Annotated in this window: 105 protein-coding genes and 5 pseudogenes (2 of these 110 only partly in view); 65 read left to right on the top strand and 45 right to left on the bottom strand. The window is 57.3% G+C overall.

Annotation, left to right across the window (positions count from 1 at the left end; all coding sequences use genetic code 11):
- Both ACNA0I_RS02040 and ACNA0I_RS02035 read right to left on the bottom strand, forming a co-directional pair.
- A protein-coding gene (locus ACNA0I_RS02040) for a TetR/AcrR family transcriptional regulator (protein ID WP_415804387.1) crosses the window boundary here: on the bottom strand, nucleotides 1-280 show its 5' end (the start). 344 nt of this gene lie to the left of the window's left edge; the window shows 280 of its 624 coding nt (coding positions 1-280); its start codon is at nucleotides 278-280; the stop codon falls past the left edge of the window.
- Nucleotides 277-900: an NAD(P)H-dependent oxidoreductase gene (locus tag ACNA0I_RS02035; RefSeq protein ID WP_415804386.1), complete on the bottom strand. Its 624-nt coding sequence runs from the start codon at nucleotides 898-900 to the stop codon at nucleotides 277-279. Before ACNA0I_RS02035 ends, ACNA0I_RS02040 begins: the two co-directional genes overlap by 4 nt.
- Before the next feature lie 303 nt (nucleotides 901-1,203).
- Between ACNA0I_RS02035 and ACNA0I_RS02030 the strand changes: the two genes are divergently transcribed.
- From ACNA0I_RS02030 to ACNA0I_RS02015, 4 genes are all read left to right on the top strand, one after another.
- Nucleotides 1,204-2,112: a polysaccharide deacetylase family protein gene (locus tag ACNA0I_RS02030; RefSeq protein ID WP_415804385.1), complete on the top strand. Its 909-nt coding sequence runs from the start codon at nucleotides 1,204-1,206 to the stop codon at nucleotides 2,110-2,112.
- The gene (locus ACNA0I_RS02025) at nucleotides 2,109-3,617 is read left to right on the top strand and encodes a M81 family metallopeptidase (protein ID WP_415804384.1); all 1,509 of its coding nucleotides are present in this window, start codon (nucleotides 2,109-2,111) and stop codon (nucleotides 3,615-3,617) included. Before ACNA0I_RS02030 ends, ACNA0I_RS02025 begins: the two co-directional genes overlap by 4 nt.
- 274 nt (nucleotides 3,618-3,891) lie before the next feature.
- The gene (locus tag ACNA0I_RS02020; protein WP_415804383.1) at nucleotides 3,892-5,226 is read left to right on the top strand and encodes an MFS transporter; all 1,335 of its coding nucleotides are present in this window, start codon (nucleotides 3,892-3,894) and stop codon (nucleotides 5,224-5,226) included.
- Between the two features lie 98 nt (nucleotides 5,227-5,324).
- Complete coding sequence (locus ACNA0I_RS02015; protein ID WP_415804382.1) at nucleotides 5,325-6,356, top strand: AraC family transcriptional regulator; 1,032 nt, start codon at nucleotides 5,325-5,327, stop codon at nucleotides 6,354-6,356.
- A gap of 37 nt (nucleotides 6,357-6,393) precedes the next feature.
- On the opposite strand, the gene ACNA0I_RS02010 is transcribed toward ACNA0I_RS02015, so the two are convergent.
- Nucleotides 6,394-7,323 (bottom strand): aromatic alcohol reductase, encoded by a 930-nt coding sequence (locus ACNA0I_RS02010; RefSeq protein ID WP_415804381.1) that lies wholly within the window; start codon nucleotides 7,321-7,323, stop codon nucleotides 6,394-6,396.
- Between the two features lie 285 nt (nucleotides 7,324-7,608).
- Between ACNA0I_RS02010 and ACNA0I_RS02005 the strand changes: the two genes are divergently transcribed.
- Together ACNA0I_RS02005 and alaE are read left to right on the top strand one after the other, a co-directional pair.
- Nucleotides 7,609-8,514 (top strand): LysR substrate-binding domain-containing protein, encoded by a 906-nt coding sequence (locus ACNA0I_RS02005; protein WP_415804380.1) that lies wholly within the window; start codon nucleotides 7,609-7,611, stop codon nucleotides 8,512-8,514.
- A 55-nt stretch (nucleotides 8,515-8,569) separates the two neighbouring features.
- Nucleotides 8,570-9,034, top strand: a complete 465-nt coding sequence (gene alaE / locus ACNA0I_RS02000) for an L-alanine exporter AlaE (protein ID WP_415804379.1) — start codon at nucleotides 8,570-8,572, stop codon at nucleotides 9,032-9,034.
- A gap of 127 nt (nucleotides 9,035-9,161) precedes the next feature.
- On the opposite strand, the gene ACNA0I_RS01995 is transcribed toward alaE, so the two are convergent.
- The 8 genes from ACNA0I_RS01995 to ACNA0I_RS01960 all read right to left on the bottom strand — a co-directional run bounded on the left by ACNA0I_RS01995 (nucleotide 9,162) and on the right by ACNA0I_RS01960 (nucleotide 16,535).
- Nucleotides 9,162-9,737, bottom strand: a complete 576-nt coding sequence (locus ACNA0I_RS01995; RefSeq protein WP_415804378.1) for a YdeI/OmpD-associated family protein — start codon at nucleotides 9,735-9,737, stop codon at nucleotides 9,162-9,164.
- A gap of 110 nt (nucleotides 9,738-9,847) precedes the next feature.
- Nucleotides 9,848-10,738, bottom strand: a complete 891-nt coding sequence (locus tag ACNA0I_RS01990; protein WP_415804377.1) for a sugar phosphate isomerase/epimerase family protein — start codon at nucleotides 10,736-10,738, stop codon at nucleotides 9,848-9,850.
- Nucleotides 10,739-10,742: 4 nt separating this feature from the next.
- Nucleotides 10,743-11,948, bottom strand: coding sequence for a dihydrodipicolinate synthase family protein (locus tag ACNA0I_RS01985; protein ID WP_415804376.1), 1,206 nt, complete (start codon nucleotides 11,946-11,948; stop codon nucleotides 10,743-10,745).
- A gap of 30 nt (nucleotides 11,949-11,978) precedes the next feature.
- Nucleotides 11,979-13,154 carry a Gfo/Idh/MocA family protein gene (locus ACNA0I_RS01980; protein WP_415804375.1) on the bottom strand — a complete coding sequence of 392 codons (1,176 nt, stop codon included), beginning with the start codon at nucleotides 13,152-13,154 and terminating at the stop codon, nucleotides 11,979-11,981.
- A gap of 42 nt (nucleotides 13,155-13,196) precedes the next feature.
- Entirely contained in the window at nucleotides 13,197-14,171 is a 975-nt protein-coding gene (locus tag ACNA0I_RS01975; protein WP_415804374.1) for a tripartite tricarboxylate transporter substrate binding protein, read from the bottom strand.
- A gap of 127 nt (nucleotides 14,172-14,298) precedes the next feature.
- Nucleotides 14,299-14,943, bottom strand: a complete 645-nt coding sequence (locus ACNA0I_RS01970; RefSeq protein ID WP_415804373.1) for a TetR family transcriptional regulator — start codon at nucleotides 14,941-14,943, stop codon at nucleotides 14,299-14,301.
- Between the two features lie 176 nt (nucleotides 14,944-15,119).
- A complete protein-coding gene (locus tag ACNA0I_RS01965) occupies nucleotides 15,120-15,851 on the bottom strand; it encodes a class I SAM-dependent methyltransferase (protein WP_415804372.1) in 732 nt (243 codons plus the stop codon).
- Nucleotides 15,852-15,944: 93 nt separating this feature from the next.
- Nucleotides 15,945-16,535, bottom strand: a complete 591-nt coding sequence (locus ACNA0I_RS01960; RefSeq protein WP_415804371.1) for a TetR/AcrR family transcriptional regulator — start codon at nucleotides 16,533-16,535, stop codon at nucleotides 15,945-15,947.
- 73 nt (nucleotides 16,536-16,608) lie between these two features.
- Here ACNA0I_RS01960 and ACNA0I_RS01955 point away from each other — a divergent pair, with 73 nt between their 5' ends.
- From ACNA0I_RS01955 to ACNA0I_RS01945, 3 genes are all read left to right on the top strand, one after another.
- Nucleotides 16,609-17,853 (top strand): glycosyltransferase, encoded by a 1,245-nt coding sequence (locus ACNA0I_RS01955; RefSeq protein WP_415804370.1) that lies wholly within the window; start codon nucleotides 16,609-16,611, stop codon nucleotides 17,851-17,853.
- Between the two features lie 81 nt (nucleotides 17,854-17,934).
- Nucleotides 17,935-18,753: a glucose 1-dehydrogenase gene (locus ACNA0I_RS01950; protein ID WP_415804369.1), complete on the top strand. Its 819-nt coding sequence runs from the start codon at nucleotides 17,935-17,937 to the stop codon at nucleotides 18,751-18,753.
- Between the two features lie 4 nt (nucleotides 18,754-18,757).
- Nucleotides 18,758-20,578, top strand: coding sequence for a glycoside hydrolase family 15 protein (locus ACNA0I_RS01945; protein WP_415804368.1), 1,821 nt, complete (start codon nucleotides 18,758-18,760; stop codon nucleotides 20,576-20,578).
- A gap of 74 nt (nucleotides 20,579-20,652) precedes the next feature.
- On the opposite strand, the gene ACNA0I_RS01940 is transcribed toward ACNA0I_RS01945, so the two are convergent.
- On the bottom strand, nucleotides 20,653-21,300 hold the full coding sequence (locus ACNA0I_RS01940; RefSeq protein WP_415804367.1) for a class I SAM-dependent DNA methyltransferase: 648 nt from the start codon (nucleotides 21,298-21,300) through the stop codon (nucleotides 20,653-20,655).
- Nucleotides 21,301-21,564: 264 nt separating this feature from the next.
- On the opposite strand from ACNA0I_RS01940, the gene ACNA0I_RS01935 reads away from it, so the two are divergent.
- The 11 genes from ACNA0I_RS01935 (at nucleotide 21,565) to ACNA0I_RS01885 (ending at nucleotide 35,086) form a co-directional block, all read left to right on the top strand.
- Complete coding sequence (locus ACNA0I_RS01935) at nucleotides 21,565-22,170, top strand: cupin domain-containing protein (protein ID WP_415804366.1); 606 nt, start codon at nucleotides 21,565-21,567, stop codon at nucleotides 22,168-22,170.
- A gap of 96 nt (nucleotides 22,171-22,266) precedes the next feature.
- Complete coding sequence (locus ACNA0I_RS01930; RefSeq protein WP_415804365.1) at nucleotides 22,267-23,205, top strand: ABC transporter permease; 939 nt, start codon at nucleotides 22,267-22,269, stop codon at nucleotides 23,203-23,205.
- Nucleotides 23,206-23,214: 9 nt separating this feature from the next.
- Complete coding sequence (locus ACNA0I_RS01925) at nucleotides 23,215-24,153, top strand: ABC transporter permease (RefSeq protein WP_415804364.1); 939 nt, start codon at nucleotides 23,215-23,217, stop codon at nucleotides 24,151-24,153.
- Nucleotides 24,154-24,193: 40 nt separating this feature from the next.
- On the top strand, nucleotides 24,194-25,786 hold the full coding sequence (locus ACNA0I_RS01920; protein WP_415804363.1) for an ABC transporter substrate-binding protein: 1,593 nt from the start codon (nucleotides 24,194-24,196) through the stop codon (nucleotides 25,784-25,786).
- Nucleotides 25,787-25,807: 21 nt separating this feature from the next.
- Entirely contained in the window at nucleotides 25,808-27,253 is a 1,446-nt protein-coding gene (locus ACNA0I_RS01915) for an amidohydrolase family protein (RefSeq protein ID WP_415804362.1), read from the top strand.
- Between the two features lie 9 nt (nucleotides 27,254-27,262).
- Nucleotides 27,263-28,243, top strand: coding sequence for an ABC transporter ATP-binding protein (locus tag ACNA0I_RS01910; RefSeq protein ID WP_415804361.1), 981 nt, complete (start codon nucleotides 27,263-27,265; stop codon nucleotides 28,241-28,243).
- On the top strand, nucleotides 28,240-29,307 hold the full coding sequence (locus ACNA0I_RS01905) for an ABC transporter ATP-binding protein (protein WP_415804360.1): 1,068 nt from the start codon (nucleotides 28,240-28,242) through the stop codon (nucleotides 29,305-29,307). Before ACNA0I_RS01910 ends, ACNA0I_RS01905 begins: the two co-directional genes overlap by 4 nt.
- Nucleotides 29,308-29,317: 10 nt before the next feature.
- Nucleotides 29,318-30,232 carry a DMT family transporter gene (locus ACNA0I_RS01900; RefSeq protein ID WP_415804359.1) on the top strand — a complete coding sequence of 305 codons (915 nt, stop codon included), beginning with the start codon at nucleotides 29,318-29,320 and terminating at the stop codon, nucleotides 30,230-30,232.
- A 576-nt stretch (nucleotides 30,233-30,808) separates the two neighbouring features.
- Nucleotides 30,809-31,774, top strand: coding sequence for an ABC transporter substrate-binding protein (locus tag ACNA0I_RS01895; RefSeq protein ID WP_415804358.1), 966 nt, complete (start codon nucleotides 30,809-30,811; stop codon nucleotides 31,772-31,774).
- Between the two features lie 202 nt (nucleotides 31,775-31,976).
- Entirely contained in the window at nucleotides 31,977-33,005 is a 1,029-nt protein-coding gene (locus ACNA0I_RS01890) for a quaternary amine ABC transporter ATP-binding protein (protein WP_415804357.1), read from the top strand.
- Between the two features lie 11 nt (nucleotides 33,006-33,016).
- Nucleotides 33,017-35,086, top strand: coding sequence for an ABC transporter permease (locus tag ACNA0I_RS01885; protein WP_415804356.1), 2,070 nt, complete (start codon nucleotides 33,017-33,019; stop codon nucleotides 35,084-35,086).
- A 115-nt stretch (nucleotides 35,087-35,201) separates the two neighbouring features.
- On the opposite strand, the gene ACNA0I_RS01880 is transcribed toward ACNA0I_RS01885, so the two are convergent.
- A complete protein-coding gene (locus tag ACNA0I_RS01880) occupies nucleotides 35,202-36,686 on the bottom strand; it encodes an aminotransferase-like domain-containing protein (protein ID WP_415804355.1) in 1,485 nt (494 codons plus the stop codon).
- Nucleotides 36,687-36,762: 76 nt separating this feature from the next.
- Between ACNA0I_RS01880 and ACNA0I_RS01875 the strand changes: the two genes are divergently transcribed.
- Nucleotides 36,763-36,945 carry a hypothetical protein gene (locus ACNA0I_RS01875; protein WP_415804354.1) on the top strand — a complete coding sequence of 61 codons (183 nt, stop codon included), beginning with the start codon at nucleotides 36,763-36,765 and terminating at the stop codon, nucleotides 36,943-36,945.
- A gap of 64 nt (nucleotides 36,946-37,009) precedes the next feature.
- Here the strand turns inward: ACNA0I_RS01875 and ACNA0I_RS01870 are convergent, their stop codons facing one another.
- The 4 genes from ACNA0I_RS01870 to ACNA0I_RS01855 form a co-directional block, all read right to left on the bottom strand.
- Nucleotides 37,010-37,729 (bottom strand): FadR/GntR family transcriptional regulator, encoded by a 720-nt coding sequence (locus tag ACNA0I_RS01870; protein WP_415804353.1) that lies wholly within the window; start codon nucleotides 37,727-37,729, stop codon nucleotides 37,010-37,012.
- A gap of 20 nt (nucleotides 37,730-37,749) precedes the next feature.
- Nucleotides 37,750-39,030 (bottom strand): TRAP transporter large permease, encoded by a 1,281-nt coding sequence (locus ACNA0I_RS01865; protein WP_415804352.1) that lies wholly within the window; start codon nucleotides 39,028-39,030, stop codon nucleotides 37,750-37,752.
- Nucleotides 39,027-39,590, bottom strand: a complete 564-nt coding sequence (locus tag ACNA0I_RS01860; RefSeq protein WP_415804351.1) for a TRAP transporter small permease — start codon at nucleotides 39,588-39,590, stop codon at nucleotides 39,027-39,029. The genes ACNA0I_RS01865 and ACNA0I_RS01860 overlap by 4 nt, the downstream gene beginning before the upstream one ends.
- A gap of 186 nt (nucleotides 39,591-39,776) precedes the next feature.
- Nucleotides 39,777-40,808: a TRAP transporter substrate-binding protein gene (locus ACNA0I_RS01855; RefSeq protein WP_415804350.1), complete on the bottom strand. Its 1,032-nt coding sequence runs from the start codon at nucleotides 40,806-40,808 to the stop codon at nucleotides 39,777-39,779.
- Nucleotides 40,809-41,165: 357 nt separating this feature from the next.
- Here ACNA0I_RS01855 and ACNA0I_RS01850 point away from each other — a divergent pair, with 357 nt between their 5' ends.
- A complete protein-coding gene (locus ACNA0I_RS01850) occupies nucleotides 41,166-41,537 on the top strand; it encodes a SecDF P1 head subdomain-containing protein (RefSeq protein ID WP_415804349.1) in 372 nt (123 codons plus the stop codon).
- Between the two features lie 67 nt (nucleotides 41,538-41,604).
- Here ACNA0I_RS01850 and ACNA0I_RS01845 read toward each other — a convergent pair whose 3' ends face one another.
- Together ACNA0I_RS01845 and ACNA0I_RS01840 are read right to left on the bottom strand one after the other, a co-directional pair.
- Nucleotides 41,605-42,564 (bottom strand): hypothetical protein, encoded by a 960-nt coding sequence (locus ACNA0I_RS01845; protein ID WP_415804348.1) that lies wholly within the window; start codon nucleotides 42,562-42,564, stop codon nucleotides 41,605-41,607.
- Nucleotides 42,565-42,900: 336 nt separating this feature from the next.
- Nucleotides 42,901-43,479, bottom strand: a complete 579-nt coding sequence (locus tag ACNA0I_RS01840) for a TetR/AcrR family transcriptional regulator (RefSeq protein ID WP_415804347.1) — start codon at nucleotides 43,477-43,479, stop codon at nucleotides 42,901-42,903.
- A 200-nt stretch (nucleotides 43,480-43,679) separates the two neighbouring features.
- On the opposite strand from ACNA0I_RS01840, the gene ACNA0I_RS01835 reads away from it, so the two are divergent.
- From ACNA0I_RS01835 to ACNA0I_RS01825, 3 genes are all read left to right on the top strand, one after another.
- Nucleotides 43,680-44,333: a glutathione S-transferase gene (locus ACNA0I_RS01835; protein WP_415804824.1), complete on the top strand. Its 654-nt coding sequence runs from the start codon at nucleotides 43,680-43,682 to the stop codon at nucleotides 44,331-44,333.
- 170 nt (nucleotides 44,334-44,503) lie between these two features.
- Nucleotides 44,504-45,109 (top strand): TetR/AcrR family transcriptional regulator, encoded by a 606-nt coding sequence (locus tag ACNA0I_RS01830; protein WP_415804346.1) that lies wholly within the window; start codon nucleotides 44,504-44,506, stop codon nucleotides 45,107-45,109.
- 88 nt (nucleotides 45,110-45,197) lie between these two features.
- Entirely contained in the window at nucleotides 45,198-45,884 is a 687-nt protein-coding gene (locus ACNA0I_RS01825; protein ID WP_415804345.1) for a type 1 glutamine amidotransferase domain-containing protein, read from the top strand.
- A gap of 150 nt (nucleotides 45,885-46,034) precedes the next feature.
- Here ACNA0I_RS01825 and ACNA0I_RS01820 read toward each other — a convergent pair.
- The 4 genes and pseudogenes from ACNA0I_RS01820 to ACNA0I_RS01805 all read right to left on the bottom strand — a co-directional run.
- A pseudogene (locus ACNA0I_RS01820) lies at nucleotides 46,035-48,018 on the bottom strand (efflux RND transporter permease subunit); the annotation flags it as partial.
- A gap of 1 nt (nucleotide 48,019) precedes the next feature.
- The coding region (locus tag ACNA0I_RS01815; RefSeq protein WP_415804344.1) for an efflux RND transporter permease subunit at nucleotides 48,020-49,127 on the bottom strand (1,108 nt) is incomplete at its 3' end.
- Nucleotides 49,124-50,221, bottom strand: coding sequence for an efflux RND transporter periplasmic adaptor subunit (locus ACNA0I_RS01810; protein WP_415804343.1), 1,098 nt, complete (start codon nucleotides 50,219-50,221; stop codon nucleotides 49,124-49,126). The genes ACNA0I_RS01810 and ACNA0I_RS01815, both read right to left, overlap by 4 nt.
- Before the next feature lie 75 nt (nucleotides 50,222-50,296).
- On the bottom strand, nucleotides 50,297-50,914 hold the full coding sequence (locus tag ACNA0I_RS01805; RefSeq protein ID WP_415804342.1) for a TetR/AcrR family transcriptional regulator: 618 nt from the start codon (nucleotides 50,912-50,914) through the stop codon (nucleotides 50,297-50,299).
- 97 nt (nucleotides 50,915-51,011) lie between these two features.
- On the opposite strand from ACNA0I_RS01805, the gene ACNA0I_RS01800 reads away from it, so the two are divergent.
- From ACNA0I_RS01800 to ACNA0I_RS01780, 5 genes and pseudogenes are all read left to right on the top strand, one after another.
- Nucleotides 51,012-52,502 carry an efflux transporter outer membrane subunit gene (locus tag ACNA0I_RS01800; protein WP_415804341.1) on the top strand — a complete coding sequence of 497 codons (1,491 nt, stop codon included), beginning with the start codon at nucleotides 51,012-51,014 and terminating at the stop codon, nucleotides 52,500-52,502.
- Nucleotides 52,503-52,667: 165 nt separating this feature from the next.
- Nucleotides 52,668-53,372 (top strand): SDR family oxidoreductase, encoded by a 705-nt coding sequence (locus ACNA0I_RS01795; protein WP_415804340.1) that lies wholly within the window; start codon nucleotides 52,668-52,670, stop codon nucleotides 53,370-53,372.
- 6 nt (nucleotides 53,373-53,378) lie between these two features.
- Nucleotides 53,379-53,741 (top strand): annotated as a pseudogene (locus ACNA0I_RS01790) (MFS transporter); the annotation flags it as partial.
- A 1-nt stretch (nucleotide 53,742) separates the two neighbouring features.
- Nucleotides 53,743-54,647: MFS transporter (locus tag ACNA0I_RS01785; RefSeq protein ID WP_415804339.1), on the top strand; the 905-nt coding region annotated here is incomplete at its 5' end.
- 31 nt (nucleotides 54,648-54,678) lie between these two features.
- On the top strand, nucleotides 54,679-55,863 hold the full coding sequence (locus ACNA0I_RS01780) for an acetyl-CoA C-acyltransferase (protein WP_415804338.1): 1,185 nt from the start codon (nucleotides 54,679-54,681) through the stop codon (nucleotides 55,861-55,863).
- Nucleotides 55,864-56,172: 309 nt separating this feature from the next.
- On the opposite strand, the gene ACNA0I_RS01775 is transcribed toward ACNA0I_RS01780, so the two are convergent.
- On the bottom strand, nucleotides 56,173-57,099 hold the full coding sequence (locus tag ACNA0I_RS01775) for a LysR family transcriptional regulator (protein ID WP_415804823.1): 927 nt from the start codon (nucleotides 57,097-57,099) through the stop codon (nucleotides 56,173-56,175).
- A gap of 140 nt (nucleotides 57,100-57,239) precedes the next feature.
- Between ACNA0I_RS01775 and ACNA0I_RS01770 the strand changes: the two genes are divergently transcribed.
- From ACNA0I_RS01770 to ACNA0I_RS01755, 4 genes are all read left to right on the top strand, one after another.
- Nucleotides 57,240-58,253, top strand: coding sequence for a zinc-binding alcohol dehydrogenase family protein (locus ACNA0I_RS01770; RefSeq protein ID WP_415804337.1), 1,014 nt, complete (start codon nucleotides 57,240-57,242; stop codon nucleotides 58,251-58,253).
- Between the two features lie 24 nt (nucleotides 58,254-58,277).
- On the top strand, nucleotides 58,278-58,700 hold the full coding sequence (locus tag ACNA0I_RS01765; protein WP_415804336.1) for a GlcG/HbpS family heme-binding protein: 423 nt from the start codon (nucleotides 58,278-58,280) through the stop codon (nucleotides 58,698-58,700).
- A gap of 281 nt (nucleotides 58,701-58,981) precedes the next feature.
- A complete protein-coding gene (locus tag ACNA0I_RS01760; protein ID WP_415804335.1) occupies nucleotides 58,982-60,172 on the top strand; it encodes an L-dopachrome tautomerase-related protein in 1,191 nt (396 codons plus the stop codon).
- A gap of 135 nt (nucleotides 60,173-60,307) precedes the next feature.
- A complete protein-coding gene (locus ACNA0I_RS01755) occupies nucleotides 60,308-60,592 on the top strand; it encodes a DUF1330 domain-containing protein (protein ID WP_415804334.1) in 285 nt (94 codons plus the stop codon).
- A gap of 317 nt (nucleotides 60,593-60,909) precedes the next feature.
- On the opposite strand, the gene ACNA0I_RS01750 is transcribed toward ACNA0I_RS01755, so the two are convergent.
- The 4 genes from ACNA0I_RS01750 to ACNA0I_RS01735 all read right to left on the bottom strand — a co-directional run bounded on the left by ACNA0I_RS01750 (nucleotide 60,910) and on the right by ACNA0I_RS01735 (nucleotide 64,241).
- Nucleotides 60,910-61,617 (bottom strand): alpha/beta fold hydrolase, encoded by a 708-nt coding sequence (locus tag ACNA0I_RS01750; RefSeq protein ID WP_415804333.1) that lies wholly within the window; start codon nucleotides 61,615-61,617, stop codon nucleotides 60,910-60,912.
- A gap of 21 nt (nucleotides 61,618-61,638) precedes the next feature.
- Nucleotides 61,639-62,550, bottom strand: a complete 912-nt coding sequence (locus ACNA0I_RS01745) for a DMT family transporter (protein WP_415804332.1) — start codon at nucleotides 62,548-62,550, stop codon at nucleotides 61,639-61,641.
- A gap of 62 nt (nucleotides 62,551-62,612) precedes the next feature.
- Nucleotides 62,613-63,230, bottom strand: coding sequence for a TetR/AcrR family transcriptional regulator (locus ACNA0I_RS01740; RefSeq protein ID WP_415804331.1), 618 nt, complete (start codon nucleotides 63,228-63,230; stop codon nucleotides 62,613-62,615).
- Between the two features lie 123 nt (nucleotides 63,231-63,353).
- Nucleotides 63,354-64,241, bottom strand: a complete 888-nt coding sequence (locus ACNA0I_RS01735; RefSeq protein WP_415804330.1) for a LysR family transcriptional regulator — start codon at nucleotides 64,239-64,241, stop codon at nucleotides 63,354-63,356.
- Between the two features lie 225 nt (nucleotides 64,242-64,466).
- Here ACNA0I_RS01735 and ACNA0I_RS01730 point away from each other — a divergent pair, with 225 nt between their 5' ends.
- Nucleotides 64,467-65,126, top strand: a complete 660-nt coding sequence (locus tag ACNA0I_RS01730) for a glutathione S-transferase family protein (RefSeq protein ID WP_415804329.1) — start codon at nucleotides 64,467-64,469, stop codon at nucleotides 65,124-65,126.
- Nucleotides 65,127-65,419: 293 nt separating this feature from the next.
- Here the strand turns inward: ACNA0I_RS01730 and ACNA0I_RS01725 are convergent, their stop codons facing one another.
- Complete coding sequence (locus ACNA0I_RS01725; RefSeq protein WP_415804328.1) at nucleotides 65,420-66,658, bottom strand: zinc-dependent alcohol dehydrogenase family protein; 1,239 nt, start codon at nucleotides 66,656-66,658, stop codon at nucleotides 65,420-65,422.
- A 118-nt stretch (nucleotides 66,659-66,776) separates the two neighbouring features.
- On the opposite strand from ACNA0I_RS01725, the gene ACNA0I_RS01720 reads away from it, so the two are divergent.
- The 3 genes from ACNA0I_RS01720 to ACNA0I_RS01710 all read left to right on the top strand — a co-directional run bounded on the left by ACNA0I_RS01720 (nucleotide 66,777) and on the right by ACNA0I_RS01710 (nucleotide 69,935).
- Nucleotides 66,777-67,538: an SDR family oxidoreductase gene (locus tag ACNA0I_RS01720; protein WP_415804327.1), complete on the top strand. Its 762-nt coding sequence runs from the start codon at nucleotides 66,777-66,779 to the stop codon at nucleotides 67,536-67,538.
- Between the two features lie 34 nt (nucleotides 67,539-67,572).
- Nucleotides 67,573-68,499 carry an SDR family oxidoreductase gene (locus ACNA0I_RS01715; RefSeq protein ID WP_415804326.1) on the top strand — a complete coding sequence of 309 codons (927 nt, stop codon included), beginning with the start codon at nucleotides 67,573-67,575 and terminating at the stop codon, nucleotides 68,497-68,499.
- 65 nt (nucleotides 68,500-68,564) lie between these two features.
- Nucleotides 68,565-69,935 (top strand): lactonase family protein, encoded by a 1,371-nt coding sequence (locus tag ACNA0I_RS01710; protein WP_415804325.1) that lies wholly within the window; start codon nucleotides 68,565-68,567, stop codon nucleotides 69,933-69,935.
- A gap of 187 nt (nucleotides 69,936-70,122) precedes the next feature.
- Here ACNA0I_RS01710 and ACNA0I_RS01705 read toward each other — a convergent pair whose 3' ends face one another.
- Complete coding sequence (locus tag ACNA0I_RS01705) at nucleotides 70,123-71,088, bottom strand: LysR family transcriptional regulator (protein WP_415804324.1); 966 nt, start codon at nucleotides 71,086-71,088, stop codon at nucleotides 70,123-70,125.
- A gap of 311 nt (nucleotides 71,089-71,399) precedes the next feature.
- Here ACNA0I_RS01705 and ACNA0I_RS01700 point away from each other — a divergent pair, with 311 nt between their 5' ends.
- The 6 genes from ACNA0I_RS01700 (at nucleotide 71,400) to ACNA0I_RS01675 (ending at nucleotide 76,548) form a co-directional block, all read left to right on the top strand.
- Nucleotides 71,400-71,996 (top strand): TetR/AcrR family transcriptional regulator, encoded by a 597-nt coding sequence (locus ACNA0I_RS01700; protein WP_415804323.1) that lies wholly within the window; start codon nucleotides 71,400-71,402, stop codon nucleotides 71,994-71,996.
- A gap of 365 nt (nucleotides 71,997-72,361) precedes the next feature.
- Complete coding sequence (locus tag ACNA0I_RS01695; RefSeq protein WP_415804322.1) at nucleotides 72,362-72,955, top strand: cupin domain-containing protein; 594 nt, start codon at nucleotides 72,362-72,364, stop codon at nucleotides 72,953-72,955.
- A 154-nt stretch (nucleotides 72,956-73,109) separates the two neighbouring features.
- Complete coding sequence (locus ACNA0I_RS01690; protein ID WP_415804321.1) at nucleotides 73,110-73,640, top strand: cupin domain-containing protein; 531 nt, start codon at nucleotides 73,110-73,112, stop codon at nucleotides 73,638-73,640.
- A 66-nt stretch (nucleotides 73,641-73,706) separates the two neighbouring features.
- Nucleotides 73,707-74,696 (top strand): NADPH:quinone reductase, encoded by a 990-nt coding sequence (locus ACNA0I_RS01685; protein ID WP_415804320.1) that lies wholly within the window; start codon nucleotides 73,707-73,709, stop codon nucleotides 74,694-74,696.
- Nucleotides 74,697-74,981: 285 nt separating this feature from the next.
- Nucleotides 74,982-75,896: a LysR family transcriptional regulator gene (locus ACNA0I_RS01680; RefSeq protein WP_415804319.1), complete on the top strand. Its 915-nt coding sequence runs from the start codon at nucleotides 74,982-74,984 to the stop codon at nucleotides 75,894-75,896.
- A gap of 148 nt (nucleotides 75,897-76,044) precedes the next feature.
- Nucleotides 76,045-76,548 (top strand): nuclear transport factor 2 family protein, encoded by a 504-nt coding sequence (locus ACNA0I_RS01675; RefSeq protein ID WP_415804318.1) that lies wholly within the window; start codon nucleotides 76,045-76,047, stop codon nucleotides 76,546-76,548.
- Nucleotides 76,549-76,647: 99 nt separating this feature from the next.
- On the opposite strand, the gene ACNA0I_RS01670 is transcribed toward ACNA0I_RS01675, so the two are convergent.
- A complete protein-coding gene (locus tag ACNA0I_RS01670; protein WP_415804317.1) occupies nucleotides 76,648-77,613 on the bottom strand; it encodes a Bug family tripartite tricarboxylate transporter substrate binding protein in 966 nt (321 codons plus the stop codon).
- A 636-nt stretch (nucleotides 77,614-78,249) separates the two neighbouring features.
- On the opposite strand from ACNA0I_RS01670, the gene ACNA0I_RS01665 reads away from it, so the two are divergent.
- The gene (locus tag ACNA0I_RS01665; protein ID WP_415804316.1) at nucleotides 78,250-83,436 is read left to right on the top strand and encodes a trifunctional serine/threonine-protein kinase/ATP-binding protein/sensor histidine kinase; all 5,187 of its coding nucleotides are present in this window, start codon (nucleotides 78,250-78,252) and stop codon (nucleotides 83,434-83,436) included.
- 2 nt (nucleotides 83,437-83,438) lie between these two features.
- Here ACNA0I_RS01665 and ACNA0I_RS01660 read toward each other — a convergent pair whose 3' ends face one another.
- The 7 genes from ACNA0I_RS01660 to ACNA0I_RS01630 form a co-directional block, all read right to left on the bottom strand.
- Nucleotides 83,439-83,873: a response regulator transcription factor gene (locus ACNA0I_RS01660; RefSeq protein ID WP_415804315.1), complete on the bottom strand. Its 435-nt coding sequence runs from the start codon at nucleotides 83,871-83,873 to the stop codon at nucleotides 83,439-83,441.
- Nucleotides 83,874-83,908: 35 nt separating this feature from the next.
- Nucleotides 83,909-84,643, bottom strand: coding sequence for a response regulator transcription factor (locus tag ACNA0I_RS01655; protein ID WP_415804314.1), 735 nt, complete (start codon nucleotides 84,641-84,643; stop codon nucleotides 83,909-83,911).
- A gap of 108 nt (nucleotides 84,644-84,751) precedes the next feature.
- Nucleotides 84,752-85,594, bottom strand: coding sequence for an alpha/beta fold hydrolase (locus tag ACNA0I_RS01650; protein WP_415804822.1), 843 nt, complete (start codon nucleotides 85,592-85,594; stop codon nucleotides 84,752-84,754).
- Between the two features lie 265 nt (nucleotides 85,595-85,859).
- Nucleotides 85,860-87,305: a catalase gene (locus ACNA0I_RS01645; protein ID WP_415804313.1), complete on the bottom strand. Its 1,446-nt coding sequence runs from the start codon at nucleotides 87,303-87,305 to the stop codon at nucleotides 85,860-85,862.
- A gap of 63 nt (nucleotides 87,306-87,368) precedes the next feature.
- Nucleotides 87,369-88,007, bottom strand: a complete 639-nt coding sequence (locus ACNA0I_RS01640) for an HD domain-containing protein (protein ID WP_415804312.1) — start codon at nucleotides 88,005-88,007, stop codon at nucleotides 87,369-87,371.
- A 30-nt stretch (nucleotides 88,008-88,037) separates the two neighbouring features.
- Nucleotides 88,038-88,193: a hypothetical protein gene (locus ACNA0I_RS01635; protein WP_415804841.1), complete on the bottom strand. Its 156-nt coding sequence runs from the start codon at nucleotides 88,191-88,193 to the stop codon at nucleotides 88,038-88,040.
- A 34-nt stretch (nucleotides 88,194-88,227) separates the two neighbouring features.
- On the bottom strand, nucleotides 88,228-88,965 hold the full coding sequence (locus ACNA0I_RS01630; protein WP_415804311.1) for an SDR family oxidoreductase: 738 nt from the start codon (nucleotides 88,963-88,965) through the stop codon (nucleotides 88,228-88,230).
- A 331-nt stretch (nucleotides 88,966-89,296) separates the two neighbouring features.
- Here ACNA0I_RS01630 and ACNA0I_RS01625 point away from each other — a divergent pair, with 331 nt between their 5' ends.
- The 4 genes from ACNA0I_RS01625 to ACNA0I_RS01610 are packed head-to-tail and all read left to right on the top strand — an operon-like array spanning nucleotide 89,297 to nucleotide 90,696.
- Nucleotides 89,297-89,470: a hypothetical protein gene (locus tag ACNA0I_RS01625; protein WP_415804310.1), complete on the top strand. Its 174-nt coding sequence runs from the start codon at nucleotides 89,297-89,299 to the stop codon at nucleotides 89,468-89,470.
- Nucleotides 89,471-89,511: 41 nt separating this feature from the next.
- Nucleotides 89,512-89,931: an ester cyclase gene (locus ACNA0I_RS01620; protein ID WP_415804309.1), complete on the top strand. Its 420-nt coding sequence runs from the start codon at nucleotides 89,512-89,514 to the stop codon at nucleotides 89,929-89,931.
- Between the two features lie 59 nt (nucleotides 89,932-89,990).
- A complete protein-coding gene (locus tag ACNA0I_RS01615; RefSeq protein WP_415804308.1) occupies nucleotides 89,991-90,215 on the top strand; it encodes a DUF2798 domain-containing protein in 225 nt (74 codons plus the stop codon).
- 49 nt (nucleotides 90,216-90,264) lie between these two features.
- Complete coding sequence (locus ACNA0I_RS01610; RefSeq protein ID WP_415804307.1) at nucleotides 90,265-90,696, top strand: hypothetical protein; 432 nt, start codon at nucleotides 90,265-90,267, stop codon at nucleotides 90,694-90,696.
- 46 nt (nucleotides 90,697-90,742) lie between these two features.
- Here ACNA0I_RS01610 and ACNA0I_RS01605 read toward each other — a convergent pair.
- Both ACNA0I_RS01605 and ACNA0I_RS01600 read right to left on the bottom strand, forming a co-directional pair.
- Nucleotides 90,743-90,976, bottom strand: a pseudogene (locus ACNA0I_RS01605) (LysR substrate-binding domain-containing protein); the annotation flags it as partial.
- Between the two features lies 1 nt (nucleotide 90,977).
- On the bottom strand, nucleotides 90,978-91,648 hold a 671-nt coding region (locus tag ACNA0I_RS01600; RefSeq protein ID WP_415804306.1), incomplete at its 3' end, for a LysR family transcriptional regulator.
- A 196-nt stretch (nucleotides 91,649-91,844) separates the two neighbouring features.
- On the opposite strand from ACNA0I_RS01600, the gene ACNA0I_RS01595 reads away from it, so the two are divergent.
- The 4 genes from ACNA0I_RS01595 (at nucleotide 91,845) to ACNA0I_RS01580 (ending at nucleotide 95,407) form a co-directional block, all read left to right on the top strand.
- A complete protein-coding gene (locus ACNA0I_RS01595) occupies nucleotides 91,845-92,399 on the top strand; it encodes a 2,4'-dihydroxyacetophenone dioxygenase family protein (RefSeq protein WP_415804305.1) in 555 nt (184 codons plus the stop codon).
- A 76-nt stretch (nucleotides 92,400-92,475) separates the two neighbouring features.
- Nucleotides 92,476-93,774 (top strand): MFS transporter, encoded by a 1,299-nt coding sequence (locus ACNA0I_RS01590; RefSeq protein WP_415804304.1) that lies wholly within the window; start codon nucleotides 92,476-92,478, stop codon nucleotides 93,772-93,774.
- Nucleotides 93,775-93,986: 212 nt separating this feature from the next.
- Nucleotides 93,987-94,757, top strand: coding sequence for an SDR family NAD(P)-dependent oxidoreductase (locus tag ACNA0I_RS01585; RefSeq protein ID WP_415804303.1), 771 nt, complete (start codon nucleotides 93,987-93,989; stop codon nucleotides 94,755-94,757).
- Nucleotides 94,758-94,786: 29 nt separating this feature from the next.
- The gene (locus ACNA0I_RS01580; RefSeq protein ID WP_415804302.1) at nucleotides 94,787-95,407 is read left to right on the top strand and encodes an NIPSNAP family protein; all 621 of its coding nucleotides are present in this window, start codon (nucleotides 94,787-94,789) and stop codon (nucleotides 95,405-95,407) included.
- A 151-nt stretch (nucleotides 95,408-95,558) separates the two neighbouring features.
- On the opposite strand, the gene ACNA0I_RS01575 is transcribed toward ACNA0I_RS01580, so the two are convergent.
- Nucleotides 95,559-96,026, bottom strand: a complete 468-nt coding sequence (locus tag ACNA0I_RS01575; RefSeq protein WP_415804301.1) for a MarR family winged helix-turn-helix transcriptional regulator — start codon at nucleotides 96,024-96,026, stop codon at nucleotides 95,559-95,561.
- Between the two features lie 220 nt (nucleotides 96,027-96,246).
- Between ACNA0I_RS01575 and ACNA0I_RS01570 the strand changes: the two genes are divergently transcribed.
- Nucleotides 96,247-97,623, top strand: coding sequence for an MATE family efflux transporter (locus tag ACNA0I_RS01570; RefSeq protein ID WP_415804821.1), 1,377 nt, complete (start codon nucleotides 96,247-96,249; stop codon nucleotides 97,621-97,623).
- Nucleotides 97,620-97,735 (top strand): annotated as a pseudogene (locus tag ACNA0I_RS01565) (2-dehydropantoate 2-reductase N-terminal domain-containing protein); the annotation flags it as partial. The gene ACNA0I_RS01570 and the pseudogene ACNA0I_RS01565, both read left to right, overlap by 4 nt.
- A 213-nt stretch (nucleotides 97,736-97,948) precedes the next feature.
- Here the strand turns inward: ACNA0I_RS01565 and ACNA0I_RS01560 are convergent.
- Nucleotides 97,949-99,517 carry a sulfatase-like hydrolase/transferase gene (locus tag ACNA0I_RS01560; protein ID WP_415804300.1) on the bottom strand — a complete coding sequence of 523 codons (1,569 nt, stop codon included), beginning with the start codon at nucleotides 99,515-99,517 and terminating at the stop codon, nucleotides 97,949-97,951.
- A 16-nt stretch (nucleotides 99,518-99,533) separates the two neighbouring features.
- The gene (locus tag ACNA0I_RS01555; protein ID WP_415804299.1) at nucleotides 99,534-100,499 is read right to left on the bottom strand and encodes a Bug family tripartite tricarboxylate transporter substrate binding protein; all 966 of its coding nucleotides are present in this window, start codon (nucleotides 100,497-100,499) and stop codon (nucleotides 99,534-99,536) included.
- Between the two features lie 132 nt (nucleotides 100,500-100,631).
- On the opposite strand from ACNA0I_RS01555, the gene ACNA0I_RS01550 reads away from it, so the two are divergent.
- Complete coding sequence (locus ACNA0I_RS01550) at nucleotides 100,632-101,156, top strand: MarR family winged helix-turn-helix transcriptional regulator (RefSeq protein ID WP_415804298.1); 525 nt, start codon at nucleotides 100,632-100,634, stop codon at nucleotides 101,154-101,156.
- Nucleotides 101,157-101,260: 104 nt separating this feature from the next.
- On the opposite strand, the pseudogene ACNA0I_RS01545 reads toward ACNA0I_RS01550, so the two are convergent.
- Nucleotides 101,261-101,371, bottom strand: a pseudogene (locus tag ACNA0I_RS01545) (DNA/RNA helicase domain-containing protein); the annotation flags it as partial.
- 212 nt (nucleotides 101,372-101,583) lie between these two features.
- Nucleotides 101,584-101,931 carry a RidA family protein gene (locus tag ACNA0I_RS01540; RefSeq protein ID WP_415804297.1) on the bottom strand — a complete coding sequence of 116 codons (348 nt, stop codon included), beginning with the start codon at nucleotides 101,929-101,931 and terminating at the stop codon, nucleotides 101,584-101,586.
- 225 nt (nucleotides 101,932-102,156) lie between these two features.
- On the opposite strand from ACNA0I_RS01540, the gene ACNA0I_RS01535 reads away from it, so the two are divergent.
- The 9 genes from ACNA0I_RS01535 to ACNA0I_RS01495 form a co-directional block, all read left to right on the top strand.
- A complete protein-coding gene (locus tag ACNA0I_RS01535; RefSeq protein WP_415804296.1) occupies nucleotides 102,157-105,651 on the top strand; it encodes an indolepyruvate ferredoxin oxidoreductase family protein in 3,495 nt (1,164 codons plus the stop codon).
- Between the two features lie 221 nt (nucleotides 105,652-105,872).
- Nucleotides 105,873-107,111: a D-amino acid dehydrogenase gene (locus tag ACNA0I_RS01530; RefSeq protein ID WP_415804295.1), complete on the top strand. Its 1,239-nt coding sequence runs from the start codon at nucleotides 105,873-105,875 to the stop codon at nucleotides 107,109-107,111.
- Nucleotides 107,112-107,155: 44 nt separating this feature from the next.
- Entirely contained in the window at nucleotides 107,156-107,881 is a 726-nt protein-coding gene (locus ACNA0I_RS01525; RefSeq protein ID WP_415804294.1) for a maleate cis-trans isomerase family protein, read from the top strand.
- 158 nt (nucleotides 107,882-108,039) lie between these two features.
- Complete coding sequence (locus ACNA0I_RS01520) at nucleotides 108,040-109,155, top strand: ABC transporter substrate-binding protein (RefSeq protein ID WP_415804293.1); 1,116 nt, start codon at nucleotides 108,040-108,042, stop codon at nucleotides 109,153-109,155.
- 66 nt (nucleotides 109,156-109,221) lie between these two features.
- Complete coding sequence (locus ACNA0I_RS01515; RefSeq protein ID WP_415804292.1) at nucleotides 109,222-110,115, top strand: branched-chain amino acid ABC transporter permease; 894 nt, start codon at nucleotides 109,222-109,224, stop codon at nucleotides 110,113-110,115.
- The gene (locus tag ACNA0I_RS01510; protein ID WP_415804291.1) at nucleotides 110,108-110,995 is read left to right on the top strand and encodes a branched-chain amino acid ABC transporter permease; all 888 of its coding nucleotides are present in this window, start codon (nucleotides 110,108-110,110) and stop codon (nucleotides 110,993-110,995) included. The genes ACNA0I_RS01515 and ACNA0I_RS01510 overlap by 8 nt, the downstream gene beginning before the upstream one ends.
- Nucleotides 110,992-111,783 (top strand): ABC transporter ATP-binding protein, encoded by a 792-nt coding sequence (locus ACNA0I_RS01505; protein ID WP_415804290.1) that lies wholly within the window; start codon nucleotides 110,992-110,994, stop codon nucleotides 111,781-111,783. Before ACNA0I_RS01510 ends, ACNA0I_RS01505 begins: the two co-directional genes overlap by 4 nt.
- Nucleotides 111,784-111,788: 5 nt before the next feature.
- Nucleotides 111,789-112,508: an ABC transporter ATP-binding protein gene (locus ACNA0I_RS01500; RefSeq protein ID WP_415804820.1), complete on the top strand. Its 720-nt coding sequence runs from the start codon at nucleotides 111,789-111,791 to the stop codon at nucleotides 112,506-112,508.
- A 379-nt stretch (nucleotides 112,509-112,887) separates the two neighbouring features.
- Nucleotides 112,888-113,530, top strand: the 5' portion of a protein-coding gene (locus tag ACNA0I_RS01495; protein ID WP_415804289.1) for a GntR family transcriptional regulator. The gene runs 149 nt beyond the window's last position; only the first 643 of its 792 coding nucleotides appear in the window; its start codon is at nucleotides 112,888-112,890; its stop codon lies off the right edge, out of view.

Here is a 113,530-nt window from a genome sequence, read left to right as displayed (position 1 = left end):
CGGCAATTGCCGCATCAATCAGCGCAGTCTGGCGGATATCGTAATCCTCATAGAGCGCGGCCAACAGCCCATTGCGCGTACCGAAGTGGTCATAGGCCACGGGCTTGGTCACCCCGGCTTCCGCAGCCAGCCGTCCCAGTGTTAGCGCATCTGTGCCTTCGTCGCTGATCAGTTTCCACGACACATCCAGCAGTTGGCGCAGCCGCGCTTCCTTGGATAGGCGGCGAGGCGCAGCCGACGCGGCCCGGCGTGGTGGGGATTCCTGTGAACGATTTTTCATATCTCGATCGCCTCTGCCTCTGTAGCGGTATGGGAAGCGAAAATCCCATTACCGATTGCTCGCGCCATATCGAGGTGCGCCGCGGGGAATCCGGCATCGGACGCAAGCAGCAACTCCGACGTCGCAACACGCGCACCACAATAGCCGAAGATCCCGTGGTCGATTTGAGTCTTCATCGCATCGGAGTACCCGTGCCGGGAATATGTGCGCCGGCTGGCGCCGCCCAGTCCGATCAGATGTATTGGCAGGCGATGCAGTTTCTTGACGAGCTTGCCATCTGCGTCTTCCTCATACGCCCAGCCCTGGGTGAATACTCGGTCGATCCATCCTTTGAGCAATGCAGGGAAAGACCACCAATACACAGGATAGGCCAATACCAGAGCGTCCGCGCGGTCGATACGTGCGTGCTCTGCCGCGACATCAGGCGAGGGCGCCGCTTCCTTCAAATGCAGGGCTACGTCCGCCTCGGTAAACCGCGGGTCAAAGCCCTCTGCGGCCAGGTCGGCGATTTCGAAAGTGTTCTGAGGGTTTGACGCGGTGATGCCCTCTGCTATCCGGGCGGCGACCGCATGGGTCAGCGATGCTGGGTCGGGATGTGCGACGACGATAAGGGCATGCATGGTTGGTTACTCCATCGGAAGTTAACCTACCGATAGTAACCTACTAATAGTAGGTTTTGTTTTTTATTTGATGGAGCGTGAAATTGAGCGTTGTATTGACGGGAAAGGGGTACGGGATCGTTTGCTAGTGCATGCTTGGGAGCACGCCTAGTTTTCGAGTATTTCTTGGCGCATCGCATTTCATCCGGTTTTGGCGCGATCTGAAAAAATCTTGTCCCGTTTCGTCAATCGACTTTAATCAGGGCTCCTAAAGTGTTCGCAACTTAGCCAACACCGTGCGCTACGCGCGGATAGGAGTCCGTTATGAACGATCAAAACAAGATCCAACCCTGGCAATGGCCGGAACAGGAATGGCGGCGTTTAGTCAGCCGCGTCAGAGCAGGGCGGCGGCTACGTCCCCAGAAATGGAAAAACGGCGCACAACTAGCTATCGCGTTGGCCTTCGACTCAGATCATGAGACCAACGAACTGCGCGACGGTGGTCGCTCGATCAACCGTCTTGCGTGGGGCCAGTACGGCCACCGAGTCGGCGTCCCTCGTATCTTGGATCTGCTGGAAAAACACGCGATCCCAGCCAGTTTCTATGTCCCGGCCGTAACAGCGTTGCTATACCCCGAAGAGCAGAGAAAGGTAATCGCAGCCGGACACGAGATCGGCATCCATGGCTGGATCCACGAGTTGAACTCCAATCTCAGCATGGAGGACGAGCGGAGCCTGATGCTGCGCTCGCTTGACGCGTTGGAAAAGGTGACGGGAAAGCGCCCCACGGGCTTTCGTTCGCCCTCGGCAGATTTCTCCGAAAACACACTGCAACTGTTGCGTGAGTTAGGCATTTCGTACGATTCGTCACTGGCAGCCGATGACGATTGCTACGAGCTGGAGATGCACGGAGAGGCCACCGGCATCGTCGAGATTCCCTTCGATTGGGTGCGCGATGATGCGGTCTATTTCCTGATGCATCGGTTCCAGGGGCTGCGACCCTACACCCCGCCCGCCGATGTGTTTGACATCTTCAAGCGTGAATTGGACGCCGCCTATACAGAAGGCGGTCTGTTCGAACTCACCATGCATCCGCATGTAATTACCAACCGATCTCGGATCTGGATTCTGGACGAGTTAATCAAGTACGCCAAGACGCTGCCGGGCGGAGTGTGGTTTGCGCGGCATGACGAGATCGTTGCCTATGTATTGGCGAACGGGGAAAAACAATGACATCAGCTTTGCGAGTCTTTGTAGCGGGGTTCAAGCACGAAACCAACACCTTTGCTGCGCACTTGGCCGATTGGGCCGCATTCGAGCGTGGAGAGAGCTTTCCGCCTCCCACTCATGGCGAGCTCATGCTTGACATGGTGATGAAGGTCGAGATTTCGGCGACAGGCTTTGCACGCCAAGCGCAACAGCGCGGCTGGACCTTGGTGCCTAGCCTGTGGTGTGGGGCGGTGCCTTCTTCTTATGTTACCGATGAGGCATTTGAACGTATTTGTGAAACTATCGTGGCTGACGCGGAGCGTATGGAATACGACGCGATTTATCTCGAATTGCATGGCGCGGCAATGGCGCAATCGTTCGACGATGCGGAGGGTGAGCTACTGACACGCATTCGTCGAGTGGTAGGTCCGTCAGTTCCTATTGTGGTCAGTCTGGATCTGCATGCGAACGTCACAAAGGCCATGCTTGAACAGGCGGATGGCCTGGTTGCGTTTCGTACATACCCGCACATTGATTACGTGAAAACCGGCGAGCGTGCCGCAGAGTTGCTGGACCGGTATCTGCGCAACGGCGCGCGTGAAAAGCTCCGCGTAGAACGGTTACCCTATCTGATTCCGGTTAATTCTCAAGGCACCGCATCCGACCCGGCAAAAGGCGCCTATGAGTTGTTGAGCGACATCGACGAACGCTTAGGCACGATGACCAGTTTTTGCATGGGATTTCCGTCTTCGGATTTCGAAGAGTGCGCTCCCGTGTTGTGGTCTCATGGTGATCGTGCGGAGGAAGCCATCGCGACCTTGCTAAAGCGGATCGCGGAACCTGAGCAATGGCGCTTGAAGGCACTGAAAGCAAGGGAGGCTGTCATCTCCGGCCTGGAGCGCGCCGCGTCAGCTCGCCGCGCTATTGTGATCGCTGATACACAAGACAATCCTGGCATTGGCGGCACCAGTTCGACAACCGGAATGTTGCACGCGTTGCTGGATGCCAAGGCTGGCGAGGTGTTTCCAGGGCGCGTAACGCTAGGCGTGCTCTATGATCCTCAGGCCGCTGCTGCCGCGCACCGAGCAGGAGTCGGACAGACGCTGGAAATCCAACTCGGCGAATCTGTAGAGACGCCGACAGGGCCGAGCGAACCTCCCGTTTCCGGGACATTCCGTATCCTGGCTTTGTCAGACGGCGTGACGACGTTCAAGGGGCCCAAGATGACCGGCTTTCAAACTCGGCTCGGTCCTAGCGCCTGTTTGGAAATCGATGGCGTGTTGATTGTCGTGGCGAGCGGCCGGATCGGGGCCCAGGACCGCGAGCTTTTCCGGATGGTGGGTATCAACCCGGAGGAAATGAAGATTATCGTCGTCAAGAGCACGCAGCATTTCCGTGCCGATTTCGAAGCAGTCGTGGAAACCCCTGACACCGATATTCTGTATGCTTTGGCGCCCGGTATGCTGGCGGCCGATCCGGGTGATCTGCCATGGAAAAAGCTTTCCCATGCCACGCGGGTTCGCCCCTGAAGTCTCTGCGTAGTCTGCGCCCCTATGGACCACGGTCTTGATTCCCTGCGATACCGATATCGTGGTCGTCCGAATCAGTGATTCCCCCAATATGACTTGCCCCAATCCGACAAGTGCATGTCCCATTCTGACAAGAGTGTTTTGGCAACTGGATCACTATGGCGCCTAAGCGCAGCCAATTACTCCAGACAGGTACGAAACATAAAATCGGAAGATAGGTTGCGTCCTCACAAGAAACAAGAACGCTGGTCCTAACCAACATCTCGAGGGCGAAATGTCTACACAAACACCCGCGGTCAATGCGGCCGCTCACCAAGCGTTGTCGAATACGACGACGCGGCGCAGTATCGCGAGCGTACGCACGATTCTGGCGCCAGTGATGGGCAACGTATTGGAGTGGTACGACTTTGCCGTCTACGCATTCGTTGCGGGCCTGATCGCAAAGAACTTCTTTCCATCCAGCGATCCTGCAACGGCCTTGTTGGCGTCGTTTGCCGTATTCGGCGTTGGGTTTGTCGCCCGCCCTCTGGGCAGTATTGTCATCGGCCGCATTGGCGATACCCGCGGCCGCAAGGCTGCGCTGTTACTGACCGTCTATATGATGGCTGCGGGCACGCTGCTGTTGGCGATACTGCCTACGTACGCAAGCGCGGGCATCATCGCGCCGGCACTACTGGTGTTGGCGCGTTTGCTACAGGGGTTCTCGGCAGGTGGTGAATGGAGTGGGGCGATCAGCTTCATCGTCGAATGGGCGCCAGAACGACGTCGCGGCCTGTACGGCAGCCTGCACATGGTCGGTGTCGTTGGCGGCCTGTTGTTGGGATCCGGTGTGGCCGCTGTGCTCAATTCACTATTAACGCCTGAAGAAATGCTCGAGTGGGGATGGCGCATGCCCTTTATCATCGGCTGCGTCATCGGACCCTTTGCACTGTGGATGCGCAGATCCATCGACGAGACGCCCGCTTTCGAGCAAGCGGCGGCGTTGCAAGAGCGTCCTGTCCCCATGCTGCAGGATGGCGCGGGGTTCAAGCTGTCGGTCAGAGCATGTGGCATGTCGGTGCTGTCCAATGTCAGCTTCTACATACTGTTGTTCTACATGCCTACGTGGGTGACATCGAATCTGCAGGTGACGGCATCCGAGGCATTGTGGGCTAATACCGTGGGACTATTGCTGCTGGCGGCGCTGACGCCAGTGTTTGGCCAGATATCCGATCTGATAGGCCGCAAGACCGTCCTGATGTTTTCCTGCGTATTTGCATTGCTCGCCTCTTACCCGGCTTTTAACCATCTGGTGTCTTTGACGCCCGCAACATTAAAAGACCTGCTGATGGTGCAATGCATATTCTCGGTGATCCTCGCGGCCATCGCGGGTGGATTGCCAACGACGTTGGTCGAGATGTTCCCGACTCGCAATCGCACGACTTGGATGAGTATCGGCTACGGCGTATCGGTGACGTTATTTGGAGGCTTCGCGCCGTTCGTAGCGGTATGGTTGATCCAGAAGTTCGAGACGCCGATTGCACCCGTTTACTACCTGATGGGCGGTGCATTGTTGTCAGGCATAGTCACACTTTTCGCGCGAGAAACCGCCTTTGCCAAACTGAAGTGATCGCCGGCAAGGACATGCCTGTGCAGCGCAGGCCGATCGCAGCCGCAAATCTATTATGATTCGTACTGCCATCGGCCTCGTCGGTTGGGGAATAAGCAATGGAAGCGCGAAACAGAAGAACGATCCGCAGCGCCACGCTGGTAGGTTTTCCCGACGCAGCCCGCGCGGTGGGATTGGACCCCGCAAAGATGTTGACCAGCGTGGGCCTGGATATCGCCTGCATGGAGGATCTGGAAACCCAGATTTCCTTCGACGCATTCCTCAAACTTCTGGCCGAGTGTGCTCGAGTGTCCGGTTGTCCAGACTTCGCGACACGCGCTGCAATTCAACGCGGCATGCCCAACCTGGGCGAGGTTACGCTGTTGATGCGAGAGGCCGAGACTGTTGAGCAAGCGATCAATTTCTATACATCCCATTTGACCTTGCATGCCGATGGGACCTTTATCCAGCTGGATAAGCGGTTTCAGAATCCGCTGGTAGTGATAGAGATCTCGGCACGCACTCGAGAAGAGTCCTTTCAATGCACCCAATTCGCATTGGTGGGCGTTACGATGCTGGTGCGCTGGTTGTTGGGCACAGACTTCCAACCCGACATGATTGCTCTGGCATTCGCCAAGCCGCCAAATATGCGGGTATTTCAGCGATTCTTTAAGTGTCCGGTGCAATACAAACAGGTCTTGTCCGGGCTCGTCATTAATGAAAGCATCCTGCAGCGCACGCCGGTGACCTCATCCCCGTTTCTGAGGCGCTTGGCCATGCAACAGCTGACGCCCATCATGAAACGTTCGGTGACCAGCTTTTCGAACAAGGTGGAGCGCCAGATCAGAAAGATGTTGGACGAGGGCAGCTGTGATGCGGAATCGTTGGCCGCCCATTTCAACATGGACCGCCGGACGATGAGTCGGCATTTGTCGCATGAGAAGGCCACCTTCTCACGCATACTCCAGTGCGTGCGGGCGGATATCGCGTCTAGGGCGTTGGCGGAAACTAGCAGTTCGCTGGCTATGATTGCAGACCAGACCGGGTTTGAAAGCCTGAGTTCGTTTTCCCGGTGGTTTCAGAGTTCGTTCGGCTGCAGCGCCAGCCAATGGCGCAGTCAACAGACTGCACGAGAGTCTGAGGAGTCCTGATCACAGGATAACCAACGCTGGCCGATGTCTTCCAAGGTCACGAGCCCAGCTTCGCCCTCAAGTAGCGTTCGACGTCGATCGTCTCATAGCTGTGTCGGGCATTGAAGGTCTGGGACTTTTCCCACCACATCCCATCGCCCAAGGCGAACGCCGCCCGATAGCGTGTCATCACGTCATCAGGAGTTTGGGCCAGATCGGTTCGCAATTTTTCCAGAGTCCATACGGTCTTCTCAAAAGCTCGACCCGTGACGCGTTCAATCACTTCTGCCAACCGCCCATATGAGATCGTGTCACCAGCGACGTAGACGACTTCGTTGGTAATCCTTGGCTCGGCCAGCAGGATCTCTGTGGTGAGCAAACCGATATCCTCGGGAGTGGTCACGGTGACTTTTGTTTCCCAACTGCCCAGGCCGTGAATGGTCTTTCGTTCCAGATTCACGACATCGAACGCCGGCTCAAACAGGAAACTCGTGAACATTCCCGTCGACACGATCACCCACTCTGTGTCTTGTTGGCTGCGCAACAATTGCCGCACCGCATATTGTTCGTCGAATACGGGCTGCCCGCTTCCATTGCCAACGACGTCATAGTCGACGCCGAACTGCCACGGGAAATAGCGCCTGACCTTCGCTGTCAACACGGCTCTGCTGATCTTTAACTGCGTGCCAGGGCCAGCCACGAAACCCGAGCAATTCAAGACTGTGTCGTAGCTCTCAAAAAGCGTCGACAGCGATGCCTCGTCAGCCGCCAGGTCAAAGCCTATGACCTCGATGCCCAGACCGCGAAGCTCAGCGAGCGTTTCGGTATCTCGCGCCGATGGGTGATTGACCGTATTCGGAGATACCAGGGCAGTCACCGATATCTGCGAGCTGTGGGCACGAGGACCGAGCGCGCGCAACACCGCTATCCCGAGCTGACCAGCCCCCAGAACAAGCACGCGCTGCCGCTTGGGTTCACTACGATTCATTAGAGGATTCCTTAATAAAATCGATGTAATCGCCGTAGCCGAACATACGAATCCGAATGGAACTAAGAGGTTTCAATGATTCGGATTTTCGACAAATGCCTTTTTTTCCCGAGATTTCGGGATGCATGGACTGATGATGAGCCAAAACGAGGTGGCGATAAAGCCTGGCTAGAAAAATTAATAATTTGAATTAATGCAATAATATTCGGCCCTGTCTACGTCATTGCAACGCGCGAACGTTCTCCGGACTCGCCATGCCATGACCACATCGAGGAGCGGCATCGCATGGATCGACTACAGGCCATGGAAACCTTCGTGCGAGTGATCGAGGCTGGCAGTTTCAAGAACGCTGCCGACACAATGCAGGTGCTGCCTTCCACCGTGACGCGCACGATCAAGGAACTCGAATCGCATCTTGGCGTGCGACTGCTGAACAGAACGACGCGCGCGCTGAGCGTCACAGATGCCGGCCTGCGTTATTACGATGGCTGTAAGGCGCTCTTGCGGGATGTGCAGTTGACAGAGGAAATGGCCGCGCAGCATTCAGGCGTGCTGCGTGGATCCATCAGGATAGGCACCACCCCTACGTTAGCCAAGAATTTCATCATTCCTGTCTTGCGGGACTTTACGGATCGCTATCCCGCAATCGACGTAGATTTCCATCTGTCCGATGCCACCGTAGACATCGTCCAGCAGGGTATCGATTGCGTCATCAGGACCGGAACGCCGCAGCCATCGCGACTGGTCGCGCGGCGCATAGGACAATTTCATTGGTACCTATGCGGCTCACCGGATTACCTCAAGCGGCATGGCATGCCCACTAGGGTCGCTGCGCTGAAGAAACATACGGCCGTGGGGTACATAGGCAGCCGTTCTGGTCGTGCCACCAGTTGGACTCTCCGCGAGGGTTCGCAGATCATCACGGTTCCGATTGCGAGCCGCATCAGCGTGAACGATACTGATGCTTATGTCGCAGCCGGTGTGGCTGGCTTTGGCTTGATCCGTGTCGCGAGCTATATGGTGCGCCAGCATATCGCGGAGGGTCGGCTGATCAGGCTGCTGGAGCATGCCGAAGCGTCGACCGAGCCCATTTCCATTCTGTATCCTCAGAGCCGTCATCTTTCTCCAGCCATTCGCGCGTTCATTGACTGGTGCACCGGGATCATTGCAAAGGAAGCCGCGGACTGGTAGAGGTTGAGCTGAGGCTACTGACTTAACAACATCGATATTTCAGGATTGCACCACATTGGCGAATTTACAAGAATCCGTACCCCATACCAGGCGAGCCTATATTGCCGATACCTTGGCACTGATCCTGTTCTTTACCACGACAGGGATTATCAACGAGCGCTTCATCGCAGGAATGACATGGGAGCAAGTGCTGCATGCGCGACTGTTGGGCGGCGCGCTGATGATCCCGGTCGGCAGGCCCTACGGGATATGGCGGGATTGGATAATGCGCCATGCCAAGGAAACTCGGCTGTCCCGTCTTTTATGGGACAGCTTGGCTCTCATGAGCTTTCAGGTTCCGATTTACGCCGCGATCATTGCGTTTAGTGGGGCTTCTGGGAGCGGATTGCTGCGTGGGGTTCTGGGGGCCGCCGTCATGATGCTTTTTTTAGGGCGCCCCTATGGAGCATTCCTCAATTGGGTAAGAAGTCTTTTCGGGCTGCCTCCTGGCGGGGACAAGCCGATGTCTTTGAATGGATAAAAAAGGTATACGGCCAAGCGGCGAGTCAAAGTGTGGTGAAAAAACGGCTTCTTACCGGCCTCATTGACGGTCATTGCTGCTTGCTCCTCGCACTGGATGAGCTTTACAGTTTTTTGTGTACTTTTTCTCAATGGAAGCGCTCGCCGCGATCAAGCTGGGCAAGGATTTGCGCCAATCTTCTGGCGCGCGTCTCGGCGCGTTTGGCCGTGTGAAGCCGATAGTAGATCGAATAGAGATTCCTCCGATCTAGTGTCTGGAAAAAGGCCCTAGCCACCGGCATTGCTTCCAGAGCATCCAGGAAGTCTTGCGGGATGGTCATGGTGGCGGAGCCTTCGTAGGCGCTGTCCCATTGGCCGCCAGCCTTTGCCGCTTCGACATGGGCGAGGCCTGCGGGCGTCATTCGTCCCTCTGCGATGAGCCGAGTCGCATGTTCGCGATTTTTGGCTGACCAGTTTGACTTCTGCTTTCGAGGCGTTAGGCGTTGTAGAAACGAAGCCTCATCTAGCGGCAGCTTTTTTCCATCGATCCAGCCAAAGCGAATGGCCTCGATCACGCAATCCGCCCACGTGACTGACTGCTGGCCGGACCCTTTCTTGAAGATCCGTATCCACACCTCGCTGCAGTGCTGATGATGGCTCATCAACCACTCGCTCAATTCTGCAGCGTTGCGGAAGGCGATCGGTTCCTGTTTGCTCTGGGACATGCCGTGAGATTAACAGAACTGAGAGCACGTCGGAAACGAACTGACCGAAGCCCGCGCATTTGCAAGATGGCGAGCTGTATGTGCCTAACGTTCAACGTAAGGAGCCTCCGTTAGACCACCTCCCGATGGCGTTCGATGCACACGTCGAGCACCTGCCCACCGGGCCGTTGCCACCAGTCCATTTCGGAAAAAATTTCGACTTCGCTGTATCCCGCGTACCCCGCTGCCTCCACCCATCCACGTATCTTGCGCAGCTCGATGACGCCGTCGCCCATCATGGCGCGGTCCGACAGCAGGTGACGCGTGGGCAGTCGCCAGTCGCAGACATGGTAGGCCATGAGCCGCCGTTTGCCGGCGCGTGCGATCTGGCTTTGCAGCGCCGGATCCCACCAGACATGATAGACATCCAGGGCGACGCCCAGCATGGCGGGGGTCGTGTGATCGTCAGTCGGATCAAGCTCGTCGCACAGGTCCAGTGCATGGGCCAGCGTATTGATGCAGGCGCGGTCGGCCGCCTGCATAGGGTGCAGTGGCTCGATCGCCAGCGGCATGCCGATTTCTCGCGCATACGCGAGCGATGCGGCGATACCGTCGCGCACTTCGCCTCGTGCTCGGGCGATGTCCTTGTAATGCGGCGAGCCCTCCAAAGCGCCGGGCAGTGCACCCACCACAAGCACCAGGCAAGGTGCATCCAGCGCCTTGGCCTCGTCCATGGCATGCCGGTTGTCATCCAACGCTGCCTGTCGCGATTGAGCCGTCGAACCGGTGAAAAAACCACCCCTGCAGTAACCCGATAAGGCAATGCCGGTGTCCCGTAATTGGGCGCGGATTTGGGGTAGGCCTACTGCAGCGACTTGATCCCGCCATGGGCTGATCGCGCGTATGCCGCGTGCGGCGCATTGCTCAATGATCCGTGGCAGGGGCGTCTCTACACCCTTTTGTTTGCGGACTGTCGCCGTGTTGATGGAGAGCCATGAATGGTCGTTCGAGAAGTCGCGCATGTCGTTACTCGATGCCGTGCAGTGCAAGCAACGTGCGCATGCGGCGCACCGCCAGTTCCGGTTGTTCCAACAGCCCCGCTTGATCGGCGAGCCGGAATAGCTCGGCCAGGTGCAGTACCGATCGCGCGCCCTGTTGAGCGCCGACCATCGTGAAGTGATCCTGATACCCGTTGAGCCAGGCCATGAACACGATCCCGGTTTTGTAAAAGCGAGTGGGCGCCTGGAAGATGTGCCGCGATAGTGGGACTGTCGGCGCCATCAGTGCGTGAAAGCGTTCGGTATTGCCTTGCGCCAGCTCACCGAGCGCGGCGCTAGCCACCGGGGCGATGGCGTCGAATATGCCCAGCAGCGCGTCGCTGTGGCCGTGGCGTGGATGATCGCCATCGCCGTCGCCTGCAATGAGCTGGGCATAATTGAAGTCGTCGCCCGTGTACATACGCACGCCTTTACCGTCGTTGCCGCCGTGAGTGGGCAGTCGTCTGCGCATGGCGATCTCTCGCTGCGCGTCAAGTAGTGAAATCTTGATGCCGTCAACCTTGCTGGCATGTGCGGAGATTATCTCCAGCGCGGTCTGGGTGGCCTGATCCAGATTTTCCGTGCCCCAGTAACCTGCCAACGCGGGGTCGAACATGTCGCCCAGCCAGTGCAGGATGACCGGTTCGCGGGCTTGTTCGAGCAGGCGTCCATAAACGCGAATGTAGTCATCGGGCGAGCGGGCCACCCGGGCCAATGCACGGCTTGCCATGAGAATGATTCGGCCACCCAGTTTTTCGATCGCGGCCATCTGTTCTTCATAGGCACGAATGACGTCGTCCACACTGGTCGCGTCCTCGGGAGGCAGGTGGTCAGTGCCGCAACCGCTGGCCACCAGCGCGCCCGGCACGTCGCGCGCCGCGTCTAGCGATCGGCGAATCAGTTCCAGCGAGGTCGGCCAGTCTAACCCCATGCCGCGCTGCGCGGTGTCCATGGCTTCGGCTACACCCAATCCCAGCGACCAGAGATGCTGACGATAGGCGATGGTTGCGTCCCAGTCGACAACGGTATGCACCCAGGGATCACGTGCCGCGAGCGGGTCGGCTACGACATGGGCGGCCGAGTAGGCGATGCGGTCGAAAGAGACCTTGGACGGGCGTGCAGGCACGATTCCGCGCAAGGTATAGGGCGCAAGCGGCGCGTCCTTCGAGACGGGAAGGGATAGTGTCAATGCCATGTGAACTCCTGAAGAGGCGGCCTGTGGCGGTTAGATCGAAAGCGGTTCGAGATCGATCCAGCGCCGGTCGCGCCAGCTTTGCAATGCGGCTTCTACCAATTGCACTCCCTTGGCTCCTTCGGGCAATGTCCAGGTGTAAGGCGTGTCTTCGACGACGTGGCGGATGAAGTGTTCCCACTGAACCTTGAACCCGTTGTCGTAGACTGACGAGTCCGGAATCTCCTGCCACTGATCAAAGAAGTTCATTGTTTGTTTGACATCCGGATTCCAGACCGGGCGCGGCGTGGCGACATGCGATTGGGCGCGGCAATCAGACAGGCCCGCGACAGCGGATCCGTGTGTGCCGTCGACGTGGAAAGTCACCAGGTCATCGCGGCGCACTCGCGTAGCCCAGCTCATGTTCAACTGCGCGATTACCGGCTCGCCGCCATGGCCGCGCAATTGTGCTGTCGCATACGCGGCGTCGTCCGCTGTGCAGGCGTAGGGCTTGCCTGCCTCGTCCCAGCGTTGCGGAATATGCGTGGTGCCCAGGCATGAGATAGACTGAACTTCGCCGAACAGGTTATCCAGGACGTATCGCCAGTGGCACATCATGTCCAGGATCATGCCGCCGCCGTCTTCGGCGCGATAGTTCCAGCTCGGCCGTTGAATGGGCTGCAGGTCGCCCTCGAATACCCAGTAGCCGAACTCCAGGCGTACCGACAGCATGCGGCCGAAGAATCCGGCACGACGCAGCATATCGAGCTTGCGCAGGCCCGGCAGGAACAACTTGTCCTGCACCGCGCCGTGCTTGATGCCGTAATCCTGGCCAGCCTGCTGCGCCAGTCGCGCGATCTCTACAGCCTCGTTCAGGTTCGTGGCGATGGGCTTTTCGCAGTAGACGTGCTTGCCTGCCTGGATGGCGCGGGCGAGCAGCGCAGGACGCATCTGCGTCGTGCCCGCATCAAAGAAAACGGCGTCTTGCGAGTTGGCTAGCGCTGCATCCAGGTCGGTGCCCCATCGTTCTATGCCGTGCGCGCGAGCCAGGGCTTCGATTTTCTCGGCGTTTCGGCCGATCAGGATAGGGTCGGGCATGACCTTATCGCCATTGGATAGTGTCACGCCGCCTTGGGCGCGGATAGCGACGATGGAGCGGATCAGATGCTGGTTCATCCCCATGCGTCCGGTGACGCCGTGCATGATGATTCCAAGCCGTTGCGTGGGCATGATGGTTTTCCTTCGAGTCGTAGAGATGGGCGTGTGGCCCGTTTACTGCGCCGAGATGCCGGCCGCCTGGACGATGTCGGCGTTGGTGCCGATTTCCTTTTCGATGTACTGATCGAACTGCTCGGGCGACAGCGTCCACGCCTGGGCGCCGAGCTCCAGAAAACGAGCCTTGACGGCATCCGATTCGAGCGCCTTGGTCGCTGCGGTGTGCAATTGATTGATGATGGGACGCGGTGTTTTGGCGGGCGCCAGCATGCCGATCCAGAAATTGAATTGGGCCCCAGGTACGCCAGCCTCGACAACAGTGGGCACATCGGGCAGCACCGCTGCGCGTTCGGCGGAGCCGACAGCCAGCGGCTGCAGGCGTCCCTCCTTGATCTGGCCGATGACCGGAGCGATGGGCGAGAAGTAGTAATCGACGCGTCCAGCCAGCACTTCGCTCACAGCTTCGGATGATCCCTTGAACGGGATGTTCACGGCATCGATGTTGGCGGCGTCTTTGAATTTTTCGGCATTCAGATGCGTGGCGCTGCCTTGACCGGCGGAGGCGAAATTCAGCTTGCCGGGATTCGCGCGAGCGGCTGCTAGCAGGTTCGCTACGGTCTTGTAGCCTTTCTCAGGAGACACGACGAGCACGTTGGGTAGCGAGGCGAGCGGCGTGATGCCCGCAAAATCAGTCTTCGTATCGAAGGGCAGCTTTGCAAAGGTCGAAGGGCTGACCGTGTGCGAAGAAGAGTGAAGCAATAGTGTGTAGCCATCTGGCGCAGCGGTCGCTACGGCCTGCTGACCAATCGTCCCGCTTGCTCCGCCACGGTTCTCGATCACAAAAGGTTGGCCCAGGTTTTCACTCATTTTGTCGCTGATGACGCGGGCGATGATGTCGACGGTGCTGCCAGCGGCGAACGGCACGATGACGCGGATCGGTCGGGATGGGTAGTCGGCGGCCATGGCAGGCAGGGCCACGCAACCCAGCAGCGAAGCAAAGATGAAGCGCAGCGAATGACGGCGCAAAGGCATGACCTGTCTCCTCTTTTTCTGCTTTAGGTGTCGCAGCAGCGTCAGGTGCCGATGCAACTTAAATCACCAGTTGGTGAATTAAGAAAATAATAGAGGCCCCAGTCCGTTCTTGTCAACGGGGCGATTGCTAGTTCCTGAGTACGTAGCCGAGGACGACGTCGCAGATGTGAGAGAGCCTTTCCTGGTGCGCCTTGGGCGTCATCAGATCGCGTCCGAATACGGCTGACAGCGTGTAGTGATTCGACAAATAAAAGTAGGCCATGCCGGCGATCGAGACGTAGAGCTGCATCGCGTCGATACCGCCTCGAAATAGTTTCTCGCGCCGGCCGCGTTCCAGGATCTCCCCCAGCGTCTCTATGAGGGGGGAGTTCATCTCGCTGATTCTTGCGGAGCGTGCGAGGTGTTGGCCCTCGTGCAGGTTCTCGCTGTTGAGCAGCGTGAGAAACTCGGGATGCTCGATGTAGTAGTTCCAGGTGAATTCGGTGAGGCGCCGGATGGCCTGGGCTGGCGGCATGTCATGCAGACGCAGCGCCTGTTCCGCTTGGCGGATGCGCGCATACGTGTTTTCCAGGACCGCGAGGAACAGGGCGTCCTTGCTCTGGAAGTAATAGTAAATCAGGCGCTTGTTGACACCGGCCCGTTCCGCAATGCGATCCATGCGCGCCCCAGCCAGGCCGTAGCTGGAGAACTCGGCAACCGCAGCATCCAGAATGACCTGTTGCGAGCGGTCGGCATCGCGAGAGCGGATTTCGGCAGAGGCTGGATCTGGCATTGTTAACTAAATGGGGAATTATGGAAAATAGAAAAGGCTTTCCATAGTATCCGAGATCTAGAGATCATTCGTCGCTGGAAGGCCGATCAGGGCTTTGCGCAGGTCACGTCATATTTGCTGGTTACGCCTTCCTCGACGACGCAGGGTGGATGTCCTTACGGCAGCCCGCCAGTCGGCTAAGCTACATGCGCAGCAATCAATAGCATCATAGGACGCTCTAGTTCCTCAGCGAGCCCAGGGTTCTGCTCGATCTGATCTACAGTCGGCGCGAATTCTTCAACCTGATCGATCTGAAATCCATTCCGGATGAGCGTATTCAGCGTCGTTCCAAGTGTCCGGTGATATTTCAGGACGCCATCAGCGAACCAATTGGTGCGACGTTCTCCTTCAATCGCATAACCATTCACCGGCCATGTCTTGCGACCTTGACCATCCTCGATCCAGCCCGGCTGCGACGCAGCCATGAAGATCGGGTGTTCAATGGTGAATACCAACGCACCGCCTGGCACCAGGGCCTGATGCATTGTACCGACGAGACGATCAAAGTCCTCGACATAATGAAAGGTGAGGGCGCTGTAGATCAGGTCGAAACCGCGAGCCTGCAGTTCGAGTGTATTGAGGTCGGCAATACGATATTCGATCGCGCCATCGCGTGTATCCACGCGGGCGCGATTGATCATATTCTGCGATAGGTCGTATCCGATTACCGAAGCAGCCCCGTTCTCGCGCATCCATCGAGACGCCCATCCAAACCCGCAACCGAGATCAACGACGCGCTTGCCCTGCAACGGTGGCAGCATCGCTTTGATAGCGCTCCATTCGGGTGCACCCTCCAGCCCGTGGACCTGTCTGGGGAGCTGGCTGTATTTATCGAAGAACTGCGGGTCGTCGTATATGTTCTGTGCCATGTTTGCTTCCTTTGAAAGATTGGACGAGGCGTTAACGACACCGATCGGTGAGTAGCATGTCTCGGTCAATAGGCATTCATTTTATGGACACGCTCATCCCGCTCCATCGACAAACAGAGCAACCACCATATCGAATTCCTTTCGTAGATCAAGCCTGGGCTCTGTGAGCCAGCGCATCAGGGCGCCGAGATACAAGTAGTGGAAGTAAGTCCCTAGCTGCTCTGCCGAGCGCTCTGCACGCAGCTCTCCTCGTTCCTGCGCTGTGGCGATCAACATCTGCCAGACCGGCAATAGGCCTGTGTCTTTCTGCGCCGCCGCGCTCGGATCGAAAGTCGCGAACTTGTGCCGGATGTAGGGCAGCAAGTAATCCGTGTGCTGCTCGCACCACTGCGCAGATCCGTGCAGCAAGTCCAAGACGCTACTGCGGAAGCCGGCTTGGCCGTCAATGTGGAAGTTCTGCTGTGCCAGATCAGTTGCCAATTCATCCTCCAGCACACGTTCCAGTAGCGTCTCCTTTACAGCAAAATACTTGTACAAAGTACGTTTGGATACGGCTGCCTGGCCGGCGATCTGTTCCATGGTTACATGCGCGTAACCATGCGATCGGAACAGTCGCTCAGCAACACGCTGGATATGCGCGGGGATCTCTGCGCGGCGGTCGGGGCGTATGAGCTTGCGTGGCATGCTTGATGGTGTTGTGGCGAGTGAAAAATGATATGCTAAAAGTATACGTCGTTTACTTTAGCGTTGAAAGTCCATGAAAATAGTCGTCCTGACATATGGCACCGACGGGGATACGCGCCCATTGATTGCGTTGAGCCACGCACTGATCCAAGCCGGGCATGAGGTTTCCTTGCTGGGAGAGGCGCGATCATTGGGATTGGCGCAGCGGCTTGCAGTGCCGGCCGTGCCTCTGGCCGGGGATATTCGAACGCTGTTTACGCGGTGGAGTCAGTCGGGCGCACGAGGCACAGCCAAGGCGTTGGTAGGGCTGACGAATGCGAACGCCGCAGCGTGGATGGCACAGACGTTCGAGGCCGCGCAGGGCTGCGATGCAATCGTGGTGTCAGGACTGGCTGGCTTTGTTGGGCTCTCCGTCGCGGAACGTCTGGCAGTGCCTGCCCTTGGCGCCGGGATGATCCCGCTGACGCCGTCGAGTGAATTTCCATCCCCTTTCTTGCCGTCCGCGTGGGTTCCCAATCGATTGAACCGGGCAAGCCTCGTCCTGACCAATCAGTTGCTGTGGTTGGGCCTCAGGAAAGCACTCAACCGTGCCAGAGCCGATGTGCTTGGGTTGCCGCCCAGGGCAAAGCTTTGGACGGAACATCCGATGCTGTACGGCATTTCACCCACGCTATTGCCACAGCCTGAAGACTGGCCGGACAACGCCGCCATGTGCGGCCAATGGGTGCCGTCACTTAGCACCGACTTTGTCCCGCCGGCCGAGCTGACGCAGTTTCTCGCTGCCGGTCCCGCGCCGATCTATGTAGGCTTTGGCAGCATGACTGGCATCGACCTGCCACGCATGCTTGAAGCTGTCATCAAAGCATTGAACGGTCGCCGTGCGGTGGTTTGGCCGGGGTGGAGCGACATCGGATCGATGCCTCTTCCGAACAATGTTCTGCGCATTGATGCCATGCCGCATGACTGGCTGTTCCCCAAAATGGCAGCTGTGATTCACCATGGCGGTTCGGGGACATCGCATTCGGCTGCGAGGGCAGGAAAGCCATCCATTGTGATCCCGTTTGCGGGGGATCAGTCTTTTTGGTCGGATCGGCTGTATAGGCTGGCGGTGGCGGCGCCTGCGGTGTCTCCTGGTCGGTTGGATACTTTAGTTCTGCGCGATGCTATTTCGTTTGTAGAACAGCCTGCTGTCATCGAACGTGCGGAAGCTGTAGGGCGGGCTATGGCTGGCGAGGATGGACTGGCTGTGGGAGTGAGAATGATTGAGAGACTTCTTGTTTCCGGTGCGGGGTTGAATCCATGCCCCATCAAGGACTAAGCTGACCCTTTGCTATCGAGAGCGGCGCCCGTGGATTCCTGAGGCAGCAATACCGAAACCGCCCGCCGCAAGGAGAGCACTATGCGGCATGCGGTAGATCTGTCCGGGCGCGTGGCTATTGTCACCGGCGCCAACTCAGGGATCGGGCGTGGCATCGCCCTGGAATTGGCGGCAGCGGGAGCACGCGTAGTCGTCAACCACCGTCCCAACGAAGACTCCGAGCGACGGGGTGTCGAGGTCGTGCAGGAAATTGCCCGCGCGGGGGGCCAGGCCGTCCCCGCTGCGGCCGACATCAGCCGCGAAGAAGACGTCGAGCATCTGTTCCAGGTCGCTGTGGATCATTACCAAGGCATCGACATCCTGGTCAACAACGCCGGCATCGAACAGCCGGCAGCCATTCAGGACATGACGCTGGCGCAATGGCAGAAAGTCATCGACATCAACCTGACCGGCCAATTCTTGTGTGCCCGCGCCGCGGCCAGGGCCTTTCTGAATCGCGAATCCTCGCCGTCGAGCAACGCAGCTGTCGGCAAGATCATTTTCATCAGCTCGGTCCACGAGGTCATTCCCTGGGCATTCCAGGCCAACTATGCAGCGTCCAAAGGAGGCGTGTCACTGTTGATGCAATCGTTGGCGCAAGAGCTCGCTCCGATGAAGATTCGCGTCAATTCTGTAGCGCCCGGAGCGATACGCACGCCCATCAACGCGCCCGCCTGGAACACACCGGAAAGCCTGGCATCGCTGCTCAAACTGATTCCGTACGGGCGTATAGGCGAACCGGAGGACGTGGCGCGTGCCGTCGCCTGGTTGGCCAGCGACGATTCCGACTACGTCACCGGTTCCACGCTGTTCGTCGATGGCGGTATGACGTTGTATCCTGCGTTTCGCGGTGCGGGGTGATCCTATGTCAAAGCCCATTGAGGACTATGGCCTGATCGGCAACATGCTGTCCGCCGCGTTGGTGGCGCGCGATGGCTCCATCGATTGGCTCTGCTTGCCGCATTTCGATTCGCCGGCGTGCTTTGCCGCCTTGCTGGGTGATGAGAACCATGGCCGCTGGCTGGTGGCGCCCAGCCAATCGGGATGTACCGCCACGCGTCGCTATCTGCCTGATACCGCCGTGCTGGAAACCCGCCATGAGACGCCCTCCGGTGTCGTGCACGTGTACGACTTCATGCCGTTGAGCGATGAAGAAGAACGGGTGGATGTGGTGCGCATTGTGCAAGGCGAGTCGGGCCAGGTCGACATGAACATGGAATTGACGCTGCGCTTTAACTATGGGCAGGCGGTTCCGTGGGTGCGACGGCGCGATTACGGCTTGAGCGCCATCGCCGGGCCCGATGCTGTCGAGCTGCACACGCCCGTGCCACTGGAAGGCCGCGACATGAAAAGCGTGGCTTGCTTCACGGTTCGGGAAGGCGAGACCGTGCCTTTTACCCTGTCGTACCATCGTTCGCACAAGACCCCGCATTTTGTGCCTGATCGCATGGAAAGTATGGACCGCACCATTGCGTGGTGGCACGAATGGGCCAAGCGATGCCATTGGGACAACGGTCCAGGCGCGCGGCGTGACGCGGTGGTGCGATCGCTGATCACGCTGAAGCTGCTGACTTTTCAGCCGACCGGCGGCATCGTGGCGGCACCCACGACTTCGTTGCCCGAACAGCTGGGCGGCAGCCGCAACTGGGATTACCGACACTGCTGGCTGCGCGATTCGGCGCTGACGCTGTATGCCTTGCTGAACGCCGGTTATCGGGAGGAGGCCGAGGCCTGGCGGCAATGGTTGCTGCGTGCGGCCGCCGGCCATCCCAACCAACTGCAGATCATGTATGGCATCGCGGGAGAGCGCTGGTTGCCCGAGCACGATATCCCCTGGCTGCCGGGCTATGAGGGCAGTGCGCCCGTGCGCCTGGGCAATGGCGCGGCAGGTCAGATGCAGTTGGATGTGTATGGTGAACTGATCGAGACCCTGCATGCCGCGCGAGTGGCCGACCTGGCGCCTCTGGCCGAGGCCTGGCGTATGCAGAAGGTCTTGCTCAAGCCGCTCGAAGATCTATGGCGACAGCCGGATCATGGCATCTGGGAAGTACGCGGGCCACCGCGGGCATTCACGCATTCGCGGCTGATGTGCTGGGTGGCATTGGATCGCACCGTGAAGTCTTGTGAACGCTTCGGCCTGGAAGGCCCGGTGGACCGCTGGCGTGCATTGGCCGCAGAGATCCGCGAGGACATATGCACGCATGGCTACGACGCGGGACGCAATACCTTCGTGCAGTATTACGGCGGCACGGCGCTGGACGCCAGCTTGCTGTTGATTCCGCAGGTTGGCTTTCTACCGGCAGACGACCCACGCGTGGCGGGCACCGTGCAGGCGATCGAGCGCGAGTTGCTGCGCGACGGACTGCTGCTGCGCTATTCGACCGAGCATAGCGACGATGGCCTGCCAGGCGACGAAGGCGTGTTCCTGGTATGCAGCTTCTGGCTGGCCGACGCCTACATCATGCAGGGGCGGCTGGATGACGCGCATCGCTTGTTTGATCGTCTGTTGTCGTTGCGCAATGATCTGGGACTTTTGGCCGAAGAGTATGACGTGGTGCGCAAGCGCCTGGTTGGCAATTTCCCGCAGGGTTTTTCGCATATCGGTTTGGTCAATACAGCCTATAACCTGAGTGCTGCGGGCGGCCCGGCGCGCCAGCGTTCATCGCGCGACGCGCCGCAGGAATGAGGGTGCATACGTTTTGGTGCTGACTATCCTGTCGCTAGATTGCCGGTTGATTTGAAAACGTTGGCAGCAGATCTTTACGGCGCGTTCTCGGCCGAAAGCGTGGCGCGCCACACGCTGGCCAACCATGGTTGTTGGTCCCTGGGCAAACCGGCGGGACGGTAGTAGTGCGTGATTTCAGTGAAGCCGGCGTTTTCCATATAGCGGCGCCACCTGTCGATATCGTGATATGCGCCGTAGCGGCCGCGATTCCAGCCTTCCTCATTGGCGCCGCGGGGATTAGAAGCAAACAGGACGCCGCCCGTTTTCAGCGCGGCACGTAGATCGGCGAGCACGCGCGGTAGCTCCTGGCTGGGCACATGAAACAGCGATGCATTGGCGTAGATGCCGTCGAAGGAGGCAGTCGGCAGATTGAGCGCTAGAAAGTCTTGATGCCATACTTCGCAGCCTGAAGCCTCGCGCGCCATCTCTGCGAACCGGCTTGCGCCTTCCAGCCCGATGGCATGATGGCCGCGCGCCGCGAAGACGCGGAGGTCCCGTCCCGGGCCACAACCGAAATCCAGGATGCGATACGGTGGCGGTCCCTGGATATTGTCCAGCAGTGCGGCGATGTTTTGGCTGACGTCATGATCGAGCGTACCGGCGCGGAATTCTTCGGCGCGATCTTCGTAATGGCGCAGCGTCTGTTGTGAGATTAGGTTCAGGTCTTCGGCGCTCAGGGGCATGCGGGGGCCTCGCGGTAGAAAGGGAGCCTGAGGCAATTGTTGCACGACTGGCTAGGCGGGACCGGATGCCAAGCTGCTATACCCGCCTGATGTAACGTGAAAAAAAGCATCGTTTTCTTTACAAACACACCGATATTCACGCGGCCACAGTAGTTATTTTCCGTTTTGGGGTTAGTCCTTATATAAAAAATCCGCCAAAAATTTCAGAATTGTGAAAATCAGATCCGTTTTCCAGGTGGTGCAGGTCTCTTTACGGAGCAACCCGTGGTACCGATCGCAGCCCCGCTACAGCCAGAGCAGGACAGCCATGCTGACTCGTCAGCGTGGCTGGGCAACGAAGTCAAGAATCTGCGCAAAGCAAGAGCTTATTCGCTGCAAATGCTGGCGCAGCGGTGCGGAAAGTCGATTGGCTATCTCAGCCAACTGGAACGTGGCTTGGCAAAGCCCACCATCGGCGCAATGCAAGAAATTGCTCGGGCGCTCGGCGTACAGATCAGTTGGTTTTTCCCCGAAGGCAAGCCAGAAGACCCCTCCGATGACGGCATCGTCGTGCGAGCTGAATGCCGCAGGCGGCTGTCCTTTGCATCCGGCATAGCGGACTATCTTCTTTCTCCCAATCTTTCCGGCCAGCTCGAGTTGCTGGTTTGCGTTCTAGACCCAGGTTCGGACAGCGGTGAGGCGTACAGTCATCGCGGCGAGGAAGCCGGCGTCGTCATTCGCGGCACTCTGGAACTGTGGGTGCAAGGTAAGCATTTCGTATTGAACCCAGGCGATAGCTTTTCGTTCCTGAGTAGTGAACCGCATCGTTACTGCAACCCCGGCCTGATACCCACTGAGGTGGTCTGGGCTATTACCCCGCCAACGTATTGACCTGAGCGTCGATGCCCGTCACACGGGCATCACACATTCAGAGCAGACGTGGCGGCTAGTCGCATATTTGATCGATCACACATTCATGGGAAATCTATGCTGAGGCAAACATTGCTACGCCTTTTACTCGCCATCCCAGTGATGTTCGGTGTCTTGCTGATTGGCTTCTTGTTGATGCAGGCCGGTCCAGGAGATGCGGCGATCGTGCGCGCGGGACCTAATGCGACACAAGACGTGATCGAAGCCATTCGCATTGAAATGGGCTTGGACAAGCCGCTGTATGTGCAATTTGCGATTTATGTCTGGCAGCTCCTGCAGGGTAATTTCGGTGTATCACTCATCAATAACGTGCCTGTCATCAACGAGCTGACCAATACGATCGGGCCTACGCTGGAGCTGATGTTTGCCTCGCTGATATGGGCCATTCCCCTGGGTATTTTGCTGGGCACATTAGGCGCGCGTTATCAACGCACATTGTTCGATCGTTTCGTGATGGCATTCTCTACCGCGGGCGTATCCGTGCCGGTTTTCTTTGTCGGCCTCTTGTTGGTGTGGGGCGTGGGTTTCAAATTGCAGTGGCTGCCGTTTACCGGGCGCGCCGGGCCACTGTGGACGCTTGAGGGGGTGAGGGCAATCATTCTTCCGGCGTTGACATTGGGTGGGGTATTCGTCGGACCGGTCGCGCGCATGACGCGAACGGCGGTGATTGATGTGCTTGGCGCAGATCATGTCCGCACCGCGCGGGCCAAGGGTTTGGCAGGCCATGTCGTGATGATGCGCCACGCTCTGCGCAATGCTCTGATTCCAGTGGTGACCTTGCTTGGCTTGCAGATCGGATTTTTGCTGGGCGGAGCGGTTGTCACCGAGACAATCTTCAGTTGGCCGGGCGTGGGCAGGTTAGCCGTAGGCGCGATTCTCTCCAGCGATTTTCCAATGGCTCAGGGCACGATCATTATTCTGGCCCTAGGTTTTATTTTCATCAATCTGACGGTCGATATTTTGTACACCGCACTCGACCCGCGCCTGCGTACTTGAGGAGACGAGATGAACCCTTTCCTCAAACTCGTAAAGCGCGATGCCGTTGCGGTCAGTTCCGTCGCACCTGGTGGTAATGCACAGCCCGTCACCAATGCTGTCGATCCGGTCATTGCAGCCGCGCCCTCGACATTCAGGTTGCTGGTGCGAGATCCCGCTGGCGCGATTTCTTTAACAGTGGTTGTCTTGATTTTTGTCGTGGCCGTGTTCGCGCCCTTGATCGCGCCTCAAGGGCCATGGAGCGGTGACATGGCCAATGCGCTCAAGCCGCCTGGTGAAGTGGGTTGGCTAGGCACGGATTCGCAAGGTCGCGACATGGTTTCCCGCCTGGTCTATGGCTTGCAGACGACCATGCTCATGGCCGTGACAGCCGTGATCGTGGGCTGTACCACCGGTGCGGTGATTGGATTAACAGCGGCTTACTATCCGCCGGTCTCCGGGCTGTTGATGCGCTTGATGGATATTCTGTTGTCGTTTCCAACGATTCTGTTCGGCCTTGCAATCGCCGCGATTCTGGAGCCTGGGTTGTGGGCAGTTGTGGTGGCCTTGTCCATCTCTTCCGTGCCTTTGATGGCACGCGTTGTACGTGGCGCGGCATTGACCGTCTTGCAGCAGGAATATATAGAAAGTGCGAGAGCCCTGGGTGTGAGCGATCTCCACCTTTGGCGGCATCACCTGTTGCCCAACTGTATGTCCTCGATCATGGTGTTTGTCACGCTGCGCTTCGGCCAGGTCATTTTGCTTGGCGCTGCGCTTTCTTTTATTGGCTTAGGCGCTCAGCCGCCGAGTGCGGAGCTGGGCTCGATGGCTTCCGAAGGGCGGACTTTTTTGTTTTTTGCGCCGCATGTCTCTGTGTTGCCCAGTCTGCTCATTTTTATCGTTGTGCTCGCCTTTAACACGCTGGGTGACGCGCTGCGCGATGTACTCGATCCAAAGCTGCGCAGCTAGTTTTCTTCTATCCAGGAACTATAGACCAAGGGGTTTGGCAATGCATTGTTCGAGTCGTTTATCTATTGTATTGAGCACCATGATGGTGGCCGGCGCTGCGCTTCCCGCGATGGCGCAGCAGCCCTCGGTCTTGACTGTGTTACGGGTAGCGGACGCAGACACCTACGACCCGATTCGCACCACTTCCACCCGAATGGGCGAGGTGATGTTCATGCTGGGCGATACCTTGGTCAGTATGGATTACGACCTGAAAACCGTGAAACCCGGATTGGCCGAAAAATGGGAAATCTCCGACGACGGCTTGAGGTATCGGTTTACCTTGCGTCAGGACGTCAAATATTGCGATGGTCGGCCAATGAAGGCCGAAGACGTTGCCTACAGTTTGAAACGTCTTGCCGACCCCGCCAATAAGTCACCGATCAGAAACAAGGTCGGGCCGATCAAGGATGTCGTGGTCGTCGATGACCATACCATTGACTACATCCTGTCCGCGCCTTTCAGCGATACCTTGTATCAGCTTGCACTACCGTTCACGTCGATCGTTGACAAAAACGCGGTGGAGAAATTGGGGCCCAATTTCGGTACGCAAGGCTTTAACGGCACGGGTCCCTATTGTTGGCAGAGTTGGACACCGCGCCAGCAACTGGTGTTGACCAAGAATCCCTATTACAACTGGGGGCCTTCCATCTATAAAAACCCATCGCCTCAGGTCGACCAGATCATTTGGAAGGTGGTGCCGGAATCCAACACGCTGATGGCTGCGATTCAGTCACGCCAGGGTGACACCAGTCAGAACGTACCGACTTTCGCTTTAGAGAGTATGAAGCGCGTACCGGGGATGCAGTTGTCCCATCAGACCGCCGCCATTGATGATTATTTTCTGGGGTTTCGTGTCAACAAACCGGTGATGCAGGATCTGGCTGTTCGCCGGGCAATTAACGCCGCTATCGATCGGGACACGATTGTGAAGGCGATCTATTTCGGGTATGCCGATCCGAGGCGAACGATGGCTAATCCGAACGCCGTAGATTACGACCCCGGTTCAGAAGGCCTGTTGCCTTCCTACGATCCTGCGGCCGCCATGGCCATGCTGGACGAAGCTGGCTGGAAACCGGGTGCCGACGGTATCCGAGAAAAGAACGGCGTGCGCGCATCTTTTCTGGTATATGGAAGCCGCAATGATGTGACGTCACGTCTGGCCGAAACGATCCAGGCCAACCTGCGTAAGGTCGGAATCGATATGCGGATTCAGCTCTGGGACAACACGGCGGTATGGGGCAAGCTGGCGACGCAGGAGTTTGATGCGTTCATTATGAACCTGCCGTACATCACAGTCAGCGAGTGGGCCAATTTCTATTTCCGCAGCGCGCAGATGCCTACCCCCAACAGAATGAATTGGAACGATAAAGAGACGGACGAACTCGCGGCGCAGGCGTCAGCCGCGACCACGGACGAGTCCCGAGTGGCTGCTACGAAGGCGCTGCAAAAGCGTTTGTCGGAACAGGCGGTGTGGGCGCCATTGGTCAATGTGCAGTTGTGGAACGTATCGAATGATCGGGTAGAGGGGATCAAGCCCCACGGTCTGTACGGCGCAGCGCTCTACAAGGGTTTGGACATTCGAGTCAAAAACTGAAAAGGAAATAGGCAACCTATCATGACTATTACCGTTATAAAAAATGCAGAGTTCGTCGTCGGTTGGGATGCGGCTGCAGCTCAGCACGTCTATCTGAACGACGCTGATGTGGCGTTCGATGGCAACGTTATTGTGCATGTGGGACCGGGCTACGTTGCCAAAATCGGCGAGCAGGTGGAAGAGGTCGATGGCCGGGGAAAGATGGTGATGCCAGGGCTCATCAACATTCACTCCCATCCTGCTAGCGAGCCGCTGAACAAGGGGTACACAGACGAAGTGGGATCGCCCGGGCTATACAACTCCGGACTCTACGAAGTGATGCCGTTGATGCGCGGTGATGCAGAAGCTGCTCCGCATTGCCTGAATCAAGCGCTCGGGGAGCTATTGCTTAGCGGAGTCACCACGCTGGTCGATATGTCCGGCACGCACGAAACATGGATCGATGTCATGGCGGCCAGTGGAATTCGGGGCTGTATCGCGCCGCTGTTCAAATCGGCAAAGTGGTACACCCGAAATGGACATCTGGTGGAGTACGACTGGGACGAAAAGGCAGGGGAGCGTAGCATGGAGGCTGCCTTGCAATTGGTCGATAAAGCCTGCGCGCATTCGAGCGGACGGCTGTTCGGGATGGTCACGCCCGCACAGGTCGACACCTGCACGCCTGAGCTGATCAAGGCGAGCCGGCAGGAAGCCGAGCGCCGCAATCTATCGTGGCAAATTCATGCGGCGCAATCCGTGCCCGAATTTCATGAGATGACACGTCGGCATGGTGTTACGCCCGTGCAGTGGCTGCATTCTCTAGGGGTACTGAAGCCGCGCAGCATCGTCGGTCACGGAATTTTCCTGGACGATCATCCTCGGGCGGCCTGGCACACTAAAACGGACCTCTCTATCCTGGCCGACACCGGCTCGACCGTTGCGCATTGCCCGACCATTTTCATGCGCAGAGGCATGGCTTTACGTGACTTCGGCCGTTATCGCAGGGCCGGGGTCAATATGGGCATTGGTACCGATTCTTATCCCCACAATATGACTGACGAGATGCGCCATGTTGCGTATCTGGCGCGATTGATGGCGGATGATCCACGCACCACGACCACGACGGAAATTTTCAACGCGGCCACGACAGGCGGGGCGACGGCGTTGGGACGTGACGATATCGGGCGTCTGGCGGTGGGCGCGAAAGCGGATGTTGTGCTGGTCGACCTCAAGCATCCCATGATGAGCCCGTATCGTGATCCCGTGCGCAGTCTGATCTATGCCGCCGGAGAGCGTGCCATTGATACGGTGTACGTCGACGGCACAAAGGTGGTCGAGAAGGGAGAGGTGCTCACGATCGATCGTGCGGCAGCGGCGGCCGGGGTCCAGGAAGCACAACAGCGCGCGATCGAGAAATTCCCTGGGCTGGACTTGGTGGCCAACCGCTCTATCGCCGACGTTGCGCCGCTGACATTCCCCCTCAACTAGGAGGCCGATATGGCTACACCCGTTCTGGAATTACGGAATCTGGTTACGGCTTTCGATACCCGTTTGGGACAGGTGCGTGCGGTTGATGGGGTCAGCTTGACGCTGGAGGCAGGACGCACCTTGGGTATCGTGGGCGAAAGCGGCTCGGGTAAAAGCATGCTCTCGCTGTCCATCATGGGCTTGGTTCCGCCGCCAGGACGGGTACGCGAAGGGCAGGTGTTATTGGAAGGCGTGGATCTGCGCACACAGTCTGAACGGCAGATGCGCAGCATACGTGGCAATCGTATTGCGATGGTTTTTCAAGAGCCCATGACGAGCTTGAATCCGGTGCATACGGTGGGCTTTCAGATTATGGAAGCCGTACGGGCGCACCACCATTTGCCGGCGAGCGAGCTCAAGACGATGGCTATAGAGTCGCTTCGCAAGGTGCGCATCTCCGCACCAGAGCGACGTTTTAGCGAGTATCCGCATCAGCTGTCCGGCGGCATGCGCCAGCGCGTGATGATTGCAATGGCGCTGGCTTGCAAGCCTACTGTGCTGATTGCCGATGAGCCCACAACGGCGCTGGATGTGACCATTCAAGCGCAGATCCTTAGTCTGTTGCGCGACCTGCAGCAGGACACCGGCATGGCCATTATTCTGATCACGCATGATCTTGGGGTGGTGGCACAGTGTGCAGACGACGTGGCGGTCATGTATGCGGGCAAGGTCGTCGAGTCGGGATCTGCGGCTGCGATTTTCGAGGATTCTCAGCACCCGTATACCCTGGGGCTCATGGCGTCGCTGCCGCGGATGGATGTGGATGTGGAGAGGCTGCTGACCATCTCCGGCACGGTGCCGCCGCCGTTCAATTATCCCGCCGGGTGCCGATATAACCCGCGCTGCCTATTCGCTACCGATCAGTGTCGCCACGACCCTCCGGTGCTCGAGTCGTTGGGTGATTCGCACCGTGCATCCTGTTGGAATATGCCCTTGGAGCAACACGTATGACGACGCCTTTGCTGGAACTCAGAAGTGTGTCCAAGCGCTATCCCGTATATGACGGCATGGTGCTGCGCAGGCAGGTTGGTGCCGTTCAAGCAGTGGACAATGTCAGCATGACGTTGATGCGTGGCGAAACGCTGGCGATTGTCGGGGAAACAGGTTGCGGTAAGTCGACCACGGCGAGGCTGGCCATGCGGCTAATTGAAGCCACCGCAGGGCAGGTGTTCTTCGAGGGGCAGGACATTACCCGTTGTACACGCGCCGAGATGAATCCCTTGCGCAAAAGCATGCAGATTGTTTTTCAAGATCCCTACGCGAGTTTAAATCCCAGAATGACGGTGGGTGAGATTTTGTCTGAGCCGCTCAATGTGCACCGGGTGGGCGATGCCGTATCGCGCAAGCGTCGAGTAGAGGAATTGCTGCGTCTGGTGGACCTGGCGCCCTATCACGCAGAGCGATATCCCCACCAATTTTCCGGAGGGCAACGTCAACGTGTCGGTATTGCACGCGCCCTCGCTTTGTCGCCCAAACTGATCGTGTGTGACGAACCCGTATCCGCGTTGGACGTGTCCATTCAGGCGCAGATCGTCAATCTGCTCAAAGACCTGCAGCATCGATTCGATTTTTCCTATCTGTTTATTTCGCATGGCTTGGCCGTGGTCCGCCACATTGCAGATCGTGTCGGCGTGATGTATCTCGGACAACTGGTTGAAATAGGCAGCAAGCAGGACATTTATCGCAATCCTCGTCACCCGTATACACAGGCGTTACTGGCTGCGGCACCCGACCCGAATCCCGCCGCACGTCATAACGTTGCCCCGGTGGCTGGCGATATTCCCAGCGCGATCAACCCGCCCTCGGGCTGTCGGTTTCATACGCGTTGTCCCATGGCACAAGATCGCTGCAAGGCCGAAACGCCCACACTGCGCGAGATGTCCACGGGCCATCAAGCGGCCTGCCATTTTGCGGAAGATACGCCGGTGTACGAGGCTGCCCGGCACACGCAACACCCCACGCCGGGGTTGTTGATGCGCCAGGCGATATATGCGAGTAGGCGGGCGGCTGCCTAGTCCTTTCAACATGTCGACGCCGCGCCTTTCCGCGCCTATTGCCCAGGCCCGTCCTGTTGACGTGCAACTGAGTCGGGGCATTATCAGCATGTTGGTGGCCATGGGTGCGTTCATGCTGATGAACGCGTTCGTCAAATTGGCCATTGAAGCCTATCCGTTTGGCCAAGTGCTGTTCTTGCGCAGTGCCTTTGCGCTCATTCCTGCGTTTTGCGTGCTGCGATGGCAGGGTGGGTTATCCACGCTGCGCTGCGGCCGACCGAGCACTATGTTCTACCTGTCCGCCTTGGTGGTAGGGTCTATGGTGACCTCGTTCTGGGCTTATCATCTGCTGCCCTTTTCTGATGCGACTTTTTATTCATTTGTTGGCCCCTTGATGATCACCGCATTGTCGGCACCGATGTTGGGTGAGCGCGTGGGCATGAACCGTTGGAGCGCTGTACTGCTGGGGTTTGCCGGTATTGTCTTGATTACGCCGCCAGGCCAGGGGGCGTTGAGCCTGGGAGTCGCCATCGCACTATTGAGTGCCTTTTTATATGCAGTGGGCATGGTCATGATTCGCCGATCAAGCGGTAGCGAACATCCCTTGGCTATCGTGTTCTATTTCACATTATTGGCTACGGTCGTGGGCGCACTGTGGCTGCCGCTCGGATGGCGGCAACCCGATTGGTATGGTTGGGCATTGATGGGTGGCGCCGGTATATCCGGCGCCATTGGCCAATATCAGCAGACGCAAGCCTTTCGGATGGCGCCTCCGTCGTTATGCGGCGCCGTCAGCTATGTTCGAATCGTCATGGCCGTTGCGCTCGGCTATTTGATCTGGGGTGAAGTGCCGCTGCCCATCACCTTTCTGGGAAGCGCCATTGTGATTGGCAGCGGTCTTTATCTCACGTATTACGAATGGCGTTTGAGGCGGAGCAGCCAATAGCGTGGGCATGGGATTTTTGAATGGTGCGAGCCGTGAGGATATATCTGGATTCTCACGGCTCGCGAGGCCTCTCAATTTGCGGCGACGTTAGCCTTTATCTCCAGGCACATCGGCAAGATCGAGCAATTAAACAAGACAAGAAAGCTCGATGCGGGTATCATGCGCATGTTGTTTATCAATAAAACGGCTCAAAAAGCCGGCCAAATGCCGTGTACGCGGCGCCCTTGCTGTTCAAGATTATCTACGTGCCTGGCGCACAGTTGCGAGATCGCTTTCGTCGCGCGACTATGCCTGGGTAACGCTGGAATGCGTAATCCGACTCGATTTGTCTGAAGTACATCCGGCATTCTGAACCGTGTGGTTCTACTGTGTTGGCAACGTGTTTGCCAACGCCTCTTCTATTGGCGCGCGCCGACGAACAGCGCTTGGTTTTGCTGGCCAGAAGGTCTCGCAGCGCGATAGAGGTAGTAGTCATTCTGATGAATGCATTGGCATTGCCATGGGCATTGCCGATGCACGCATCAAAACCTCGAAAGGGTGATTCGTCGTCCTTTCACACATGGAGGAAATATCCCGTTGTCCATCACTAAAAAATTCAGCGCTGGCATGTTGGTGCTCGCCGTTGTGATCGGTGCCCCTGTACAGGCATTCACCCCGGAATCAAGCGACCCGATCAAAATCGCGGACAATAACTGGTCGAGCCAAAAAGTGCTCGCTCGTGTCGCTCAACAATTGCTTGAAAAGCTAGGCTACGAAACCAAAGTGGTGCCGGCCGATAGCCAAGGGCAATATGCGGCAATGGGCTTGGGCGATCTGGATTTGCAGATGGAGATCTGGGAAGGGACCATGCACAACAGCTTCATGAAGGAAGTCAAAGCTGGACGCATGGTCGACTTGGGCAGTCACACCGCGACAACGCGCGAGGACTGGTGGTATCCGGAATACATGGAAGAAATCTGCCCCGGTTTGCCAGACTGGAAAGCATTGAATGCATGCGCAGAGAAATTTGCCGTGCCCGAGACGGCTCCCAAGGGCCGCTATCTGGCGGGTCCGGTAGACTGGATCAAGCACGACAAAGAAAAAATCGAGGCGTTGGACTTGAACTTCACGGTGGTCAATGCCGGCTCCGCCGCAGCGTTGTTCGGCGAACTCAAGTCGGCCTATGCACGCAAAGAGCCGATCGTGTTGTTCAACTGGGCTCCGAACTGGGTGGGCGCAGAATTCGCCGGTAAATTCGTCGAGTTTCCCGAGCACGAAGCCGCTTGCGTCGAAGACCCGAAATGGGGTGTCAACCCCGATAAAACCTACGATTGCGGCTCACCCAAGGGCGGCTACCTGAAGAAAGGGGCGTGGTCCGGTTTTGAGAAAAAATGGGCCTGCGGTTATCAGTTGATCAAGAACATCGACTTTACCGGCCCGATGATTGATCAAGCAGCGGCACTCGCGGACGTCAAAGGTCTGACGCACGATGCCGCCGCCACCGCATGGATCGAGCAACACCCACAAGAGATCGCAGCCTGGATGCCGGATTGCGCTAAGTAATCCCCCGAGTGCGCGCGACACATCGACGTGGCCGCGCGCACTGTCCTATGGGTATTCGCACGATGATGTGCGTCATCTCAGATCCGTCTAGTACTTTCCGACACTATCTATTTTTGCGCTGAATCAGCCTTGATATCGCCATACCGCTGATCTTGTCGGAAAGTGACCGCGCAGTGCTGCGCGCTATTCGACAGGAATAGTTATGAGTGACTCGGTAAAAATTTCATGCCAAAACCTATGGCACTTGTTTGGCAAGCGCGCCACGGGTTTTCTGGAAAAACACCAGTATCAGCCCACCGACGAGCAGCTCGCCGCGGCAGGGTTGGTCGCCGCCGTCCGTGATGTCAGTTTTGATGTCAACAAGGGCGAGATCCTCATCATCATGGGCCTGAGCGGCTCGGGCAAATCGACGCTGATCCGCTGTTTGACGCGGCTGATAAAGCCGCATGCGGGGCGAGTACTGTTTGATGGTGTCGACCTGTTGCAAGCCTCTCGCGCCAGCTTGACAGATATCCGTCGACGCAAAATGGGTATGGTGTTTCAGAACTTCGGCTTGCTGCCGCACCGCACCGTGCTGGAGAACGTCGCATTTCCGCTGGAAATACAGAACGTTCCTGAATCGACGCGGCTGGCCAAGGCGCAGGAGTTGATTGCCACGGTTGGCCTGGAGGGGCGCGAGCACTATTTCCCCCGGCAGCTATCAGGCGGGCAGCAACAGCGTGTAGGCATCGCTCGCAGCTTGATCGGCGAGTGCGACGTGTGGTTTTTGGATGAGCCATTCTCCGCGCTGGATCCGCTGATCCGCCGCGAGATGCAGGACGAATTCATCAAGCTGCAATCCAAGCTGCATAAATCCATCGTGTTCGTGACGCATGACTTCGATGAGGCCGTGCGCTTGGGCGACCGTATTGCGATCATGAAGGACGGACGTCTGGCGCAGATCGGAACGGCCGAAGAGCTGCTGCTGACGCCGGCCAACGATTACGTCAAACAATTTGTGCAACATGCGCCGCGGGCAAAACTCATTACGACGCAGCGGATCATGACACCAACTGACCCGGCCCATATCACGGTCGCCTCGGATCAGGATGTGATTCGGACGACCGATGTATTGGAGAAAATCGCCAAGCGCGTCATCGCTTCCGAGCGGGCCTTGCCCGTCGTCGACGCGTCGGGAACGCTGGTCGGACAAGTCAGCCGCGAACAAGTGGCAGGAGCGCTGTTCCAATGAGTCAGGCTGCCATGCTTTCGAAAAACGACGTGGCGCAGGTGCTCGACTCGCCCCGATCGGGGGCACCTGCGACCACGCGCAGTGCTGCCGTCGCGCCGCCGTCAGATCGTCGGCCACAGGCATCCTGGCATCGCGGCATGTTTTTCTGGATCGCCGCTCTGGCGATCATCTTGTTGGGACAAGTGGCTGCAGGGCGGGTGAGTTGGGTCGCGAAATACCCCTCCGATTGGATGTTGCCGCTGAAAGACTGGATCGACGCGTTCTTTGAGTGGGTCGTATACGGTGCGCGTTTCTTCGAAGGAACAACGTTTGAATTCACCGCACGCAATGTGACGCGCGGGTTTGCTTCCTGGTTGTCTTATCCGTTGAGCGTCAGCGAATCGCTGTTCTTCAATGGCTTTGCCGGCAGTGTGCCTGCCTTGCCCTGGATCACGGTGACGGGTCTCGCCACGATATTGGGCCACTGGCTCGGCGGATGGCGCACGGCACTGCTGGCTGCGGCGGCGTTCACGTACCTGGCGCTGTTCGGCGTCTGGCAGCCATCCATGCAGACGTTTGCGCTCGTGATCATCACGGTGCCCATGGTGTTCCTCATCGGTCTGGTGTTGGGAATATTCATGAGCAAGAGCCCGCGCTTCCGGAGCCTGGTGACGCCTTTATTCGATATCCTGCAGAGCATGCCGCCCTTTGCGTATCTGGTGCCCATCGTGGTGCTGTATGGCGTCGGCAACGTGTCTGCCATGATTGCGACGGCGTTGTTCGCAGTGCCGCCGGTCGCGCGCTGTGTGGCGCTCGGTCTGGAAACGGTCAGTAGCGGTGTGCTCGAGGCTGGACGCATGATGGGCTGCACGCGCTGGCAGCTGTTGTGGCGAGTGCAGATACCGGCCGCGCGGTCGCTGTTGCTGACAGGCTTGAATCAAGGCGTCATGCAAACCCTCGCCATGATCGTGCTGGCGGCATTGATTGGCGCCGCGGGTCTGGGCAGCGAACTGTTGACGTCGCTGCAGTCGTTGCGTCTGGGCCAGGCCTTGGAACAAGGCCTGGCAATCGTCGTGATCGCAGTGGTCTTGGACCGTCTGAGCCGGGCCTACGCCTTGAAGGCGCCGGTCTATGTGGATCCTGGCCTCAGTTGGCGGCAGCGTCATCCCCATTTGGTGATGGGGCTGGTATTCTTGGTGGCCAGTGTCTTGCTGGCTCGCGTGGTGCCAGACCTGGCGCAGCTGCGCGCTGAGCACACGATTACGTCGGCTGCCTACTGGAATGCAGGCATCGACTGGATAAACTTGAATCTGTATGACTCGGTCCAGGCGTTTCGCAATTTCATGCTGCTCGAGGTGTTGATCCCGATTCGCACATTTTTTCAGGCGATCCCTTGGGTGACCTTTGTCGCACTCGTGGCCTTGGTCGGCTATCGCTTGGGCGGTTGGTCGGTGTCGCTTGTCGCCGGACTATTGATCTGGTTCCCTGCCGGTACGGGTCTGTGGACCGAAGCCATGACCACGCTGTATATGATCGGCACGGCTGCTGCCGTGTGCATCATTGTGGGCTTCGTGCTGGGTCTGCTGGCATCGCGTACTGCCAACTGGTCCCGCTTTGCGGCGGGCGTGTGTGATTTTTTGCAGACCTTTCCGTCGTTTATCTACCTGATCCCCGTCGTGATGCTGTTCAAGGTCAGCGATCTGTCTGCCATCATTGCCGTGTTGCTGTTTGCCGTGGTGCCGATGGTGCGTTACACCATGTTGGGTTTGCGTAGCGTACCCGCTCCCATTATGGAGGCCGCGACACAACAAGGTACGACACGGGTGCAGCGCTTTATGAAGGTGGAGTTGCCGATCGCGTTGCCTGAAATCATGCTGGGCGTAAATCAGGTGATTTTCATGGCGTTGTTCATGGTGGCGATTACCGCATTGATCGGCACTCAGGACCTGGGGGCGCAGATCAATGCCGCACGTTCCGGTAATGAAATAGGCAAGGCGCTAGTGGCGGGTCTGTGTATTGCCTTTATGGGAATAGCGGCAGACCGTTTGATCGGCGCCTGGGTCAAACGCAAGAAAGTTGAATTGGGCCTGGTCGTGGCTTGACCCGTCATCGTACGCAGTCGCCTCGGGTTCTTGAGGCGACTCGTCAGTACGGCAATGTGACGGCGGCGATGTGGTCCCTGATCACCGGCTCTCTGTGAAAGAGGGCATAGGCCAATCACACAACATTGGAAACCCGCCTGCCCATATCTCCTTGGAGTAACTCCGCCAATCGCGTCAGGCCATGTGTCAGGCGGGTTCGATCAATAGCGCCACCCAATGACACACGAAGCGCTGCCGGGCTGAAAGACCCCGTGGCAAATGCCTCCGAATCCGTGACACCCAAGCCTTGTTGTAGCGCTGTTTGTGTGAGCCGGTAGGGGTCGATATGGCGCGGCAACTGGAGCCAGAGGTGAAGACCATGCGGGTCGGCCTGAATATTCCCCGGCAGGATTGATGCTGCGATGGTTTGCCGGTGCTGCATCTCACTCTTGATCCGTGCCAGCCATTGAACGGCAACTCCCGACTCTATCCATGTCGACGCCATTTCAGCCATCCAAGGGGTCGGCATCAGAGCCAGCGAACGCAGGGCGTCAAGAATTGGACTTAACGGTTCCCCCGAAGGGACAACCAAGTAAGCGGTTCTCAGGCCCGGTGCTATGCATTTAGATAGCGTCGAGACGTAATAAACCGGGACCGAGGATGTGTTGGCGGACAATGAAAACATCGTGCTCGGCGGGCGCTCGGTCAACAACCAGTAAGGATCGTCTTCAATGACTGGCAACGCATATTTCTCGGCAACGCGTAAAAGCTCTGCTCGTCGCTCGACCGAGAGCGTCAGCGCAGTTGGATTTTGAATCGTCGGATTCAAGTACAACGCCGCGGGACGATGTTGTTCGCACACTCGCTCGAGATCGATAGGATCCATTCCGTGTTCATCGGATTTCACCCCTACGGCCGAGCGCTGGAGCAAGCGGGTAGCGGCCAGGAAGCCCGGGTAAGTCAACTCATCGCAAGCAATGGCGTCCCCAGACTGGCTCTTGGCCAGTAGCAGTGCCGCGATAGCGGTTTGGGCGCCAGAGCAAACCACGACCCGCTCGATGTCCGTGTTGCCAATCATCGGCTGCAGCCATTTTGCCCCTGCGGCACGATGCCGATTCGCGCCTGCGCCCACGTGATAGCTCATCAGATCCATCGGGCTCGCTGTTGCGGGGGTAGTGCCACTGCCTTGCGCGAGCATGTGCGCGAACTCTGCGCTGTTGAGCAAGGGAGGGATATTCATTCCCAGATCAATTGTCCCTTTTGCTCCCGAATCGGAATAGGCCACATAGGTTCCACCTGCGCCGTGAGCCTCCAAAAGTCCCTTCTGGCGAACTTCCGTGTAGGCACGGGTGACGGTCGTGAGGTCGACTCCCAATGCCTGGGCGAGTTCGCGCTGGGGGGGCAGGCGATCGCCTGGCCTGAGAACGCCGTCGTCCACCGCGGTGACGATTTGCGTGGCGATTTGCTGGTACCGAGAGCCCAAACCTGCCGTAAGCGGTCGCACCCAAGACAGGTTTACTTTCTTAAGGCGACGCGTGGAAGACAAGTCGTCCGAGGATGTATGGATTTTTGGCAATTTTGTCTGGTACGAAAAAGCCATATAATACAAAAAATCTGGCAAATTGTATGGATTTTAGGCGTTGGAGTTTGATGCTTGTATGGGTATGGTGCTCAGCGAGCTTGCCAGCAGGTAGTAAATGAAGCTGCTGAAGCAGCATTTTGAGAAAAAGATGCAGTGGGTCCCTATAGTCTTCGGTTCGTTCAAGTTGCTCGTGTTAGTCGTGGCCATGTACTTCGGCATTAAGTCGCATTACGACGGAGAGAAGATAGAGAAAGCGAAAGAGAAGGAGAGAGAGAAAGAATCTTCCAAGATTCAGTAGGCCCCATTGGGCCTTAAATTGGGAGCAACTCGGCGCAGCGGCGCCACGATCACGCCAAAATCGGTTAGTGATCTTGCTCTGCAGCCATGATCCGTTCGATCGAGGCGTGCATATGTCGCAGGGCGGCCTGCCGAGCACCTTCGACGTCGCGCCGGGCGATGGCTTGTGCGATGGCGGCGTGTTCCGACTCGACCTGGCGAAAGAAGTCCTCTCGACGGGCTTCGTTGCTGCGGGTGATCTTGATGACATCGTGCCACGCTCGACCAATGAATTCGAGAAGCGATGTCATCAGCGGGTTGCTGGCGGCTTCGGCGATGGCCCGATGAAACGCCATGTCCTCGGCTACGCCGTCCTCGCCATCGGCTACAGCATCATCGATGCGGCGCAGTGCGCGCTGGATTTTTTCGTTCTGAGCCTCGGTGCGGCGGGCAGCGGCGAGAGCAGCCATCTCGCTTTCCAGTCCGGACCGAACCTCTTGTACCGCTCTGACTTCCAACTGCCCACCTAACGCATCAATGCGAAAGGTGTTTATCTGGCGTGCCAACACTATCGTGCCGCTGCCTTGTCGCGTTTCCACGAGGCCCTCGGATTTCAGACGAGATATTGCCTCACGGATCACCGTGCGGCTGACGCCAAACTGATCGGCCAGCTGCGGCTCGGTGGGCAGCCGCGTCTGCGCTGGGTAGACGCCGCCACGCACCTGGTCCATCAGGGCCGTCGTTACGCGATCGGCAAGCGTGCCTCCGGATTGCTTGTTTGCGGATCGTGTCGTGCGCACGGCCATACCTTGTCTCCTCAGTAGTATCAACCGCTAAACCAGCGCGCCGGCCCCATGATCAGTATGGGAAATAGCACGAGCAAGACCAGCACGATCAATTCGGCGATTAAGAAGGGCCAGACGCCTCGCATTACCTGGTCAACGCGTTGTCTTGTCACGCCTGCCACGACGCTGAGTACGGTACCGACAGGCGGTGTGATTAAGCTGATGGACATGTTAATCACAAATAGCACGCCGAAGTATACGGGATCGATACCTGCCTCTCGTACGATCGGCATCAGCACCGGCGTGAGAATCAAGATGGTCGGAGTCATGTCCATGGCGGTACCGACGACAATAACCAGCAGCATGATTGCAAATAGCAGCAGCGTGGGATTGTCCATGAAAGGCTGCATCATATCGGTGATCGCGCCAGGCAGGTCGGCCACAGTCACCAGCCAACCTGCAATCGACGCCGCCGCGACGAGCAGCATGACCACTGCCGTGGTCCGCGAGGCAGTCATGAACACCGCGTACAACTGAGCAAGTTTTAATTCGCGATAGATGACCGTGGAAACGAACAGCGCATAGACGGCCGCCACCACCGCCGCCTCGGTAGGGGTGAAGACCCCGAGACGCAAGCCGACAATGATTATCACGGGCAACATCAGAGCCCAGCTTGCGTCCAACGCGGCGCGAATCAGGTCTTTGCTGCTTTTGCGTGGCGGTGTGGCGAGGTTGTCTTTGCGTACACAAATCCACCAGGTGATCCACAGCGCGGCACCTATGTAGATGCCGGGCATGATCCCTGCCAAGAATAGTTTGGTAATAGATACATTGGCCGCGACGCCAAAAATCACAAAGCCGATGCTGGGGGGAATGACGGGCCCGATGACGCTTGAGGACGCAACCAAGCCCGCCGCACGGTGCGAGGAGTGGCCTGCCTTGATCATCATGGGCACCAGCAGGGCCGACAGTGCTGCCGCATCGGCGACCGCCGAACCGGAAAGGGCCGACAAGATGCAAGCCGCGACGATCGTCACATAACCAAGTCCGCCTTTGATATGGCCTACGCCGGCCAAGGCAAAATCGACAATCCGGCGGGACAGGCCGCCCACGTTCATGATCTCGCCTGCGAGCATGAAGAATGGGATAGCGAGCAGGGGAAAGTTGTCGGCTCCAGCGATAAAGTTTTGCGCGATGATCTGCGCATCGAAGATGTCCAGATGCCACATCAAGGCGACAGAGGAAACCAGCAGCGAAAATGCAATGGGCATCCCCAGGGCCATTGCGCCCAATAGGGATCCGACAAAAACCAACACAGTCATGGTTGTTTCCCTTCAGCGGCTGCCAATTCGCGCTTGAGCGCGTCAAGCTCCGTTTTTTCTTCGGACTCGGTCACCATGATGAGCTCCTCATCTTTGATGCGCCCCGAGAGCACTCGGTACAGATCCCACAACACCATGGCGCCGGCTGACACGCTAAAGACGATGCCCACCATGTAGACGATAGACATGGACCACCCTGTGGCGGGAGCCTCGACGTTCAGATTGATGACGGTCTGCTCCCAACTGCCGGATAAGAACAACCATAGGGTTGCCAACATCAATAGTTGACTGGCGATCAGACATAGCTTCTGACCAAAAACCGGCAGGCGTCGCACGACAACCTCGACGCCCAGATGTTGACGGTGGCGCAGCGCGACAATAGAGCCGAGAAAAACCAGCCATACAAACAGCCAGCGGGAGACCTCCTCGGAGCTAGTGATGCCAGAATTAAAGCCATAACGCAGCACGACGTTGCCAAACACGAGGATCACCATGGTGACCAGGCAGAGGACCATTAGCAAACCCAATAGCCGAAAGTACCCATCTATCAACTTCTTCATGAATATTTTCCTTAGCCGTAGCTAGAGCGACGTTGCCTGATGGCGGGACAGTGGTCCCTGCCATATGGGCGTGGAAGATCGAGAGGTAGTCTTGCCAGATTCACCGTACGGTCATGGCCCAACAGATCGCCGTCTCCAGAAAGGCCCGCCATCCGTGATGGCGATCTGCATAGTCATACTCGGCAATTAATTGGACTTGCCACGTACGGCGGCAATTTCAGCGAACATTTCTGCACCGAGCTCACCGCCGAGTTCTTTCGAGAATTTGTCGATGACCGGCTTGAGCTTTTCACGCATGCGCTGGGCTTCTTCCGGTGAGAGTTCGTTGACCTCCATGCCGCGTTCTTTGAGCTCCGCCAGGAACTTGGCTTCGCTTTCGCGTGAGATCTGACGCTGGTAGGCTGATGCCTCAGCAGCGGTTTCTCGCAGCAGTGTTTGTTCATCCGGACTGAGTCGGTCCCACACTCGTTTGCTGACGACCGCCACGTAGGGGGTGTAGGTGTGTCGCGTGACACTCAGGTACTTCTGCACCTCGTTGAACTTAGACGTATTGATCGTCCCCAACGGGTTTTCCTGGCCATCTACCGCGCGCGATTCCAGGGCGGTATAGACCTCAGGGAAAGGCATGGGCACGGCGTTGGCACCCAGCGCGTTAAAGGTTTCGATGTAGACGGGGTTCTGCAGTACGCGGATCTTCAGGCCCTGCATGTCCTCGAATTTGGTGATGGGGGCACGGCTATTGGTGACACTGCGAAAACCATTTTCCATCCATCCCAGAATCACCAGGCCTTTATCGTTCATCTTGCTGGCGATGGCGTCACCGACTTTCCCAGCCAGCACGGCATCAACCTCGGCGGCAGAATTGAAGGTGAACGGCAGATCAATTAGGCCGACTTCACGCACTACGCTGGCCATGGGCGACGAGGTGATGATGCCCAGTTCCTGAACGCCGCCTTGCAGGGCGGAGGTCATTTGCGTGTCGCCGCCGATGGCGCCGTTGCCGTAGATTCGAACTTTGATTTTGCCGTCGCTTTTCTGGGTCAACAGTTCCGCCCAGCGTTTTGCACCCAATGCGGCAGGGTGGTCGTCGGCGATCACATGACCCAGCTTCAGCGTTCGTTCCTTGTATTCGGCGGCCATGGCGCCAGCAGCAAAGCAAGCTGCAATGGCAGTAAATGTCAGGCGTGCGGCCCAGCCGCTTCGGTTCAGATTCTTCATTGGTAGTCTCCTGATGGGGCTGCTTTTTTAACGAAAGTGCTGCAAGTAAGGACCGACCACCATCACCCCATCCGCGTCCAGAACTTCGTAGAGTGGAGAGGCGGTGAGGTATTGATAGGGCGATTGGGCTAGCCTGAGCGTAGACAATTCACGCTGATTGCTCTGTCTCCAGATATCGCTATTTTTTTGAGGAAGTCATAATACGTATTCGTGTGATGTTTTAAAAATTGGGGTTATCCCTGTTCAATCGACTTGAGGAGAGTGGTCAGAAACTAGGCTAATCACTGGGAATTCCCATGAGAGATGTCGTCGTTGCGAGAACGGCATCGCCACAGACTTGAAACACGGGGTGTACTTATGCGAGTGATCGGATTAATAGCGGGCTTTGCGTTGATGTGCAGTGTTGCGGCCCATGCAGAGACAGTACGGATACCCGTACAGAGCGCTGCTGTTGGACATGATGATGTGACGAATCAGGACTTCGTCGACGTGAAGCTGACGTCGGACGGCCAACGCAATCTGGCGGCGTTTACGCGTGACCGTGTCGGCAAGATGATTCATATTCGTGCCGACGATGTGATCTTGGCGTCGCCGACAGTAATGAGTCCAATCGAGGGCGGAGCGTTACGCTTGTCTCCCGGAGCGACCGGCTTTGGTGGAATGTCCGCTCAGGAGATGGTGAAACGGCTCAGCACGGGTAGCACGATCGATGTTTCCGACGGCAAGTAGACTTTGCCTCATCGCCGCAATGATGTGCTGGTGCTGGGCCGTGTGATCGGACGGCGATGTTTGCAAACTAGCTGTACCAGTTCAGCTTGAAGCCCCAATTGCCGGCGTTATAGGCGAAGGCGATGCCCCAATAGAAGACGAAGTAGGCCCCGCCGGCAACTAACATCGCCGAGCTGAATTGTTCCAATCTGCCGGGGTGCCGCGCCGACCAGTTCGTCAGGCGCTTGGAAAACGGTACGATCAGCGCCAGGAACAGCAGGACCATCACCAGAATCTGCCCGACCCCTTGCAAGGCCATCACTGCGCCTCCATACAGCGGGCTTTCTGAGGCGGCGGCATAGGCGAGAAAATGCCTGAACACCGGAAAGGGCCGTCCAATGGCGAACAGCCCGACGAGGATTCCCATGAAGCAGGCCTTGGCCAGCGGCGAGGCTGTGACGCGCAGCATTTTTGGTGGCAAGCGGCGGAGCATGCCATCGAGGAATCCAAACGAAATCGCACCCCATAGGAGCAGGATGACGCCGAGCAGTGTGAATGTCACCTGTGCCTGAAACAGGCGGGTTTCTCGAGTATTGAAGGCGTCCACGCGATCAGGTCCGAGCGAGCCGACATACATTCCGTAAATGAAGCAAACCAGCAGGACGAAAAGCGAAAAAATGCCAATTGCTTTGATGGCGAGTCGTCGAGGTGATCCGACCTTTTCCGTCGCGCAAGCGAGGCCGGGAAGCATAGCGAATACTACGCAATTGCACGCAGTGAAGGTCGCAGCCAAGCCCGCAACGATTGCAAAGACAAAACCGAAACCCGCTCCCCGTTCACTATAAGAATCGGACAGGCGTTCCGTGTCTCCGATTGTTTGGCCCGCGATGATCTCCCGGCCAAATCCGTCTACCCAATGATAATTCCAGAAACCAGCGACTAGAACGCCAACGGCGAGTGCGCAGAGCGCCAGGACCAGACGATTGCGACCTGGTGAAAGCGATGAGGTACGTCCGTCCTGTTTAACGGCTTGGTTGTATGACAACACTTTACGATCTCCTCTTCTGTCTTCGTTGAAAAGTCAGTTCAAGATATGTCGTTCTGTTTGTCACCGCTACGGACGTAATGAGCAATGCGATCGATCGATACGCAGAGCGATCCGATCGGCTGCTTCGTGACGGCATGAATGGCGCAGAGCCTAGCATGAGAGGCTGATCGCTGAGCGATTTATTCGACGAAACTGCTGATTTGATCGACGAATCGATATTTTCAATGTGGGATTGGACGCTGAGCGGATCGCCGATTTGCATCCGCGTGGGATCGTGCTTGTTCCGTCTGCTGCTTTGCCTCAGGAGCAAGGGCCCGTTGGTTGTCCAGATATTGGTTAAGCCGGCAATAGACCCGCTGCGCGATAGTTTTCGATCAATGCGTCATAAACGGAAATATCCGAACGGCTCCTAGCGATGAGTTGGGCGCCGGCGATGGCAGCAAAGATGGCACGTGCTCGTAGTTCGCTTTCTTCGGTGCTCATTGTCGCATTCGCCGCCAAAAGCACTTTGCTTAACCACATGACATTTACGTCAGTGAAGGTTCGGACTTCTTTCATCACCGCCTCGGGCAAGTCGTCACTTTCGGCTGCCATGAAGCTGCATAAGCAGATGCGATTAGCACTTTCCAGCGCTTTGCGAAACGTTTCAGGGTACCGATGCAAACTGTGCTTTGCATCCGGGGATTCGGCCAGCAATGTTTCTAGCGTGGCCGCTGAATTCTGCCAATAGCGTCGTGCAACCGCCGCGCCAAGATCAGCCTTGTTAGTGAAGTGGTGGTAGATGCTGGCGGCTTTGATGCCAACGCTTTCCGCAAGGTCTCGGAAGTTCAACCCGCTGTAGCCATGAGCCTGAGCAATCTTTGTCGCGGCTACCAGGATTCGCTCCTTAGAGCTTGAGTTCGCTTCGTTCCTCACTTTTATGGCTCCCGCACAAGAAGAATAGGTGTTGACAGGGCAAATTGTAACGCATACAGTAAAACCTAACTAACGTTAGGTAGACTAATTTGACGGCGAACATTGCCCTATTCGTCGCCGGTTGACCCTAAGCCACACGTAATGAGGAAATCTTAATGAATACTGCTGCACCAGGCCGTAATGTTGGTAAGTTCCCGACAATGACAATTTATGACTTCCCCCGAGGGCCATACCCTACGCGTGTCCGCATCGCCTTGGCTGAAAAGAACCTGCAAGCTCAAGTGCAATTCAAGATGGTCGATCTGTACAAGGGCGAGCATAAAAAGCCCGAGTTCATCGCGAACAAGAACTACTCGGGTACGTTGCCGGTGCTTGAACTTAGTGACGGAACCTGCATAGCCGAATGCACGGCTATCACGGAGTACCTTGATGGGCTTGACGGCGAGCCCAAGTTGACTGGTAGAACCCCGCGTGAGAAAGGCATCATCCACATGATGAGCAAACGCGCGGAACTGGAGTTGCTCGACGCTATTAGCGTTTTCTTTCACCACGGAACTCCAGGATTGGGGCCGCAAGTCGAGCTGTATCAAAACCCGGAATGGGGGTTTAGGCAGCGTGATAAGGCTCTTCGTGGCATGCATTACTTCGATTCGGTCTTGAGAAACCAGCCTTATATCGCTGGCGATACATTCTCGATGGCCGATATCACTGTAATTGGTGGACTGGTTTTCGCTTCTATCGTCAATCTGCAAGTGCCAGCCGAATGCACGTTACTGTTGGCTTGGTATGCACGGATGAAGGAACGCCCCAGCGTAAAGAGTCAACCCGCATTTTCTGCCTCTGCAACAGGTTGAGCCATTTCACAACGGGATAGATCAGTACGTAGCGTCGATGGCGAGCGGTAAGCCCGTTTGAGGAGATGTCTTGGACGGCGCCACCTCGGCCTGATTTTTGAAGACAGAGCGTTTCAAGAAAATTTGCGTCAGTTGTAGACGACCGGTCTAATTGGTGCTACATTACGCCCATGAACACTGTACGCACCACCGAAACCAACGACGTTCGCGAGAACATCCTTGCTCACGGCCAACGCATCATGGCCGGCAAGGGCTTTTCCGCTGTCGGCATCAACGAGATCCTGGTCGCCGCCGGCGTTCCGAAGGGCTCGTTCTACCACTACTTCGGCTCGAAGGACGCCTTCGGCGAAGCACTCCTCGAGAGTTACTTTGAAGACTACTGGGCCGAACTCGATGCCACCTTGAGCGCGCCGGGCCTGACCATGGCACAACGCCTGATGAACTACTGGAAGAACTGGCAGGACACCCAACTGTTCTACGACTGCCAAGGCAAGTGTCTGGCCGTGAAGCTGGGTGCGGAGGTGGCCGACCTGTCTGAGGCCATGCGCCTGACGTTGCAGCGCGGGACCGCCGGCATCATCGATCGCCTGGCGGGCGCCATCGAAGCTGGTGTAGCAGAAGGCTCGGTGTCCATAGAGGGGGCGCCCCATGACGCCGCCCAAAGCCTCTACCAGCTATGGTTGGGTGCCAGTGTGATGGTGAAGATCGTCCGTACCCCTCAGCCCTTTGAAATGGCCATGGCGACCACTCGCCAGGTCCTGCACCCTCCTTCCTGATTGGGAAGAGGCATTGCCCTCCGTAGGGGGGCTATTTTTGCGTCTCTTATTGAGACGACCGGTCTAATAACTCTCTTTGGAGAATGAAATGAAAGTCCTAATGGTTCTGACCTCGCATGACCAGCTCGGCAACACAGGCCGCAAGACCGGCTTCTGGCTCGAAGAGCTGGCAGCCCCGTACTACATCTTCAAGGACGCCGGTGCACAGATCGTGCTGGCTTCGCCCAAGGGTGGCCAGCCGCCGCTCGACCCCAAGAGCAACGAGCCTGATTTCCAGACCGACGCGACCCGCCGTTTCGAGGCGGATGCCGAAGCCAAGAAGGTACTGGCGAATACCGTGAGGCTGGCCGACGTGTCCGCGGATGACTTCGACACGGTTTTCTATCCTGGTGGCCATGGTCCGCTTTGGGATCTGGCCGAAAGCAAGGACTCGTCCGACCTGATCGAGCGCTTCATCGCGGCGAACAAGCCGATTGCACTGGTCTGCCACGCGCCGGGCGCACTGCGTCACGTGAAAACTGCCGAGGGCCGCCCGCTGGTGGAAGGCAAGAAGGTGACGGGTTTCGCCAATACCGAGGAAGCGGCAGTCGGTCTTACCGAGATAGTGCCGTTCCTCGTCGAGGACGAACTGAAGGCCAAGGGCGGCATCTACTCGAGCGGCCCCGATTGGAGTTCTTACGTGGTGCAAGACGGCTTGCTGATCACCGGCCAGAACCCGGGCTCGTCGACCGCCGCCGCGCAGCGACTGGTCGAAGAACTCGGTGCATCGAAATGACGCGTATGTCGTCTTCGTCCGTGAAACGGTGACCGATGACAAGGCGCTCGATCGCTGTCGGGAGCAGACGCCCAGCCCGAGAGCAACGAATAGTGTTATCGACGTTGGCTGAAGCATGTGTTTGTTGCCGGTCACAGCCAATTTGGTCACCTACTCTTCTTCACGGATGTCCTGATCCGACAGATCCTTGACCGTGTCCTTTCGAATCCTGAACCACAAGGCGTAAAGGGCCGGCAAGAAGATCAGCGTCAGGATGGTTCCACCAATGGTGCCACCGATCAGGGTGTAAGCCATCGACCCCCAGAACACCGAGAGGGTGAGCGGAATGAAGGCGAGCACGGCCGCCAACGCCGTCAGGATGACAGGACGCGCGCGTTGGACAGTCGCCTCCACGATCGCGTCGTACGGACGCATGCCCTCATGCTCGTTGAAGTGGATCTGCCCGATGAGGATCAACGTGTTGCGCATGATGATGCCAGCCAACCCGATGATGCCCAGAATGGCGTTGAAGCCGAACGGCTGGTTGAACAACAGCAGCGTCGGGACGACGCCTACCAGTGCGAGTGGGGCGGTCAACAAGACCATCAGCATCGCTGAAATGGAGCGCACCTGAAAGATGATCACGATCATCATCAATGCCAGCATTGCCGGGAACACGGCTGCCAGTGCCGTGTTTGCCTTGCCGGCTTCTTCGAGCGCCGCGCCGGTCTCGATCCGGTAGCCTTCCGGCAACTTGTCCACCAGCGGCTGCATTTCGGCGATGATCTGCATGGCGACGTCAGGCGGCTGGAGCGCGGCATCGATGTCGCCCTGTACGGTGATCGTGATCATCCGGTCACGCCGCTTGATGATTGGGTTCTCGAATCGCACTTCGAGCGAGCCGATCTGATCAAGAGGCACCCGCTGCCCGTTACGCCCCATGAGGGTGAACGCCTGCAGCTTGGCCGGGTCAAGGCGCTCGGTGCCGGCAGAGCGAGCGATGATCTCGACCGAACGGATATCCTCGCGCACTTGAGTTACCGGGATGCCCGTCAGCAGGAATTGCAATTGCTGAGCAGCCTCCTGGGACGACAAGCCAATTGCATTCAGTCGATCTTGGTCCAAGACAAAATGCATGCTCGGCACGCGTTCGCCCCAATCGTTATTGACTTGGCGCATCGCCGGATTGTTCTGCATGATGGTTTTCAACTGCCCGGCGATCTCACGTACCTTTCCTTCCTCGGGGCCCATCACTCGGAAGGCCACTGGGAACTGCGAGTACGGGCCGAACACCAGGTAGTTCAGACGGATGCGGGACTGCGGTGCAAGACCATCGGCAGCGGCGCGCCGGGTCTTGTTGATCAAGGTTTCACGTTCCTTCTCGCTGTCGGTGAGGATCACGATCTTGGCAAAGGAGGGGTTGGGTAGCTCCGGTGCCATTGCCAAATAGAAACGTGGTGCGCCAGCGCCGATATAGCTGGTCACCAGCTTGGATTCGGGCTGCTTGCGCAACCACGCCTCGACTTCCTCCACGGCCTTGCTGGTCTCCTGGATACTGGTGCCCTGGGGCATCTGAACCTCTACCAGGACCTCCGGACGATCCGAAATCGGGAAGAACTGTTGCTTGACGAAGCCCATGCCGAAGAAGGCAAAAAGGAAAATACCGATGACGGCCAGTACAACCTTCTTTTTGTGATCGACCATGCGGCTGATGAAATCGCGCAACCTGCGGTAGTTGGGCGTTCCGTAGATCGCTTCGTGGCCGCCTGCGATCGGCTTGATCTTGGGCAGCAGCTTTACGCCGAGGTAGGGTGTGAACGCACCGGCGACGACCCATGAACATAAGAGTGAGAACATCACCACCCAGAAGATGTTGCCGGCGTACTCGCCGGCAGTCGACTGTGCGAAACCGACCGGCATCAGCGCGATCGCCGTGACCAACGCGCCGGCCAGGCGAGGCGCCGCGGTCGTCGTCCACGCTTGCGCGGAGGCATGGACTCGATCCAGGCCCTCCTCCATCTTCACGACCATCGTTTCGACCACGATGATGGCGTCGTCCACCAAAAGGCCAAGCGCCAGAATCAGGGCCCCAAGGGTAATGCGATCAAAATCCCGTCCCGAAAGCAGCATGACGATGAACACGGCCGCCAGCGTCNGCGGCACCGCCGCTGCCACCACGATCCCTTCCCGGAACCCGAGGCTGAGCAAGCTCACGGCGATCACCACCACCAAGGCCACGAAGAACTTCATCATGAATTCGTCGTAGGCTTCACGGATATTGACGGACTGATCCGTGACCTTGGTGAAAGTCATGCCCAAGGGCATCTCGTTCTGGATGGCGCCAGCCTCTTTTTCCAGCGCGGCGCCCAGGTCAAGACCGTTGTACCGATCCTTCATGACCACGCCGAGCATCACCGCGGGCTCGCCTTCGCTGCGCAACAGGAATGACGGCGGATCCTCGTATCCACGGCGCACGTCGGCAATGTCGGACAGCTTCAGCGTTCGTCCCGCCGCGACGATCGGCGTTGCGCGAACTTTCTCCAGATCGTCCAGGGCACCATCCAGGCGCACGAATACGGACGGTCCGTGGGTTTCGACGGTTCCTCCCGGCGTCACCACGTTCTGGCGATTCAGTGCCTCGAATATGTCAGGAACGGAAACGCCCAGATTGGCCAGCTTTTCATGCCCGAACTCGACGAAGATCTTTTCCGGCTGCTCGCCGATGATGTTTACCTTCTTGACCCCTGGGACCTGCAGTAGCCGCTGGCGCAGTTCTTCCGCTTTGCGAGCCAGCAGGCGCAGGGGTTCGCCCGGCGCCTTGAGTGCATACAGGGCAAAGGACACATCGGAGAATTCATCGTTGATGAAGGGGCCTATGACGCCAGGCGGTAGTCGCAGCCGTTCATCGCCGAGCTTCTTGCGGGCCTGGTAGAACTCCTCTTGTACATCCCCCGGCGGCGTGCTGTCGCGCAACGTCACGGTGGTAAACGCGAGGCCCGGACGGCTGAACGTCTCGGCGCGTTCGTACCACTTGAGTTCCTGCATGCGCTTTTCGAGCGGCTCGGCAACCTGATCCTGCATTTCCTGGGCGGTTGCGCCGGGCCAAACGGAATAGAACGTCATTACCTTTACGGTAAAGCTCGGATCTTCCGCACGTCCAAGTTTCAGGAACGCGTAGGCACCTGCGATGACGATGGCGACAATGAGAAACAGCGTGATCGAGCGCTCACGGACCGCGAGGGCGGAAAGGTTGAAGCCGCTCATTTGCGATCACCCTGCGGCTGGCCAGCCAGGCGGACACGATCGCCCTCGTGCAGCAGATGCGCACCCAGAGCAACAAAGCGCTCGCCCGGCTTCAGACCATCTTGAACGCGCGCGGTTTCCTCGGAGATCGAGAGCAGATGGATGGGGCGCCAGGTCACCTTCAGCGGTTCGCCGCCGATCACCCAGACGCCGGGCCCTTTGCCTTGCGGGTCATGTACGGCCGCCAGCGGGATGGACAAGGACGGTGAAGCGTTGCGGTCAGGCAATTGCAACGTCACCGTGGTGCCCAACGGGGCCTGCGCGGCGACGCCGTCGAGGACATAGCGGGCTTCGAAGGTCCGCGTGACCGGGTTTGCGCGGTCGGACAACTGCCTGAGGCGGGCGGCGACATCCACTTTATCGCCGGCATACAACGTGGCCCGTGCGCCGCTGCCGATAGCCGGCCGCATGGTTTCCGGCAGATCAATGCTCGCTTCGCGGGGACCGGAACGCGCCAGGCGCACGACGATCTGGCCTGCCGTGACGACTTGACCAGGTTCTGCCATGGCTTCCATCACCACGCCGTCGGCGTCTGCCCGTAGCTCGGCGTAGTCCATTTCGTTGCGTGCAATCTTTGCTTGCGCCTCGGCGGCACGCAATTGCGCCCTGGCCGATTCGGCCGCCGCCTTTATCTGGTCATACGAAGAAGCCGATACGGCACCAGCAGAGACCAAGTCGCGAAACCGTTCTTCGTCCGCCGACGTTTGCAGAGCGCGTGCTTTTGCGGCAGCGACTGCCTCTTCCAGCGCCCTGTTGGCCAGAACGAGATCGGAAGAGTCGATGCGCATCAGCGCTTGGCCCTTGCGAACACTCTGCCCGGTGTCGACCAATCGCTCGACGATCTTCCCTGGAACACGGAAACCCAAGTCGCTTTGAACTCGGGCAACAACTACTCCGGTGAAGGAGCGGGATGCCTCTGTAGGCGTTTCGACGGTCGCCACACGCACGAGTTTGGTTTCTGTGCGTGGGTCGTCTGAAACCGATGGTGTGCATGCGGATAAACCGAGCAACGATGCAGATAGCAATACGAACGAAAACTCGCGATGACGACGCACAGGAGGACCTCTCAGGAACGCAAAGAGGGGCCATTCTGTACCTAATGACCAAAAACGTCAATGGTCACTAGTTAATTACGGAGCCAAACTTCGCAGGACCAGGCCCGCAATTTCTTTCGGTGCTTCGTCGATGAGATCCAGGTTGTGCTGCAGCAGCAATGGCTTCACGAAGGGCTGCATGACCAGGAAGATTGCTCGCGCCGTTTCATCCAGGGGCGTCTTGCGCTCGAACTCGCCGCTCTCCCTGCCTTCGCGCAAAATCTCCAGCAAGATACCCCGGATCTGCTCTTCATAATTCCGCGACGATTGCCAACCTTCAGAGCTGGAGTAGGCGGCAACCTCGTAGAGCTGCCGATCATTGAAGAAGAGCTCGGACGTCCGCGCAACCAGCGTCTGGAAGAGGCGGCGGAACTTGTCCGTTGCGGACTTTCCCTCTGCGACCGAGGTGTGAACCGACGCCAGCACGGTGCCTAGGCACTGACTGCAGATGGCCTCGCCGATAGCCTGCTTCGAGTCAAAGAACTTGTAGATGTAGGCCTTGGAAAAACCGATCGCCTTAGCGAGATCGGACACAGTGGTTTTGGCATAGCCGAAGTGACCGAAGTGCTTGTTGGCAGCAGCCACGATCTGGTCACGAATATCGTGGTCAGCCGGCCCACGTTGGCCGGCTGAGGAAGATGCAATTTCATTCATTTAAATCTTATACCCCGTACGGCACGAGTTGACAATAAGTGACCAAATTGTATACTCGTCACTAGTCACTTTCGTTTTACTTTCTCGGATGGTCTTCATGCGCGCCTGCAAAAAAACGTCTGTCTTGCTGCTCACGCTTTTCATGAGCGGCTGCGTCGTTGGGCCGGATTACGTCAAGCCGGCAGCGCCCGAGTCGAAAGAATACTTAGGCCAAGCCGCGATCGATCAGCGTCAGAAGGCCGGTGCTCCCAACTTGGAGACCTGGTGGCTAGGGTTCAATGATGCGCTGTTGAATCGTTTTGTGAAATTGGCGCTTGCGCAGAACTTGGACATTGCCCAAGCAAGTGCTCGCCTGGAGCAATCAAGAGCGTTGTTGGGGGCGGCCAATGCGGCCCTATTGCCCTCGGGGAATGTCAACGCGCAAGGCGTCAAGTCGTACCAGTCCGTACAAACGCCTTTGGGCAAGCTGCTCAATGCAACGCCTGATTTCGACCGCAGCGGCGAGTACTACGAAATAGGTGCCGGCGCGAGCTGGGAACTTGATCTCTTCGGTGGCCTTCGACGCGGTAAAGAAGCGGCTTCGGCCACATACGAGGCGTCGGAAGCAGGAGCTGTCGCAATCCAACTGGCCGTGACCGCGCAGACTGCCGACACCTACGTTGCGATCCGTGGATTACAGGCGCGCCTGGAGATCGCAAGGCAGCAGGCTGCGAATCGGCGGCGGATGCTGTCCATCGTCGAACTCCAATACCAAAAAGGCGTAGCCCCCGAGTTGCACGTGCGGCAGGCGCAAGGTGCACTCGCTCAGGTCGAAGCGAGCGTGCCGGTTTTTGAGGCTGCGCTGGACTCGGCAATGAACTCATTGGACGTGCTGCTTGGCGTTCAACCTGGAACCCATCGCGAAGACTTCCGCGAGGTCATAGCGATTCCTGATGCCCCCGCTATCGGCCATGCGGGCACGCCCGCCGACCTGATTCGTCGACGGCCAGACCTCATCGCTGCCGAGCGCCGGTTGGCGGCAGCAAACGCTCGCATCGGTATGGCCATATCCGAGTACTTCCCCAAGTTCTCGCTTGGCGCCTTGCTGGGCACGGCCACCACTGCTTCGGGCAACCTTTTCACTGATGGCGCATCGCAAGCCCAAGGAGTGCTTGGACTGCGTTGGCGCTTGTTTGACTTCGGTCGTGTTGACGCACAGATCGCCGCAGCGCGTGGACAGACTGCCGAGGCGCTGGCCGCCTACCGCCTCGCTGTACTCCGAGCATCGCAGGATGTCGAAGATGCCTTCATAGCTTTAGTCAAGCGCGAGGAGCAGGAACGCACCTTGGCGCAGGGGGTCGACTCCTTCGCACATGCCAACAGAATGGCTCTCACAGCCTACCAGAGCGGCGCGGCAAGCCTGATCGAAGTATTAGACACAGATCAGAATCTGCTGCAGACACGTGATGCATATGCCCAAGCTCAGACAGAAGCTGCACGAGCGGCCATCGCGTCATTCCGAGCTCTCGGCGGTGGGTGGGAATTGCCAGAAGACGTGGCAGTTGCAAGGGCGCAGGCTCGCACTCTTGACGAAGAGGTAGCCCGATGATCGATAGAAGCAAGCGCGTCGTCGTGACAGGCCTCGGCATCGTCGGAGCATGTGCGCGCAAAGGCACACATCCCACCGACATGCCAGCGGAGGCGGAGTTTTTCACGGCCGTAAACATTACGTCCGTCATATCAACGAGAAGCGCTCAGCGCAGAAGGATTTCCCATGAAGCTCAAAGGTTCTGTTGCTCTGGTCACCGGGGCCAATCGTGGTCTCGGTCTTGAGTTCTCCAAGCAATTACTGGAACGCGGTGCCGCGAAGATCTACGCTGCGGCGCGCAATCCAGCCTCGGTCACGCTCCCCGGCGTGGTGCCGATCCAACTGGACGTGACCAAGCCGGAAGAGGTCGCGCAAGCCGCACGTGCTTGTGGCGATGTCACCGTGTTGATCAACAACGCAGGCATCGCCCGGTTGGGGGGGCTCCTAACTGACAACTCCGACGCGCTGCTGCGCGAGCAACTGGAGACGAACCTTTTCGGCGCGCTGGACACGAGTCGCGCTTTTGCGGGCATCCTGGGGCGCAACGGCGGCGGCGCGCTGGTGAATATCCTCTCCATCGCGAGTTGGATCAATTCGCCGGCAATCGCCGCCTATAGCGTCTCGAAGGCAGCCGCCTGGTCGTTAACCAATGGATTGCGCCACGAGCTGCGGGCCCAGGGTACCCAGGTCTTGGGGTTTCATGGCGGCTTCATCGACACCGACCTCGTGCGCGATTTTGACGTTCCCAAGGCCAAGCCCGCGGACGTGGTGTGCCGCACGCTGGATGCGCTCGAAGCAGGCGAGGAAGAAGTCACCGTCGACGAACCGTCCCTCCAGGTCAAGCACGGCCTGTCGCATGGCGTCTACCTCAACGACATGGCTGCCGGCTGATTGGAGATGCCCATGCCCGGACAAACCACGGAGAGTCCCAATCTGCAGACAGTGCCGAGCAGTACGGGCCTCGACGCTCACCGATTACCAACCCAGCGTCACTTGACCGGTTCGCTGCTCTTCCTGCTGGCCGGCTTGGCCGCGCTGGGAACGTTGTCGACCAACATCATCCTGCCCGCGTTTCCAGACATGGGGAGCGCGCTCGGTGTCTCGACCAACGATCTCGGCGCCACTCTCAGCAGCTTCTTCGTCGCCTTCGCGGTAGGGCAGCTCTTTGTTGGGCCGCTGTCGGACCGCTTCGGTCGGAAATGGCTGGTGTTGGGCGGGCTTGTTGTGTTCCTGGCGGGCAGCGCGTTGTGCGCGCTGGCGNCGAGCCTACCCTGGCTCGTCGTTGGCCGCGTCGTGCAGGCTCTGGGCGTCTGCGCAGCTTCCGTATTGTCACGCGCCATCGCACGTGATCTCTTCGAAGGGGAAGCGCTCGCTAAGACCCTGGCACTGATCATGGTGGCAATGGCTGCCGCGCCGGGCTTCTCGCCGCTGCTCGGTGGTGCGCTGAACAGCGTGGTCGGCTGGCGCGGTGCCTTTATGTTGGTAGGTGCGCTCGGACTCGTACTCGCGGCGCACTACATCATCAGTACCGGCGAGACGCACCCTGCTGATCGACGTGCGGCAGTCTCGATGGCCGCCATCGTGAAGGGCTATGTGCAGTTGCTGCTCGATCCCCTGTTCATCGTGCCAGCTGTATCGGTGAGCTTTGTCGTTGGCGGGCTTTACGGCTTTTTCGCGACGGCGCCAGCGATCCTGATGGACGGCCTGGGCTTCTCTTCGCTCGGGCTTGGGATGTTCTTCGCCACAACCGTGTTCGTGGTATTTGCCGCCGGCCTGCTGGCGCCGCGGCTGGCGCATCGCTGGGGTCAGAAGCCAATGGCAACGGCGGGTATCGTCATCGCGCTTGCCGGAGGCACCCTGCTGCTGGCAAGCCCGCAGACCGTCACGATGTTCAGCCTGTCGCTCACGGTCTTCCTGTTCGGCATGGGCATGGTGAACCCGCTGGGCACCGCGATCACGCTGCAACCATTCGGCCACCAGGCGGGGACGGCCTCGGCGCTGCTCGGCTTCCTCCAGATGGGTAGCGCGGCACTCACCATCAGTATCGCCAGCACGTTCGATGTGACGGCTTACACCGCGCTGGGCCTCGTCCTTGCCGGCTGCACCGCACTGTCCCTCATCGTCTTCGCCGCTGGCTTTCGTCAACGGCACTCGACCGCGCCGTAGGGCACGCGCAACCCTTACCAAGGAATCAACCATGTCTGACCCCATCGTCATCGTCGCTGCAACACGCACACCGCTTGGCCGCTTTCTTGGCGACCTGGCGCCCGCATCGGCCGCGCAGCTTGGCGCACACGTCATCCGCGCCGCCCTGGAGCGCTCTGGACTGCCGGCCAACCGCGTGGAGGAAGTCTTGATGGGCTGCGTCCTGCCCGCTGGCCAGGGGCAGGCTCCAGCCCGCCAGGCAGCGCGTGGCGCGGGCCTTCCCGATGCGACGGGTGCGACCACCATCAATAAGGTCTGCGGCTCAGGGATGAAGGCCACGATGCTGGGGCACGACCTGATTCTGGCCGGAGCCGCCGAAGTCGTCGTCTCTGGTGGCATGGAGTCGATGTCGAACGCGCCGTACTTGCTTGCACGTGCGCGCAGCGGCTACCGCGCCGGGCACGACCGAGTGTTCGACCATATGATGCTCGACGGCCTGGAAGATGCCTACGAGCCAGGCCGGGCGATGGGCGATTTCGGGGAGGCTACAGCTAAATCCTACGGCTTCACCCGCGCCGACCAGGATGCCTATGCCGTGCAGACGCTGATGCGCGCCCGCACGGCCATTGAGAACGGCGCCTTCGCCGGCGAAATTACTCCGATCACGATCGAGGCCAAGGGTGGCGCCAGAATCGTCGCGAATGATGAGCATCCGCTGAAGGTCTCGCCCGACAAGATCCCGACGCTCAAGCCCGCCTTCCGCGCCGACGGCACGATTACGGCCGCAAGCGCGTCGGCCAACGCCGATGGTGCTGCGGCGCTGGTTCTCATGCGTCGCTCGCGGGCCGAGCGGGAGTCCTTGCCGATCCTGGCCGAGATCAGGGCGCACGCCACCCACAGCCAGACGCCGGCCTGGTACACGACGGCGCCAATTCCAGCGATCCGCAAGCTGCTCGACAAGACGGGCTGGACGTTGGGTGACGTCGATCTGTTCGAGATCAACGAAGCATTCGCCGTGGTCGCCATGGCTGCGGCCAAGGAGCTCGGCATCGAGTACGAGCGCCTCAACGTCAATGGTGGCGCCTGCGCGCTCGGCCATCCCATTGGTGCGACCGGCGCCCGCTTGATCGTCACCTTGCTGCATGCTTTGCGTCGGCGCGGCCTGCACCGCGGAGTGGCGTCGCTGTGCATCGGTGGCGGCGAAGCGACAGCCATCGCCATCGAGATTCCGCGCTGAATCGGGCCCAACCACCTTGCACAGGAGGCGAAGGGGGCGTGGGAGGTTGGAGTGCGGCGAGGGCTGTCAGTGGGTAACTGAAGAGGTGGCATGGCAGCGCCGGACCAGCGCGACGCGCAATGCGGTAGCCTATCTGGCGTTCAATCGTCCGCAGGATGGGCGGGCTTAAGGGCCGCGCGGCTCAACTAGCGTGCTTTGACCACATGATCCAGCGACTGGTCGAAGAACTCGGTGCATCGATATGACCGCGTATGTCGTCTTTCCAGAACGGCATTTGCTTCCGGTATAGCCCCTTGCCGCTCGGCCAACTCAGCCAATCTCGTCTTGGGGTGGGTGGCTGGCCAATAGGGCGGCGCAACGTTCCCGCAGGAAAGCATGCAATTGGCTGATCGCGGGTGTCAGTCGTGAACGGTGGGCACAGATGAGGTGCAACGGGGCAGGCTCGCAATGCGTGTGGGGAAGCAGCTCCACCAGCCGGCCCGCCTTCAGATCGTCAATGAGGTCCAACCGCGATTTGTAGACCACACCTTCGCCGGCGACGCTCCAGCGACGCACGGCATCGGCATCATCGCTGACTCGGTTGCCCGTGACCGCCACGGTGCGATCTCCACCGGGCAATGTAAAGCGCCATCGATCATAGATCTGTTCACTCCAGACATACCGGAGGCAGTTGTGACGCCGCAGGTCGTCGAGCTTGATCGGGGTGCCGTGCCGCTCCAGGTATGCCGGTGCGGCGCACAACGCACGCCGGTTGTGACTGGCCAGAGGCAGCGCCAGAAGCGACGAGTCGGCCAACGTGCCGTAGCGGACGACGGCATCCAGCGGCTGGCGGATGAGGTCAGCAGGGCGGTCGCTCATTCTCAGGTGCAGCGACAGCCCCGGGTGCTCGTGCTGGAATTCGTCCAGCCACGGCAGCAGCACGTTGCGCCCGCAATCGGAAGGCATCGACAGCCTTAGCGGGCCGCTCAGTGCCGAGCGGCCGTCGGCCAAGGCCTGTTCGCCTTGTTCCCGCGCGTCAATCATCGCCCGCGCATGGGGCAGGTAGCGCTCGCCGGCCTCCGACAGTTGCATGCTGCGTGTGGAGCGTGTGAACAAACGGGTATCGAGCGTCCGTTCGAGCCTTTGTACAGACGCGCTAGCCACGCCGGGCGCGATGTTCAGCTGACGTGCCGCTTCCGAGAAACTGCCGGCGTCCGCAGTGCGTACAAAGATTTGAACGTCATCGAGTCGAATGATTTTCATCAAATCAAAGAAAGTGTTTAGGTTTTTAGCGGATTTATCTGGAGATTGAAGAAAGTTAGCATGAAGTCCGTCTTCCCAGTTAGCCAATGACCTTCTGGGATCCCATCATCTTCAGCTATCCCAGGAGTCCTCTCATGAAGGCCATAGGCTTACACCAAAATCATCCCGTCACGCACCCACAGGCCCTGCAAGACATTGAGGTGCCGGTGCCGGAACTGCGTGACCACGACCTGCTGGTCGAGGTCAAAGCGGTATCGGTCAACCCGGTTGACACCAAGGTTCGGCTCGGTGGCGATATTCCCGCGAATGGCGCTCGCATCCTTGGTTGGGACGCCGCCGGCATCGTCCGTGCCACCGGGCCGCTGGCTACGCGCTTTAAACAGGGTGACCGCGTGTGGTACGCCGGTGACATCACGCGTCCGGGCAGCAACAGCGAACTGCACGCTGTCGACGAACGCATCGTTGGACCGATGCCGACCTCGCTGGATTTCGCCGAAGCGGCATCGCTGCCGCTGACGGCCATTACCGCTTGGGAATTGCTGTTTGACCGCCTGCGTGTGCAGGAGGCAGACCCCACGGACAACAATGTCCTGTTGATCGTTGGCGCCGCTGGCGGCGTCGGCTCCATCCTGACGCAATTGGCGCGCACCTTGACGGGCCTGACCGTCATCGGCACAGCGTCGCGCAAAGAAACCCGCGACTGGGTATTGGCGCATGGCGCGCACCACGTGATCGATCATAGCCAGCCCTGGGCACCGCAATTGGCCGAGCTCGGTATCGAGCACGTCTCTCATGTCGCCGGTTTGACCCACAGCGCAGCCTATGTGCCACAGATCGCCGCGGTGCTGCGCCCCGAGGGTCAGTTCGCGCTCATCGACGATCCCGTGGATCTGGATATCGGACCATTCAAGGGCAAGTCCATTTCGATCCACTGGGAACTGATGTTCACGCGAGCCATGTTCTCCACCAAATCCATCGCTCGCCAACATGCCTTGCTGCGCCGGGTGGCTGATCTGGTCGATCGAGGTGATATCAAACACACCCTCACTCAGCGCATCGATGGCATGAACGCCGCGAGTCTGATCCAGGCGCATGCATTGGTCGAGGCCGGCAGCATGATCGGCAAAGTCGTGATCGTCAACTCCTGAACGCTATTGAAAAGAAGCACGCAAATGACATCGCAAATCATCAATACGGCGACGATCAGCTTGGATGCCGCTCAAGCATTGCTGGCAGAGGCGCGTCGCGCTTGTGCCGAGCGTGGATTCGCCGCGACCATCGCCATCACTGATGCAGGAGGGCATCTGCGTGTCTTTGAGCGCGCAGATACGGCCCCTTTCCTCACCGTTGGTGTGGCGACGGACAAGGCCTGGACGGCTGCCTCGTTTGGCCTGAGTACACATCAATGGAACCAGCACATGGCAGACCCCACTGTGGCCGCGCTGGCGCATCACCCACGCATGACGCCGGTCGGCGGTGGCGTACCCATCATTCACGAAGGACAGATCCTGGGCGGCATCGGTATATCCGGCGGGACTTCCACCCAAGACCACGAGGCTGCCGAGGACGCTTTGCGTCACGTCGGTTTTCTGTAACGAGGCCAGTGCCTGGCAATCCTGAATGGCGCGAATAGATACCGGGCCGTCTCTCTATCCACATGAAATAAAAATGAAGAAAACACTTTCTTGCGCGCTGTCCCTCGCGATCGTTGCGACCTCTACCCTGATCGAACATAGGATAGCCAGTTAATCTCGTTGCCGTCGAAGGACGAGGCGCTGGCCCGGGAATACAGCGTGGCCGAGCTGTCGCCGGTCTTTGACCGTTCGCCACGCTAATTACTTGAATAACCTATTACTGCAGGCCCAGGAGGCCGCTCATGTCCTTGACGTCTCGCTTTTTTTCATCATCCTTGCTCGCCTTGGCGATTGCAGCAGCAAGCCAAGCCAGCTTCGCCACCGAAGCCACGCCGTTGCCTGCAGATGCGCCGGCAGATAAATCCATTGGCCAGCTCGATCAGGTGTTCGCCTTTCATGACGCGATGCCCACCGGTATCACCGTCACCGATAACGGACGCCTCTTTGTCAATTTCCCGAAATGGGGCGACGACGTTGCATTCACGGTCGGAGAAATCCGTGAGGGTCAGGTCTTTCCTTATCCCGATGCCGCGTTCAACCGGGAGGATGCTAGCGATCCCGCCAAAGGCCTGATCAGCGTGCAAAGCGTGGTCGCCGATGGCAAGGGTCGCGTCTGGCTGCTCGATACCGCGGCCCCCGGCTTTGCGGCGCCGAAGCCAGGCGGCGCGAAACTGGTGGCAGTGGATCTGGCCAGCAACAAGGTCGTCAAAACCCTGGTGTTTCCGGCTAACGTGATGCGGACCAGCACCTATGTAAATGACATGCGCTTTGACTTTCGCGTCGGCAAAGAGGGCACTGTATACGTCACCGACTCGTCCGTCTCCGGTCCTGGTGCCATCATCGTTATGGACATCGCCAGCGGCAACGCTGTACGACGCTTGAATGGCGCCAAATCGACTTCTCCGGATCCGGATTTCATTCCTGTGGTCGAGGGGCAGCAAGCACTGGTCACCAAGGGGCCGGACGGCAAGCCGAAGACGCTGACCGTGGCATCTGACGGCATTGCGTTGTCCGCCGATGGCAAGACGCTGTACTTCAGTCCTTTGTCCAGTCGCCACCTGTACTCTGTGTCTACCGCGCTGCTGCGCGACCCGAGCGTCAGCGAGGCTCAACTGTCAGCCGCGGTGAAAGACCTGGGGGAAAAAGGAGCCTCCGACGGCCTGGAAGCCGACGCCAATGGTGCCATCTACGCCGGTGATTATGAACACAACAGCATCCGCAAACGATTTGCTGACGGACGCTGGAAGACCATCGTTCATGATCCCCGGGTCCTGTGGCCGGACACGCTGTCGATCGGGCCTGACGGTTACTTGTACTTTGTTGCCAACCAACTCCATCGTCAGGCAGGTTTCCATGATGGCGAGGATCTGCGCGATAAACCCTACAGCCTGCTGCGCGTGAAAATCGACGCCGCCCCGGCTCCAACTCACTGATACCCGAGGCCACCATGAGAAAGGGGAAGGAAGCAGCGTTTTCTGAGGGCTCGATTACGGACTCGCCCTGCATTGCTCCTGCGGCCGTTCTACTAGTGGCGACACCTTTGGCCATATCATCGAAAGGATATTGAATTGTCAGCCTATATCATTTTCACGAGAGAAGAGACGCTCGATCAAACGGCGTTGGATACTTATTCAAAGATTCCCGACAAACTACAAGGACACCCCGTCACTGTGCGAGTAGGCTATGGCGAGATTGAGGTGCTGGAGGGACCTCCAATCGAGGGTGTGGTCGTTCTTGAGTTCCCCGATACAGATGCGGCCCGTAACTGGTATCACAGCCCGGCCTACCAGGCGGCCGCACAGCACCGATTTAAAGGGGCGCGTTATCGCGGCTTCATTGTTCAGGGAATGTAGATTGAACAGGCGGCGTGAGGTGCTAAAAACTCATAACGCCTCGCCATTCCAGTCGACTGACATTGGCAGAGACGTCTGTGGGCAGCATTAACGCATTCACGCCATATCGCCACATAAGCGTGCTCCAGCCCGTTCGGGATGTTCAACCATTACCTATTCCTGAGTGCGACCGCGTCACGCGGCCGCCGTCATTCTTATCCGCGATCAGTCAGGCATGAGACGCGCCAGCTAGGTTCGGCTACCTGAAGGACGGCTGATTAGCGTTCACATTCAGGGCACACGCCACCCGGTCCAAAGGTGGCGTGTGAGGGTCCCTCTCAATTCGTCGCTTCAGCCGCTAGCAACGCCGCCAGTTCATCGGGGCGATCCAGCATGATCGAATGCCCACACGCAATGTCGTGAACAGTCCACCTGGGGTCGGATTTCAGACGAGCGTGCGTCTGTGCAAACCAATCGCCACCATTTTTTGTCGCAAAGACATAAGTGCGATTGGCTACCTGTAATGAATCGACGCCTACCTTCACGCCCTGTACAAACGTGGCCAGCGGCTGTGGCACCGACATTTTGTCAACCCAGGCGGCGTCCGCGTCATTCACATTGAATGCTGCGGCCGGAATAGGGGGGATCATTCCGGCATTCCGATTTGCCTGCGAGAGAAAGGCCAGTGCGGTTTGGTTGCCCGTGATATCGATGAGAGACTGTCCGTCGTCGGGCGCATAGGCATCCAGGTAGAAGAGCGTGCGGATACGTTCACCGATTTCATTCGCGACGCCAGTGATCACTTGTCCGCCATACGAATGACCGCATAGTATTGCGTCGGAGATATCCTCGCACCTGAATACGTTCACAATGTCTTGAATGTGCGTGTCCAGATTGATTGCCCGGTCGGCCAGGTGAGCGCGTTCTCCCAGGCCAGTCAGCGTGGGTGTGTAGACGTCGTGTCCTGCGTCACGAAGCTTGCGGGCCACCCTTGCGTACACCCAGCCGCCCTGGAAAGCCCCGTGAACTAGAACAAATTTGGCCATGATTGATTCCTGTTGTTTGCGTTAAACCTGCTGCGTGGCGCTATCCGGCGTTGCGCGCCGGGCTTTATCTCTTGCACGCCGTCCAAAGGGTGCGGACCACTGACTGATCGCGACTCCTGATACACAGATCACGGCACCCAGAATCAGCAACAGGGTGACGGGCTCGTGCCTGAAGATGACGCCAGCGGCTATCGCGAAGAAGGATTGAAGCAATGCATAGGGGGCGACGCGCGCCATTGAGAACCGGGCGATTAGCCAAAGCCATGTGACGAAGGCGACGATGCCCCCTAACAGGACCGTGAAAGCGAAAGCCAGCCATTCAGAACGTGATGCGCTTTGTAGCGCCTGCATCTGGTGGCTCTCCATGATCAGCGAAAGCCCGAGAAGCTGAAATGCCGTGAAAAAGGATATCCAGGCGAAAAGCCTCACCGGCTCGAATGGTCCGAATTTCTTGGCGAGTACGTTTCCGATCGCCAGGCCGACGGCAGAGGCAAGCACAAAGAGCATCGGAACGACCGGGATTTTCAGCCCAGGATCGACCACCGCAATTGCGACACCAAACAGGGCGATGCCGACACCGAGTATCACCCGAGCAGAGGGCTTCTCGCCCAGCATGGGCCATGCAAGCACCAAGGTAAAAGGGGTCCAAAGCTGGTTGGTAATCCCGGCAACGCCCGCTGGCGCCTCGGTCAAGCCAATGAATGCGCCCGCGAAGTTTACGCCGCCCATGAAAAGAGAAATCAGAAAGATCGGCTTTATCTCCGACTTCCGAATGCGACCCGCGAATGGGATAAGGATCGCCGCGATTACCGCAAAGCGCAGGCCGGCAAAGAGCAACGGGGGCAGCACAGTAAGGCCGGCTTTGATGACGACATACTGAGCCCCCCACAGCAGCGGAACAAGTAGCGCCGCTGCGATGTGAATTAAATTCATTTAAAAACCATTCGGTCCAAAAATAATCAAAAATGAATGCCTCGCGTCATGACCGTCAGTGATCAAGCTGCGAGGCAGCTAATAAGCGTTTGCGCGGCAGCCCGGGCTTTGTGGGGTGCGCCCTTTACCTTGCGAACGACACGCAATCCCTCGAGAAAGCAAACCACCATATAAGCCGCCGCATCTGGGCTGACATGCTCGCCCAAATGTCCTTCTTTTTGAGCACGCGACAAGGCTTTGCTTATGCGAACCCGCATTGATTCGAAAAAATGCGCAATCCGGGTCGACGTCTCCTGATCCCAAGCCGCGATTTCCATGGCCGTTGCCACCAGCAAGCAGCCGCGTTGGCCCGCAACGCCGTCGGTGCGCGCGATATAGCCGTCTACGCAGGCTTTGAGTCCCTCCAGGGCATTCACGCCCGAGGTGAGTTCGTCATCCACGCGCTGGAGTGATTGAGCGATGTAACGATCAAGGGCGAGCAAGAAAATGCCATGCTTGTCGTTGAAAGCGGCGTATAGGCTTCCTCGGGATAGCCTGGTTGCCTCCATGAGGTCCGGTAGAGATGTGCCTTGATAGCCCTTCGTCCAGAAGATCTGCATCGCCTGTTCGACAACCTGGTCGGCGTCGAACTCACGGGGGCGACCTCGCTGCCGGTCGGAGAGGGTGGTCGTATTAGCCATTTTCGAATTATAGACTTATCAGTTTAAAAATGGCAATGTAAATTGCAATCAGCGAGTACTCGATTTGCAGATCCGTCCAACAACTGCGTATCGCCGCATCAACGACATTGCGGTGATCGTGAGCTAATTCGCCAGCGCGAATGTGAGGTGATTGACCAGCGCGCGGACCTTTGTCGACGGTCTGGGGCCCGACGGAAATACAGCGAACGCCTTCAAGGGCTCAAGTTCGTAGTCGGGTAGCAACTGTACAAGCTTGCCTTCACGCCGCTCTTGTTCTGACATGATTGTGGTGACGTTGGCTATCCCCAGGCCTGCCAATGCAGCAGCCAGGACGCCTGGCGCCGCGTCAACCTTGACTTTCCCACGCAGAGTCACCACCTGCGCCGTTCCTCCTTTCAGCATCTTTAACGTGCTTTTTTCCGGGAAGCTTTGTTCGTGCAAGATCGTATCGTGGCTTGTTAATTCTGCTGGCGCTCGAGGTGTGCCTCGCTTGGCCAGGTAGGACGGCGAAGCGACTAATAATCTTTCCACGGACGCTATTTGTTTGGCACCGAAAGTTGAGTCTTCGAGGGTGCCCATCCGGATGGCCATGTCGACGCCGGCGGCTACGAGGTTCTGACGCTCATCTCGCATCGTTATTTCGACTCGCAGATCGGGATAGCGCTCCAGAAAGCTGGCTAGCGCGGGAATGATCGCCCGAGTGCCGAACACAATAGGCACCGCGAGGCGGATAGTGCCGCGCAGAGAATCGATTCCCCGAACCGCATCCTCGGCCTCCTCCAGATCGGCTACCGCTTGGCGAGCTTTATCTAGAAATGCAGCGCCTGCCTCAGTCAAGGTCACATTTCTGGTCGTGCGAAGCAGAAGCTTGACGCCCAACCGTGCTTCCAAACCCGTGATGATTCTGGAGGCGGAGGGCTGTGACAGCTCAAGCTGCTGAGCCGCGCGAGAAAAGCTCCCCGACTCGGCCACGCGCGTGAAAACCTCGATTTCAAGCCATCGGTCAGTCATTTGCTTTCCAAATAAGTGTTCTGCAATTTTAGGGCATTATTTTCTTTGAAGAATCAGTCTACGATGGCCTCCTTGCTAACAGCCTGCTCCATGCGACAACCCCGTCACATGGCACGACTGGGGCGTCTCGAGCCCGCCGCTGGCCCTCGCTTTCTATCGAGGAGGGGGAGGGAAGCCCCAATTGCAGCGCTGATCACCCCCCTGCATCTACATGAGAGAGCAACTATGACCATTAAAATCTACGGCGACCCGGGCTCGGGTAGCCTTCGTCGTGTAACGACTGCTGCAAAGATCATGGGCGTCGACATCCAACGGATGAATGTCGATTTGTTCAAGGGCGAAAGTCATACCCCTGAATTTTTGCAGCTGAATCCGCACGGACTGACTCCCGTGCTTCAGGATGGCGATACGGTTATCTGGGAAGCCTCTGCCATTAATCTTTATCTCGCCGAAAAAGCGAACTCCGACCTGCTTGGCCGCACTCATACAGAACGGTGGGAAGTGCTGCAATGGATGTTCTGGTCCGGTGAGCAATGGCGGGTCTTTTCAACCCTGCTCTTTAACGAATGGGCGGGCGCGACGCTCATGGGCAAGCCTCGGACCGATGCCATCGTGGATTTGCTTACGACGAACATCCGCAATGCCGCCGCTGTCCTGAATGCACACCTAGAGAAACGAAGCTTCATTGTCGGCGATGCGTTGACCCTTGCCGATATCGACATCGCTGCGCCATTCTCGCAGTACAAGCGAACTGGAGCGCCGTTCGACGAGTTCCCCAACCTCATTGCCTGGCAGGAGCGGCTATTGCAAACCGTGCCGGCGTGGGCCGCTACGAGGGATGAAGTTGAGCAACGCATGACAGGTGTACTTAACGCCGTGGGCTGAAGCATGTGCTGTAAAAATTGAGGGCCCGTCGAGAAACTCTGGGACCACCGAGGGTGGAGTTAGTCGACGCCCTATGGAGCAAAAAAGCCGCTCTGCGATGCAGTGGCGGCTTTTTCTATTGCTGGTGCCCGGGGGCCGGGATTGAACTGGCACGCCTTGTGGGGGATTTTGAGTTGGCGGTTTACAGTGTTTGTACAGGGGAATGAGGCGAAGTCAATGAAAAGTATCGGCCTCCCCGGCGACATCCAAGGCCTGTACATCTTCGTGAATGACGATAGCGACCGATCTCCCTTTCATTCCGCAACCTTAATAACGACCTTGCCAAACGGGCCACGTGCCAGATGTGCATATGCCTGACACGCCTCGCCGAACGAGTAAACCTGGTCAATAACCGGCGTGATGCCGTGCTGGTTCAGGAACACATTCATGCGTTCGAACGAAGCTCTGTGCCCCACCGCGATACCCCGTATCGTCGTTTGGCGAAACAGTAGGGGTATGACATCCAAGGTAGCTTGTAGGCCGCTCAGGAAGCCGATTTGAGCAATGAGGCCACCGGCTTTCGTTGCCGCTACAGACTGATTCAGGCCATTTCCGCCTGCGACGTCAAGGAGCAGATCAACGCCCTTGCCATCAGTCAGTTCGAGAACGGCTTTATCCCAGTCGGGTCGCTGTCTGTAGTTGATACCCTCATGAGCGCCAAGAAGCTTAATCTTCGCCAAGTTTTCATCACGACTCGATGTAGCGATGACGCGTGCACCAAGCGCGGCGGCAATTTGCGCGGCAAAAATGGACACACCGCCTGTGCCCTGGAGCAGTACTGTTTGGTCAGGCTGAAGCTTGCCAAACTCCATCAGAGAGAACCAAGCGGTCAGCGCAGCGATCGGAAGGGTAGATGCTTCGACATCGGACATACTGTCTGGCGCTCGCACAGCACTTTCTTCATGGATGATCATGTACTCCGCAAGTCCGCCGGGTAGAGGCGCACCAAAACAGTAGTCTGGTTCATTGGGACCGGGAGCACCGTCAATCCATCGGGAATACAGGGTCGAGTTGACACGGTCGCCTACCTTAAAGCGACTCACGCCCGTGCCTGTGGCGACAACCGTACCGGCGGCGTCGCTGACGGGAATCAAGGGTTTGGGAATCATGGCCGGCTCGTAGAGTCCATCGACAATAGCCTTATCGCGGTAGTTCAGCGATACGGCACCGACTTTAACTAGTAATTCACCGGCCGAAGGTACCGGAGTCGGGACGTCGTCGAGTTGTAGATTTTCGAGACCAAAGTCTTTGAGGAGCCAAGCCTTCATGTTGTGCCTATCAGAGTGCGAGAAAAGGGGATGTTCCGAGATGGATAGATCCCGGCGAAGATCATCATTCTCCACATCAAGGGCGTCGCAATAAATACCAAATTTCAAGCCAAACTGTTGCCTGGAAGAGAAACAATAAATTGAGACTGGTTCGCCTGCGGCCTCGGTAAGGTTGCCAAGTTCCACGATGCGAGTGCAGAGCTGTAAAGCATCAAAACGGTCCACAACAGCCGTATTGTTGATGATTTTTGAATTAGTAAGCCAATTTCGCCCTGTTTAATCATGGTGGGTCAAGTGTCATTATGGTTCGACGCTCTCACCCGCCTCCTTGAGGGAAATCATCATGAATATCAGTACCTCCGCTTCAGCACCATCGATCGTTCGAACTGCCATTGTTACCGGGGCATCCAGAGGCATAGGTCGCTCCATTTCTCTACGCCTGGCCGCCGATGGTTTCAAGATCGTCGTCAATTATTCGGGTAATGCCGCCAAGGCAGAGGAGGTTGTCGCTGCTATCCATGCCGCAGGGGGGCAGGCTATCGCCGCGCAGGCGGATGTATCCAAAGCTGAAGATGTGCAGCGGCTTTTTGCCACGGCGCTTGAAACCTTCGGAACCATTGGCGCGGTCGTACACAGCGCCGGAATAATGCCGTTGGCGCCGATTGCTCCTGAAAGCATCGAAGCTTTCGACCGCACCATTTCTACTAACTTGCGGGGCGCATTCTTGGTACTAGGTCATGCCGCTCAGCACTTGCAGGCCGGTGGGCGCATCGTTGCCGTGTCGACAAGCGTGATCGCCAAATCCTTTCCCAACTACGGGGCCTACATCGCATCCAAGGCGGGGGTAGAAGGCCTTGTGCGTGTGTTGGCAAACGAACTTCGTGGCCGGAGCATCACAGTCAATGCAGTTGCGCCGGGGCCGGTTGCGACTGAGTTGTTTATGGAAGGCAAGACCGAAGAACAGATCGCGCAGATGACAAAAATGGTGCCTCTCGAGCGTTTGGGGCAACCCGACGATATCGCCCGCGTGGTGTCGTTTCTCTTAAGTGCGGATGGCGATTGGGTCAATGCCCAGGTCGTGCGCGCTAACGGCGGCTTCGCCTAAGTAGACGCATTTTTTCACTTTGTTGGAGAAAACGATGAGTCAGACCATATTGATCACCGGAGCATCAAGCGGCTTCGGCGCGCTTAGCGCGAGAGCACTCGCATTGGCGGGCCATACCGTCTATGCGGGGATGCGCGAAACGCTCGGAAGAAACGCGCCACAAGTCGAGGCGTCGCTGAACTATGCCGCCACGCACCAGGTGAAGCTGCATGCGATTGAACTGGACGTGCAATCAGAAACATCCGTGCAGGCTGCCGTGGATCAAGTCATCGCGGCCCAAGGGCGGATCGATGTGCTGATCCACAATGCCGGGCACATGGTGTTCGGGCCTGCAGAAGCATTTACCCCCGAACAATTTGCCTATCTCTATGACGTCAACGTGCTGGGCACTCAGCGTGTGAACCGCGCTGCACTACCCCATCTACGCAAGCAGGGCCAAGGATTGGTGCTGTGGGTCGGTAGTAGCAGCCACAACGGTGGTACTCCCCCTTACTTGGCACCGTATTTCGCTGCCAAGGCCGCGATGGATGCCGTGGCTGTCAGTTATGCCGGCGAATTGGCCCGCTGGGGCATCGAAACCTCCATTATGGTGCCGGGCGCCTTCACGAAAGGCACCAATCATTTCGCACATAGCGGCCGCCCTGCTGACACGGCGCGTGAGCGGGAGTACTCGGAAGGCGCTTACGCAGGCTTTGAGCAGGAAATCCTGACGGGATTGGCCAATTGCGAGCCCGCGGATGCCGACGTTTCCATGGTGGCGCAGGCCATCGTTAATATCGTCGGATGTCCATACGGCCACCGCCCATTCCGTGTTCATGTAGATCCGTCTGACGACGGGTGCGAAGTGGTGGATAGGGTTGCAGGCCGCATTCGCGCGGAATTCCTGCGCCGCATCAACCTGGCCGATCTCTTGTCGCCCCGTCAAGTCTCATCTTCCGCCGGAGGCGTCCATGGTGCATAAGTTCGGATCGACACATTTGAAAGTGGTGGTTGGCGAGGCGTAGATCGCAAACTCAAGATTTCAATATGAATTCTGCAAAATTCAACTCGCGACTATTCAGGCTAGCCGCGATTTTCTGGACGGTAGCCTCCATGGCGTCTGCAGGCGCCCAAACGGCGCCACGCAACGCACCGATGGACTTTCAAGGGCGTGTGCTCGTCTCCATATCGGATGCGGATATGCTAGCTTCGGCCTACGTAGACGGCGTGCTCGGCCCGCGTGAGGGGCGCGACGCGATTTCCGTGATTCCGCTGACCGAGGGTGATCGCGTAATCGACGTGCGCACCTTGCGCGCCTACGAGACCGAGGTTAGCAACTCGGTTGCCGGTGCCCCAAGCGCTGTAGCCATCTCGCCAGATGGCCGCTATGCCTTCGTTGTCGAGACTTTCAAGCAAGCTGAACAGCAAGCACAACGCTTTTCCGATTTGCCGGCGGGCATGACGCTTACGTTAGTTGATATCGCTAATCCCAAAACGCCGCGTGTGCTTGAGAAGCTTGAGGTGGGCAAGCGCTTGGAAACGGTGGAGATCAATCCCGCAGGCGACATGCTGGCAGTGGGATTGCATCCGCGTGACGGGCGCGGCGTGGCATTTATCCCGTTTCGTGAAGGACGCTTCGGCACTCCGAGTTATCAGCTTCTACCAGGTGTCGACAAGGACACGCGCATCACGCACGTAAGCTGGCATCCTTCCGGACGTTTCATCGCCGCGGCGCTAAGCGATGCCGGCCGCATTGCATTTGCGCGAGTGCAGCGCCAGGGCGATGAAATCAGTCTGCAACCCTGGGGTGGGTCCGTGCAGGTAGGTAAGTATCCTTTCAAGATCGTGTGGACCCCGGGCGGAAAATATGTGCTGGCCAATAACTTGCAATGGGGGCCGGATGTTGGTGGCTTCTGGACCGAGGCGCCGCGCGGCAGCGTAGCAAGCATACGGTTCGCCGACAAGTCAGCGACGGACCTGCAGGGTCGTACAGTCGTGCAGCATGCACTAGTTGGCGTCGCCGAGACCGGTGTCTCGCCGGAAGGCCTGACAATCAGTCCCGACGGCCAGCTCGTGGTGACCACCAATCTTGAGCGCAGCTTCCTACCCTATGACGATTCCAGGATAACCTGGCATGCTTCGCTCTCTCTGCTGCGTTTCGATTTGGCCAGCGGACAATTGCAGCATGTTGCCGACTACCCATTTGATGGCATTCTTCCGGAGTCAGCAGTGTTCGATAACTCTAGCCGTTACCTAGCTGTAGCGAATTTCGATCACTTCGACGATAACCGGGCAGGTGGTAGCATCGATTTCTGGCGTGTCGATCGCGATCCACTCAATCCACATCCCCTGCTTGTGCGCACGGTGCATAACGTGCCGGTGACGCGCGGGCCGCACTCCATCGTCCTGGCGCGCTAAATCATCGGGGGGCATGCTGAAAGGACTCAGTCGTTAGATAAGCACTATAGTGACTAGAGCACTGAGTATTGCGGCATTGNGGNCGCTGCAGCGTCCNCCGCGACCGAAGCTCGTCAATGCGCCTCCGTCTTGAGCCCTGCGAATCTGAAACCGAATCGCATCCTCCTTATCAGAGTCGATTATTGAGCTAGCCATCGCCTTGGGACCGACTAGCCTTTTTTACGGAAGACTGTGGCAGTGCGATAGCAGTTGGCCATTGCCCATCCTCGACCAGTCGCTGTGCTTGGGATATCACCATCGTAAGCAGATGCTGTGCAGCATTGGAAAGCGTACGTTCGCGCGAGTAAGCCACAATCCACGAGATAGTCAAACCTTTTACTGGTGCTGCAGAGATCTGTTTAGCGCGCAGGAGATCGTGTACGGCACAGTAGGGCAACACGGCACACCCAAGACCCTCCGCGACAAGGTCGAGCATCAAAGCAGACATGTCGACTTCCATACATACTTTAATATCCACGCCGGCTTTCGCCGCAGCTTTTTCGATGAGCTTGCGCAGACTATTAGGGTAAGAGGTCAGTATCAGGGGAGAGCGACATAGTGTGCGCATATCTACAGGGCGATCCAGACTCAAGCCCGCATTCGTAGGCATGATGGCCAGTAGCTTCTCAGTCAATAACGGCGTGCAATGGAATTGGCTAAAAGGTTCCTCAGTGGAAAAAATCGCAATATCTGTCTTACCGGAGGCGACGCTGTCGCGAATGTCGCGCGAGGAACCTTCATGGATGCGCAGAAGCACTTTGGGAAACGCACTGGCATAACGAGCGGCCATCCGCTTTGTGAGCATGCCACGCAGGCTAGATGGCACTCCTATAGTCACTGTGCCGGTAGGCTCTAATGCCTGCGAGCTCATGTCCTCCTTGATGGCCGTAATGTCCTTCATCACGGCAAACGCTCGCTGCCTCAACATCTGGCCGGCCTCGGTGAGCGCCATGCCGCGGGCTTTACGCTCAAAAAGCGAAACCTGCAATTCGTCTTCGAGCAGTTGTATCTGCCTCGACAGGGCCGGTTGCGAAATCCAGACCTTGGTAGCTGCGCGGCTGACGTTAAGTGTCTCAGCGACCGCGAGAAAGTACTGGAGCTGGCGTAGGTCCATTAGATGTTTCCGATAAAAAATGGCCGTTCAAGGAGCCCGGTTGAACCATAACCTAATTACATAATTAATGTCATGAATATGTATTTTATATATTACTAAGCCGTTCTTGACGATAAGCTAGCCATTAGCTCGCGCTGAGTCGCACGCTGGCGAAGGTACTCGATCCATAAGCGCCCCATGGCTTTGGGGAGCAGTTCGCCTCAAGCAGGCAAGAAGGTGGGTTAGCATTTTTTTGACATAAATGTCAAAAAAATGATCCACTACTCTCGCTGCCTGGTGCAGCACCGCAATGGAGCGAATGGAGTACTTATATGGCTGGAGTGCGTCAGTTTGATGAGAGCGAAGCCTTTGACAAGGCGTTGGCCTTGTTCTGGAGACAGGGATACGCTCGTACGACGATGCAGGAGTTAGCACAAGAGACCGGTGTTCAACGGGGGTCGCTATATCACGCATATGGCGACAAAGAAGCGTTGTTCCTGAAGGTTTTCGAGGTGTACCGCGATCGCTACGTCGGTCAAATGCGTGAGGCGTTGAATCATTCCGACCTGGAAACGGCAGTTCGGGATTTCTTTAACTTTGCGATTAGCTCCATGACGACCGGCAATCCCAGCCGAGGGTGCCTGAGCACCAAAACCGCGGTGGGAACCGAAGACATGAATCAGTCCGTGCGCGCCGTGATTGAAGAAATGTTAAATGAGATCGAGCGCGCACTCCATGAACGTTTCACTCGTGCGGACGCTAAAAGCAGGCTGACGACATCGCCGCGCAAAGCGGCTCGAATGATCGTCGCCATGACGCGAGGGCTGGTCGTACTCGAGCGGGTTTACCAGGACGAGAAGCGCCTGCGCGAGATGGCAGACCTTGTGATCGGGTTGCTGATGCTACCCGGACGCAACGGATCGCCCTAACTGGCGCATATATCCAGAAGCCCACCATGTAGAAAGCAGATTTGCTTCTGACTGCGCAAGCCAGCGCTTCGGGTCGAGCAAAGAGATCTGCCGAGATGACGCCGAGCCGGAAATCCAATCGGCGCCGCTGGCCCTCTCGCTCGCTGAGCTTGCGAGTCGCGGTAACCGCTAGCGTTTGGCGCATTCCCTCATATCTAAAGATGCGGCAGATGCCGATCAGCATCAACTCGACCTGCATCAAAAGCATGCTTTTAAAACATCAATGCAATGCGAAATATGTATTTTACATATCGATGTCTGATTCTTAAAGTTTCATTGTCGAATGAGTGTACGACCCGCAGTTAACGCTACTTTTGGATGAGACTATGAAGCAGAATAATTTGCCGCCTACTAAAACGCTTTCTCCTGCCGAGATGGAAAAGTTTGTTGCCCGATTTAGTGCTTTGCGGCCACAGAGCGAGTTTTATTCCAAGGATCAGGGCATTCCTGACGCGGCATATCAGGCGGTGACCGCACGCACGCTCTACACCTTAATGGCACCGTCTCAAAAGGCCGGTCCTATGTCTGCGCGGCCAATCATCGAAGCTACGGAGAATCTCTCCGTCATCATCGCCGAATGTCCCCCTGGCGATAAGCCAATGCTGCATGCGCATTTCCACACTGTGGAGCATTTCTTTTGCCTCCAAGGACAATTCCGTATTCGGTGGGGCGACGAGGGCGAGCATGAGATCGTGCTCAACCCGTTTGACATGATCCGCGTGCCTAAAGCGGTATGCAGAGACTTCACCAACATTGGCGACGAGACTGCCTATCTGTTGGTGTTGATCACAGGCAAGAATGAGTCGGACTATAACGACATTGGGTTCGCTCCCAGTGAGTCAGAGAAGTTCAAAGACGAGTTCGGCGAGGAAATCGTTGGGAAGATGGAAACGATTGGGTTCAGCTTTCTCAAAAACTAAGCGCCGTTCGACTGAATTACGTCCTTGCCGCCCTTGAATCCGTTCGATTACGAGCGCCAGACATGTGACTGCACGGATCGACCGGGCAGAGACCCCACCGACCCCTGTACCTCGACTACGCGGTGCCCACTTACTAGAACAAAGGAGATTGATCATGGCATGGGACATTGGTGATTTACTCATCAGACGCGTAATTACTGGAGTCAGTCGATCCGATAGCGTAGTGCCGATTACATCAGCGTTGCCAACGTTTCACGTCACCGAACTTTGGAAAACCGACTCGACGCCGGCAAGCCTTTCGCAGGAGGACGATTTGTGCGCAGGGCCGCTTGAGTTGGAGCCACCTCCATGCGGCACGTTGCTACGGTATTTGGAGTTTCCTCCCGACAGCGTCTGGCAAGGGAAAGTGGTGGGAAGTGAGGTATTCGGTGCAATGGGAGACTCAGGGAGGGCCGCGATTGATACGGACGCGCAACGTCATGAATTGATGCACCAGACGCATACGCTCGACTACATCATTGTGCTCGAAGGCGAGATCGTGGCAATCCTAGACGACTCGGAGACTGTGCTCCAGGCTGGCGATGTGTTGATTCAGCGTGGTACACGACACGCATGGAGCGTGCGGGGAAACGAAAAGTGCCGGATGGTTGCCGTGCTGATTGATGCACGAAAGCCTGAGCTTTAAGAATGGGAACAACGCGCTCAATAGCGAATGCGCTTGTTGAATCGTTCACAGTACACTAGGTAAAAAATGAAAGCTGCCGTCTATCGTAAGTTTGGTGCCGCGCATGAGGTGTTTGCCATTGAGCAGTTCGCACCAGTCAAACCTGCTGCTGGTGAGCTACTGATCGCCGTCAAGGCATCGGGAGTCAATCCATCAGACGTCAAGAATCGTGCGGGCGTGGTCATGAACACCATGCCTTATGAGTTTATCGTGCCGCATAGTGATGGCGCTGGGATCGTTAGCGAGGTGGGCGAGGGCGTCGATAAGAGTTGGCTCGGCAAACGCGTGTGGGTTTGGAATGCGCAGTTCCGTAGGCAACTTGGCACTGCGGCTCAATTTGTCACGTTGCCCGTTGGCCAAGTTGCCGAGTTACCTTCGCGCTCGCACTTCGCAATGGGTGCGTCGCTCGGCATTCCCGCGATGACTGCTTACCGCGCCGTGACTTGTGGCACCCCCATCGCAGACGCCAATGTCCTTGTCAATGGCGCGAGCGGCAACGTCGGTAGACTCGCAGTCCAGATGGCCAAATTGTTGGGAGCGAAGCGCGTGATCGGTCTAGTCGGTGATCCGCAGCGTGCACAGCATGTACATGAGGCGGGCGCTGATCATGTGATTGGCTATAGGGATGATGACCGTGAGAAGCAGATCGAAGCACTGGTAGGCCCACGCGGTATAGATCGGATCATCGAGGTTGAATGGGGAAGCAATTTCGAGTTCGACTTGAGTGTGATCCGGCCGGAAGGAGAAATCTATGTATATGGTTCTGCTGGTCAGATGAAGCCTGCTATCAGCATCCAGCAATTGATGCTCACTGGCGTGACAATGCATTTCCGCTCGGTCTACCTCCTTCCCGAGAGCGTACGCCAGGAGGCTGCTCAACGCATCAACATTTGGCTAGGGAAAGGCTTGTTGAATGTGCCTGTGGTGGACACTTTTAGTCTGGAGGAAATCGCTGAAGCCCACCGCGCGGTCGAACAGCGCCGGGTGCACGGCCATGTTGTCCTGCAGATCGATTGATCGATCTGCGCTCTTCCAAAAGGCGTGGACGTCATTACGCACGTTCCGCGCTGCGCGACCTGCCGGGACCGGCGCTGTAGGCGAACTGCTAACAACAGTCTTGAATACGGTATTCATGACGAACCTCCTCGTGAGTGTTGGGGGCGAAATGGCTTATAGGTATTCTGCTCGTTCATTCAAGACTATTGGTGATATAAAACTTAGCAGGGCGATAATATCGCGACCGCTGCCGTGCTAATTGCGTTCATTTCCGTCGCAGTTTCCGTCGGCAGTATCGGAGGCTTCATGGAATTACTTCAGACAATGCAGATCTTTGCCACACTGGCGGAGCTAGGCAGCTTTACCAAAACTGCTGACGCAGCGCAAATTGGCCGGCCCCAGGTCACGCACGCAATTCAGGATCTGGAAGCAGCGCTAGGCGTGAGATTGGTTCAGCGCACGACTCGAAAGGTGAATCTCACGGCCGAGGGCGAAGTCTTTTATGAGCGCGTCACCGAGATTCTCGGCAATATTTCTGAAGCTACATCACTCTTTTCCACCAACGGCGAGAACGCCCGAGGGCGCTTGCGAGTCGATCTGCCAGTCGCCCTGGCTCAGCCGCGCTTCATGGCAAGCCTGCGTGAATTCAAGCGGGCTTACCCCGATATCTCGCTGGTTCTGGGCGTAACTGATCGGACGCTCGACTTGGTCGCCGAGGGTGTCGATTGCGTGGTACGGATCGGAGAGTTGCCAAACTCAAGCATGATCGGCCGCCGCATAGGCACGGCGGCCATGGTCACGTGTGCCGCGCCGGACTACCTGCGCGAGTATGGCCATCCCGAGAGCCTTGAGGATCTATCTCGGCACCATGGAGTGAATTACTTTTCGGGAAACGCACGTAAGTCGATGGATTGGCGTTTCTTGATTGATGGCGAAGAGAAAATTTTCAACCTTCGCTCAGGGATTCTGGTGAACGATTCGAACGCATATGTAGAAGCTGGATTAGCCGGCTTTGGCATTATGCAAGCGCTCGGTATTAGCGTTGATCACCACCTTATGAGCGGTTCGTTGGTAGAGGTTTTGCCACAATGCCGACCGCGTTCACGCCCTGTGTCGGTGTTGTACCCGAGTAAAGTCCATCTGGCACCTCAGGTGCGCGTGTTTATTGATTGGGTCGCAGAACACTTTCCACAGTTGCATGGCGATTGGTTCGAGGCCTAAACCTAAAAATTCTCCAATCGTTAGGCACCAATGAACTAGACCATGGAATGTTGCGTCGGGAGGGAACAATCTATTGCCTCTCACGGCATCGATTGCTGGGGCGTAAAGCCCTAATCTGAACCTACTCCAACCAACAGAGGTACATATCATGTCTCTTGAAAAAGATGTCCGTTATTTGCTCGATCGCATTGAGATTGAAGATAAGGTTTCCCTTTATGGCCTTGGTCAGGACCTTCATCAGGCTGGTGCGGAAAACAAGAATGTTCTGGAACAATGGAACGACCTTTTCACGCCGGATGCGAAAATCGATTTGAGTAGCCTGGGCCTGAAGACCTATGACCTTCAAGAATATGGCGAGCTCATGCGCGGTAAGGGTATGAAGGGTGGCGGTCTTGAAGTGAAATTCAAGGCTTGGCAACATATCGAAGGGCTGGCCCGTGTAACGATTGATGGCGATACTGCCAAGTCACTTTCGTTCCACTTCCATAGTCATGAAGCTCGCGATGTAAAAGCAAATCTGATCGATGCTGGCTATTGGCACGACGAGTGGGTGCGGACGCCGGCAGGATGGCGGATCAAGGCCCGCCGGCACCAGTCCTTGTACACGAACACCTACGCGGTGATCGACGGTCCGGATTTCCTGCAGGACTAAAGGACTCTGCGGGATCCTCGGACGTGCTACGTACGAGGTCGAGTTGATCCGGGCGAAACCTGTACTTTTGGTGTTCGTCGGGATCGCTCACAACGAATTCTACTGTACGGTTACGCCCGTATCCTTAACAATCTTTTCCCACTTTGCATTTTCTGAATCGAGGAAAGTTTTTGCGTCTGCACCGGTCAGCAGGCCAGGAACGAGAAATTGCTCTTCCAGCACCTTTTGCATGCGCGCTGATTGCATGGCCTTTCCTACCTCAACCGATAAGCGGTCCACGATATCGCTCGGCGTACCTTTGGGCGCCGAAAGCAGTGCCCATGCATTGACTGAGAAGTCGGGTAAGAAATCGGACATAGCGGGCAGATCGCCGAAGGACGCTAACTTATCCTCGCTCGCTACAGCAAGTGCTCGTAGCTTACCCGCTTTCACTAGTGGCATTGCCGCATTCGCATTGTCAAACATCCACTGAATTCTTCCCGCAACAAAATCGGTCGACAGCGCCGTCGAGTTATAGGGGATGTGTTGCATATGCGTGCCGAGTCGAAGATTCAATAGTTCCCCAGCTAGATGGAGATTACTGCCTTGCCCGTAGCTCGCGAACATCATTTCGTCGGGGTGGGCTTTGGCGTATGTCAGGAACTCGGGGACCGTTTTCGCTGGAATTGAGGGGTGAATGACGAGAATGTTCGGCACGCGTGCAACCAGGGCGAGTGGAACGAAATCGTTGATCGGGTCATAGTCCGGTGCGGGGAGGACGTGTGGGCTTACGACATGTGTAGCGCTGGCTCCCAATAACAGGGTGTACCCGTCAGGTTTAGATCTTGCCACATACGCAGCGCCGATTTGGCCGCTGACCCCTGGCTTGTTCTCCACAATAACCGGACTGCCTAACTGCTCGGTGAGTTCTTGGGCCAATGCACGACCCGCTACATCCACGGATATGCCTGGCCCGTACGGCACTACGATCCGAACCGGCTTGTCTGGCCATTGTGCAAAGGCGGCGCCCGCCGTACCCATCAAAACTAGCGCCGTCGCGCAGCTGATTAATTTTTTCAACCTCATTATCTGTCTCCTGGTTGTTATATGACTTAGTTGGCAGCATTACACAAATTTGTTCGACTATCGCAACCATACGTCGCTACTGTAGATGGCGAGAGATGATATGAAAAATACATAATACCTATCTCAGTCATGCCTATTACGCATGGATAATGTTGGTTGATGAACGGCGGATGCTAGAAGCGACGAAATATGGAATAAATCGAAAGCCCTGATAGGAGCATTTACGGCGGATCCACGGCAGCTTTATTACTTTCTGGCTGTGGCGGAAAGCCAGAAAGTCAGGTCAGCATGGAAGCGGACATGTCCGCACATATGATCGATCTCGTGATTCAGGGTTCGAGGTATCCCGCTATGTTCACAAAGCATGACAGCCATGTGAATTACAAATTTCACTGCGGGTTCAATACTTCTTAGAATCAGGTGAACACAAACCGAATGCGAAAACGTCAAACGTCGTTTAGGTAGCAGACATCACGCTGCAAACACCGGAGAGGGCTTTAAGCCTTTATGCCTATGCCAAACAGCGGCGACCGTAATGCGACGCTCATCCACAAAGAGGGAGTGCCATTGTCTGATGGCATAGGGCATACGGCTAGAGGTGTGCGACTCCGCGACCTCATTGACGGCCCGATGGGAATGGATCGCTTTCTGCCATTCGCCATCGACATTACACGGGCATTGGCGGAGATACACCGCCTTGGCCTCGTTCATAGCAATCTGCAACCCTCCACCATCGTTGTCCATACCGATGATGGTATTCGACTAACCGCCTCGCGCGAGACGGAGCATCGAGTCGCTTGCCCATACGCCTCGGCCGTGTCGGAAAATTGCGATAGCACGCTCGCCTATATAGCGCCCGAACAACTGAGCGGAACGGGCTGGCCGACTGACCGACGTAGCAACTTCTATTCGTTGGGCGTGATTTTCTATCAAATGGTCGTCGGCGCGCTACCTTTTAATGCTGAAGATCCAAGTGGGTGGATTCACTGCCATGTTGCCCGTAGGCCGATAGATCCATGCCAAAGATTGGTAACCGTCCCGTCGACGGTTTCTACGATCATCATGCGGCTGCTAGCAAAGACACCACAAGAGCGGTATCAAACCGCGGCAGGTATCATCAGCGACCTGGAACGCTGTCTCAAGGCCTGGATCGCGACGTTCGATATCATGCCATTTGAGCTGGCCGCTGACGACACTCCCGATGAATTAGCTATCCCGGATAAGCTCTATGGGCGTGATCGCGAATTAGCGACGATGATTGACTGTCTGGATCGGGTAGCACGCACCGGTATTCCTGAGCTACTGCTCATTGCAGGCTATTCGGGTACTGGTAAATCGGCACTGGTCGAGGCCATGCGTAAGGCCGTCACGCCCTCGCGTACGCTTTTTGCATCAGGAAAATTCGAACAGTACCAAGAGAACGTTCCCTATGCCACGCTGATCCAAGCACTACAAACGCTGGTTCATTCGCTGTTGAGCAAGAACGAGTCAGAGCTAACACTATGGCGGAGCCAATTCCTACAAGCATTGGGCGTACATGGAGAACTGATCACCACGCTCATCCCAGATTTGGTACTCATTATCGGCACACAGCCCCCTGCGCCGACGCTACCCTTGCTACAGGCGCAAGTTCGATTTCACTCAGTCTTTCAACGCTTTATTGGTGTTTTTGCTCAGCCTGAACATCCCTTGGTTATCTTTCTGGACGATCTGCAGTGGCTCGATACCGCCACGCTCGAACTATTGGAAGATCTCGTGCTGCGGGCAGAGTTAAAGCATCTGCTACTGATAGGGGCTTACCGGGATAACGAGATTGCCTCGAATCAAACTTTGCTCAGCATGCTCGAAAGGGTCAAAGCAGGCGCAACCCGTGTGAGCGAGATCACACTGGGGCCATTGAAGCACGATCCCCTGGTGATGATGCTGTCGGAAACCCTGCGGACCGCGAGCCGAGAAGTAGGCAAACTAGCGGAGCTCATACGCAGTAAAACCGGCGCAAATCCATACTTTGTTATTCAGTTCTTGACGATGCTGGCGGAGAATTCGCTCATCGCGTTTGATCACGATCGGATGCGATGGGTTTGGGATGCAGATCGTATCAGTACCCAGCGGCACACCGAGAATGTCGTCGAGCTCATGATTGCCAAGCTGGGACGCTTGCCTGACGCATGCCACGACGCACTACGCCTACTTGCCTGCATCGGCAATGCTGCCAACATGACCACACTGTCGTGGATATTCGAAGTCGATATCGAAGGAGTGGATGCCTTGCTATGGCCCGCCAGGCGCCAAGAATTAGTACATCGCAACGCCGAAGGCTACCGCTTTTCCCATGACCGGGTCCAGGAAGCCGCGCTCTCGCGTGTGCCAGAGCCGATGCTAGCGCAAGCAAAGCTGCGCATCGGCAGGCTCCTGCTGCGCCATACGCCGACGGACCAGCGCGAAGGCTCGATATTCGATATCGTCAACCAACTAAACTATGCGGTCGAGTTGATCGTCCGTAGCGACGAACGCGTGAAACTCGCCGAACTGAACCTAATCGCTGGAAGGCGTGCGAAAGCCTCGGTAGCCTATGCATCGGCCCTGAACTATTTCCAGGCGGGTTCCGCACTTATCAATGCGCAAACCTGGGCTACACACAGAGAGTTATCCTTTGCACTGGAGTTTCATCTCGCCGAATGCGAGTTCGTGACGGGTGAGCTGGCCTATGCCGGCCCACGCCTAGCGGCGTTGCACGAACGCGCATTGACCAACGCTGAGTCGTCGGCAGTCACGTGCCTACGAGGAGAGATCTATGTTACCAAGGGACAGCACGGCCGTGCCGTGGCAGTGGCGGTCGACTATCTACGGCACACGGGTTGTGATTGGTCCGACCACCCCTCCAGTCAAGACGTCTGGCGCGAGCACCAGCGATTACGTCGGCGACTGCGGACCCGTCCTATAGACACGCTGCGCGAATTGCCGCCGATGACGCAATCGACAGCCTGCGCCACGATGGAAGTACTGCTGCAGTTGGCGCCCGCAGCACTGGCGTACGATGACAACCTGCTATGTCTCAGCGTATGCCGTATGGTGAATCTGAGCTTGGAGTATGGGAGCAGCGATGGAGCCTGTGCAGCGTATGTCTGGGCGGGGGTGGTGCTCGGCCCATACTTGGGCGACTACAAAACGGGATTCCGGTTCGCCCAACTTGGCTTAGATCTGGTGGATCAACGTGCGATTGAGCGGTTCAAAGCACGTGCCTATCTTCTGTTTGGCGCCCATGTCAACCCATGGACACGTCATTGCCGCGACGGTCTGCCCTTGTTAGAGCAGGCATTCAAGCAGGCTAACGACATCGGCGATGTGACCTTTGCCGGTTATAGTTGCTGCAACTCTGTGTCGACTCTTTTGGCCTGCGGCGAGACGCTCGACTTTGTCGAGCGCCGAGCGGAATTCGGCCTTGCGTATGCGCGGGAACACGGGTTCCGCTACGTGGCCGAACTGATCATTCCACAGTTGCAGTTGATCCGTATGTTGCGGGGTGCCTTACCCGTCTTGGGGCACTTCGATAGCATTGAGTTTAATGAGCCGGCCTACGAACTCCAGCTGCAAGGACACGCTATCGCCAGTTGTTGGTATTGGATACGCAAACTGCAAGCGCGTTATCTAGCTGGCGATTTTCATGCGGCCTTGCATGCAGCCTCGAGCGCCGCCCCTTTACTCTGGACCTCCACGTCGTCCTTGGAAAGAGTCGAGTACCATTTTTACTCGGCGTTAGCTCACGCCGCCCTATCCTACAACGATGACACTGCCGAGAGCACCCAACACAATCAGTCTGTCTTGCAACACCACCACCAACTTGCGCAATGGGCCGAAAACACGCCTGAAAATTTCGAAGACCGCGCGGCGTTGGTTGCGGCCGAGATTGCCCGGAGCGAGGGACGTACGCTTGATGCCATGCACTTGTACGAGCGATCAGTGGAATGCGCACGGGCACATGGCTTTATTCACCACGAAGCGATTGCCAATGAGTTGGCGGCCGATTTCTATACCGAAATCGGCTTTCAATCGATTGCACGGACCTATATTCGTGAGAGCCGACATTGTTATTTGCGGTGGGGTGCCATGGCAAAGGTTACACAGCTCGAGGCCCGTTTTCCTGAAACGCTGGAGCGACTGGAAACCACAGGCACACGCTCCCCGTCGCCAACAGCCCGACTTGAACTCGATACCGTAATCAAGGTCTCCCAAGCGATATCGGGTGAGACCATCCATGATCGGCTCATCGACACGCTAATGCGCACCGCCATGGAGCACGCAGGGGCTGAGAAGGCCGTACTGTTGCTGATGGATGCCGAGAACTATCAGATGGTCGCGCATGCCACGATCAGAGAAGAAGCTATTGAGGTTCAGACCGAGCACCCCGCTGGCGTCCTTAACGCTGTTCCGGAATCCGTGTTGCGATATGTCACGCGCCTGGGAGAAAGCGTAATTCTTGACGACGCGAGTGCTCCTAACACGTTCTCGGACGATCCATACCTCAACCAGAATCGCGTACGATCGCTGCTGTGTCTGCCATTGATTAACCGTACACGGTTGATCGGACTGCTTTATCTCGAAAACAATCTAGCAGCACGAGTATTTACCACTGACAAACTGGCCATTCTCAAACTTGTCGCTTTACAAGCTGCGATATCGTTGGAGAATACGCGCCTGTATCGTGATATCGAAGAACGCGAATCGAGAATACAGCGGTTGGTGCAATCAGACGTTATATGTATCCTGATCTGGGACCTTGACGGTCGTATCATAGACGCGAACGACGCATTCCTGAACATGTTGCAATATGACCGCGCAGATCTGCAGGCAGGACTCAGATGGTTCGATATGACACCTCCAGATTGGCAAGCGGTCCACTTGCAATCTGAAGCTCAAGAACTGCAGTCAACGGGTGCTATGCGGGCACGCGAGAAAGAGTTTTTCAGAAAAGATGGTAGCCGCGTACCTGTACTTATCGGTGCTGCGGTGTTTGAGAGCACGCCGAACCAGGGCGTAGCCTATATTCTTGATCTGACGGACTTGAAGCACGCCGAAGCACGGGCACGCGAGAACGAGCAGCGCTATAGAAGCGTGCAGATAGAATTGGCACATGCAAACCGGAGGTCTACCATGGGCCAATTGGCTGGCTCCATCGCGCACGAAATCAATCAGCCTATTACCGCGACTGTCATTAATGCTCAAGCTGCGTTGCGCGAGATGCAAAACGCAAAACCCGATCAACGGGAAATCTCAGATGCGCTTAAAAGCATTATCAAAGATGGAAATCGGGCCGGTGACATCATCACACGCATTCGCAACCTGATCAAGAACTCGCCCGCCAGCGACGATTTGCTGGAGATCAATGAGCCCATTCAAGAAGTCATCGAATTAACGCAATCCGAGGCAAAGTACAAGACCATCTCGATATTGGCCGAACTCGGCGATAGCTTGCCGATGGTCAGGGGCGACAAGGTTCAACTACAACAGGTCATGCTGAATCTCATTGTTAATGCATTCGAGGCAATGAGCACGAGCGAATCTGGCCCACGGCATTTGTTCATCCGCACGGTGGCGACTCAGGAACCAGGAGTTTCGGTGACAGTTCGAGACACTGGCCCAGGTTTAATGTCCCAACTGTTTGACGAGGCCTTCGACGCGTTTTTTACGACCAAGCCCTCTGGTTTGGGTATGGGCCTTTCAATCTGCCGTTCCATCATCGAATCTCATGGCGGAAAGATTTGGGCGAGCCCGAGCCAGCCGCACGGCGTAACTTTCCAATTTACGCTACCTGCCGCAGAATAGCCTTATGCCTCGCCCAACGCCTCTTCGATCAGTTGGATCAGCAATGCGCCGTCAAACGGCTTTATCAGAAATCCCCGTGCGCCGGCAGCCAAGGCGCGTTCGCGTGACTTATTTTCGGGAAAGCCTGTCATGAAGATCGTGGGAATGTGGTGGCCCAAAGCGAGTAGGCGAGCGTGGAATTCCAGGCCGTTGCTACCCGGCATTCGGATGTCCGATACCAAACACTGGGTGCGAAAGATCTGAGACGATTTCAGAAAATCGGCGGCGGTGGCGAAACCGTGCACCTCATAGCCCTCAAGCCGTAGCAACTTGCTCATGGCACTGCGCACAGAATCGTCATCATCAACAATGGCGACAACACTTTTTTTCGGTATGTCGTGCAAGGAACCTGCCCCATTGTCATCCGACGAAAATCCGGATTGTGGTTGCACCACCATTGCTGCAAGGTAATGGAAGCGATACTTTGATAGGCTTATTCACGTCGCATCGAACGACGGTCACAGTCTGTTGTCTTGACGCTATCATACATACGGACCAGTTCGGCGAGCGATCGCGCTCCCATTTTCTTCATCACGCGCGCTCTATGAATCTTCACCGTGATCTCGCTAATGTTGAGTTCCCACGCGATTTGCTTGTTCATGAGTCCGTCAGTTGCCAGCCCCATCACCTCACGCTCACGAGGGCTGAGCGAGCCAAATCGCAGTTGCAGCCCTTCATTGACCTTCATCGCCGTTCGTCGCTCTTGGTCGCGGCCCAACGCCGCAGCAACGGCGTCCAACAGCTCCTGGTCGCCAAACGGTTTGGTCAAAAAATCTGACGCTCCAGCTTTCATCGCCCTTACCGACATCGATATATCGCCATGACCTGTCATAAAGATGATGGGAATCTGGCTGCCGGCTTTTTCAAGTTCTAGCTGCAAATCGAGACCACTTCGACCGGGAAGGCGAATATCGAGAACCAAGCAGCTTGCTTCGTCCGGCAGTTTGCTCTGGAGCAATTCGGTCGCTGAGCCAAAAGTCCGCACGTCCACCCCGACCGCCTGAAACAGCCGCCGCAGCGCATCTCGGATCGAAAGATCGTCCTCGACAATGAGGACGACCCCTGTCGGCGCAGTGGCTGACGATAGCGACCGGTTATCATTCGGCATATCGGCATTGGTGCCGCGAGCACATTCCGATACCAAACTTGTTTCGACAATTTCCACCACGCTCGTTCCTTTATCGGGAAGCGGTGCGTCTCGCCCGCCGTAACCATCGCTATCGCTATGCCTTCACAAGCTAAGCGGATCTCGACAAGCCGTCAAGACCCCGCGCGCTTATGCGCGCACAAACGCCAAGAGATCGGGATTAATCGTATCCGCATTGGTCGTCAGCATGCCGTGCGAGAAGCCCTTATATATCTTCAACGTCCCATTCTTGACCAGCTCGGCCTGCTTGAGCGCGGCATCCGTGTACGGCACGACTTGGTCGTCGTCTCCCTGAATAATGTACGTCGGAACAGTAAGCGCTTCGAGATCAGCGGTCTGGTCGGTTTCGGAAAATGCTTTGATACCTTCGTAGTGAGCGAGCGCGCTGCCCATCATGCCCTGCCGCCACCAATTGTCGATGATGGGCTGAGAAACGGCCACGCCAGGTCGGTTAAAGCCATAAAATGGACCAGACGCCACCGCGCGAAAGAATTCTGCTCGATTGGCAGCCAATGCTGTGCGAAAGCCGTCAAACACCGACCGCGGGGTTCCTTGCGGATTGCTATCAGTCTTGACCATCAATGGCGGAACCGCACTGACCAGAATGGCCTTCGCAACCCGCCCCTGCGGCTGGCCAAACTTTGCCACGTAGCGTGCGACTTCCCCCCCGCCCGTAGAATGGCCAATATGGACGGCATTGCTCAGTTTAAGAAATTCGACGACCGCCGCTGCGTCGGCGGCGTAGTGGTCCATATCATGCCCAGTCGCGATCTGTGACGAGCGACCATGACCTCGACGATCATGGGCTACGACGCGGTAGCCGTTGGCCAGGAAGTACAGCATCTGAGTGTCCCAGTCGTCCGACGAAAGGGGCCAGCCGTGGTGGAAAACAATAGGCTGTGCCGTCTTCGGGCCCCAATCCTTATAGAAAATCTCGGCGCCATCTTTAGTGTGAATAAATCCGCTGGTCATGGTTACCGCTCCCTCTGAGGGTTGATGATGAGATGTTGTCTTTGCTACCGCCATCGTTGGAAGGTAGGCACCGGCCAAGACGCCTACCGTTCCCGCTATAAAGGCCCGCCGCGAAAGATCCATGGACGGCACTGAATGGTCACTTGATAAAGGTCCGCTCATGGCATGCGGCGGATGTTCTAATAAGGCTGTGTTCATTCCTCTGACTCCGTAATCAACGTGAACGGGCTAAGAGTCCGGGCGGCTTTCAACCAATCTACCGGTATCAGGCGAGTCGCGATAAGGCTTCGCGGACACCGGCGCCATAGGCGGGATCTGCCTTGGAACAGTTAGTGATATGCCGCTCTTGAATATCTTCTGCTACGCCTTCGAGTGCTCGGGCGGTATTCTCAAACAGGCACTGTCTTTCATTAGCACTCATGATTCGAAACAGGTCCCCGGGTTGACGAAAATAATCGTCATCCATGCGATGGTCCCAATGATCAGCCGCGCCGTCGATATCCAATGGTGGATCATTTAGCGCCGGTTGGTCGGTCCATTCACCTGCGCTATTGGGGTAGTAGCTCGGCGTACTCCCCATATTGCCGTCGGTGCGCATCGCTCCATCGCGGTGATAACTGTGGTAGGGACACCTCGGCGCGTTGACAGGGATCAGATGATGGTTCACGCCTAAGCGATAGCGGGCAGCATCACCATACGAGAACAATCGGGCTTGCAGCATCTTGTCGGGTGAAAAACTGATGCCGGGTACTACATGTGCCGGCGAAAATGCCGCTTGCTCCACGTCAGCAAATACGTTTTCAGGGTTGCGGTTGAGCTCAAAATAGCCCACCTCAATCAGCGGATAGTCCGCCTTCGGCCAGACCTTGGTCAAATCAAACGGGTTATAGGGAAAGGCCTTGGCTTGCGCATCGGTCATCACCTGAATAAACATGGTCCATCGCGGAAAGTTGCCCGCTTCGATGCTCTCAAACAGATCCCGATGATGTGATTCACGATCCTTGCCGACCAGGTCCTGCGCCTGTCTATCGCTTAAGTTCTCGATGCCCTGCTGCGTGCGAAAGTGATACTTGACCCAGACACGTTCATTAGCGGCATTGATAAAACTATACGTATGGCTGCTAAAGCCGTGCATGTGCCGGAAGCTTTTCGGGATACCACGATCGCTCATCACAATGGTGACCTGATGCAAGGCTTCGGGAAGAAGCGACCAGAAATCCCAATTATTGTTCGCACTGCGCAGTCCGGTGCGGGGATCCCGCTTAATCGCGTGATTCAGGTCAGGGAAACGCAGAGGATCTCGGAAAAAGAACACAGGCGTGTTGTTGCCCACCATGTCCCAGTTTCCCTCCTCCGTATAGAACTTCAGGGCGAAGCCACGAATGTCGCGCTCGGCATCGGCAGCGCCACGCTCACCAGCGACGGTCGAGAATCTCGCGAACATTGGCGTCTGCTTGCCTATCTCGGAGAAAATTTTCGCTTTGGTATACCGTGTAATGTCATGCGTGACCGTAAACGTACCAAAGGCCCCGGCCCCCTTTGCATGCATTCGGCGTTCCGGAATCACCTCGCGATCAAAGTGAGCGAGCTTCTCGATCAGCCAGACGTCTTGCAAGAGTGCTGGGCCGCGCCGACCTGCCGTCTGGATATTAAGGTTGTCGCTAACAGGCGCGCCCGTCGCATGGGTCAGATATTTGGATTTGTCGTTCATGGAGATTACTCCTAACAGCTCTGTTGAGCACGTCGCCGCAGAGCGAAGATGGGGCAGGGTGCGTCAGCCATGCCAGTGCGAACATCGGATGAGGTTGCAAAAGTTGGCAGGCTTGAACTGCGGGTCTTTATCGGCGAGCACATCGGCCTTGACGTTGCCGAACGTCGTGTGCGGCTTATGTTTGATACCGTCGTAGAAAGCCTGAATAATGTCTTCTTTGAAATGTACTGGCCTGGGAAACGCATGCACAATTGCATCTCGCTGGGCATCAGAGTATTCATCGTACGCAAAGCCCAGAACGTCCATTTCTACGCCAGCGGTCAGCAGCGCAATAACGGGGTCCATATATTCAGGGATGCCAGGCGTCGTATGTAATGCTATGGCAGTCCATACCGTGTCCACATCGGATTTCGCAATGCCGTGACTGCTTAGAAAATCGCGGGCGACATTGGCACCATCGACTTCAAAGCGTTTATCGATACTGCTATGAGCAGGTACCAAGCCCATATCATGAAACATCGCGCCCGCGTAGAGCAGCTCTTCATCGAATTTAATGCCGCGGCGTTTTCCTGCCAAAGCAGCGAATTGATAGACTCGGCAGGAATGATTGAACAACAGGTCATTTTCGGTGGCACGGACGAGTTCTTTGATTTCCCGAGCGAGCTGGCTGTCGGGGATTCTTGCAAAGTTGATATCGGACATGTGACGAATCCTATGAAAGATAGGTGAGACTTAAAAGGACCACTTAATCCCAAAGTGGTTGGTGCCGTTGGTGAAGGCCCCAGGCACGACGACCGTCGTCTCAATGCCCCAGAGGGCGAGTGCTTGCGCGGCGAGTAGCCCGAAGCCGCTGGATGCACCCGTAATAAGGATGATGTTCTTAGACATGGACAGACTCCTTGCACAACAAAGATCTCGGTAATCAGATGATTCCGCCATTGGCTCGCAATGTCTGCCCATTTATCCAGGCGCCGTCAGGCCCCACGAGGAATGACACGACATTGGCAATTTCCGCTGGGCTGCCAATGCGCTCCAGCGGAGCCAGTTTTGCGAAATGATCGATGACTTCCTGGGGCCGATCGTCAAAAAACAGCGCGGTTCCCGTCGGGCCGGGCGCTACGGCGTTGACGGTGATGCTCCGTCCCCTCATTTCCTTCGCGAGAATGGTGGTCATGGCTTCAATCGCGGCCTTTGTCGCGGCATACACGCCATAGGTAGGATGCAACATCGCCGTCTGACTGGTAGACAGATTGACGATGCTTCCGCCCTGATTCAGGCGCCGTGAGGCCTCACGGAGCATGTTGAACGTGCCCTTCAAATTGATTGAGATTTGCTGATTGAAGAGGCCATCGTCGCTCTCGGCGATCGTAGCTAGCCTCATGATGCCGGCGTTGTTGACCAATACATCAACCCCCCCGAACGCCGCTTCCGCCACATCCCACAACCGAGCGACGGCGACAGGATCGCTCACATCAGCCCTGAAGCTCCGTGCCTTGCCCCCTTCCTTCTCAATCTTTGCGACCAGGTTCTCTGCCGGGGCCGGACTCCCGGAAAAATTGACAATGACATTGAAGCCGTCTTTTGCTAGACGCTCGGCAATCGCAGCGCCAATCCCTCGCGAGGAGCCCGTCACAACTGCGGTCTTGCAATGATCAGCCATTTCCGTTGCCTTCTCAGTTTGGAGTCAGTGAAGGCATTCTGCCTATAAGGCCGAACCCGCGAAATCATACATGCGTATATCAATGCTGGATCAGAGACCCGAGGTAGACCAACAAGTGTCGTAACGGGATGGAACTCAAAGTGCCATCGGGTCCGCACAATACGACGCACCTACTAATCGGAATTTAGTAGTTTCGAAGAGTAGTCCATGTGATTTACGGAAGGCACCTCGGGGGTCACGGCAGCTAAGGTGCGGAAAATTCATGTCGCTCAAATATTGATTGACATATCTGTCAAAAATAATTAACGTTTGATCGTTGACATGATTGTCAATGATGATTTTCCAGCTTTTCCAGCTTTTCCAGCTTTTCCAGCTTTTACTGATCGAGATTAACTATGAAAAAACAGTTGTTAACTTTGTCTGTGATGCTGGCCACGATGAGTGCCAGCTCACGGGCGCCGGTCTTCCCCTGGGTGGACGCGCTGGACGGAAATGGCGCACCTGACCTTTATCTGAGATCCAAATCAGCGCAGCGGGAGAAATAATATGACTGTCCGGAAACCCACCGAAATCGTTAACGAGTTTTGGCAAAAGGTATGGAGTGAGAAGAATCCAGCGGCCGCCGACCATCTGGTGGCAGAGGATTTTCACATCACGTCTGGTGGCGTGGTGATTGGCCCACGCGAGGAGTTCAAAGCCTGGGTACGTCAGTTTCTCGACTCGATTAACGACTTTAAATTTGAAGTGCTCGAGATTTTTCAGAATGAAGAAGGAAACCGCGTTGTGACCCGGTGGGTTGTGACGGGCAAGAACAATGGGCTCATGGGATTCGAACCCTGTCAATCGCCCATTCACATGACGGGTACTGCGATCATCCACGTTCGAGATGATGGCCTGCTTCAGCATAACTGGGTCGAGCGCAACGCGCTCGAAGTCCATAGGAATTTGGCTTCCAACAAGACCTGATACATAGCTCGACCCTATAAGGTACGCCGGATGGACATTGCCCAGGAAGCCTCAGTGCCATGTTGAAAGTCCCCAATCGATACAGCCACTTCGTATTTAGCGCAATACAGTCAGGACTGACGTGCTGCATTGCTTCGGCCATCTCCAGTGCTCCATTCTATTCAGAGGGGAGCTTCGTCAGTCATTGGGGACATGCCTATGTGGTTTCCTGGACGGTAATGCTTCCTCTTGCATTAGTGGCCTCCCCCGTTATCCGTAAGCTTGCTCATTGGATGACGAACTGAGCCTCGGCGAATTATGCCGGCTGCGAAGCCATACAACAGGGATAGACGAATGGGACACACAATCACCGAGAAAATACTTGCGCGTGCGGCGGCGCTTCCAGCAGTCAGCGTTGGCGACGAGATCATGGTCAAACCAGATTTTGTGTTGGCGTATGATTTCCCCGGCTATACCGACGTGTACTTTAAGCAGATTAAAGTTATTTCTGGGTCGCGGAAGCTGGCCGAACCTGAGAGGTTCGGAATTTTCATCGACCATATGATTCCGGCCGCCACCCCACAGGAAGCAGACTTTCACGAAGAGACCCGCCAATGGGGCAAAGAAAACGAGGTCAACGTCATCGAACGCAGAGGCATTGGCCACCAAGTCGCGGCTGAAATAGGTTATGCCGTACCAGGTGCGCTGGTGCTCCATTTCGATCCACATGTTTCGCAAGTCGGCACGTTTACCCAGCGAGCGATCAAGTATTCTGCACTGTTATAGACGCGGACCCGACGGCCTACCCGGATCATCAGATGGGGCTGGTCGGCTATTTGGCCCAGTTTTGCTGGGCGACTTTACTTTGCAAAAAATCGCAGAATGCCCGAATCCTCGGGCTAATGTTTTTGCGGCTGGGATAGATCAACTGGATGGGCTCTTTGCACGGGTCCTGATAGTCGGTTAGCACGGGGATTAGCCTGCCGTTCAGCAGATCAGTGCCAATATGGAACTCAGCTAGTCGAACGATCCCGAAACCGTCCAGGGCGAGGTCGCGTGCGACCTCNCCCTGGGTAGTGGTAATGGCGTAGGCGGGCCGCACATGAATGGCTTCAGCCATGGGATTGGTAAATGGCCACACGTTCCAATCGCTTTTGAAGGTGAATCCTATACAGCTATGCGAACTCAGATCTTGAGGATGTCGCGGTATGCCGCGTTTAGCTAGATAGGATGGCGAGGCACAAGTTATCCAACGGCTCGCGGCAATGGTTCTGGCAATTAATGTGGAGTCGGGCAGGGGGCCGCTATGAATCGCAATGTCCACGCCGTCGTCAAAGACATCTACATACTGTGGCCCAATCATCAAATCCACTTTGAGATTTGGATAACGCTGGAGAAATTCAGGCAGCCATGGAACCACCTGATGCCTAGCAAAAGTTAGCATGGTGTGGATACGAAGCGTCCCCGATATCGTGTCGCGCAACGCGGTCCCGTGTTCGAGCGCTGCTGCCATGGCATCCACAGCGGCCTGCGCAGTGGGCAGGTAAGACTGCCCCTCCTCTGTGAGCAAAACTGCCCGCGCCTGTCGTGTGAACAAGCGGACTTCAAGGCGATTTTCCAAACGCGAAACGAGTTTGCTGACCGCTGATGGCGTCAGGTCAAGGTGTCGCGCCGCAGCAGAAAAACTTCTATCGCGTGCGGCCTGGACGAACGCGGCGAGCTCGGCGTGATGATCCAATTCTAGCCTCCGAAAATAGATTTCTTGTTGTTCGGCGCTCGTTGATAGGGGAGAGCTGTGAACAAACGGAATACATACTTTTCCACACGAATGTAGAGTTTCAGGGCGATTAAAAACACACTTATGTCTCTGTCAATGCGCGCTCAGAAAATCGAGCGGCGTTCAGTTACCCCATCAATCTCAAGAATGTAGAGACATGACTTATCCCGTTACTACAACATCAAATTTTTCGCGAGAATTTCACAACCCCCGGGGTGTGGTGGCCGCTGTCGATCCAATGCCCCCGGACGCACGACACGACATTTTCATTCAGGATCCTATGCATGTCCATGACGCGTACTGGGTACCTCAGGCCGAAGGCGTTTGGTTTCTTCCGCTCTGTCTTGGTGTGACCCAGGGCTACTACGTTAACTTGCTACGCGTACGCAAATCCGGCGTACTGTCCTGCCATAAACACCTCGGCGCGGTCCACGCGCACGTTTTGAAAGGACGTTGGTTTTATCTCGAGCATCCAGAGGTCTACTCCGAAGGTTCATTCATTATGGAGCCGCCGGGAGAGACGCACACCCTGGTGGTGCCCGAGGATATTTCCGAGATGATCACGTGGTTCCACAACACATCTGGATATATCTATCTGGACGGTCAAGACATCATCGGTCATGAGGATGTCTTCACCAAGCTTGCAGCCGCTCGTCAGCATTACGAAGAACAGGGGCTGGATCAACGTATTTTGGATCGAATTCTCCGATAAGCCGGCCGGGACGGCTTAGAACACGCATGGCTCCGTGAATGGAGCCCTTTACTACCATAAAAAGCAGAGACAACAAATGGACGCCGAAATCGGTTACTTGACGCCCGGACGAACGCGCCGGCGCAGTATAGCCAGAACAATATTTGCCGGCAGCATTGGCAATACCGTGGAATGGTTCGACTGGACAATCTACACGGTATTCGCCATCTATTTCAGCAATCAGTTCTTCCCCAGCCAAGACACAACCGTCGCACTTCTGGCCACTTTCTCGGTCTTTGCCATCGGGTTTTTCATGCGTCCACTGGGTGGGTGGCTGATTGGCACCTTCTCTGATCGCCATGGAAGACGTAGTGCGCTCACCCTGTCGATCCTCCTGATGGCGGTGCCATCATTGGTTATCGCATTGCTGCCGACATACAGCCAGATCGGCGTCTTCGCGCCGATTCTGTTGGTACTGGCACGAATGACCCAGGGGCTATCCGTGGGCGGAGAGTATGGCGCTGCCACTACTTTTTTAACTGAATCAGCACCTGCTAAACGCAGAGGATTCTATGGCAGCTTTTTATTTCTAAGCATCGCCCTCGGCCTGCTCATAGCCTCAGGTATCGCATGGGTGCTGACAAATAACCTGAATCGCACCCAGATGGAGTTATTTGGCTGGCGCATACCGTTTCTAATTGGAGGGCTCGCGTCACTCATTGGACTGTGGTTGAGGCGAAACGTCGACGAAACGCAAGCGTATAAGGATATGGCGAACAAGGGGGAAATCCCCAAGCGATCACTGCGATGGATATGGCGCCATCATCGACCAGCGGTGCTGCGGCTGATCGGTACCAGCGTGTTGCCTGCATTTAGTTTCTACCTGTTCGTCAGCTACCTTCCTATTTATGCCATTCAACGTGGCGGCGCGACGCCGGAAGTCGCCTTCAGGGCGAGCACGGTCAGTATCGCCATCTTCATGTGCGCGTTGCCCTTCTTCGGCAGATTCTCCGATCGTTTTGGACGCAAACCACAGTTGATCGCGTTCGCTTGCGCGTATCTTTTCTTCCTGTACCCCGTAGTGAACTCGGTGGGGTCCGGATTCTGGTCAGTGCTCCTGGTCGAATGCTTCGGGTTGTTAGCTTATGGTTTGTACGCCTCCATAGCACCGGCGATGATGGCAGAGCTGTTCAACACCGAGGTGCGCGCGGTCGGTATAGGAGCGTTCTATAACGTTGTCATCGCACTTCTCGGTGGGACGACGCCATACCTGATGGCTTGGTTGCAGAGCATTAATTTAGAGTCCTGGTTTCTAGTTTATGTGTGCGCTGGGGCCGCAATCAGTCTGTACTCGTTCATCGAAATGCCCGAAACGCGAGGAAAGACGTTGGACTGATGGAGTCTATGCGAAGCGGTGCTATTGTCCGTGAGTTAAGAGATATGAATTTCAGAGGAGAATCCATATCGAAAGAGTATGGCTGATATACAAATTATCGATTTTACGGATTACGAAGGCTGTCATACAGTTCACTAGCGATGCCGCATGGGCAGGTACGTGAGGCATAGGAAGAACAGCGCAAGATAAACATAAAGAGGACGGACATAAGGATGACAACACTTGACGCGCTTTTCACAGTTAAAGGCAAAGTCGTAGCCATCACGGGCGGTGGCGGCGCAATAGGGCAGGCCTCTGCGCTCTTGCTATCGAGCGCGGGAGCAACAGTCGCCCTGCTTGATAGAAATCTCGCCGCTGCACAAGAAGGGCAGCGGAAGGTGGAAGATCAAGGCGGCAATGCCATGGCCCTGGAGTGCGATATCACGTCGCCCGAGCAAGTCAAACAAGCATTTGCCAGCGTGCTCACCCAGCATCAACGTCTTGATGTCCTGGTAAACAATGCCGCGCTCGTCCGAAGGGTGCCGGCGTTGGATACCACACTGGCGGAGTGGAGAGAGGTCATGGACGTCAACCTCAATGCCGCCTTTGTCTGTTCAACCGAAGCCGCTCGTCACATGCGCGACGGCGGTGCGATCATTAATCTGGCCTCGATCATGGGGGTTTCAGGCGGCGGGGCTTATCCCATTGCGTCCTATCACGCCAGCAAAGGCGGCTTGATCAATCTCACGCGGGCTCTCGCGGTCGAATGGGCGCACATGAAGATTCGCGTCAACGCCATCGCACCGACGTGGGTAAGAACAGAGTTCACCAAGGCCTTGCTGGACGATCCCAAGGTTTCGTCGGAACTGCTGAAACTGATGCCGATGCGGCAATTCGCCGAAACACAGGATGTGGCGGCAGCCGTTCTTTATCTGGCCTCACCCGCGTCTCGAATGGTGACTGGGCACGTCCTTGCGGTCGACGGCGGCTATCTGGCCAGCTAGACGCAGATTCAAATAAATAGGAGACAAAAGTGATTCATGAATATCGCACTTACACCTTACATCCAGGCAGCTTGGCGCGCTATCTGGAATTGGCGGAATCTGTCGTCCAGCCTATTCGGCAGGACAAATACGGCCGATTAATTGGATTCTGGTATAGCGAGTTCGGCTCGCTGCATCAAGTACACCACATTTGGGAATACTCCTCTCTTGATCAGCGCCAGGCTGATCGAAAGGAATTGTTCGAGCGCAAGGACTGGATGGGGCAATTCATTGCGCACGCCTGGCCCACCATGCAAATCCAGGATGTGCGATTCATGATTCCCCTAGTGGATTACGACTTTGTCGAGAAACCGCACAAGCTCTATGAGGCTCGGCTCTATCGCACCGAAGTTGGTAAATACAGGGAAGGGGCAGAGGCCGTAAGTCTGCGACCACTCTCCGATGGCGCCTCCCGGATAGGGCTGTGGCGCTGTGAGACGCCTCAGCCGAACGAGATTTGTGAGCTGGTGGCGTACGCAACCTATGAAGATCGATTGGCCGATGCGATGCAGACAAGCCATCAGCAGCACTGGTGGAAAGAATTCGGCGCGACGTTTATTGCAACTGATTCGACGCTGCTGCTGCCGATCAGTATTTCTCCCGTGAAATAAACCCGCTCATCGAGACATCCATGACCACTCAAAAAACGACTCCACAGACTTAAACGATCTCGGCCGAGGCGATGAAGCAGTTGCCGATTGGTCTGCGCGCTCTGCATCTCCGCGGACCCCGTCCGCGAAGTAACTGGTGTCACTGTACGGCTTACAGGGGCGTCCGGTTAAACGCCTGAGCGAATTCATCCGAGTAGATCTTGGCCAGCGCGACGCGCAATGCGGCAGCCTGGTCGAACCCGTAGACTTCCTCGAAACGTCGCTGCGCCTTGCGCCACAACGCGTTAGATTCGGCCAGCTTGGCAAGCCCGCTCGGCGTGGCCTCGATCAACCTGCTGCGTCCATCGGCCGCATTGGGCTTCTGCATGACGTAGCCGTCGCGCTCCAATGGCTTGATATTGCGGGCCAACGCTGAGCGGTCCAATACCATTGCCTGAGCCAGTTCGCTCATGGTCGGACGGCCCCCGAGCCGCTGGATGTGGAGGAGGACGGAGCGTTGCGAAACCGTCAGCCCGCAAGGCGCCAGCGCGGCATCGTAGAGCTGAGTCACGCGGCGAGTTGCCTTGCGCAGCGCAACGCCATTGCAAACGAGGGGATCCTTGGTACTGGCCTGAGTCATGTTGAAGTCTGTTCGCCCGTGCGTTAGCCCGGAAACGTTAAGGGCCGCAACAGGCCCGGTCACATGTCACTGTAATTCATCTTGATCATACGGGCATATGCAAGTAAATTATAAATAATTGCATATACAAATAGTTGGTGGCGAATGCGATAGCGCGCTGCCCATCGATGCCGTGACCTCGATCCATCCACCTCCCGCCGCCAATCTTCGACTCCAGCGCATTCTGCATGCGCCTATCCTTCCCACATTGGTGCGGATGAGCTGGCCGAATATCCTGATGATGCTGGCGCAGGCATCGACCGGGCTTGTCGAGGTATGGCTGCTGGCCAAGCTGGGTACGGATGTTCTGGCCGGGGTTGCCGTCGTCGTGCCAGTGCTGATGCTGATGCAGAACATGTCGCAGGGCGCCATGGGTGGGGGCATCTCGGCTGCCGTTGCCAGAACCCTGGGCGCAGGCAACGCGGCCATGGTGGATTCGCTCGCGCGTCACGCGGTGGCGCTCAATGCGCTGATCGGGTTGATCTTCACAGTGGCGCTGTTGTCGTTCAGCCAACCGCTGTTTCACTTTCTGGGCGCTCGGGACGCCGCATTGCAGGCCGCGCTTGACTACGGGCATGTGTTGTTCTTCGGGCTGCCGCTGATGTGGATCATGAATGCACTGGCCAGCGTGGTGCGCGGCACCGGCAATATGCTGGTGCCTGGGGCCGTCATTTGCGGCGGCGCGTTGGTGTTGATACCGGTCTCGGCTGTGCTGATCTTTGGCATCGGTCCCTTGCCGCCGCTGGGCGTTGTCGGTGGCGCCTGGGGACTGGTTGCCTACTATGCCGCCGGTACGCTGTTGCTGGGGTGGTACTGCGCTAGTGGACGCAACGCTGCCCGGCTTGCATCGGGGCCGCTGCACTGGGGGCCGATGCGCAGCATCCTCACTATCGGTGGTCTAGCCTGCCTAAATCCTGTGCTAACCAACAGTCTGATCGCGCTCACGGCTGCGATCGTTGGTGCCCATGCGGGAACGGCAGCGCTGGCAGGCTACGCCACCGCCGCCCGGCTGGAGTACCTGCTGATCCCAATTGCCTTCGGACTAGGAGCGCCGCTGGTGGCCATGGTGGGAGCCAATATCGGTGCCGGCCAACACGAACGGGCGCGGCGGATCGCACTGACCGGCGGAGCGATCGCGTTCGGCCTGGGTTCCCTCCTGGGCATCGTCGCCGCGTGTTGGCCTGAGGCCTGGTTGCGTCTGTTCGGCACGGACGCACACCTGTTGGAGACCGGAGCACAGTACTTGCGCATCGTCGGTCCTTTCTATGGCTTTTTCGCGATGGGCTTCTCGCTCTACTTCGCCTCGCAAGGTGCCGGACAGTTGAAATGGCCGCTGCTCGCCGGCGCAGTGCGTCTGCTGATTTTTGCAGGCCTGGGCTGGGCACTGCTGGCCTGGACCGGGTCCCTGGCAGGGTTCTTCGCAACCGGCGCGATCGCCATGACCTTGTATGGGGTGTGTGTCGTCGGCTCGGTGTGGCGCTGGTACCCCCGGTTCGCTGGAGGTGGCAAGCAGCCGGCAGCGGCACAGACGCCACTCAATCCCTGGAGAACATCATGAGAATTCTGGTCGTCGGAGCTGGCGCATCGGTGGCTACTATGGCGCGCGCCTGCTACAGGCCGGCGCCCTGGTGAGCTTCCTGGTTCGGCCCAGGCGCGCGGCGCTGCTCGCGTCAGGCATTATATTTTTGCGTTAGATAAGCAACTCGCGATCTGCGATCAAACGGACGAGTTTATCGACTCCTTGGGTCGACCTACTGGAATAATCTATGCAGAGGCATTCGGCTCTCTCTTTCAAGGACCCAACTAGTTGTCAGAGTTGACACAATACTGATCCTCAAGCAGTGAGAATAGAATTTTGAGCTGCCTTGTTGGCCGAGGTCATCTCACCACTGCCCAAAGTAAATGCCCGCCCGCTTGTGCGCATTGGTGGACCGCTCAACCGCCTCGTCGGACATGGTAGTGCGCCGCTTGCTACGCAGCGACCAGTCCAGCAAATGCTGCCGCATCTCGGCGCGCACGGCGGCGTGGGACTGGCTGGCGCCCAGGTCCTCGAACTCGTTAGGATCGCTTTGCAGGTCGAACAGTTGCTCGGGCTCGTCGCGCCAGTACACGTAGCGCCATCGGTCGGTGCGCACTGACCACGCACGGCACTGCTGCGGCGTCTTGCTCAGCGTGAGCCGAGCCTGACGGAAGCTGTAGTCCAGTTCAGACACCGCTGCGGCGCGCCACGGCATGCCTTCCGGTGCGCCATGCAGCAGCGGCTGCAGGGCACGCCCCTCGAGCAGGTGGCCGGCTTGCGGCACGTCCAGCGCCTGCAGGATGGTCGGCGTGATGTCCACGCTTTCCACCAGATGCCGGCACACCTGACCGCGCGTGCCCTCGGCCGCGGCGCTCGGGTCCATGATGATCAGCGGCACTCGCTGCACGGTGTCGTAGAACAGCTCTTTCTCGCCGAGCCAGTGGTCGCCCAGGAAATCGCCATGGTCGGAAGTAAACACCACCAGCGTGTTGCGCATCAGCCCGGCGCCTTCCATGTAGTCAAACAGCCGGCCCAGGTGGGTATCCAGTTGCGTGATCAGCCCCTGATAGACCGGCCGCACGGTGCGCACGCATTCCTCACGAGCGAAGCTCTGGCTTTCTTCATGCTGGCGATAGGCCTGCAGCACCGGATGCGCGCTGGCCAGCTCCTGCTGGTTGCGCACCACCGGCAGGCATTGGTCGCTGCGATACATACGATGGTAGGGATCGGGCGCCATGTAGGGCCAATGCGGCTTTACATAGCTCAGGTGCAGGGCCCAGGGCTGCGAGCCGCGCTTGCGCATGAAATCCAGGGCGCAGTCGGTGGTGTAGGCGGTTTCCGAATGCGGTTCGCTGACCCGCGCGGGCAGGTGCGCATTGCGCATGTGCCACCCGCTGACCACTTGTCCGTCGGCACCCACCGCGGAAATCACGTAGTCCGACCACGGATCGGGCGAATCGTAGCCATGGCGGCGCAGGAACGCCGGATACCCGCTTTCATCTCCCGGCTCGTGGTGGCCGTCATAGCGGTCGGCCTCGCGGAAACTGCCGCGCGCCAGCAAGGTGCCCAGTTCCGAGCCGCCGTCGATGGCCAATCGCTGCATGCCGGCCTGATCAGGGATGACGTGGCTCTTGCCGATCAACACCATATCGCGCTCGCGGCTGGCCAGGTGCTCGCCCAGCGTGACCTCGCTCACCGACAGCGGCACGCGGTTCCAGGTCGTGCCGTGGCTGGATGGATAGCGCCCGGTGTAATAGCTCATGCGTGATGGCCCGCACACGCCCGAATTAACGAACGCCTGCTCGAAGCGCATGCCACGCGCCGCCAGCGCGTCCAGGTTGGGCGTGCGCAGGTACGGATGCCCGTAGCTGCCCAAGTGATCGGCCCGCAGCTGATCGGCCATGATGAACAGCACGTTCTGGATCTTGCTCATGGAATACCTGCCCCTGTTACTGAGTTGCCTTGAAGCCGGATTCGCGCACCACCGGCTCCCACTGCTTGCGATAGGCCGCCAGCGCCTGTGCCGTCTGCGCCGCATCGGCCGAGATCGGCTCGAGGTTGATGGCACGCACGGCCTTTTGCAGGGCCGGATCGCTCATCACTGCGGAGATATCTCGCGCCAGGCGCTCGACCTTGTCCTGCGGCATGGCGGCAGGTGCGAAAAATGCGTTCCAGCCGTCCGCCGCCAGGTCAATGCCGGCCTCACGGAAGGTCGGCACGTCTGTGAGCTCCGCCTCGCGCTCGGTGCCGGAGGTGGCCAGGATGCGCACACGCCCGCCCTGATGTTGTGGCAGTAGGGTATCCAGGGTATCGATTGCCTGCGGCAGGATGCCGCCAACCAGTTCGCTGATCAGCGGCGCCGAGCCGCGATAACCTACCACTTCGGCCTGCTGGCCGATCTCGTCGCCCAGCATCAGCGCGAAGAAGTGCGGCAGGCTGCCGGTGGCGGGCACGCCCACCGTGAAGCGGTCGGGATGTTCCTTTAACCATGCTCGCAGCGCCTTCATGTCCTTCATGGGCGAATCGGCCGACACGGCCAGCGCGAATTTGTAGCTGCTGACCAGCGACACGGGCTTGAAATCGCGCTGCGCATCGTAGCCGGGGTCGGCATAGACCAGTGGCGCTACCACCATCACGGCGGGATTGCCCAGCAACAGCACGTTTTGGTTCGCGTCGGCGTTGTGCAGGAGTTGCGCCGAAATGCGGCCACCCGCGCCGGTCTTGTTCTCGACGATGACAGAAACGCCCACTCGATCTTTCAGGCGCTCGGCCACCAGCCGGGCGATGCGGTCCGAGCTGCCGCCGGGCGGATAGCCGACCACGATGGTCAAAGGGCCGCTCAGCGGTGCGGCCGCCCATGCCGAGGTGGCCAGCGTACATGCTGCCAGGGCGGCCAGTATCATCCGTTTAATCATGTCTTCCTCCTGTCTTGCCGTCTTTTGATGAATTGTGGTCAAGATGGAGAGACTGTAGCAACGGACGTGTTTCTTGATCTAATCCAATATCGGCATAAACAAACGTACAAAATCCAGGTAGGAGAGCCTCTGATGCCTTCTGTGCCCGTACAGCGTCCCTTTCATCTGGCGGAGATGCCTATGTATTGCCTGTACCAGGCCTGGTCGCAGGCCAGTCCGATGTTCGTGCGGCTGTGCGAGGGCCGCTTTGGTATTACGCGGCGCGAGTGGCGTTTGCTGGCGGCGGTGGTGGAATATGGGCCGCTGACATCGGCGGAGCTGGCGGCCACTGCTAGGCTGGACTTGGTGCGGACTTCGCGCGCGCTGGGTTCGCTGTGCGGCAAGGGGTGGGTGGACAGGGTGCGTGATACAGACGACAAACGCATCACGAACGTCATGGCGACTGAGTCTGGGCAGGCGCTGTATCACACGATGCTGCCGGAGATTGCTCATCTGAATGACTTGCTGATGGCGGACTTGACTCCGGATGAGGGGCGCCAGTTGTTGCATTTGTTGCAGGTGGTGGCGGAGCGTGGCGAGCGTATGTCTACTGAGAATGTGGTGGTGGATAAGGCCAGTCGTCGGCAGGGTGGGACGCGCCGGTCGCGGGCGCGATAGCCATGTCAGCGTAATGTTGTCAGGCACGGGGCGGCCTGGGGTTCACTTATTTTCTTCTAAGAACGATCATCAACCGGTTGATCTGCCGGATCAGATCGAAACCGCTATATCTCATTGATGCGAGATCGCAAGTACTCGGCGGTTTCTTTGTCAGTGCAATACACATAGCACCCCTTCATTCCACGAGTCATCAGGGTTCTATACGTGTTTTTGATAGTTACCCGGTAGCGAGCCCGATACACCAAGGTCGCATTGCTGCGGCAGATTTGATGGCACCAGTGCCTCACAGAGACTTACCGACGAGTGAGGCAGGTAGAGATGGTTGCATGAGATCGTCGTTGCAACTCATCGTCAGCATGGCACAAGGCGATTATTAGTCATAACTCGCCCTGTGCGGGGGCATGCCAAGTCAGCCTGTTCGGACGCCTCAGACGACGGCGATCACCCCGATTTCAACCGTGTACTGCGGAAATGCCAGTTTCGATTCCACACATGCGCGGGCCGGAGTGTGATCTTTCGGTACCCAAGCGTCCCACACCCCATTCATCTCGTTGAAGGTCGCTGCATCGGCGATCCAGATGTTGGCGCTGACTATTTTTTCCTTGCTCGTGCCCGCCTCGGCCAAGATCTTGTCGATCTTGGCGAGAATTTGTTCAGTCTGGCCTGCGACCGACGCGCTGGTGTCGTCGGCGACCTGACCCGACAAAAATACAAAACCATTGGCTTTGACGGCGGCGCTCATACGGGCGTTGGGTTGGATGTACTGCAGGCTCATAGTTGCTCCTCAAATCAATTGCTACGGTGAAGGCTGCTGACTAAATAAGTGTCGGCAGTTATGTGTTCAATAGTTAAGTACGCAAACGTGTTTATAAATATTGGTATTTATACCAATAGGATACCTCGTATCTTTTTTGAATAATCCTGCATATACAACTGTCGACACTTATATTTCTCATGGGTTATCGGTTGATTGTGGCCGAGGCAGGTTGCGGGAGGCTAAATGGAACTTCGAGCGATTGATCTGGAAGACAAATACACCCTGACCCGGGGGCGTATTTTCATCACCGGCACGCAGGCGTTGGTACGCCTGCCTATCACGCAGCAACTGCGTGACGCCGAGGTGGGGCTGAACACAGCAGGCTATATCACCGGCTATCGTGGCTCGCCGCTTGGCGGATTGGATGAGCAAGTTGGCAGGGCGAAAAAAATTCTGCAAAAACATAACATCGTGTTCCTGCCCGGCGTGAACGAAGACCTGGCGGCCACGGCGGTGTGGGGGTCACAGCAGGCCGAGGTCGATGGGGACGGCAAGTACGAGGGCGTTTTCTCGATGTGGTACGGCAAAGGGCCAGGCGTCGACCGCACTGGGGACGCCTTTCGCCACGGCAACTTGGCCGGTTCGTCGAAACGGGGTGGCGTACTCGTCTTGATGGGCGACGACCATACGTGTGAATCATCCACGACTTGCCACCAGAGCGAATTCGCGATGGTCGATGCCATGATCCCGGTTCTCAGCCCCTCTGGTGTGCAGGAGCTTCTCGATTTTGGCGTGATTGGGTGGGCACTGTCGCGCTACAGTGGCTGCTGGGTTGGTATGAAGTGTGTCAAGGACACGGTGGAAGCCACCGCGTCTATCGATGTCGACATTCATCGCGTCAAAATCGCCACGCCGCAGGACGTCGCTCTGCCTGCCGATGGCGTGAATTTGCGCCAGCCCGACACGCCGCATAATCAGGAAGCCCGGTTGCATCGTCACAAGCTGCGGGCGGTCAAGGCTTTCGCACGGATCAATGGTATCGACCGCACCGTGCTTGACAGCGGCAACGCGGTGCTGGGCGTTATCACGCACGGCAAGAGTTATCTGGACGTGCTGCAGGCGCTCGATGAACTGCATCTGTCGGAAGACGAGGCGGCGGCAAAGGGCCTGCGCCTGTACAAGGTGGGCATGACGTGGCCGCTTGAGCCCGAAGGCGCAGCCGCCTTTGCACACGGGTTGCGCAAGGTGTTGGTGGTAGAGGAAAAGCGCAGCCTGATCGAGTTCCAGCTCAAGGAACTGCTGTATGGCACCGAGGACGCGCCTGCCATCATCGGGAAGCACGATGAACAAGGCGAGGTCTTGCTGCAGTCCGAAATGGCGCTGGACTCCAACCAGATCGCCATCGCTATCGGCGAACGCTTGGTGGAGCTGGGCCATGGCGATGTCGAGGCCTTGCGCAAGCGTATCGAGGAAATCCGTTCTTATCGCGCGCCCAATGGTTTGGTCGATATTCTGTCGCGAAGTTTCTATTTTTGTAGCGGGTGTCCGCACAGTTCGTCGACCGTGGTGCCCGAAGGCAGCAAAGCCTACGCGGGCATTGGCTGCAGCTGGATGGCGCAGAGCATGGACCGATCCACGATCGGCTATACGCAGATGGGGGCAGAGGGTATGTCGTGGGTGGGCGAGGCGCCGTTTTCCAAGCGCACGCATATGTTCCAGAACATCGGTGACGGCACCTATTTCCATTCTGGCTTATTGGCCATCCGCGCTGCCGTGTCGGCCAAGACGAACATCACTTTCAAGATCCTGTACAACGATGCCGTAGCCATGACGGGCGGCCAGCGCCACGATGGCCCGCTGGATGTGCCTGCGATTGCTTGGCAGGTGAATGCAGAAGGCGTCAAACGTGTCGTCGTGGTGACAGACGAGCCCAAGAAGTATCCCTCCAGCACTGTCTGGCCGTCGGGTCTCTCCATACTCCATCGTGATGACATCAACGTCGTGCAGAAGGAACTACGTGAGATCGAAGGGACGACCGTCCTCATCTACGACCAGACCTGTGCGGCTGAAAAGCGCCGGCGCCGCAAACGGGGCGCGTTTCCCGATCCGGCCAAGCGGGTGTTGATCAACGACCTGGTATGCGAAGGCTGCGGCGACTGCGGTGTGAAGTCGAACTGCGTGTCCGTGCAGCCGCTGGAAACCGAGCTGGGTCGCAAGCGCATGATCGACCAGTCTTCGTGCAACAAGGATTATTCCTGCGTCAAAGGATTCTGTCCCAGTTTCGTAACGGTGCTCGGCGGCACGCTGCGTAAAGCCGAGCGCGAGGAACCGACCGATCTTTTCCCGATCTTGTCCGAGCCGAACCGACCGTCGTTAGAGTCGGGCGTGTACAGCATCCTGGTAGCGGGCATGGGTGGAACGGGGGTGGTGACCATCGGCGCTATTTTGGGAATGGCCGCTCATCTAGAGGGCCTGGGCTGCGGGCTGCTCGATATGGCGGGCCTGGCGCAGAAAGGTGGGTCGGTCTGGAGCCATCTACGTTTCGGAAAATCGCCCGAAGCGATCAAGACGATACGCATCGCGCCGGGTGGTGCCGACCTGGTGCTGGGTTGCGACATGATCGTGGCTGGCAATTCCAAGACCTTGGCGCTGACCCGCAAGGGCAAGACCCGCATGGTGGTCAACACCGCCGAAGTCATGCCGGGCGACTTTTCCCGCAATGCCGACATGCATTTTCCTGCGCGAGGCTTGCGCAAGAACATCGCCGATAGCGTGGGAAATGATCAAACCGAGTTTGTCGATGCCAGCCGCATCGCGGTTGCCTTGATGAGCGACAGCATCGCCGCGAATATGTTCATGCTGGGCTTTGCGTACCAACGCGGCTTGATCCCGATTTCGGCCCAAGCCATCGAGCAGGCTATCGAGATCAATGGCGCCGCCACGCGCATGAATCGAGACGCCTTCGCTTGGGGGCGCCGCACGGCGGAGGACGGCCCGGGAGTCGAACGCGTGCTCGCCTCGCGTCAGAAATCGGCGGGAGGCAGCGTCTCGCCCTCGCCCATGAGCAGTCTGGAAGAACGCATTGCCTGGCGTCGCAACTTTCTTGTCGATTACCAAAACGAGAAATACGCCAACGGTTATACGGCGTTGGTGGAACAGGTACGTGCGCTCGAACAGTGTCAGTTTCCCGGCAAGATCGCGCTGACTGAGGCGGTGGCGCGCTATTACTTCAAGCTGTTGGCTATCAAGGATGAGTACGAAGTGGCCCGCCTGCACGTGAACAGCGGATTTCTCGATCAGATCGGCCGGCAGTTCGAGGGCGATTACAAACTGGTGTTCAACCTGGCGCCGCCGCTGCTGGCCAAGCAGGATGCGGCCACCGGAAAACCTGTCAAGCGCGAGTTCGGCGCGTGGATCGTACCCGTATTCAAGCTGCTCGCACGGCTCAAGCCATTGCGCGGCACGGTACTGGACGTCTTTGGTCACACCGCTGAGCGGCGCCTGGAGCGCGCCATGATTGTCGAGTATGAGCAACTGATGGCCAAACTGCTCGCCAGACTGGCGGATGCGGGCACGGTCGGGACTTATGACACTGCCGTGGCGCTGGCGTCGATACCGGAACAGATCCGCGGCTACGGCCATATTCGTATGGACAGCATCGAACAGGCGCGCAAGAAGCGGGAAGCCTTGTTGACCGTCTTGCAACAGGACGTTATCCCGCTCAAGCGAGTGGCTTGATGCATCGGGATACGAGATCGGTTTTTGTTTGAGCCGGCTCCCATGCCCAGAAGCAGCGGGATGCCACGAGTTTCGAATGACTCGAGAGGCCGCACCCACGGCCTACTCGCGGCGCTGCAAAGAAACAAAAAAGTGATCAACGTCAGGAGAAACAGCATGAGTCATCGTCAATATATCGGCAGACTCCGTCAGCGTCGGCGTGCTCTCGCAAGGAGTGCGACATGACCACCATCGTTATGGGGGCGGGGCTCGCCGGCGTGACGACCGCCTGGTATCTGGCTGCCCAGGGGCGCAAGGTCAAAGTAATTGATCGGCAACCCTACGCGGCTAACGAGACCAGCTATGCCAACGCGGGCATGATCGCGCCGGGGCACGCCTATACCTGGGCCTCGCCGCGAGCCCCGGGTATTCTGTGGCGCTCGCTGCGCGACAAGAATCAGGCGCTGCTGCTGCGTCCCAACCTGAATCCACGCATGTGGGCCTGGCTGTGGCAGTTTCTCCTGAACTGCAACGCCGAGAAAGCCCGCACGAACACGATGCGCAAGCTGGTGATGTGCCGCTATTCGCAAGAGGAATTGCGCACCCTTACCCAAAAGCTGGATTTGCAGTACGACCTGCTCAGCACAGGGGCGCTGTATGTGTACCGTGACGAGGCCATTTTTCAGAAAGGCTTGGCCAACATGCAGGTGCTGGTCGACGGCGGTGTGCCGCTGCGCGGTGTGACCCACGAAGAGGCCGTTCAGCGTGAGCCAGCGCTGGCGCATTCGCGATTCGCTGGCGCGATTCTGAGTCCAACTGATGAAAGCGGCGATGCCCGTCTGTTCACGCGCAGCTTGGTCAGTCGTTGCGAGGCTGCAGGGGTGGAGTTCTTGATGGACACGTCCATCAAGCGGATCGACGCCGATAGTGATCGCATTCGTGGCGTGCACACCAGCCGCGGTCTGATTCAGGGCGACGACTATGTGTTGGCGCTAGGTTGCGATTCGCCGCTGCTGTCGCATGCGCTGGGCTATCGCTTGCCTGTTTATCCGGTTAAGGGCTATTCGGTCACGTTCCCTATTAGCGACACGAATGAATCGCCCAGTATGTGTGGGGTCGACGAACAGGCGTTGGTTGCCTGGGCACGCTATGGAAATCGTTTGCGCTTGACGGCGACGGCAGAGTTCACGGGTTACGACCGTAGCCATAAGCCTGCGGATTTCGAACCGATGCTCAAAGTCGCTCGACAGCTTTTCCCCAACGGCGCCGACTATAGCCAGCCTGATTATTGGGCCGGGCTGCGCCCGATGACGCCGCAGGGCACCCCCATCCTGGGCAAGAGTCGCCATCGGAATCTGTACCTCAATACGGGCCATGGGCATATGGGCTGGACGATGGCTTGCGGCACTGCGCGCGTTGTCACCGACATCATGCACGGCAAGAAACCCGAGATCGACCTCACTGGAATGACACTGAAATGACCGCCATACTCGACAACATTCCCTACGAGATACTGCCGTTCAACATGGATGGCGGCCTGATGTCTCGCGCAGCGCTAGGTTTGATCGTGCTCTCGATCGACCAGACCATGGAGTACGAATGGCGCCGCATCATCGATCTGCCGGGTGTGGCCTTCTTTGAATCCCGCATTCCTTGCCCGCCCGACATCACGCCGGCGTTGCTGATGGAGATGCACAAAGATATTGCCACTGGCACAGCGTTGCTGCTGCCTGGCATCGATCTTCAGGTGGTGGCGTTCGGCTGTACGTCCGGGTCCATTGTTATCGGCGAGGAGGAGATCTTCTCGCAGATTCGTCGCGTGCGGCCCGGTGTTGCTTGTACCACGCCGATTACCGCTGCGATGGCAGGCCTCAAGGCGCTGAACGCTAAGCGCATCGCGTTGCTGACGCCCTATGTAGAGTCGGTCAATAATTTGTTCAAAAAACATATTGAAGAGAAAGGGGTCGAGATCTCACGCATCGCCACTTTCAATCATGCGGTGGATGCCGACGTGGCGTGTATCGACGCCGAGACGCTCAAAAACGCCATCCTGAAGATAGGCGCCGCCCCTGACGTGGAGGCTGTTTTTGTGTCGTGCACCAGCCTGAGAATGTGCGATCACACACGCGAGATCGAGCAGTTACTGGGAAAGCCGGTACTGGCGAGCAACAGCGCGATGGCCTGGCATGCCTTACGCCTGGCGGGTATCGACGACGTATTGCCGCAATGGGGCCGTTTGTTTGAGGTTTGATGCTGTCGTAAAGACGCATCCGCATTACCGACTACGGTCGACGGAGGAACTATTTGTTTTTTGAAGTGCTCCGGCATGGTCGGCGATGCGCAGCTTGTGTCGATGTTGTGGTTTGTGCTGTCAATGTTTCAACACTCTAGATCCCTGAGGGAAAAATCATGAAGAAACGACATTTTCTCACCTTGTGCGCGAGCACAATTTTGATGAGCGGCATCACCTCGTCGGCCTGGGCCCAGAACACCATTTCCCTGGGCGTGGTGCTACCTCTAACCGGACCATCGGCCACCGTAGGCGAAGATATGCGGCGTGGCATTGAGCTGGGCGTCGAACACGTCAATGCCAAGGGCGGCGTGTTGGGCAAGAAGCTACAGGTCATCATTGAGGATTCGGGCAACAACCCCACCACGGCGCTTACTGCAGCCCGCAAGCTGATCACCGTCGACCGAGTGCCGGCCGTGCTCGGTGAGTACTCCTCGAGCATCACGCTGCCCATGGCGCAATATCTGGTCAAGGAGAATGTTGTCCATCTCAATATCGGCAGCAGCAGCAACAAGGTGCGTGACCTGGGGGCGTCGGCTTTCAACATTGTTGGTCTGGAGGCGGCCGGCAATCTGTTTGCCGCTAAAGACGTTTACGCAATGGGGCATCGCAATGTGGCGTTGATCGCGCCGAACAATGCCTACGGGCAGGGCGTGGCGCACGGTTTCACAGAAGAGTTCGAGAAACTCGGAGGCAAGATTTCCGCACAGGTGCTCTATACGGGCGGGCAGTCCACTTATCGTCGGGAGCTGCAGCAATTGGCCCGGGCGAAGCCCGATGCGTATCTGTATACCGCCTATGGACACGAGTCGGCCGTGATCAACCGTGAAGCCAAGGAACTAGGTCTGCGCGACGTGCCCTGGTATGCCTACATCATGAGCATGAGCGTGTCCGACACGCCTGCCGAGATTGCGGAAGGCCAGATCGGCATGGAGCTGGGCTCGGCCAAGGGCGATCTAGGCAAAGCCTACGAGAATACCTTCAAGACCAAGTTCAACGAAGGCTTTAAGACCGCGTTCAATGGCTACGGCTATGACGGCGTGTTGATGCTGGCAGCTGCAATCGAGCAGGGCAAGGGCACGACACCCGCAGAGATCATCGCCGGTTTGAAAAAGGTGAGCGACGCAGGATTCACGGGGGTGACCGGCGAGATCAAACTGGATGAAGAAGGCCAGCGGGTTGATCCCCCGTACGACCGCCTGAAGTACGAGGGTGGCGCGCTCGTACTGCGTTAGGTCGAGGCTGAGTCATCGATGTGCGGCGTGCGGTTGGCACCGCACATCCTTTAGGAGCGAATTGCGATGCTGCAGTTTTTGATAGATACCTTGTTGCGCACGGCTGATCTGGCGCTGATCACGCTAGGGTTAAGCATGCTTTACGGGTTGATCAAATTTCCCAACATTGCCCACGTGCAATATGCCATGTGTGGCGCGTTCTTGGCTTACGGCATTCATAGCGCGGGCGCTCCATTGATCATGGCGGTGGTGCTGGCGTCGATCTTGACGGGTCTGCTCACGCTGGCCATACAGTTGTTGATATTCGATCGGCTTCTGAAGGGCGGGCCGGCCATTGCCATGATTGGCTCGTTGGCAGTTTCCATGGTGCTGGTAGCCAGTGTGTTGGGCATCGCAGGCTCCTTTCCCCATATGTTTTCGCGGCCGTACACAGAGCCCCTGACCATCGGCGACGCGCGTTTTTCCAGCGCCCAGTTGTGGTTCGTGCTCACCACGTTGGTGTTGTTGGCGTTATTCGTGCTGGTGCTCTTTCATACCCAGGTCGGTCGAGCTATGCGCGCCCTGGCGTGCAATCCCGCTCTGGCCGACGCGTCGGGGTTGAGTGCGACGCGCCTGACCAATGGTGTGACCTTTATCAGCGGCATGTTGGCGGGGTTGGGTGGCAGCATGCTGTCGCTGTCGACCGGTGCGCACGTCAACTTGGGCTATGACTTGTTGTTGCCGGTCTTTGCCGCCGCCATTCTTGGTGGCCTGGGTAATCCCATCGGTGCAGTCGCAGGCGCGTTGCTGATCGCCCTGACGGAGACGGTTGTCACCAATATCAACTTTGGCCCACTGTTTGGAGAAACGTTGGTCTTCCTGCCCGTTTCCTATATCAGCGCGGCTTCGTTTTTGATCCTGTTGCTGGCATTGCTGTTCAAACCCTACGGGTTGTTCGACAGAGAGGTTCGCCGTGTATGATTTTCTGTTTTTCACCGTCACTATCGCGGGGATCTACGCCATCATGGCGTTGGGTCTGAATATCCTGGCAGGATATGGCGGCCTGCTCAACTTTGGGCACATCGCGTTTGCGGGCGTTGGCGTCTACGCTACAGGCATCGCGCATGCGCGCGGCTGGCCGGTGTTGGTGGGTATTCCCCTGGGCGTGATTGCCGCCATGATATTGGGCTGGGCGATGGCACGGTTGGGCCGCAGGCTGGCGGCTGACTATTGGGGAATCGCCACGCTGGCGGTGGCTGAGATTCTGCGCACGGTAGCGCTCAACGAAGATCAACTGACCGGCGGCGCCAATGGCATCACAGGCATTCCCGGGCTGTTTGAGTCCGCAGTCAGTCCGTGGGATCAAGTTTATTTCACCGCTGTGGTGTTGGGCGTCGTGGCCGTGACTGCCGTTTTATCGGCACGGTTGGGCGATGGGCGGTTTGGGCGCGCCCTGCGCCTGATGCGCGAGCAACCCGCCCTGGCAGCGTGCATGGGGTACGACCTGCAGAAACTCAAATCGCACGCGGTCATGTGCGGTGGCGCCGTCACCGCGCTGGCGGGTTCGCTGTATGCGCATTACTTTAGCTTCGCAGGCACCGAGTTCATGCTGGCAGCAGAGACTTTCGTGCTCTGGACCATGGTGATGATCGGTGGCATGGGCAGGACATCCGGGGTTCTGCTAGGCGTCATTTTGGTGCAGACGGTCTATGCCTTTGTTCCTTTCTTGCGCGATCTGTTGGGCTTTGGTTCTGACGTGTCGGGTGCGTTGCGTCTGGGTCTCATCGGCGCGATTCTCCTGGCCTGCCTGATGTGGCGCAAGGACGGTCTGTTGCCCGAAAAACTGAGGATCCCGACATGACAACATCCATTTTGGAAGTCAATAGCTTGGCAAAGTCCTTCGGCGCTTTTCAGGTGCTGCAAGACGTCAAATTCCAAGTCGATAAGGGCGATATCGTCGGACTGCTGGGGCCTAACGGATCGGGCAAAAGTACCTTGTTGAACATCATCAGCGGTTTTATCGCACCCGATCGGGGCTCGGTTATGCTCGACGGAGCATGTATTTCGTCGATGTCTACGTTCCGTATCGTCAAAGAAGGCCTGGCGCGTACGTTCCAACTGCCCGTCATGCCGCAGAAGATGTCGGTACTGGAAGTCGCAATGGCAGCCGATACGAGCATGCACGGCGTGATGTCCACGCTCTTGAACGGCCCCTCGATGCGCAGGGCGGAGCGCGCCACTCGTGAGCAGGCCATGCGATTGCTCGACGAACTATTACTTACCCCGGTGAGCCATCTGCCTGCGTCGGCCATCTCGGGCGGACAGAAAAAACTTCTGGGTATCGTCTGCGCGTTGATGGCGCGTCCGCGCCTGCTGATGCTGGATGAGCCGACGGCCGGGGTACACCCCAATTTGCGTCAAGATATCGTGCGTGCGTTGCATCGCCTCAATGAACAAGGCATGACGCTGGTGATCGTAGAGCACGATATGCATTTCATTCGCGAGGCCTGCAACCGATGCATCGTTCTGGACCAAGGTCATATCGTGGCCAGTTGCAAACCTCAGGAATTGGCGGCCAACGAGCGCGTCGTGCAGGCATATCTGGGCACAACGGTGGCCGAACCCAATAGAGAGTTGATCGCATCATGAATGCCATGATTAAAATCGATGAGGTGGTCGCGGGCTACATCAAGGATGTGGACATCCTCAATGGCATTTCACTCTACGCCGAGCCGGCAGAGATCGTCTGCCTGCTGGGGCCGAACGGCTGCGGAAAATCTACGTTGCTCAAGACGATCGCAGGCTATCTATGTACACGTAGCGGTATTGTCTGGCTCAATGGCAAAGACGTCTCCGGGGTGCCAGTGCATGACAAGGTCCGCAGCTGTGGACTCGGTTTCGTTCCACAGACGGACAATATTTTTACCGCCATGAGCGTGTATGAGAACCTGCTCATGGGCGGCTATTACGTTCCCGTCCGTGAACGCGACAAACGTATCTCGCAGTTATGCGCGCTGTATCCAGTGCTGGAGCGAAAGCTCCATGCGCCTGCGGCATCGATGTCTGGTGGCGAACGCCAGATACTGGCGTTGGCCCGAGCCCTAATGCCGAATCCCCGGGTATTGTTACTGGACGAGCCTTCCGCGGGACTTTCTCCCAAAGTGCTGCACGAGGTATTCGATGCGATCATGCAGGTTCGCGAACAGGAGGGTGTGACCATCATCATGGTCGAGCAGAACGCGATTGAGGCCATGCGCATCTCGGACAGGGCATACATTCTTTCGCTGGGGACGGTGGCCCTGAGCGGCCAATGTCGTGAGTTGTTGCACGATGCGAAAGTACGAGAGCTGTACCTGGGAGGTCGAGTTGACTGAGGCCAATCGGTGTTGAGGCCCGACGGTTCATGTCTGATTCTAGGCTCGGAACCCAAATTCTGACTCTATGCTCAGAAATCAAACGTCCTGTTATAACGGTCGCGGCGTCGGGTCGGCCACCGTACTCGGGTGTGCCATGGCCCATGTGCGGCTGGTCGGCGTACACCGGACGAAATGCCGTCACCCGTTCGGGACGAGCGCGCGATGAGCAAAAACGCGTGCGAGAGTTATTCTATGAAAAAGGTTCTAAAGTGGCACACCTGCTGTCGACCGTTTTTGGTCCCTTCCTTGTCCCAGGGAGAAAGACGGCAAGATGGTGAAATGGATATAAATCTGCGATCGTTCAAAAGGTATTTAAAAGATAGTGAAGGCACCTAAGATGCAGTCAACCGAAAACGCGCGTCGTGGCCAGAGTAATGGCGTTGGTCATACCTCTAGGTCGCGCGAAGAAAGCTCAGTCGAGCGCTTGTATATCGAGTTACGTGATCGCGCTATGCGTTACGATTTCCGTCCTGGAACTCGCATTAATGAGCAAGCATTGGGGCGAGAGTTGGGGGTAAGCAGAGCACCGCTCAGAGAGGCATTGAATCGTCTCGAAGCCGAGGGTCTGCTGACGTTTGTCATGAACAAAGGTTTTTTTCGCAAGAGCGTCAGCGTGGACGAGGTGCTAGACCTTTACCAAGTGCGAATCGCTTTAGAGCGGCGTGCAGTTTTTTTAGCGCTGCGGTATGCCAGTGACAATGAGATCCAGGCCGTTCAAGAGTACTGGAGCAGCGTCATGGCGAACTCTTCCGGGATGACATCAGCAGACTTTTTGCTGGCCGACGAAGAGTTCCATAGACGATTGATCGGCCTTGCAAAGAACAAAGAGCTCAGTGCCTTCATGGAGACTATTACGCGTCGAATCCATGTCGCAAGACACATTGATATTGAGCAGTCCGCATGGAATGCAAAAGCGTTCGACAGCCATTATGACGTCCTCAGGTTTCTGCGTGAGCGAGATCAAAAACAGGCGCTGCAAT

Origin of the sequence: Bordetella muralis, assembly GCF_965139205.1 — a bacterium.
GTDB classification, from domain to species: Bacteria; Pseudomonadota; Gammaproteobacteria; order Burkholderiales; family Burkholderiaceae_B; genus Bordetella_A; species Bordetella_A muralis.
The sequence above is the reverse complement of the archived record's forward strand: the minus strand, read 5'-3'. Positions and strand labels throughout refer to the sequence as shown.

What these genes read in the sequence shown, in the direction of transcription:
- ACNA0I_RS01795 (WP_415804340.1), top strand. Translation starts at nt 52,668, where the DNA reads ATGAAGCTCAAAGGTTCTGTTGCTCTGGTCACCGGGGCCAATCGTGGT.
- ACNA0I_RS01680 (WP_415804319.1), top strand. Translation starts at nt 74,982, where the DNA reads ATGGAATTACTTCAGACAATGCAGATCTTTGCCACACTGGCGGAGCTA.
- ACNA0I_RS01590 (WP_415804304.1), top strand. Translation starts at nt 92,476, where the DNA reads ATGGACGCCGAAATCGGTTACTTGACGCCCGGACGAACGCGCCGGCGC.
- ACNA0I_RS01505 (WP_415804290.1), top strand. Translation starts at nt 110,992, where the DNA reads ATGACAACATCCATTTTGGAAGTCAATAGCTTGGCAAAGTCCTTCGGC.
- ACNA0I_RS01915 (WP_415804362.1), top strand. Translation starts at nt 25,808, where the DNA reads ATGACTATTACCGTTATAAAAAATGCAGAGTTCGTCGTCGGTTGGGAT.
- ACNA0I_RS01660 (WP_415804315.1), bottom strand. Translation starts at nt 83,873, where the DNA reads ATGGTGGTGCAACCACAATCCGGATTTTCGTCGGATGACAATGGGGCA.
- ACNA0I_RS02025 (WP_415804384.1), top strand. Translation starts at nt 2,109, where the DNA reads ATGACATCAGCTTTGCGAGTCTTTGTAGCGGGGTTCAAGCACGAAACC.
- ACNA0I_RS01945 (WP_415804368.1), top strand. Translation starts at nt 18,758, where the DNA reads ATGTCAAAGCCCATTGAGGACTATGGCCTGATCGGCAACATGCTGTCC.
- ACNA0I_RS02010 (WP_415804381.1), bottom strand. Translation starts at nt 7,323, where the DNA reads ATGAATCGTAGTGAACCCAAGCGGCAGCGCGTGCTTGTTCTGGGGGCT.
- ACNA0I_RS01975 (WP_415804374.1), bottom strand. Translation starts at nt 14,171, where the DNA reads ATGCCTTTGCGCCGTCATTCGCTGCGCTTCATCTTTGCTTCGCTGCTG.
- ACNA0I_RS01940 (WP_415804367.1), bottom strand. Translation starts at nt 21,300, where the DNA reads ATGCCCCTGAGCGCCGAAGACCTGAACCTAATCTCACAACAGACGCTG.
- ACNA0I_RS01535 (WP_415804296.1), top strand. Translation starts at nt 102,157, where the DNA reads ATGGAACTTCGAGCGATTGATCTGGAAGACAAATACACCCTGACCCGG.
- ACNA0I_RS01695 (WP_415804322.1), top strand. Translation starts at nt 72,362, where the DNA reads ATGAAGCAGAATAATTTGCCGCCTACTAAAACGCTTTCTCCTGCCGAG.
- ACNA0I_RS01715 (WP_415804326.1), top strand. Translation starts at nt 67,573, where the DNA reads ATGAGTCAGACCATATTGATCACCGGAGCATCAAGCGGCTTCGGCGCG.
- ACNA0I_RS01675 (WP_415804318.1), top strand. Translation starts at nt 76,045, where the DNA reads ATGTCTCTTGAAAAAGATGTCCGTTATTTGCTCGATCGCATTGAGATT.
- ACNA0I_RS01870 (WP_415804353.1), bottom strand. Translation starts at nt 37,729, where the DNA reads ATGGCCGTGCGCACGACACGATCCGCAAACAAGCAATCCGGAGGCACG.
- ACNA0I_RS01890 (WP_415804357.1), top strand. Translation starts at nt 31,977, where the DNA reads ATGAGTGACTCGGTAAAAATTTCATGCCAAAACCTATGGCACTTGTTT.
- ACNA0I_RS01500 (WP_415804820.1), top strand. Translation starts at nt 111,789, where the DNA reads ATGATTAAAATCGATGAGGTGGTCGCGGGCTACATCAAGGATGTGGAC.
- ACNA0I_RS01575 (WP_415804301.1), bottom strand. Translation starts at nt 96,026, where the DNA reads ATGACTCAGGCCAGTACCAAGGATCCCCTCGTTTGCAATGGCGTTGCG.
- ACNA0I_RS01770 (WP_415804337.1), top strand. Translation starts at nt 57,240, where the DNA reads ATGAAGGCCATAGGCTTACACCAAAATCATCCCGTCACGCACCCACAG.
- ACNA0I_RS01920 (WP_415804363.1), top strand. Translation starts at nt 24,194, where the DNA reads ATGCATTGTTCGAGTCGTTTATCTATTGTATTGAGCACCATGATGGTG.
- ACNA0I_RS01650 (WP_415804822.1), bottom strand. Translation starts at nt 85,594, where the DNA reads ATGACCAGCGGATTTATTCACACTAAAGATGGCGCCGAGATTTTCTAT.
- ACNA0I_RS01525 (WP_415804294.1), top strand. Translation starts at nt 107,156, where the DNA reads ATGGATGGCGGCCTGATGTCTCGCGCAGCGCTAGGTTTGATCGTGCTC.
- ACNA0I_RS01835 (WP_415804824.1), top strand. Translation starts at nt 43,680, where the DNA reads ATGACAATTTATGACTTCCCCCGAGGGCCATACCCTACGCGTGTCCGC.
- ACNA0I_RS01700 (WP_415804323.1), top strand. Translation starts at nt 71,400, where the DNA reads ATGGCTGGAGTGCGTCAGTTTGATGAGAGCGAAGCCTTTGACAAGGCG.
- ACNA0I_RS01625 (WP_415804310.1), top strand. Translation starts at nt 89,297, where the DNA reads ATGATGATTTTCCAGCTTTTCCAGCTTTTCCAGCTTTTCCAGCTTTTA.
- ACNA0I_RS01930 (WP_415804365.1), top strand. Translation starts at nt 22,267, where the DNA reads ATGCTGAGGCAAACATTGCTACGCCTTTTACTCGCCATCCCAGTGATG.
- ACNA0I_RS01585 (WP_415804303.1), top strand. Translation starts at nt 93,987, where the DNA reads ATGACAACACTTGACGCGCTTTTCACAGTTAAAGGCAAAGTCGTAGCC.
- ACNA0I_RS01900 (WP_415804359.1), top strand. Translation starts at nt 29,318, where the DNA reads ATGTCGACGCCGCGCCTTTCCGCGCCTATTGCCCAGGCCCGTCCTGTT.
- ACNA0I_RS01560 (WP_415804300.1), bottom strand. Translation starts at nt 99,517, where the DNA reads ATGAGCAAGATCCAGAACGTGCTGTTCATCATGGCCGATCAGCTGCGG.
- ACNA0I_RS01595 (WP_415804305.1), top strand. Translation starts at nt 91,845, where the DNA reads ATGACTTATCCCGTTACTACAACATCAAATTTTTCGCGAGAATTTCAC.
- ACNA0I_RS01855 (WP_415804350.1), bottom strand. Translation starts at nt 40,808, where the DNA reads ATGAAGAATCTGAACCGAAGCGGCTGGGCCGCACGCCTGACATTTACT.
- ACNA0I_RS01740 (WP_415804331.1), bottom strand. Translation starts at nt 63,230, where the DNA reads ATGGCTAATACGACCACCCTCTCCGACCGGCAGCGAGGTCGCCCCCGT.
- ACNA0I_RS01620 (WP_415804309.1), top strand. Translation starts at nt 89,512, where the DNA reads ATGACTGTCCGGAAACCCACCGAAATCGTTAACGAGTTTTGGCAAAAG.
- ACNA0I_RS01995 (WP_415804378.1), bottom strand. Translation starts at nt 9,737, where the DNA reads ATGTCCCAGAGCAAACAGGAACCGATCGCCTTCCGCAACGCTGCAGAA.
- ACNA0I_RS01985 (WP_415804376.1), bottom strand. Translation starts at nt 11,948, where the DNA reads ATGGCATTGACACTATCCCTTCCCGTCTCGAAGGACGCGCCGCTTGCG.
- ACNA0I_RS01825 (WP_415804345.1), top strand. Translation starts at nt 45,198, where the DNA reads ATGAAAGTCCTAATGGTTCTGACCTCGCATGACCAGCTCGGCAACACA.
- ACNA0I_RS01685 (WP_415804320.1), top strand. Translation starts at nt 73,707, where the DNA reads ATGAAAGCTGCCGTCTATCGTAAGTTTGGTGCCGCGCATGAGGTGTTT.
- ACNA0I_RS01950 (WP_415804369.1), top strand. Translation starts at nt 17,935, where the DNA reads ATGCGGCATGCGGTAGATCTGTCCGGGCGCGTGGCTATTGTCACCGGC.
- ACNA0I_RS01910 (WP_415804361.1), top strand. Translation starts at nt 27,263, where the DNA reads ATGGCTACACCCGTTCTGGAATTACGGAATCTGGTTACGGCTTTCGAT.
- ACNA0I_RS01735 (WP_415804330.1), bottom strand. Translation starts at nt 64,241, where the DNA reads ATGACTGACCGATGGCTTGAAATCGAGGTTTTCACGCGCGTGGCCGAG.
- ACNA0I_RS01615 (WP_415804308.1), top strand. Translation starts at nt 89,991, where the DNA reads ATGTTGAAAGTCCCCAATCGATACAGCCACTTCGTATTTAGCGCAATA.
- ACNA0I_RS01800 (WP_415804341.1), top strand. Translation starts at nt 51,012, where the DNA reads ATGCGCGCCTGCAAAAAAACGTCTGTCTTGCTGCTCACGCTTTTCATG.
- ACNA0I_RS01670 (WP_415804317.1), bottom strand. Translation starts at nt 77,613, where the DNA reads ATGAGGTTGAAAAAATTAATCAGCTGCGCGACGGCGCTAGTTTTGATG.
- ACNA0I_RS01710 (WP_415804325.1), top strand. Translation starts at nt 68,565, where the DNA reads ATGAATTCTGCAAAATTCAACTCGCGACTATTCAGGCTAGCCGCGATT.
- ACNA0I_RS01830 (WP_415804346.1), top strand. Translation starts at nt 44,504, where the DNA reads ATGAACACTGTACGCACCACCGAAACCAACGACGTTCGCGAGAACATC.
- ACNA0I_RS01630 (WP_415804311.1), bottom strand. Translation starts at nt 88,965, where the DNA reads ATGGCTGATCATTGCAAGACCGCAGTTGTGACGGGCTCCTCGCGAGGG.
- ACNA0I_RS01665 (WP_415804316.1), top strand. Translation starts at nt 78,250, where the DNA reads ATGGATCGCTTTCTGCCATTCGCCATCGACATTACACGGGCATTGGCG.
- ACNA0I_RS01540 (WP_415804297.1), bottom strand. Translation starts at nt 101,931, where the DNA reads ATGAGCCTGCAGTACATCCAACCCAACGCCCGTATGAGCGCCGCCGTC.
- ACNA0I_RS01530 (WP_415804295.1), top strand. Translation starts at nt 105,873, where the DNA reads ATGACCACCATCGTTATGGGGGCGGGGCTCGCCGGCGTGACGACCGCC.
- ACNA0I_RS01955 (WP_415804370.1), top strand. Translation starts at nt 16,609, where the DNA reads ATGAAAATAGTCGTCCTGACATATGGCACCGACGGGGATACGCGCCCA.
- ACNA0I_RS01745 (WP_415804332.1), bottom strand. Translation starts at nt 62,550, where the DNA reads ATGAATTTAATTCACATCGCAGCGGCGCTACTTGTTCCGCTGCTGTGG.
- ACNA0I_RS01705 (WP_415804324.1), bottom strand. Translation starts at nt 71,088, where the DNA reads ATGGACCTACGCCAGCTCCAGTACTTTCTCGCGGTCGCTGAGACACTT.
- ACNA0I_RS01980 (WP_415804375.1), bottom strand. Translation starts at nt 13,154, where the DNA reads ATGCCCACGCAACGGCTTGGAATCATCATGCACGGCGTCACCGGACGC.
- ACNA0I_RS02005 (WP_415804380.1), top strand. Translation starts at nt 7,609, where the DNA reads ATGGATCGACTACAGGCCATGGAAACCTTCGTGCGAGTGATCGAGGCT.
- ACNA0I_RS01860 (WP_415804351.1), bottom strand. Translation starts at nt 39,590, where the DNA reads ATGAAGAAGTTGATAGATGGGTACTTTCGGCTATTGGGTTTGCTAATG.
- ACNA0I_RS01765 (WP_415804336.1), top strand. Translation starts at nt 58,278, where the DNA reads ATGACATCGCAAATCATCAATACGGCGACGATCAGCTTGGATGCCGCT.
- ACNA0I_RS01555 (WP_415804299.1), bottom strand. Translation starts at nt 100,499, where the DNA reads ATGATTAAACGGATGATACTGGCCGCCCTGGCAGCATGTACGCTGGCC.
- ACNA0I_RS01520 (WP_415804293.1), top strand. Translation starts at nt 108,040, where the DNA reads ATGAAGAAACGACATTTTCTCACCTTGTGCGCGAGCACAATTTTGATG.
- ACNA0I_RS01970 (WP_415804373.1), bottom strand. Translation starts at nt 14,943, where the DNA reads ATGCCAGATCCAGCCTCTGCCGAAATCCGCTCTCGCGATGCCGACCGC.
- ACNA0I_RS02020 (WP_415804383.1), top strand. Translation starts at nt 3,892, where the DNA reads ATGTCTACACAAACACCCGCGGTCAATGCGGCCGCTCACCAAGCGTTG.
- ACNA0I_RS01690 (WP_415804321.1), top strand. Translation starts at nt 73,110, where the DNA reads ATGGCATGGGACATTGGTGATTTACTCATCAGACGCGTAATTACTGGA.
- ACNA0I_RS01805 (WP_415804342.1), bottom strand. Translation starts at nt 50,914, where the DNA reads ATGAATGAAATTGCATCTTCCTCAGCCGGCCAACGTGGGCCGGCTGAC.
- ACNA0I_RS01885 (WP_415804356.1), top strand. Translation starts at nt 33,017, where the DNA reads ATGCTTTCGAAAAACGACGTGGCGCAGGTGCTCGACTCGCCCCGATCG.
- ACNA0I_RS01780 (WP_415804338.1), top strand. Translation starts at nt 54,679, where the DNA reads ATGTCTGACCCCATCGTCATCGTCGCTGCAACACGCACACCGCTTGGC.
- ACNA0I_RS01760 (WP_415804335.1), top strand. Translation starts at nt 58,982, where the DNA reads ATGTCCTTGACGTCTCGCTTTTTTTCATCATCCTTGCTCGCCTTGGCG.
- ACNA0I_RS01610 (WP_415804307.1), top strand. Translation starts at nt 90,265, where the DNA reads ATGGGACACACAATCACCGAGAAAATACTTGCGCGTGCGGCGGCGCTT.
- ACNA0I_RS01640 (WP_415804312.1), bottom strand. Translation starts at nt 88,007, where the DNA reads ATGTCCGATATCAACTTTGCAAGAATCCCCGACAGCCAGCTCGCTCGG.
- ACNA0I_RS01925 (WP_415804364.1), top strand. Translation starts at nt 23,215, where the DNA reads ATGAACCCTTTCCTCAAACTCGTAAAGCGCGATGCCGTTGCGGTCAGT.
- ACNA0I_RS02030 (WP_415804385.1), top strand. Translation starts at nt 1,204, where the DNA reads ATGAACGATCAAAACAAGATCCAACCCTGGCAATGGCCGGAACAGGAA.
- ACNA0I_RS02035 (WP_415804386.1), bottom strand. Translation starts at nt 900, where the DNA reads ATGCATGCCCTTATCGTCGTCGCACATCCCGACCCAGCATCGCTGACC.
- ACNA0I_RS01865 (WP_415804352.1), bottom strand. Translation starts at nt 39,030, where the DNA reads ATGACTGTGTTGGTTTTTGTCGGATCCCTATTGGGCGCAATGGCCCTG.
- ACNA0I_RS01550 (WP_415804298.1), top strand. Translation starts at nt 100,632, where the DNA reads ATGCCTTCTGTGCCCGTACAGCGTCCCTTTCATCTGGCGGAGATGCCT.
- ACNA0I_RS01635 (WP_415804841.1), bottom strand. Translation starts at nt 88,193, where the DNA reads ATGTCTAAGAACATCATCCTTATTACGGGTGCATCCAGCGGCTTCGGG.
- ACNA0I_RS01965 (WP_415804372.1), bottom strand. Translation starts at nt 15,851, where the DNA reads ATGGCACAGAACATATACGACGACCCGCAGTTCTTCGATAAATACAGC.
- ACNA0I_RS02015 (WP_415804382.1), top strand. Translation starts at nt 5,325, where the DNA reads ATGGAAGCGCGAAACAGAAGAACGATCCGCAGCGCCACGCTGGTAGGT.
- ACNA0I_RS01990 (WP_415804377.1), bottom strand. Translation starts at nt 10,738, where the DNA reads ATGCGCGACTTCTCGAACGACCATTCATGGCTCTCCATCAACACGGCG.
- ACNA0I_RS01720 (WP_415804327.1), top strand. Translation starts at nt 66,777, where the DNA reads ATGAATATCAGTACCTCCGCTTCAGCACCATCGATCGTTCGAACTGCC.
- ACNA0I_RS01645 (WP_415804313.1), bottom strand. Translation starts at nt 87,305, where the DNA reads ATGAACGACAAATCCAAATATCTGACCCATGCGACGGGCGCGCCTGTT.
- ACNA0I_RS01750 (WP_415804333.1), bottom strand. Translation starts at nt 61,617, where the DNA reads ATGGCCAAATTTGTTCTAGTTCACGGGGCTTTCCAGGGCGGCTGGGTG.
- ACNA0I_RS01850 (WP_415804349.1), top strand. Translation starts at nt 41,166, where the DNA reads ATGCGAGTGATCGGATTAATAGCGGGCTTTGCGTTGATGTGCAGTGTT.
- ACNA0I_RS01730 (WP_415804329.1), top strand. Translation starts at nt 64,467, where the DNA reads ATGACCATTAAAATCTACGGCGACCCGGGCTCGGGTAGCCTTCGTCGT.
- ACNA0I_RS01960 (WP_415804371.1), bottom strand. Translation starts at nt 16,535, where the DNA reads ATGCCACGCAAGCTCATACGCCCCGACCGCCGCGCAGAGATCCCCGCG.
- ACNA0I_RS01905 (WP_415804360.1), top strand. Translation starts at nt 28,240, where the DNA reads ATGACGACGCCTTTGCTGGAACTCAGAAGTGTGTCCAAGCGCTATCCC.
- ACNA0I_RS01875 (WP_415804354.1), top strand. Translation starts at nt 36,763, where the DNA reads ATGAAGCTGCTGAAGCAGCATTTTGAGAAAAAGATGCAGTGGGTCCCT.
- ACNA0I_RS01515 (WP_415804292.1), top strand. Translation starts at nt 109,222, where the DNA reads ATGCTGCAGTTTTTGATAGATACCTTGTTGCGCACGGCTGATCTGGCG.